Here is a 115,343-nt window from a genome sequence, read left to right as displayed (position 1 = left end):
CCCGGTTCGATCGCGGTCACGCGCAGCATCGGCACGAAAATCCGTTTGCGCGTGGGCAATTCCACGAGCAGGCCGAGTACCCGGGGCTGCTGGCGGTCGTAACGGACGGAGATGACCGCGTCGCGGACGCGGCCGATAGACTCGCCGTCCGGACCCAGCACCACCAGGCCGGCCAGCCGGGCGGCGAAAACCCTCGTCGCTGCCATGTGGCCAGGCTATGCGGTGTAGCGCCGGAAACACGAACATCAGGAGCCGCGCATGTCAACTCGCCGTACCGGGCTCACCCCGTCCCGGCGCTCGGTGCTCGCCGTTCCCGGGAGCAACCCCAAGATGATCGAGAAGGCCAAGAGCCTGCCGGCCGACGAGGTGTTCCTGGATCTCGAGGATGCGGTGGCCCCCGCCGCGAAGGCGACCGCGCGGGCGAACATCGTGGCGGCGCTCAACGAACCCGGCTGGGGCGACCAGATCAGGGTGGTCCGGGTCAACGACTGGACCACGCAGTGGACCTACGCCGACGTGATCTCGGTGGTCGACGGCGCGGGCGCCGAACTGGATGCGATCCTGCTGCCCAAGGTGGTCGATGCCGGGCAGGTGCGGGCGCTGGATCTGCTGCTGACCCAGCTCGAGAAGTCCGGCGGGCTCGAGGTGGGCCGGATCGTGATCGAACCGCAGATCGAGAACGCCCAGGGGCTGCGCGCCATCGACGAGATCGCCACGGCGAGTTCGCGCGTGCAGACGCTGGTGTTCGGGCCCGCCGACTTCATGGCCAGTATCAATATGCGCACGCTGGTGGTGGGCGAGCAGCCGGAGGGCTACGACACCGGCGACGCGTACCACCACATCCTGATGACGATCCTGCTCACCGCCCGTGCCCACGGCCTGCAGGCGATCGACGGGCCGTACCTGCAGGTGCGGGATCCGGACGGCTTCCGCCGCGCGGCGAACCGCACGGCCGCACTCGGTTTCGACGGCAAGTGGGTGCTGCACCCGAACCAGATCGAGGCCGCCAACGAGATCTTCTCGCCGCGCCAGGCCGACTACGACCGTGCCGAGGAGATCCTGGACGCCTACGCCTTCCATACCTCGGTCGAGGGCGGCGCGCGCGGGGCGGCGATGCTCGGCGACGAGATGATCGACGAGGCGAGCGCGAAGATGGCGCAGGTCATCGCGGACAAGGGGCGTGCGGCCGGCATGCGGCGCGGCACCCGTTTCGTACCGCCCGCGCCGGAGGACTGAGCGCACCGGCCGGTCGGTTCCGGCGGGCCGAACCTGCCCGGTCCGCGGTCGTCCCCGATGGACACGCGGGTGATTTGCCGGACTCGGTGGGCGCATAACGCGGACGCGCCTAGCATGATGGGGGACATGACCAACCCGTTGGGAAACGCGAACCGCAACCGGCCGGGCCTGCCGACGCCACCGTCGGGGTGGCCGGTCGGGTCGTATCCGACCTACGCCGAGGCGCAGAAGGCGGTCGACTACCTGGCCGACAACCAGTTCCCAGTGGAGAACGTGACCATCGTCGGCGTCGATCTGATGCAGGTCGAGCGGGTGCTCTACCGGCTGACCTGGAGCAAGGTGATCGGCGGGGGCATGGTGTCGGGCGCCTGGCTGGGCCTGTTCCTGGGCCTGCTGCTGAGCCTGTTCACCACCGGCGGCGCGCTCGGCCCGCTGGTCGTCGGCCTGGTCGGCGGCGTCATCTTCGGCGTCATCTCGACCTCGATTCCGTACGCCGCCACCCGCGGGCAGCGTGATTTCGCCTCCACGATGCAGCTGGTGGCCGGCCGGTACGACGTGCTGTGCGAGCCGAAGGCCGCCGAGCAGGCCCGGGACATGCTGGCCAAGCTGGCGCTGTAGCCGATGGACGTTCTCGGCCCGGTCCGAGCCGCCGCGCTCGGACACTTCGGCGTGCCCCGCAACGGGGAGAAATTCGACGAGTCGCGCTGGGATTCGGCGTCGGTGACGTTCCTGGGGCTGGAGCCGATCGAGATCCTGCGCATTCCCGGCGACGAGTTCGTGCACTACGTGACGCTCGGCGGGGGACGCCATCCGATGACCGATCCCACCGCCGAGCTGGCCGATCCGCTGCGGGGCCCGCGTGCGGAGCTGGTGCTGACGCTGCGCGCCGGTGTGGGGGCACAGGCCGGCCTGCCCCGCGGGCTCGGCGTGCTGATCGCGTCGCCCGCGGTGGAAGGCGTTGTGCTGCAGGAGAACGCGCTGCTGGATCTGGGGGAACCGCTGTGGCACAACGCGCCGTTCACCGCGGCGCTGCTGGGCCCGTCGGAGCTGCCGGAGGTCGCGCTGCCGGAACCCGCCGAGCCCGTGCGCTTCCTGTCGGTGGCGCCGATCACCGCGACGGAGGCGGCGTGGACGCGCGTGCGCGGCGCGGACGCCCTGCGGACCGCCTGGTCCGAGGCCGGTATCGACACGCGCGACCCCCACCGCGGCGCAGCGAGCCTGTAGCGCAACGACTCCCGTCGACAGCGCAACGACTCCCGTCGGTCACGCGGGAGTTCGACCCGTTACGCGCGTGTGCGGCAGCGCCATCCGCGGGTGGGACAGCGGCACCCGTCGTTCCGGCGTGTGTGGCCGGGCCGCGCGGCGTGCGCTCCGGGACGGTCCCGCCTACAGCCAGTTGTTGCGGCGCAACGCGATCAGCAGCCCGCCGCAGATCACCAGGATGACCAGCAACACCAGCGGATAGCCGAAGGTCCAGTGCAGTTCGGGCATGTGGTCGAAGTTCATGCCGTAGATGCCGGCGGTCATCGTCGGCACGGCCGCGATCGCCACCCACGCGGAGATCTTGCGCATATCGGTGTTCTGCTGCACGGTCACCTTGGCCAGCGCCGCGTTGATCAGCGCGCTCAGCGATTCGTCGAAGTCGCTGATGCGCTCGGCGACCGCGGTGTGATGGTCCGCGACGTCGCGCAGATAGCGCCGAACCTCCTTCGGCAGCGACAGATCCGTGCCGCGCGACAGCATCTGCAGGGGCAGCGACAGCGGGTTGACAGCACGGCGTAGCTCGACCACCTCGCGTTTGAGCTGATAGATGGATTCCACGGCGAGGCGGCTGCGCGGCGTGAACACCTCCTCCTCCATCTCCTCGACATCGGCCTCGACCTCCTGCGTCACCGAGATGTACGAGTCGACGACATGGTCGGCGACGGCGTGCAGCACGGCTGCCGGGCCGAATGCCAGCTGTTGCGGGGTGGCCTCCAGCTCGCGCCGCACGCCGGTCAACCCGGTGTGCTCGCCGTGCCGCACGGTGACCACGAAGTCGCCGCCGAGGAAGACCATGATCTCGCCGGTCTCGACGATCTCGCTGGTCGCGTGCAGATCGTGCTCGACATATTTCACGGTGCGCAGCACCAGGAATATGTCGTCGTCGTAGCGCTCCAGTTTCGGGCGCTGATGGGCCTGCACGGCATCCTCGACCGCGAGCTCGTGCAGCCCGAACGTGTGGGCCATCTCGGCCATCTGGAACTCGTCGGGGGCGTGCAGTCCGACCCACACGAAGCCGGCGTCGCGCTCTCGGACCTCGGCGAGTCCCTCGGCGGGGGTGAATCGGCCGGGTAGCCGGTGGCCGTCGAGATAGACCCCGCAGTCGACGACGGCGCGCGCGGTTGGGACCGGGATCCGGGGCAGCGCCCGGGCGGCGGATCTGCCCCGTCCGCGGAACGACGGCAGCGGTGGAATCGGCGGCATTGACTGGATGCTAGTCGCCCCGTCCGAGGGTGCGCGGCCATCGCGGCGCCGCACGCTGATCGCCGGGCGAGCACGGCCGTTGGGCAAGATGGACAGGGTGCGCATCGACCTGCATACCCACTCCACCGCCTCCGACGGCACCGACACCCCCGCCGAACTGGTCCGCAAGGCGGCCGCGGCGGGGCTGGACGTCGTCGCGATAACAGACCACGACACCACCGCCGGCTGGGCCGACGCCGTCGCCGCCAGGCCGGGCGACACGACGTTGGTGCGCGGCATGGAGATGTCGTGCGTGGGGCCCGGGGAAGATGGCTGGCCGGTCGCGGTGCATCTGCTGGCCTATCTGTTCGATCCCGCCGATCGGGCGTTCGCCCGGGAGCGGGAGCGGCTGCGCGCCGAGCGGGTGGAGCGGGTCCGCGCCATGGCCGAGCGGATGGCGGCCGACGGGCTGCCGGTGGATCCGGACGAGGTGCTGGCCTCGGCCGGTCCGTCGGCCGGCCGCCCGCATCTGGCGCGGGCCCTGGTGTCCGCCGGCGTGGTGCCGACGGTGGACGCGGCGTTCGTCGATCTGCTGGCCCCGCGCGGGCGCTACTACGTCGAGAAGGCCGATACGCCGCTGCGGCGCGCGATCGAGATGGTCTGTGCCGCGGGCGGAGTCCCCGTGGTGGCGCACGCCCGGGCCCGGAAGCGGGGGCGGCTGCTGGACATCGGCCACATCCGTGAGCTGGCCGACGCCGGCCTGGGCGGGCTGGAGGTCGACCATCCCGATCACAGCGAGGCCGACCGCGCGATATTGGGCGGGCTGGCCGCCGAGCTGGGCCTGATCACCACCGGCTCGTCGGACTACCACGGCGCCAACAAGACCATATCGCTCGGCGAGTTCACTACGGCTCCGGACCAATTCGAGAAACTGGTGGGCCTGGCGACCGGGGTGCCGGTGGTCGTGCCATGAGCGAGCCATTGACACAGCGCGCCTCGCGCCCGGTGGCGCCGAGCTTCAGCGAGGCGACGCTGTGACTCACCGCGGACATCGTGGGGTAGGGGATTGTGGAGTAGGGGTATGAGGCTGTTGCGCGCATTGAGCGGAATTGTTGCGGGCGGTCTGGTGGTCCTGACCGCGGTGCTCGTCGGGGCCGAGTTCATGGGCGGGCGCCGAGGGTTTCCGGGGCCGGGAACGGGGATGCTGGCCTGGCATATCGGGCTCACGGTGGCCGCCGTGGTCGGCCAGGTATTTTCCGACCGCCGTCGGGGTTTCGCCGCTTTTTCCGGATCGCTGGTTGTTTTTGTGGCAGCCGGTTACCTTTTGGTTACGCAATGGTGGAATTAAGACCCGCGTAACGGTTGCGGGCGGATGAATTGTGGCCGAACATTTTTCCTTGTGAGTGAAATGTCGGCCGATGTCTTGGTGTTGGGTGGTGGTCCCGCCGGGGCCTGGGCCGCGCTCGCCGCCGCACATGCCGGCGCCCGGGTGGTCCTGGTCGACAAGGGGCGCTGCGGCGCCAGCGGCCCGACCGCGAAAGGGCATGTCGCGCTGTGGAACATCCCGCCGGGGCCGGCCCGGGAGGAGGCCGTGCAGCGCAGCCACCGGCACGGTGGCTACCTGGGTGATCCGGTCTGGATGCACCGGGTGCTGGAGGAGACGCACCACCGGGTCGATCAGCTGGTTCGGTGGGGATATCGCTTTCCGGGGGAGAGCGTCGGGCGGCCCGCCCGGATCTGGCTGAACGGTGCGAAATATCTCGGCCGGATGCGCCGCAGCCTGATCGTGGCGGGCGTGCGCATTCTCGACCATCATCCGGCGCTGCAATTGCTGGTCGATGCCGAGGGCACGGTTTCCGGCGCCTCCGGGGTACATCTGCGCGGCGGTTTCCACACCTGGACCGTGCGCGCCGGTTCGGTGGTGCTGGCCACCGGCGGTTGCGCGTTCCTGTCCGGCGGCGCCGGCAGCGATGTCGACACCGGCGACGGACTGCTGATGGCCGCGGAGGCCGGCGGTGAGCTGTCGGGCATGGAGTTCTCCAATGCCTATGCCCTGACCCCCGCGGGCGATCTCCGCCCGGCCGCGGCCGACGAGATGCCGGGGCCGGCGGCGCCCGTGTCCGATCTGGCGCTGCACTTCGCGACCTTCTACGACGAGTCCGGCGCGGCCCTGGGCGCTCCCGGATTCGGTTCGCGGGCCGAGGCGTTCGCCGCCCTCGCCGACGGGCGGCGGGTCTACGCCGCCCTGGACGAGATCCCCGCGTCGCTGCGCAAGCGCCTGGCGCGTTCCTCGGTCTTCGGCGCCCGGGGCCCGGGACCGGCCCGGGTGCCGCTGCGCGCGGTGCTGGAGGGCACGGTACGCGGTACCGGCGGTGTCCGGCTGGTCGGGTTCGACTGTGCCACAACGGTTTCCGGACTGTTCGGGGCCGGTGACGTGGCCACCCGCGAGCCGATCACCGGCGCGGTCGGCGGCTTCGGTGGCCAGGGCGGGGCGTGGGCGATGTCGTCGGGCGTATGGGCCGGTGCGGGCGCGGCCGGGTTCGCGGCCGGGCGTGGGCGGCTCGGCAGGGCGCGGCCGGTGCCCGGTGCGGGCTTGAACGCCGTCTCGGGGATCGACCCGCGCGCGGTGGTCGGCCTGGTGCAGGAGCACACGCTGCCGCTGCGGCGCAGCTACTGGCGCAGCGCGGGCAGCCTGCGCGACAGCATCGGCGAACTGGACGGCATGTGGCCGGTGACGGAGGTCGAACTCGGCGGGTGCGGCTCGGCGCGATTGCGCGCCCGGCAGGCCGCGGCGCTGCTGGCGGTGGCGCGGTGGACCAAGTACAGTGCGCTGGCCCGCGCCGAGACCCGCGGGATACACCGGCGCACCGACCATCCGGACGAGGCCGTCGACGGCCGGGTCCGGTTGCGTTCCGGCGGTGTGGAACGTGTCTGGGTGCGGCCGGAGCAGTGCGATCCCGGGCAGGCGCCGCAGCACGCGGATTTCACCCCGGCCTAGGGCCCTGACCACCGCACCGCCGTTGTTCCGGCGCGCTCTCGGCCGAATCCGCGAGTGCCGGTGAGGGATCGCGGGCACGGGGGCAGGCCGCGACGACGAGGACCGGTGACGACTGTCGCCGCGGCACGGTCGCGACCCACCTCACATCGTTGCCGGTGCGGCCGGTGCGACAGCTCACCCGGTGCCCGCTCAACTGCGAGTTTCCCCTTACGCGGGGGTAATTCGCGGCCGCTACGCTCGGATGATGACAGCACCTACCGCGAGGCGATTTGGCAGGCCCGCGTTCCGGCTGGCAGAATGCTACGGATTCCCGGCCGACGCCACCGCCCGGTCCGGGACGGTTGGTGACCTTCGGCCCGTGACGCACGGCTCCGGATCGCGGATCACCCCACAGCATTGCCCGGGCCCACCCGTCCGGTTCCCGCTCGACAGATCCGCGCAGCGATTTTCGAAACAAATTTCGTAATGCCTTGCGCGCCTTGCCGCGATGTATTTCGTGCGGGGTGCTCGAGTGCTCGGCGCACCTCTGTGAGTGACTTCAATTACCCCTAATTCCGATACCCGGCGGTAACCCCCATATGGGCTAGCCACCACCGACCAGGAGTGAAATCGTGTCACCCGTGACTGACGCACCGAACGCCGCCACGGCGAGCCGTGAGAATGCGGCAAGCCCGTCCGCCATTACGCACGAAGAGATTTTTGCGGGCCATCTCGGGGGCAAGCTCTCGGTGGAACTGACGGCGCCGCTGGACACCCAGCGGGACCTGTCGATCGCCTACACTCCGGGGGTCGCGCAGGTCAGCCGCGCCATCGCCGAGGATGAGCTACTGGCGAAGCGTTACACCTGGACCGACCGCCTGGTTGCGGTGGTTTCCGATGGCACTGCGGTACTCGGCCTGGGTGATATCGGCCCGCGCGCGTCGCTGCCGGTGATGGAGGGCAAGGCCGCGCTGTTCAAGAAGTTCGCGGGCCTGGACTCGATCCCGCTCGTGCTCGACACCAAGGATGTCGACGAGATCGTCGAGACGCTGATCCGGTTGCGCCCGAGCTTCGGCGCGGTGAACCTCGAGGACATCTCCGCCCCGCGCTGCTTCGAGATCGAGCGCCGGGTCGTCGAGGCGCTGGACTGCCCGGTGATGCACGACGACCAGCACGGCACCGCGATAGTGGTGCTCGCCGCGCTCAACGGTGCGGCCCAGGTGCTGGGCCGCGACATCGCGGGCCTGAAGGTCGTGGTGTCCGGGGCCGGCGCGGCCGGCGTCGCGTGCACCAACATTCTGCTGGCGGCGGGCGTTCCCGACATCGTGGTGCTCGATTCCCGCGGCATCGTGAGCAGCGACCGCGGCGATCTGAACGAGGTGAAGGCCGACCTGGCCGGGCGCACCAACCCGCGCGGCCTGTCCGGCGGCGCCGCCGGCGCGATGGCCGGCGCGGACGTGTTCCTGGGCCTGTCGGCGGGCACCATCGCCGAGGAACTGATCGCGTCGATGGCGCCGGAATCGATCGTGTTCGCGATGTCCAACCCGGATCCGGAGATTCACCCGGAGGTGGCGCACCGGTACGCGGCCGTCGTGGCCACCGGCCGCAGCGATTTCCCGAACCAGATCAACAACGTCCTCGCGTTCCCCGGCGTGTTCAAGGGCGCGCTGGACGCGGGTGCGCGGCGGATCACCGAGGGCATGAAGGTGGCCGCGGCGAACGCGATCTTCGGCGTGGTGGCCGACGAGCTGTCCCCGGACAAGATCATCCCGAGCCCGCTGGACCCGCGGGTCGCCCCGGCGGTGGCCGAGGCGGTCGCCGCCACGGCCCGCTCGGAAGGTGTTGCGTAACAGCCTGTTTCGCTGACAGAAGGGTGTCCGTCCCTGGGGACGGGCACCCTTCGCGCGTTCGTGTCCGATTCGGTCCGGTCGTGCGCGAGGGTGCCGATTCGCGGGTCGCCGCAGGTCGGCAGTGGGTCCCACGAGTATCTGTGTTCGCGTTCGTGGCAGCGCCGGTCGGTAACGCGGTATGCCCGCCCGGATCCCTCGAACGCACCGGTGGTGGTGAGCCGAGGTCGGTTGACATAGGCAGGTAAATACCTGCATTATCGACGGGTGAGCCTCGAAGAACCGACACTGGATGCGGTGTTCAAGGCGCTGGCCGATCCGACTCGGCGCCTGCTGCTCGACCGGCTGCGCGAACACAACGGGCAGACGCTGCGCGAGCTGTGCGACCGGCTGGTGATGGCCCGCCAGTCGGCCACCCAGCATCTCGACATCCTGGTGCGCGCCGGCCTGGTCACCGTCGTCCGGCGCGGCCGGGAGCGGTTGCACTACCTCAACCCGGCGCCACTGCACGAGATCGACGAACGCTGGATCTCGGTCTTCGACAAGCCCCGACTGCAAGCTCTCAGCGCCATCCGGAACCGAGCGGAGAAATACGCCATGACCACAGAGACCACATCCGTGCCGAACTACGTCTACGTCACCTACATCCGAGCCACCCCCGAACAGGTGTGGCAGGCCCTGACCGATGCCGATCTGACGGCCCGCTACTGGGGTCACGCCAACGTGTCGGACTGGCAGCCGGGTTCGCCCTGGGAACACCGCCGTACCGACGGTTCGGGCGTGGTCGACGTCTACGGCCGGGTGCTCGAGACCGAACCCCCGACCCGCCTGGTGATCACCTTCGATGACAAACCGGCCGACGAGCCGGAGCGCGACGCGTCGGTCGTCACCTTCCTCGTCGAGCCGCACCAGGACATCGTCCGGCTCACGGTGACCCACGAGAACCTGCCGAACAATGAGATGCGCCAAGGGATTTCGCAGGGCTGGCCCGCCGTGCTCGCCAACCTCAAGTCGCTGCTGGAGACCGGCGAGGTGCTCCCGCAGGCGCCCTGGGAGATGTCGGCCGCGCACGCGTGAGCGCCGGGCAGGACGCACGCAGTGGGTCCGGGCGGCTGCGGAACGGGCGGCTTCCCGGCGCGGCCGACCGACGTGCCGGGACGCTGCGGACCGGCCGTCGCGTCTCCCGATTACGATTCGTCGGGGCGGTCGTCGTCGGGCCGCCGGTACTGTCAGCCGGGCGAACGATCTGTCGGGAGTTGGTGTCAGCGGATGGAATTGGCCGCATCGGTGCGGACGGCGGCCTGCGCCGTGGTCGCGGCCGTGACCGCCACACTGGTCGTATCCTGCTCGGCCGATGCGCCCGGGCCGGAGATCACCGTCGGCGCCGGGAATTCCGCGCAGTCCGAGCTGATCGCCGAGATCTACGCCGGGGCGCTCGCCCGGGCCGGTGCGCGGACCGTCACCGAGCCGCGACTGGGCGAGCGGGCCGACTACCTGTCCGCGCTCGACGCCGACCGGGTGCAGCTGGTCGGCGACCAGAGCGGTGATCTGCTGGCCGCCTTCGACTCCGGATCGCCCGCCCGGCTCCCGGACAAGGTGACGACCGAGGCGGCGAAGAAGGAGCCGGGGGAGAAGGCGGCCGCCTCGGCCGGGACCCCGGTGTCGGCGGACGAGGACCTTCCCGATGTCGCCGACGCGGTCAGCCGTGCTCTGCCCGAGGGTCTGGCGGTGTCCGATATCGCCAACGGCACCGATCTGCGCCCCGCCCTGGTGTTCTCGCGTGCGTCGGCGGCCCCGTATCCGGATTCGCTGCCGGAGCTGGCGGCCCGCTGCGGCGAGCTGGCCGTCGGCATCGCCACCGGCAGCGAGCTCGACCCGCTGCGCCCGTCGCCCGACCCGCACCGCGATGTGCTCGATCCGCTGCGCACGGTCTACGGCTGCGACATCACCCGGTTCACCGTCTACCCGAGCGATACCGCCCTGCGGGAGGCGCTGCGGGACGGGCAGGTCACCGCGGGTGTGCTGACCGCCCCGGCCGCCCTGCTGCCCGGCGGTACCGGTGATCTGATGCCGATCGCCGATCCCGGCTACGCCTTCCGCGCCCGCAACGTCATGCCGCTGTTCCGCAAGGGCGCCCTCACCGCGCAGCAGATCAAGAAGCTGAACACCGTCGCCGGCGAGCTGACGACCGACGAGTTCACCGTCCTGATCCGCCGCCTGCGCGACGACCACACCCCGGCCCCCGAACTGGCCCGCGGCTGGCTGGACGACCACGATCTCTGACCGGCCCGCGGGGGATATGCCGCGCGGATCCGATCGGCGCCCGGCGTAAAGTCGGACGGAGATCACCTAGCTGGGGGTCCGCATGGTCTTGGTAGTTGCGCTGGGGGTGCTGGCCGCGTTCCTGTTCGCGACGGCCGGATTCCTGCAGCAGCGGGCGGCCCGAGCCGTGGTGGCCGAGGATCCGCACGCGGCCCGGGTGCCCGGGCTGTCGACGCTGATGCGTCGGCTGGTCCGCAGCCGGACGTGGCTGCGCGGCTGGCTGACCAATCTCGCCGGCTTCCTGACCCAGGCGGCCGCACTGCAGGTGGGTTCCGTGGCGTCGGTGCAGCCGCTGATGTCGACGCAGCTGTTGTTCGCCGTGCCGCTGGAGGCGGCCGGTCGGCAGCGGCGGCCACATGCGCGCGATCTCGGGTACGCGATGCTCGTGTGCGCGGGGCTGGCGGTGCTGTTCAGCGTCGAGGGTGCGGCGCCGCTGTCCGGCGATCCGGAGCGCAGCCGGGTGCTGCTGGCGACGGCGTCGGCGGCGGCGCTGGTGGCACTGCTGGCGGTGGCCAGCACCCGCTGCTCGATCCGCGTCGCCGCCACCCTGGTCGCCGTCGCCGCGGGGATCTGCTTCGCGATGAGCGCCGTGTTCATGAAGCTGACCACCGATGACCTGCTGCACCGTGGCGTGCCGGCCACGGCGGTGGACTGGCCGGGATATCTGCTGGCGTTGTCCACGCTCACCGGCCTGCTGCTGGAACAGGCCGCGTTCGCCGGCGGGCCGCTGCCGTGGGCGATCGCGGCGATGAGCGTGACCAACCCGGTGGCCAGCTATGCGGTCGGCATTCTGGCGTTCCGGGTCGCCGTTCCCTCGGATCCCGGTTCGCTCGCCGGTATCGCGATCGCGGGCGCGCTGGTGGCCTGGGGGGTTTCCGGCCTGGCGCATTCTCCGCTGGCACAGGCGTTCTATGCCGCCGATGACGCGGCCGAGCAGGACGCCCCCGGCACCGAAACCGTGAGCGGTTGCCCCGATACCGGGCGCCCGGCCGACGACCGCCGGTAACCAGTCTTACGAAAGATCTTGAACGGCCGTGACTTTGTGTTATGAGTTGTGGTTGTGGGTAACCCATCGCGGCCCGCTCTGTGGCGGGACATCGCGGTCGGGCTGGTTGTCTTCGGGCTGTATCTGCTGGTCGATACGCTGCACAGCCCCGAGCGGCGGGCCGCGGCCGATGCCGGCGCGCACTTGTTGTTCCGGATCGAGCGGTGGTCGCGGCTCGATATCGAATTGTCGCTGAACCGCTGGCTGGCCGGACACGAGACGCTCGCAACCGTGGCCAACTACGAGTACGCGTTCACCTATATCGTGACCGCGTTCGTGCTGCTGTTCTGGATGTATTTCCGCAGGCCGGCCGACTATCCGCGGGCCAGGGACTCGTTTCTGCTGTTGAATGTGCTCGCCATCGCGTGCTTCGCGGTCTATCCGGTGACGCCGCCGCGGCTGCTGCCGGATCTCGGCTTCATCGACACCGTTGTCGTGGGCGGGACCTGGGGTTCGTGGGGCACACCGCTGGTGGACGGCACCAATCAGCTGGCGGCGCTGCCGTCGCTGCACGTGGGCTGGGCGTTCTGGGTGAGCGTGGTGCTGGCCCGCATCGCCGAGGGCCTGGTCGTGCAGCTGCTCAGTGCCCTGCACGTGCTCGTCACGGTGTACGTCATCCTCGCCACCGGGAATCATTTCCTGCTCGACGCCGTCGCCGCGGCCGTATTCGTCGCGATCGCCATGCTGCTGGTGGACCGTTGGTACGCGCGGTCGTCGGTGGTGCCCCCGGCGGACGCCTTCTTCCTGCACATCGAGGATGCCGGGGTGCCACAGCAGGTCGGCGGGATGGTGGTGCTGCGGCCCGGCCCCGGCCGCAATGCCACCGTGACGGACGTGCGCGCGCTGGTCCGCGGCGAACTCGCCAACCTGCCCCGGTTCCGCCAGCGCCTGCGGCTCGGCGGCCGTTTCCGCCGCGCCCGCTGGGTCGACGCGGATATCGACTGGACCTGGCACGTCACCGAGCATGTTCTCGAAACCGGCTCCTCCCCAGCACATTCCGGTGGCACCGGGAACGGTTCGCCCGCTGCCTCCCGGACAGACGCCGGAACCCTCACCCGAGCAGGAGAGTCGGTGGAGGCGACCGAACATGCCGCGCCGCTCGGGTCGGCGGATGGTCCGGCGGGTCCGTCGCACGGCTCGGCGGGGTGGTCGGACGGCGTATCGAGCGTGCCGGAGGCGTCTCAGGGGTCGCTGGGGCTGCCCGATGGAGCGGCCGGGGTGTCGGATGAATCTGCGGGGCGATCGGACGGCTTGCCGAGGGGGACGGAGATACCGCGCGGGTCGGGAAGGTTGTCTGAGGGAGTGTCCGGGGTGTCGGACGGATCGGCGGGGACATGCGGGTCGAGGGGTGCGGTGGGGCCGTCGCACGAGGGGGCGGTGGCTGGTCCTGCGGATACCGAGAGTGCGCTCGCCGCAACGGTGCCGGAGTCGGATGCCCTGATCGATACCCCCTGGACCGCCGAGATCGCCCGGGTGGTCAGCGAATTGGCGGCGGATCCGCTGCCGCGCGACCGGCCGCTGTGGCGGCTGGTGCTGGTGCGGGATCCGGTGGCGGGGGCGGTGGGTGTCGTGCTGCTGTTGCACCACACCGTCGCCGACGGGATCGGGACCGTGGTGCAGGCGTTGCATCTGCTGCGGCCGGCGATCGATCTCGCCGTCGGCGATCGGCGCGGCCCCGGCCGGGTGGCCCGGGTGGCGGCTACGGCGACGGGGTTCGCCCAGCTCGCCACGGATGCCCGGCCGCCGGGGCGGGTGCCCGGCGGATCGCCGCGGCGCACCTTCTCCGTGGTGGCGCTGGATCTGGAAACGGTTCGGGCGGTGGCGCGTTCGCGCGGGGCGCGGGTCACCGACGTCCTGCTCACCGTCATGGTCACCACGCTGCACCGGATGCGCCCGGAGTGGACCGAACCGCTGCGCGGGCGGCTGCGGGTGGCGGTGCCGCTGATGGTGCGCGAACCCACCTCCGCGGCCGAGGGCAATCTCACCGCGGCCGTCATGACCGACGTGCCGTTCGACTCCCGCAGCCCGGCCGGCCTGCTGACCGACATCCGCGCCCGCAGTGCCCGGCTGCACAGCGGAACCCGCGCGCTGGCATCGCATTTCGTCATGTCCACCGGCCTGCGGCTGCTGCCCGAACCGGCCGTCGGCTGGTTCGCCCGCAGCGTGTACGGCGGCGGCTTCTTCCACGCCATCGTGTCGAATATGGCCGGCCCGACCGGGGCGATGACCTTCGCGAATGTGCCGATCGCCCAGGTGTTTCCGATCCTGCCGCCGGCGCCCGGGGTGCCGCTGGTCGCGGGCGTGCTGAGCTGGCACGGGGTGCTGGGAATCGGGCTGTCGGTCGATCCGGCGCTGCTGGACCCGGCCGCCTTCGCCGACGAGTTGCCCAGGGTGCTGGCCGAATTGGCCGAACCCGCCGTCGCCGAACCGGGTCCGTCGGTCGCGCCACCGCCGCCTGCGGCGGCTCCGGTGACCGATGGCGCCCGCGATCGGTCCGGTTACGAACACGAAACCTGAAGGGGCTGTCGCGCGGGGTGTACCGGGCTTAACGTAGAAGTCTCGCTGTCACTTCGGCGCTCGGAGCCCGACAATGCGTACTCGTGAATACTCGGACGGTCCGTCGCCTCGGTCTCGTCACCGGCGCGCCCGGTTCACCGTGCTGTTCGCCGCGATGGCGACCGCCTTCTGCACCGCGGTGGCACCCGCGGCCGACGCCGCACCGAGTCTCACGATCTCGCCGGGCATGGCCATCCGGACCGACGACGAACAGTGTTCGGTGGGCCTGACCGGCCGCATCGGCGCCACGTCCTACGCGGTGACGGCGGGTCACTGCTACGAACCCGGTGCCCGGGTCTACGCCGAGAACGGCGCGCCCATCGGCTGGTTCGAGGCGGGCGTGCCCGACGGCGACGTCGACCATCTCGGTTTCGCCCTGGTGCGGTTGTCCGGCGACGTCTCGACAGGCGCCTCGGCGGGCCGGTTGTTGATCACCGCGGTCGACGGCAATCCGGCCGTGGGCCAGCGGGTCTGCAAGACCGGTGCGCGCACCGGGACCACCTGCGGGGTGGTCACCACGGTCACCGGCACCCACGTGCTGACCACGTTCCTCGTCGACCACGGCGATTCCGGCGGGGTCGTCTACACCGAAACCGGTTCGGGCACGGCCGTCTTCGTCGGCATGGTGGTGGGGATGGGTCCCGATTTCGCGCTCGTCGAACCGGCCGCCTATCTGACCGATCTCATCCGGCGGCGCGGGCCGTCGGGTGCCGACCAGTTCCGCTGGCAGGTCACCGACAATCGTTGATCGGGTAGGTCATTCCCTTCACTCCCGCAGTGCTGCCGTGATCATTCCCGCAGTGCTGCCGTGAGGTCCTGATTCAGGGCCAGCGCCGGCAGCGATTCGACCAGCATGTCGATCAGCTGCTCGCGGCCGATGGTCTCGTGCCGCAGCCAGCTCAGCGTGGTCTCCTCCACGAAGGCGATCCAGCCGCGCACCGCCAATCGCAGCCGCGGCCGATCCGGATCCTCGGCCGGGATCGGCGCCTCGGCGAGGATGCGGTCGACGATGGTGCCGCGGGTCTGGTCGACCAGTTCCACCAGTTCCGGGCTGGCGCTGGCCGGACCGCGCAGCAGCGCGAGATACGAGGTGCGGTTCTCGGCGACGTAGTGGATGTAGCGGGACACCGCGTCGCGCAGCATGTCGAACAGCCCGAGATTCTGATCCGGGGCGGTACGGGCCAGGAGTTCGGCGTTGGCCCGCCGCACGATCGCCAGGTGGAAGTCCTGTTTGGACGGGAAATAGTGGAACAGCAGCCCCCGCGAGATGCCCGCTTGTTCGGCGATATCGCCGACGGAGATGTCCTCGAGGGCGCGCTCGCCGAGCATCGCGACGCCCAGCACGATCAGCTGCTCGCGCCGCTCGTCGGGGCTCAGTCGCACCCGCTTGCCGCTCTCACCAGGTCCTCTCACCACGAGATCCATACTACTGAACGCGGGTCAATACTGTTGACTCCCGCTTAATAAGGTCCTACTCTCGGGTATATGAGTCGCAAGGTTACAGACAACGGCCGCGATGCGGGGGCCGGAGAGGGCGGCGTGACCGGCCGCCGAGACTCCGCGGGCGCCCGGCACGTGCACGTTCTGATCGTCGGCAGCGGATTCTCGGGTCTGGGCCTGGCGATCCGGCTCGAGCAGCAGGGTCGTGACGACTACCTGGTGATCGAGCGCGGCGACGACGTCGGCGGCACCTGGCGGGACAATACGTACCCGGGTGCGGCCTGCGACGTGCCGTCGCAGCTGTACTCCTACTCCTTCGCGCTGAACCCGGACTGGTCGCGCTCGTTCTCCCGGCAGCCGGAGATTCAGCGCTACATCCGCGACGTCGCCGAACGGTACGGGGTGCGCGACAAGCACCTGTTCGGTTGCGAGATGACCGATGCCCGGTGGAACGATGCCGACGCGCGCTGGGAGGTGCAGACCACCGAGGGCGCGTTCACCGCCGACATCGTGGTCTCCGCGGTCGGCGCGCTGTGTGAGCCGAACCTCCCGGATATCAAGGGCATCAACGACTTCCAGGGGCAGATCAGCCACTCCGCGCGCTGGGATCACGACTCGGACCTGACCGGTAAGCGGGTCGCGGTGATCGGCACCGGCGCCTCGGCGATCCAGATCGTGCCCTCGATCGCGCCGCAGGTCGCGCACCTGGACGTCTACCAGCGCACCGCGCCGTGGCTGCTGCCGCGGCTCGACCGCCCGTACACGCTGCCGGAGCGGCTGGCCTTCAAGCACCTGCCGGGTGTGCAGCGGCTCGCCCGCGGCGCCATCTACGCCGCCCGGGAGACGCAGGTGGTGGGCCTGGCGAAGTTCCCGCCGGCGATGCGGGTGATGGAGATGCTGGCGCGCGCCAAGCTCGCCTACGAGGTGCGCGATCCGCAGCTGCGCCGCAAGGTCACCCCGAACTTCCGCATCGGCTGTAAGCGCATGCTGCTGTCCAACGAGTACTACCCGGCGCTGGGCCGCGACAACGTCGACGTGGTCACCGACGGCATCCAGGAGATCCGGGCGAACTCGATCGTGACCACCGACGGCACCGAGCGGGAGATCGACGCGCTGATCGTCGCCACCGGTTTCCACGTCACCGACTCGCCCGCCTACGACGTCGTCACCGGGCGCGGCGGGCGCACCCTGGCGGAGATCTTCGACGATTCCGGGCAGCAGGGCTACAAGGGTTCGGCGATCGCCGATTTCCCGAACCTGTTCTTCATGCTCGGTCCGAACGTGGGCCTGGGCCACAGCTCGATGGTGTACATGATCGAGTCGCAGATCAACTACATCGCCGACGCGATCGCCACCGTCGACCGGCTCGGCCTGCGCACCGTCGAGGTGCGAAAGGACGTGCAGGACAAGTTCAATCGCGAGTTGCAGGGCAAGCTGGTGGGCAGCGTCTGGAGCACCGGCGGCTGCGCCAGCTGGTATCTGGACAAGCACGGCAACAACACCACGCTCTGGCCCGATTTCACCTTCCGCTTCCGTAGGATGCTGGAAAAGTTCGATGTGTCCGCGTACGACACGACCTCGAATGTCAACGGTGCCGAGGTCCGGTCCGATCTGAAAGTGGTGGCTGCACAGTGACGGAGCTTGCCGGCGAACCCTCGGCGAGGCGCGAGGACGCCTACTTCCGGGGCAAGGTCTGCGTGATCACCGGGGCGGGGTCCGGCATCGGCCGCGCCCTGGCCGAGAATCTGGCCCGCCGCGGCGCGAAACTCGCGCTGTCCGATATCGATACCGAGGGCCTGGCCGAAACCGTCCGGCGCTGCGAAGCTTCCGGTGCGGAGGTGAAGTCGGACCGGCTGAACGTCGCCGAGCGGGAGGCCGTGCTGCTGTACGCCGACGAGGTGAACAAGCACTTCGGCGTCGTGCATCAGGTCTACAACAACGCCGGTATCGCCTTCCACGGTGAGGTGACAGAGTCCCAGTTCAAGGACATCGAGCGCATCATGGATGTCGATTTCTGGGGAGTCGTCAACGGCACCAAGGCATTCCTGCCGATGCTGATCGAATCCGGTGCGGGACACGTGGTGAACGTGTCCAGCCTGTTCGGGTTGATCGCGGTCCCGGGCCAAAGTGCCTACAACGCCGCGAAATTCGCGGTGCGCGGCTTCACCGAATCGCTGCGGCAGGAGATGCTGGCCCGTCGCCATCCGGTCAAGGTCACCTGCGTGCACCCCGGCGGCATCAAGACCGCGGTGGCCCGCAACGCCACCTACGCCGAGGGGATCGACGCCAAGCAGTTCGCCTCGTTCTTCGACAAGAAGCTGGCGATGCACACCCCGGAGATGGCCGCGCAGACCATCCTCGACGGCGTGCGCAAGGGGCACGGCCGGGTGCTGATCGGCTGGGAGGCCAAGGCGCTCGACCTGTTCGTCCGCACCACCGGCTCCTACTACCAGCGCATCGCGAATCTGGTGAACCGCCGCTTCCTGCCGTGATCTCCGTGAAAGTGCCTGCCATGCCTGCTGTTTCACTCCCGCCGCCGGTGGCGCGGGCGGTCCTGCATCCCGTCTTCCGATACGCGATGCACCATCGGTTGCCGTGGCGGGCTCAACGGGCCCTGCTCGATGCCGGATCGGTGCTGCAGACGCTGCCGGCGGGCACCCGGGTGGACCGGCAGCGGCTCGGTGGCCGCCCGGCCGAGCGCATCACCGTCGGCGGCGCGGCGGATCGGATGCCGGGCGTCGTGCTCTATCTGCACGGCGGCGGCTACACCGTCTGCTCGCCCACCACGCACCGCTCGCTGGCCGCACATCTGGCCCGCGACACCGGCCGCCCGGTGCACGTGCTCGACTACCGGCTGGCCCCGGAACACCCCTTCCCGGCGGCGCTGGACGACGCCGAGGCCGCCTTCCTGGAGCTGGCCTCGGCCGGATCGCGGCCGGAAGATATTGCGATATCCGGTGATTCGGCCGGCGGGGGCCTGTCGCTGGCGCTCGCGCTGCGGCTGCGCGACAGGCACGGAATCCGGCCCGCCGCACTGGGTCTGATCGCGCCGTGGGCCGATCCGAACCAGGTCCCCGACCGCGAGCGGGATCTGGTGATCAACAAGCCGTGGTCGCGCGCCTGCGCGGCGGCGTATCTCGGCGACGGCGACGCCCTGGACACCGGCTACGCGCCGCTCCTGGCCGATCTGCGGGGCCTCCCGCCGACCTACGTGCAGGTCGATGCGGGCGAACTGCTGCACGAGCAGTGCCTGCGCCTCGTCGCGATCCTGCGGGACGCCGGGGTGAGCACGCAGTTCAGCGTGACCCGCGGGCTGTGGCATGTCGCGCAGCTGCAGGCATCGCTCGTCGAACCCGCCGCGGCGGCGACGCGCGAACTGGCCGCGTTCCTCGGCGAATCGCTGCAAGCAGGACAAACGCGGTCCATAGGATAGAGGTCGGGCGCTTCGCGGCGCGGGCCGCGGCGTCCGGGAGTCAACCGGGCGGTCGGGCGGGCACGACCGATCCGGGTGGCGTAAATTACCGGTGAGTAAACCACGTGGAAGGGCACCGATGCGAGAGTTCGAAGTCCCGGCGACCTACACCATTCCCGAGGACGCCAACATGTCCGACGGGGCCTTCCGGCATGCCGAGCGCACGCCCGGACTGGTGGTCTTCAATCGCCCCGACGGCAAGGGCGGCTGGACCGATGTCACCGCCACCGAGTTCGCCGGAACCGTCACGGCCGTGGCCAAGGGACTGATCGCCGCCGGCATCGAGCTCGGCGACCGGGTCGGCATCCTGGCGCCCACCCAGTACGACTGGGTGGTCCTGGACTTCGCCATCTGGGCCGCCGGCGGCTGTACCGTCGCCATCTACGACAGCTCCTCGGCCGAGCAGGCGCGCTGGATCCTGGAGGATTCCGCGACCAAGCTGCTGGTGGTCGAGAACGCCACGCACCGCGCCACCATCGCCGAGATCGAGTCCGGCCTGCCGGAACTGCGCGAGGTGCTGCAGCGCGACGCCGGCGCGATCGACGACCTGATCGCCCGCGGCAAGGACCTCGACGACCAGGCCGTGCACGAGCGCCGCCAGCAGGTGAAGGCGGCCTCCCCGGCCACGCTGATCTACACCTCCGGCACCACCGGTCGCCCCAAGGGCGTCATGCTCACGCACGCCAACCTCTACGCCGAGTCGGCCGCCGACCGCTCGGCGATGCATCACGACCTGCAGCCGGGCAAGCGCTCGCTGCTGTTCCTGCCGCTGGCGCACGTCTTCGCGCGCGCGGTGGCCCTGGCGGCGTTCGACGCGGGGGTGACCGTGGCGCACACCGCCGACTGGTCGACGCTCGTCGAGCAGTTCGGGCAGTACAAGCCCGATTTCATCCTGTCGGTGCCGCGCGTGTTCGAGAAGGTGTTCAACGGCGCCAAGCAGAAGGCGCACGACGGCGGCAAGGGCAAGATCTTCGACGTCGCCGCCGAGACCGCCATCGCCTACAGCCGCTCGCTGGACGAGGGCGGTCCCGGCCTGGTGCTCAAGGCCAAGCACGCGCTGTTCGACAAGCTGGTCTACGGCAAGCTGCGCGAGGCGATGGGCGGACGCTGCCAGTCGTCGGTGTCCGGCGGTGGTCCGCTCGGCGCACGACTGGGGCACTTCTTCCGCGGTGCGGGCGTGACCATCTACGAGGGCTACGGCCTCACCGAGAGCACCGCCGCGGTGTCGGTGAACACCCCCGACCACATCCGGGTCGGTTCGGTCGGCCGCCCGCTGCCCGGGCACGCGGCCAAGATCGCCGACGACGGCGAGCTGCTGCTGCGCGGCCCGGTCGTCTTCGGTGGCTACTGGAACAATCCGGCCGCCACCGAGGAGGCGTTCGCCGACGGCTGGTTCAAGACCGGTGATCTGGGCTCCCTCGACGAGAACGGCTTCATCACCATCACCGGCCGCAAGAAGGAGATCATCGTGACCGCCGGCGGCAAGAACGTGTCGCCGGCCGTTCTCGAGGATTCGCTGCGGGCGCATCCGCTGATCAGCCAGGTGATGGTGGTCGGCGACGGCAAGCCGTTCATCGCCGCGCTGGTCACCCTCGATCCGGAGGCGGTGCCGGGCTGGAAGGAGCGCCACAACCTGCCCGCCGACCTGCCCACCGAGAAGCTGATCGAGCTGCCGGAGCTGCGGGCCGACGTGGACGCCGCGGTGGCGGAGACCAACAAGCTGGTCTCGCATGCCGAGCAGATCAAGAAGATCCGCATCCTGCCGGTCGACTGGACCCAGGAGACCGGGGAGCTGACGCCGAAGATGTCGCTGAAGCGGGCCGTGGTGATGAAGAACTACGCCGCCGACGTGGAGGCGATCTACAACGGCTGACGGGCCGGGCCGATCGGTCGAATGCCGGAAAACGGACCTCGGTCCGTGCGGATTCGCAGTGCTGGAAGCGATGAACTCGTAGTGTGGCCGTCGTCCTACTTTGTGGGACGGCGGCCACTGCCAGTCCGTCTGCCCGGTTCCGTACTTCGCGTTCGAGGAGGCAACCCGTGACGGCTGTGAATCCCTATTTGATGTACAACGGCAACGCCGAGGAGGCGTTCACCTTCTACCAGTCCGTATTCGGCGGTGAATTACAGATCGTCCGCTTCGCCGATATGGGCGACGGCGGTGGCGGAAATCTGCCCGAGGAGGCGAAGAACCTGGTCGCCCACGCCGCGCTGCCGCTGCGCGGCACCGACCACCTGCTGATGGCCTCCGACTGTCCGCCGGGTCAGACCGTCAACACCACGGCCCCGGCCTATGCGGTGTCGGTCGATGTGGACAGCCGGGAGGAGGCCGAACGGATTTTCCGGGAGCTGTCGGCCGGCGGCGACGTGTCCCTGCCGATCGGTAAGACCGAATGGGCCGAGCTGTTCGGCATGGTCACCGACAAGTTCGCCGTGCCGTGGATGGTGGGCTACACCCCTGCTCCTTGATCGCGCGGCCGGTGTCAGCCGACCGGGCCCTTCGCCAGTTCGACCTTGCTCGTCTGGCTTCGGCCGGTGCCGTCGGTCCAGGTGACGTTCACGTTATCGCCGGGGTGATGCGTGTCCATCGTGGCGATCAGGGCGTTGGCGGAGTCGATGCGGTCGCCGTCGATCTCGGTGAGCACGGCGCCCGGGGTCAGGCCGAGCCGGTCGGCGGGGCCGCCGCGGACGACGTTGCGCACCAGCGCGCCGCTGCCGTTGGCGTCGCTGACGCTGAGGCCGAGGAAGGCGGTCGGGCCGATGTGCACGGTGTCGGAGGCCTTGCCGGCCTGGATCTGCCCGGCGATCGACTTCGCCTTGTCGATCGGTATGGCGAAGCCCTGACCGCCGCCGGTGCCCATCCGGAAGCCTTGGGAGGCAGCGGTGTTGACGCCGATGACCTGGCCCGACTTGTTCACCAGCGGACCGCCGGAATCGCCGGGCTGAATGTCGGCCGCCACCTGGATGAGCCCGGTCAGCTCCTCCGAACTGCCGGAGGATTCGTCGGAGGCGGTGATCGAGCGGTCCAGGGCGGTGACCTTGCCGGACGCCGCGCTCGGGCTGCCGGTGCCGCCGGCGTTGCCGACGCCGACGATCTCGTCGCCGACCGCGACCTTGCCGGAATCGCCGAGCGGCGCGGTCGGCAGCCCGGAGGCATCGGACAGGCGCAGCACCGCCAGATCGTTCGTGCGGTCGTAGCCGACGACGGTGGCCTGGTAGGTCTTGCCGTTGCCGACACTGGTCGCCTCGATCCGGGTGGCGCCCTCGACGACGTGATTGTTGGTCAGCACGTCGCCGTCGGAGGTCAGCACGATTCCGGTGCCCGCGCCGCCACCGCCCTGCAGGCCGAGTTCCGTGTTCACCAGGACGATGCCCTGCGCCGCCTGCTGGGCCGCGGCGTCCAGGTCGGCCTGGGTCTGCGCATCGGAGATCCGCACGACGCTGCCCGACTGCGCCGGTGGCATGTTCGGGTCGTGCCGCTGGGTGTCGAACCGCGCGGCCACCATGCCGATGGCGACGGCAAGGGCCAGCACGATGGCCGCCACCACGGTGAAGCTCAGTCCGTTCCGGCGCGGTGGCCGGTTCGGCGGCAACGGTCCGGGTGGACCCGGGGGCGGCCAACTGCCCTGATTCGGATGCAAGGTCATCACGTCCTCGAATGGTCCAGTATCCCTGTCTCCATTAAGCGCGCGATTCCTGAGAGAGGGCTGGGGAGGGGTCCGCGGAACCGCCGCACGTGGCGAACGCCACGCCGCACGGCCCGGACGCCGCCGATTCTGACGAATCTGTGACGGGCGGGGCCGGCCTGGGCATTCGGTGGTGGCAGCGGGCCGGATCGGACGTACTCTCGCGCTATGACCGGATCGGGACTGCGTGCGGTCGGCGGGATCGTGGCCGCGGGGCTGGCGCTGGGCATCGCGGAACTGGTGTCGGTGCCGATCGACTCCGGCAGCACGCCACTGACGGCGATCGGGTCGACGGTGGTGGACCGAACGCCCGACCGGGTGCGGGAGTGGGCCATCGACGCCTTCGGCACCAACGACAAGCTGGTGCTGTTCCTGGCGATGGCGGCCGTCGCGGTGGCGGTGGCGGCCTTGGCGGGCCGGATCGAGCGGGTACGCCGCCCACTCGGGTCCGCGCTGTTCGCCGTCTTCGGGCTGGTGGCGACGATCGCGGCGGTGAACCGGCCGGCCGCCTCGTGGACCTGGATACTGCCCTCGATCCTGGGCGTGGCACTGAGCATCGCCGCGCTGCGCTGGTTCACGGGGCGCCTGGAGGCCGTGGAACCGGGCGCGTCGTACTCCGCCGATGAGTCGCCACGGCGCGGGACGGCACCCGGACCGGCGGTGGCCGCCTCCACGAGATCGGCGGACGCGGGACCGGAGGGCGTGGCTGCCGTACGTGGAAGCGGCTCGGCCGCAACCGCTTTCGGTGGATCGACCGGGGCGCTGGATCGCCGGCAGGCCGTGCGCGGGCTCGTGGGTATCGGGGTCGTGGCCGCCGTGGCCGGTGTGGCGGGGCGCGTCCTCGGAGCCCGGACGAACAGCGTCTCGGCCGAGCGCGAGGCGGTGCGGCTGCCGCCGCCGCGGGCGCCCGAGGCGCCGATCGATCCGGCCGCCGATCTCCGGATCCCCGGTCTCACGCCGTATCTCACGCCCAATGCCGATTTCTACCGGATCGACACGGCGCTCGTCGTCCCGCAGGTCAGCACCGAGACCTGGGAGCTGCGCATCCACGGCATGGTGGAACGCGAAATCCGGCTCTCCTACGCCGATCTCGTGCGCCGCCCGGCGGTCGAGCGGCTGGTGACGCTCGCCTGCGTCTCGAATCCGGTCGGCGGCGACCTGGTCGGCAACGCCCGCTGGCTCGGCTACCGGCTCGACGAACTGCTCGCCGAGGCCGGCCCGCACCCCGACGCGGATATGGTGTTGTCGCACAGCATCGACGGCTTCACCGCGGGCAGCCCGCTCGCCGCCTTCACCGACGGCCGCGACGCCCTGCTGGCCGTCGGCATGAACGGCGAACCGCTCCCCGTCGCGCACGGCTATCCGGCGCGGCTGGTGGTCCCCGGCCTGTACGGCTACGTATCGGCCACGAAGTGGGTGACCGAGCTGGAGATCACCAGATTCGATCGCGCACAGGCCTATTGGACCAAACGCGGCTGGTCGGCCAGCGGACCGATCAAGACCGCCACCCGGATCGATACGCCGCGCCAGAGCGCCCGCCCGGGCCCCGGCCGGATCACGGTGGCGGGCGTCGCCTGGGCCCAGCACCGTGGCATCTCGGCCGTCGAGGTCCAAATCGACGGCGGCCCCTGGCAACCCGCCCGCCTGGCCGCCGAACCCTCTATCGACACCTGGCGCCAGTGGACCTACGACTGGGACGCCACCCCCGGCACCCACACCCTCCGCGCCCGCGCCACCGACGGCACCGGCGAGGTCCAGACCTCCGAGTACCGCGACGTCATCCCGGACGGTGCCTCCGGCTACCCGTCGGCCCAGGTCCGAGTCGGCTGACCATCGACAGAAACCCGCGTATTCGCGGACTCCACCCCTCAGCCTGAGACGGAGGGCTCGAGCCCTGGGGAAGCATGTCATGTCTGAAGTCTTCGATTGGGCAAGGGAAGAGAACTTGCCGCCGGCCCCGATCACGCTGGAGATCTGGAAGAAGCTTCCCGAGGACTTCTGCCGCTGAATGCGGGAGACACGACAGCATCCGGTAGTGGCTGACCGGCCGAGCACAGCACATACCGAGGTAGAGTGCGGGTCCGCCAGGGCGACAGGCGTTTCCGGCGGACCCGCACCCGCTCAGCGGCCGACGTCGGCGGGGACCTTGCCGTCGGCGGGGGTGTCGGTGGGCTTGGTCTTCGCGCCGATGAACAGGGCCGAGGCGATGACGCCGATCAGGAGGATGGCGGCGGGGAGGAGCATGGCCTGGCCCAGGGCGGTGCTGAATTCGTCCAGGACGAATTCCGGGATCTTGCCCATGCCGGCGCCGCCCTCGGACATCTGATTACCGCCGCCCAGGCCCTGGGCCGCCATCCGGGCCGAGATCAGGGCGCTGATCGCCGCGCTGCCGAGCACCGACCCGACCTGGCGGGTGGTGTTGTAGACCCCCGCGCCCGCGCCGGCCTGGTGGATCGGCAGGTTACGGGTGGCCGTGGACGCCAGCGGCGCCCAGATGCAGGAGTTGGACAGTCCGGCGACCGCGGCGACGAGCAGGATCAGCGGGATGGAGCTGTGCGGCGTCATCAGCGCCGCGATCCCGAAGATCGAGGCCGCGAACAACACGAAGCCGATGGTCGGCAGGATGCGCGGCGGCATCCGGTCGGAGATCTTGCCGATCAGCGGGGCGGTGAGGCCGGTGACGATCGCCATCGGCGCGAACACCAGCGCCGATCTGGTCGGCGAGAACTCGCGCACCGCCTCCAGATAGAAGTACGCCGGCACCATGAAGGCGGTGACCGCGGCGCCCATCGCGGCGATGGCCACGCTCGACAGCGCGAAGTTGCGATCGCGGAACAGGCTCAGCGGCACCAGCGGCTCGCCGGTGTTGCGGGCCTGGTTGACCACGAACAGCGCCAGCACCACCAGCCCGGCGACGATCATGCCCCAGATCCACGCGCCCCAGTCGTGCGCGTTGCCCTCCTGGATGCCGAACACCAGCAGGAACATGCCGATCGCGCTCAGCGCCACGCCGACCATGTCGAACTTGTGCTCATGGGTTTCCAGCGCGGGCACCAGCCAGACCGCCAGCGCGAAGGCGATGATGCCGATCGGCACGTTGATGTAGAAGATCCAGTTCCAGCCCTGCCAGTCGACGAGGACGCCGCCGAGGATGGGGCCGACCAGCGTGGCCAAGCCGGCCACGCCGCCCCACAGGCCCATCGCCGCGCCGCGCTTGTCCGGCGGGAAGGTGCGGGTGATCACCGCCATGGTCTGTGGCGTCATCAGCGCGGCGCCCAGGCCCTGCACGGCACGCGCCGCGATCAGCATCTCGACGGAGCCGGAGAGACCGCACCACAGCGACGCGGCGGTGAAGACGGCCAGGCCGATCAGATAGATGTTCTTGGGGCCGTAGCGGTCGCCGAGCCGGCCCGTCACCAGCAGCGGGACCGCGTAGGTGAGCAGGTACGCGCTGGTGACCCAGATGACCTTGGTGATATCGGTGTGCAGGTCGGTCATGATGGCCGGGTTGGCCACCGCGACGATGGTCATATCCAGCAGGATCATGAAGAAGCCGACCACCAGCGCGCCGAGGGCGTGCCACGGATTGCGTTGTGTCGTCATGGGTTTCATTCCTCACGGGAGGCATCGATCGAGCCGATGCGAGTTCTGGTGCGGGTCGCGGGCGCTCCGTCGGCCGGGGCGCGTGTCACTGGTCGCCGGGCAGCGCACCGCCCTTTCGCAGTTCGGCGAGCACATCGTCGGTGACCGCGGCACCCCAGTCATGGCCGAGGTCGGGGGTTTCCGGCACGATGCGGACGCCGTTGGGGGTGAACTCGTCCCAATCCAGGACACCGGATTTCAGTTCGGCGGAGATGCGGCGTAACCAGGTGATTTCGGCATCGAGTTGGCCGCGCAGGTATTCGAGGACCATCCAGTACCGTCGGGCTACCCGTTTGCCGGTCAGCCAGTCGTGCAGCGCGTCGAGCTCGGTGATGTCGTTGTCCAGCCGGGCGATGCGCTCGCCCAGCAGCGCGAGCACCTCGTCCCGGGGCAGGTTGTGTGCCTCGGACACGGCCAGCGGAAAGATCGGATATTCGCGGAGGGGCCGCCGGATCAGCTCGGCGATCCGGTTCCGCAGCGCGGCGGTGCCGGATTCGGCGATCCGGTAGGTGGTGCGTTCGGGGCGGTTGCCCGCCCGGTCGGTGCCCTCGGGGTGGACGAGTCCCTGCTCCGCCAGCCGTGACACGGTGTGATAGAGCGAGCCGGGGCGGACCTTCACCAGGTAGTCCTCGCGCCGCTGCCGGAGCAGTTGATACATCTCGTACGGATGCATCGGCCGTTCCTCCAGGAGCGCGAGTACCGCAATCGCCAACGGCGTCAGCGTCGCACCCGGCTGCTTCGTCATTGCTCGCTTCCCTCTCGTTTTCGCTCGCGCAGGACTTTAGCCGCGGACCATGACATAGCCCATCACAAATATTCCGTACCGAATATACGGCGCGGAACTGTCGCCGGACAAGGGCGGATGACGACCGTCACAGCCGCTGCGCGCGGTTTATGGATGCCGTAGACGACACGGCGAAGAATCCAGTGACTGTCCGTGTGAGATCGCTCCGGCGCGGGTCGGTGACGCGGACGCGCGCGGCGTCGGGTGGCGGGCCACTCACATCGAATCGCCTACCGGGCAGCCGTTTTCGGTTCATACCGGTGGTGCGGGGGCGTGGACCCGGTGAAAGGCGAACGCCGGGCCGAATACGCTTCCGCAGGAAGCGAATCCGGCCCGGCGTCGCGCCGTTGTCGCGCTCAGGCGGTCGGCGTGAACGCCTCCGCGATGATCTCCGCCTGCTCCACTCCGTGCACCTTGCTCGAACCCGAGGACGGGGCCGACATGGCACGGCGCGAGATCCGGCGCAGCCGGGCGAACCGCTCCGGCAGGAACTCCGGCAGGTTCAGGCCGAAGAACGGCCAGGCGCCCTGGTTGGCCGGCTCCTCCTGCACCCACGCCAGATCGGTGGCGTTCGGGTAGGTGGCCAGCTTCTCGTTGAGCCGGTACGACGGGATCGGGTACAGCTGCTCGATCCGGATGATCGCCACGTCGTCGCGGTTCTTCTTGGCCTTCTCCGCGGCCAGCTCGTAGTAGAGCTTGCCGGAGGTCAGCAGGATCCGCTTCACCTTGGCGCGGTCGCCGTCGCCGCTCTCGTAGGTCGGCTCCTCGAGCACCGAGCGGAACTTGGTGTCGGTGAAGTCCTCGACGTTGGAGACCACGGCCTTGTTGCGCAGCATCGACTTCGGGGTGAAGACGATCAGCGGCCGGCGGATGCCGTCGAGCACGTGCCGGCGCAGCAGGTGGAAGTAGTTCGACGGGGTGGACGGCACCGCCACCGTCATCGAGCCCTCCGCGCACAGCTGCAGGAACCGCTCGATGCGGCCGGACGTGTGGTCCGGGCCCTGGCCCTCGTGGCCGTGCGGCAGCAGCAGCACGACCTCCGACAGCTGGCCCCACTTGGCCTCACCGGAGGAGATGAACTCGTCGATGATCGACTGCGCGCCGTTGACGAAGTCGCCGAACTGGGCCTCCCACAGCACCAGCGCGTCCGGATTGCCCAGCGAGTAGCCGTATTCGAAGCCGACCGCGGCGAATTCGCTCAGCGCCGAGTCGTGCACCGCGAACCAGCCCGGATTCGCGCTGCCGATGTTGTGCAGTGGGGTGTACTCCGCGCCGGACTTCCGGTCGACGATCACCGAATGCCGCTGGGTGAAGGTGCCGCGCCGGGAATCCTGACCGGTCAGGCGCACCGCGCGGCCCTCGTCGATCAGCGTGCCGAACGCCAGCAGCTCGGCGAAGGCCCAGTCGATCTTGCCCTCGTAGGCCATCTCGCGGCGGCGGTCCAGCACCGGCTTGACGCGCGGATGCACACTGAAGCCGTCGGGCACGTCGATGAAGGCGTCGCCGATGCGCTGCAGCACCGACTTGTCCACGGACGTGACGATCGTGCCGGGAACGGTTTGCTCCTCCTCGACCGATTCGCTCGGCTCCGGCGTGTACTTCTCCAGCTCGCGCACCTCGTTGAAGACCCGCTCCAGCTGGCCCTGGTAATCGCGCAGGGCGTCTTCGGCTTCCTTCATGGAGATGTCACCGCGGCCGATCAGGGCCTCGGTGTAGGACTTGCGGACGCTGCGCTTGGTGTCGATGACGTCGTACATGTACGGCTGGGTCATCGACGGGTCGTCGCCCTCGTTGTGGCCGCGGCGCCGGTAGCAGATCAGGTCGATCACGACGTCCTTGTGGAACCGCTCGCGGTAGTCGGTGGCCAGCCGCGACACCCAGGTGCACGCCTCCGGATCGTCGCCGTTCACGTGGAAGACCGGGGCGCCGATGAATTTCGCGATGTCCGTGGAGTATTCGGTGGAGCGGCTGTTCTCCGGGGCGGTGGTGAAGCCGATCTGGTTGTTCACCACGATGTGCACGGTGCCGCCGACGCGGTAGCCGCGCAGGCCCGACATGTTCAGCGTCTCGGCGACCACACCCTGCCCGGCGAAGGCCGCGTCACCGTGCAGCATCAGCGGCACGACCGAGAAGGTGCGCGCCTCCTCGCCCTTGGTGACCAGGTCCTCCTTGGTGAGCAGGTCCTGCTTGGCGCGGACCAGGCCCTCCAGGACCGGGTCGACGGCCTCCAGGTGCGACGGGTTGGCGGTCAGCGACACCTCGATGTCGTTGTCGCCGAACATCTGGATGTAGGTGCCGTGCGCGCCGAGGTGGTACTTCACGTCGCCCGAGCCGTGCGTCGCGGCCGGGTTCATATTGCCCTCGAACTCGGTGAAGATCTGCGAGTAGGGCTTGCCGACGATATTGGCGAGCACGTTCAGGCGGCCGCGGTGCGGCATGCCGATCACGACCTCGTCGAGCGCGTGCTCGGCGCACTGATCGATGACGGCGTCCATCATCGGGATGACGGTCTCCGCGCCCTCCAGCGAGAAGCGCTTCTGGCCGACGTACTTGGTCTGCAGGAAGGTCTCGAACGCCTCGGCCGCGTTGAGCCGGCTCAGGATGTACTTCTGTTGCGCGACAGTCGGTTTCTCGTGCTTCTGCTCGACCCGGTCCTGCAGCCACTGCAGCTGCTCGGGATCGAGGATGTGGGTGTACTCGACGCCGACGTGCCGGCAGTAGGCATCGCGCAGCAGCGACAGCACGTCGCGCAGCTTCATCCGCTCCTGGCCGTGGAAGCCGGCGACGTTGAACTCGCGGTCCAGATCCCACAGGGTCAGGCCGTGCTGGGTGACGTCCAGGTCGGGGTGGCTGCGGAACTTGTCCTTGACCAGCCGCAGCGGGTCGGTGTCGGCCATCAGATGGCCGCGGTTGCGGTAGGCGGCGATGAGCTCCTGGACGCGGACGCTCTTGTCGACGCCACGCTCCTTGATGTCCTTGCGCCAGCGCACCGGCTCGTACGGCACGCCCATGCCGTGGAAGATCTCGTCGTAGAACTCGTCGGAGATCAGCAGCTGGTGGATGGTGCGCAGGAAGTCGCCGGACTCCGCGCCCTGGATGATGCGGTGGTCGTAGGTCGAGGTCAGCGTCATCAGCTTGCCGATGCCGATCTCGGCCAGCTGCTGGTCGCTCATGCCCTGGAACTCGGCCGGGTACTCCATCGCGCCCGCGCCGACGATCGTGCCCTGCCCCGCCATCAGCCGCGGCACCGAGTGGTTGGTGCCGATGGTGCCCGGGTTGGTCAGCGAGATGGTGACGCCCGAGAAGTCCTCAGCGCCGAGCTTGCCGTCGCGGGCGCGGCGAACGATGTCCTCGTAGGCGGTGTGGAACTGCGCGAATGTCATGGTCTCGCAGTTCTTGATGGCCGCGACGACCAGTGTGCGGTTACCGTTCTTCCCGGGTAGGTCGATGGCCAGGCCCAGGTTGGTGTGCGCGGGGGTGACCGCGTTCGGCTTCCCGTCGACCTCGGCGAAGTGCCGGTTCATGTTCGGGAAGGACTGGACCGCCTGCACGATCGCGTAGCCGAGCAGGTGGGTGAAGGAGATCTTGCCGCCGCGGGTGCGGGCCAGGTGGTTGTTGATGACCAGGCGGTTGTCGATCATCAGCTTCGCGGGGATGGCGCGCACACTGGTCGCGGTCGGGATCGTCAGCGACGCCGACATGTTCTTGACGATGGCGGCGGCCGGGCCGCGCAGCGGCTTCGCCTCGTCGGCGCTCGGCTCGGCCTTCGGGGCGCCGGTGGTCGGCGCGGCGTTGGAGGCCGGGGCCGGGGTGGTCTGGGGGCTACGCGCCTGCGGCGGGGCCGCGGCGGCCGAGGCCGCCGTGTTCACCTTGGGGGCCGGTGGAGTGGCGTTCTGGGCCGCCGGCGCGGCGGCGGGTGCGGGCGCGGCCGCCGGCGCCTGCGCGGGTGCGGGCGTGGCATTCGTCGGTGCAGCGGCGGTGCCGGCGACGGGAGTAGCGTCAACACCCGGCGCCCGACCCGAGCTGTTGGTCTCACCCGTCGACTCCGGCGTGTAGTCGGCCAGGAACTCGTGCCAGCTCTCGTCGACCGACGCCGGGTCTTGCTTGTACTTCTGGTACATCTCGTCGACGAGCCACTGGTTCTGTCCGAACTGGGATGTTGAGCTGCTCACAGCAGGTGTTCGCCTCATTTCGTTCTTCGCGCTGCGACGTTTGTGACGTGCTCGGCACGGGTGACCGGCGTGCTATGCGCCGATCCGCCCTTTCTGAGGATAGGCCCCGGCCCGCTACCGCGCCCCACGGTGGTCTCTATGCGTTTCTTCGCGTTACGCAAAGTTTTCGCCTCCGTTCCCCGTGGCGTGCTGCGATGTGGCTACCTCCGGCCGGACAGACCCAACCCTCTCTGTGACGACTCGTCCGGAGACGAGAATATTCCTTCGTCCGAACGTGCCGCCGACCACAGTCGGGAATAGATCCCCCCGGCCGCGACAAGCTCGTCGTGCGAGCCGATCTCGGCGATGCGGCCGCCGTCCACCACGGCGATGCGGTCCGCCCGCGCGGCCGTGACCAGCCGGTGCGCCACGATCACCGCGGTGCGGCTGTGCGTGGTACCGGCCCGCACCAGCGATCGGCTCGCCGCCAGCACCTTCTCCTCGCTGTCGGGGTCCAGTACGGCCGTGGCCTCGTCCAGCAGCAGCAGGTCCGGGTCCACCAGTTCGGCGCGGGCCAGGGCGAGGAGCTGGCGCTGCCCGGCCGACAGCCCGCGCCCGGCCTCGCCGACCGGCTGATACATGCCCGCCGGTAGCGCGGCGATCATGTCCAGCGCGCCGACGGCCGCGGCGGCCCGTTCGATCTCCGCTCGCGTGGCGGATGGTTTCCCGAATGCAATGTTGCTCGCGACGTCGCCGGTGAACAGGTGAGCTTCCTGCGGGACCATGCCGAGCCGGCCGCGGTAGTCGGCGAGGCGGTAGTCGCGGATGTCGGTGCCGTCGACGCGGATGGTGTTCGGCCGGTCGGCCGGATCCGGGCGCGGCAGGTCGTACAGGCGCGCAAGCAGTTTCACGATGGTGGACTTGCCCGCGCCGGTCTCGCCCACCAGCGCCAGCGTGCTGCCCGCCGGAATGTGCAGCGAAACATCCCGCAGGGCGGCTGTTTTCGCGTCCTGGTAGCGGAATCCGACGTCGGTGAGGGTGATGTCGGCACGCAGCCGGCCGGGGATCGCGACCGCATCCGGCGGGTCCGGCTCGATCGAGGACGGCGTGTGCAGCAGGGCCTCGATCCGCCGCAGCCCGACCCGGGCCTGCTGGTAGCCGTCGAACACCTGCGACAGCTGCATGATCGGGCTGAACAGCAGGCCCAGGTACAGCACGAACGCGACCAGGGTTCCCGCGGTGGTGGTGCCGTGCGCGACCTCCCGCGCGCCCACGTAGACGACCGCGGCCTGCGCCAGGTCGGCCCAGGCGACGACGAAGGCGAAATAGAGCGCGATCGCCCGCTGCGCGCGCAACCGGGCGCGGCGGTAGGCATCGGAGTACTCGGTGAAGCGGTGCGCGGCATGCGGCTCGTGCCGGTAGGCCTGGCTCGCGCGCAGCCCCGCCACGTTCTCCTGGAAGTCGGCGTTCACCGTGGCCACGCGCTCGCGGGCAGCCGAATAGGCGGCAGCCGACACCTTGCGGAACACCAGCGTGGCCGCGACCAGCGGCGGCAGCGTGGCGAACACCACCACCGCCAGGCCGGAGTCGATCACCAGCAGCGCCACCGCGATCCCGACGGCGGTTCCCATGCTGATCAGCGCCGTGGTCAGCCCGGTCTGCAGGAACGTGGACAACGCGTCGATATCGGTGGTCATCCGGGTCATGATGCGACCGGACAGCTCCCGCTCGTAGTAGTCGAGCCCGAGCCGCTGCAGGTGCGCGTAGCTGCGCACCCGCAGCCCGTAGAGCACCCGTTCCCCGCCGCGCGCCGACAGCAGCGTGCCGAGCGCCTCGTCCAGCCAGCTCAGCACGGCCAGCCCCGCCGCCGCGACGGCCGCGGTCGCCAGCACCCGCGCGCTCCCGGCGGCCACGCCGTCGTCCAGCGCATACCGGGTCAGCGCCGGAAAGGCCACGCCGACAGCGGCATTCGCCGCCAGCAGTGCCACGACCGCCAGCAGCAGCCACCGCACCGGCCGCAGCAGCCGCACCAGCCGGAAGTTCGGCTCCGGCTGCTCCAGCGCATCGTCATCGAGCCCGGGCCGCTCGGTCGGCGCGGGCAGCCGGGCGAGGTTGTGCAGAATCTCGGGCGGCACGTCGATGACGGACGCAGCCGTACTCGCTGATCGCTGTGCCCCTGTCGCCGACGCTCGCGCGATACCGGTCGTCGGCCGGTTCGGCCGCGCACCGATGGCGCTCGGCGACGGGCCGGACACCGAATGGGTGCCGTTCCGGCCGAGCGGAGTCGCCGGCTCGGTGGTATCGGCGAGTGGCTCGGTGGTATCGGCGAGTGGCTCGGTGGTGGTCGGCTCTCCGGCTTCGCCGGCCGGGCGCACGGCGTCCCCCGATGGGGGTGGTGCGTCGTTCGCCGCGTGGGTATCGGGCCGGTCTGCCGAATTCACCGGTTCGGTTGTGCCGATGAGCGGCTCGGTGGCATCCGAACCGTCGGCCGCCGTCGGCGCGGCGGCGGGAGATTCCGGTGATTGCCCAGTAGCTGTCGTCGAGCGACGCGGCTGTGCGCCGCTTGGGCTTTCGAGGGTGCCGGGGTTCATCGGTGGCGTGGTCGCGGCGCCGGTCGTACCCGTTTCCCCGGGTAGGGCGCCTGCCGAGGGTATCGGTTGGGTTGTGGCGGCGTGTGACTCGTCGGTGGTCGGCGGTTTCGTGGTCTCGGTGGTCGCAGCCAGGGCCTGCGGGGTGGTTCCGTCGGCGGTGGGTGGGGATTCGGGGGCGGCCGCTCGGGGCCAGAGGTCGGTGGTGCCGGGATGGTCGGGGGCGGGAAGGCGGATGATGCGGTCGGCGTGGGCGAGGGTGGATTCGCGGTGGGCCAGGATCACGGTGGTGCGGCCGGGGCGTGCCGTGCCGGAGTCGCCGGTCAGGGCGTCGTAGATGGCCGCCTCGGTGACGGCGTCGACGGCCGAGGTGGCGTCGTCGAGGATCAGGATTCGGGGGTCGGCCAGGAGTGCGCGGGCGAGGGCGAGGCGCTGGCGCTGGCCGCCGGACAGGGTCAGGCCGCGCTCGCCGACCATCGTGTCGTAGCCCTCGGGAAGCCGGTCGATGAACGTGTCGGCGGCGGCGAGTTCGGCGGCCCGGCGGATCTCGTCCGGCGTGGCGTCGGGCCGGCCGAGCGCGATATTGGCGGCGACGGTGTCGGAGAACAGGAACGGCTCGTCGAACACGACGCCCACCGCCGCGCGCAGGTCGGCCGCCCGCACATCGGCGACGTCGACCCCCGCGGTGCCGGATGCGGTACCGCGCAGCATGATCCGTCCGGAGTCGGGGCCGAACAGCCGGGGCAGCAGCAGTGCCAGGGTGGACTTTCCGGAACCGGCGGGGCCGATGATCGCCACCGTCTCGCCGGGGCGCACGGACAGGTCGAAATCGCGCAGCACCGGCCGGTCCGGGTCGAATCCGAAGGTGACCGAACGCATCTCGATTCCGAGCGGACCGTCGGGCAGCGGTCGCGGGTCGGGTGGATCCGTCTGTTCGGGCGCGGAGTCGATCACCTGGTAGACGCGTTCGGCGGCGGCCCGCGTCAGCTGCGCCATCACGATCACGTTGGCCACGATGCGGGTGCTCGACGACAGCATGGTGACGTAGGCGGCGAACGCCAGGAACGTGCCGACACCGATCATGTCGTGCAGCGCGAGCGTGCCGCCCAGCGCGATCACGGCGACCATCCCGAGCTGCGGGATCGCCGAAACCGTCGGCGCGAACCGGGAGTCGATGCGCGCGGAGCGCATCCGCTCCGCGTACAGCCGGCGCCCGTGCTGCTCCAGCACCCCCACCATCCGGGACTCCTGCCCGAACCCCTTCACCACCCGGACGCCCGTGACGGTCTCCTCGACGTGCTGGGCCAGATCGGCGGCCCGCTGCTGCGCCGACCAGGTGGCCGCGTGCAGCAGGGGGCGGACCCGGTACACCACCAGGCCGAGCGCCGGCACCGTCAGCAACGCGACGGCGGCCAGCAGCGGCGACAACACCAGCATGACGGCGGCGGCGAGCACGAAGACCAGGACCATCGCCGACGACAGCGGCGCCATCGCCAGCAGGCCCTGTACCAACTGCAGATCGGTGATCGACCGCGACACCACCTGCCCGGTGCGCAGCCGGTCCTGGCGCGGTCCGTCGTAGCGCTGGAGGGCGGTCAGCAACGAGATACGCAGTTCGTGCTGCACGTTCAGCGCGAGCTGCCCGGTCAGCCAGCGACGCCCGTACGCCGTGGCGAACCGCGCCACCGCCAGCCCCGCCAGGACCATCGCGATCGGGCCGATCGCGTGGAGATCACCCGCCTGGGCGCTGTCGAGCGCCCGCTTGGCCGCCAGCGGCGCCGCGGCCTCCGCCAGCGCACCACCCACCACCGCGGCGAGCACACCCGCGAGCAGCCGTGGATGCGCTCGACACGCAGCCCACAGCCGGCGAATCCAGCCGGGGTTGCGATGTCGTGTTGTCGCCGCGTCGGTCATGTCGATTCGACGTTACAGACGCCGACCGACAGGGCGGCGTTCCGAGCAGCGGTGCGACCGCCGGAGGGCGCACCGAAGGCATACCGCGCGGCGAGCGCGGACACCATCTCGCGGTGATCGGCTCGTACCGCCGACGTGGACCAGCCGGGCCATCACTCTCGGCTCGGATCTCGTCGCTCTCGTTCAGATCTCGCGCTGCCGCAGGTACCACCAGGCGGCGCCGCCGGCGGCGGCCGCCCAGACCACCAGCACCACCACCGAGGCCGCGCTCGGCGGCAGGAACGGGCTCTTCGGGAACGAGTCGACCGCGACCGTGCCGACGGTCGCCGAACCGGGCAGCACCGCCGCGAACCCCGGAATCCCGGCGCCCCGCAACACCAGCCACAGCAGCGGCTCGGCGACCACCAGCCAGCCGGCCATCGCGGCGATCGCGAGCACCGCCGAGCGCAGCAGCAGGCCGAGGCTCGCGCCGATCACGCCCCAGCACAGCGGCGCCAGCAGGCCGCCGGCGAACACCTCCACCAGGCGCAGCCCGAACTCGATCTTGTGCCGCCCGAACGCCAGCAGCCCGATCGCGGCGCCCACCTCGGCCGCCGCCGCGAGCAGCAGCGAATACACCGCCGCGACAGCGATTTTCGCACCGCACAGCAGATCGCGGTCGGGCGTGCAGAGGGAGCTCAGCGCGATGCTCCGGTAGCGGTATTCGGCGCCCGACCCGAGGGCCGCGAACACGCCGGCCACCGCCAGCGCCACCGCCACGCTCAGGTAGAGGCCGATGCTGGCGGTCCCGGTCGCCAGCACCTCGTCCTCCTGCGGCGGGGTCCCCGTGATCGCGGTGACGGCGGCGGCCACGAAGCCGATCCCGGCGCACGCCGGGAGCAGCGCCCAGCCCGCGCGCAGCGTGGTGATCTTGCGGATCTCGACGGTGGCGGCGCGGCCGACGTCCGCCGGCACGGTGAGGATCATGGTGGCGTCCCGTAAGGCATCGGAGGGGCGGTGGTCGGCGGCTGTGCGGGCCGGGTCAGCGCGGCGAGCACCCGGTCGGGGTGCACCGGTTCGGGGATCAGCTCGGTGAGCTGCACCCGGGCGGTGCTCGCGGCCGCCTCGACCTCGGCCCGGGTGGCCTCCGCGACGGCCAGCCGGCCGTCCGAGCGCATCACGGTATCGGTGAAACCCCGCGCGGCCAGTGTGGTGGCCAGCGCGATCGGGCTGGAGACCCCGACGATCAGCCGGTCCGGGTGGCTGCGCCGCAATCGCCGCGGGCTGCCCTGGTAGACGACGGCGCCGTCGGCCAGCACGATCAGCTGATCGACGACGGGTATCGCCGCCGCCAGGCTCTGCGAGGTCAGCAGGGTGGCGCCGCCGCGGCGGGCGCGCCGGCGCAGGAACTCCGACAGCCAGTCGCATTCGGCCGGGCCGAGCCCGGCGAGCGGATCGTCGAGTACCAGCAGCGGTGGATCGCCCAGCAGCGCGATCGCCAGCGCCAGCCGCGTCTGCACACCCGGCGGGAGCGCGCGGATCCGCTGCCCGGCGACGGCCTCCAGGTTCGTCAGCGCGAGCAGCTCGTCCACCTGATCGTCGGAAGCGCTTGCGGCGGCGGCATAGACGCGCAACTGCCCCCGCACGGTGCGCGCCGGATGCAGGCCGCGAGGCTGCAGCATCGCCCCGGCCGGGGAGCCGGTGCGCCGGGCCGGTCCGCCGCCGATCGCGGCCGTGCCGGCGGTCGGCGGCAGCAGGCCCAGCAGCATCCGCACGATCGTCGTCTTCCCCGAGCCCGGCGGCCCGATCAGGGCGGCGGTGGTACCGGACGGCACGACGAAGCTCACCTCGCGGACCGCGTGCACGCCCTCGAACCGCTTGGTCAGCTCGGTGGCCGCGAAGGCCGGTGGTCGCGCCGCGCTCATCGCTGCCCGGAGGACTTCTCGTCCAGCGCCGGCAGCGGATCGGCGTCGATCACCATCGAACCGGGCCAGTTCGCCGGCGCGGGCCCGAAGGCCGAGCGGGCATTGGCGATGGTGGTCTTGCCGATCATGCGGTTGCCGTAACCGCCGATCGCGGCACCGATTCCGGCCGGCAGCACCTTGCCGAACATGAGCGCGCTGCGCTTGGCGATGAACTGCACGACGAACCGCTTCATCAGGGAGTCGTTCATATTGCGGATGCCGGGAATCTGGTCGGCCAGCAGCATCCCCCAGTTCTTCGCCGAATGCCCGACGCTGTTTTCGACGATCTCCATCCCGCTCTCACCCAGCACGACCGCCAGCACCAGCGCGCGGCGGCGCTCCTTGTCGTCGGGGGCGATGCCGTGCACGGCCGCGACCGCGAGGGTGAACACCGCCGATGCTTCCAGGAAGAACGTCGTCTCCGCGCTCATCGCGGCCAGCGAGGTGACGGTGCCGACCCCCGGGACGGCGGCGGTGGCCCCGACCGCGGTGCCGCTGCCCGTCACGGTGGTCAGGTACATCCGCTCCAGCCGCTCGAGGATCTGGGCCGGGCTCTCGTCCGGATGCGCCCGCCGGAACCGGTCGACGTACTTGGCGACCGCGGGAGCCTGCAGCTGCGCCCCGTTGTCGAGTAGTGCCCTCACCGCCTTCTCCGCACCGCCCTTGAACATCGGTAACCCCTCTCGTACGTCCGCTGAGGAAACTCTAGTGGGGCGCCGGGCGTGCCGCCGTTCCCCTCGAGTCCGCACTCGAGGACTGCCCGCTTTCCGGGACAACGAACCGGCGCGCTGGGCCGGTTCCCGAATCGGGCCTAGTGTTGTGGCGTGAGTGGTGTCTCCGCGGGCGCCGGCGGTGTGCCCGATCCGCGGCTGCGGACATTGGTCCGCAGCTACGAGGGATATCTGCTGCGCGGCTTCGATCCGGGCACGCATATCGGGATGCCCGGCACGTACCTCACCGTGATCGTCACGATCGACGAGCCGCTCGACATCCCCGTCGCCCCGCACCCGGGGCAGGGGCCGGGCACCTGGGAGGCGATGGCCAGCGGCCTCACCGTGCGGCCGTGCACGATCGCGCACAACGGCTTTCAGCACGGTGTGCAGCTGGCGCTGACGCCGCTGGGCGCGCGGGTCCTGCTCGGCGTGCCGGTGGCGGAGCTCGGGTCGTGGGTGGTCGACCTGTCCGACCTGCTCGGTCCGGACGCCCGCGAACTGCGCGAACGGCTCTCGGCCACCGCGGACTGGTCGAAGCGGTTCGCGATCCTGGACGAGGTGCTGCTGCGCCGGGCCGCCGATGCCGCCATCGAGGATCGGCTGGGCCGTGCGTGGCGGTTGCTCACCGCCGGGGCCGGCCGGACCCGCGTCGCCGAGGTGGCCACCGATATCGGCTGGAGCCGGCGACATCTCGGCAACCGGTTCGCCGCCGAATTCGGTATCACCCCCAAGGACGCCACCCGGCTGGCCCGGTTCCAGGCCTCGCACCGGTTGCTGCGGTCGGTCGCCACCGGATCCGGCGCGCCGGTCACGGTGCGGACCGGGGTGCCGATCGCCGACGTCGCCGCCACGGTCGGGTACTACGACCAGGCGCATATGGCCCGGGAGTGGCGCGAGCTGGCGGGCATGCCGCCGTCGGCGTGGCTGGCCCACGAGCAGTTCCCATTCGTCCAAGCCCCGATCCTGCTGGAGCTGGAACGCTCGGACACATGACCGATTCAATGACTACCAGCACGACTACCAGCACTCGTACCGGCACGGCGGTCTGGCCTTGCCTCAGCTACCGGGACGCCCCCGCGGCGATGGACTTCCTGCGGCGGGCCTTCGGCTTCACCGAGAGCGCGCGCTACGGCGAGGGAGACGTCGTCGAGCACGCCGAGATGACCCTGCCCGGTGGCGGCGGCCTCATGCTCGGCACCACCCGGGAGAGCGCGGCGGCCGATGGGTGTCCCGCCCCGGGCGGTTCGATCTATGTCGTCATCGACAACCCCGACGAGTTGTACGAGCGTGCCAAGGCCGCCGGTGCCACCGTCACCCGCGAACTGCGCGACGAGGACTACGGCTCGCGCGGGTTCACCTGCCGCGATCCGGAGGGCGTGTACTGGAGCTTCGGCACCTACGCCGGTGCCCGGCCACACGCCTGACGATCACCCCGCGCCGTGTTCGGCCGGGACGCGTTCGGGAACCGGCGGCGGCGGTGGCGGCGTGCCGTCGCCGAACGGGCTGCCGCCCAGCTCCTCTCGGCCGTGCGGCGTCAGCCAGTCCGACAGATCGGGGCCCTTCGGCACGATCCGGGTGGGATTGATATCCGAGTGGACGATGTAGTAATGCTGCTTGATCTGGGTGAAATCGATCGTGTCGCCGAAGCCCGGGGTCTGGAACAGATCGCGGGCATAGGCCCACAGCACCGGTAGCTCCGTCAATTTGTTGCGGTTGCACTTGAAATGGCCGTGATAGACCGGGTCGAAACGGGCCAGGGTGGTGAACAGCCGCACGTCCGCCTCGGTGATGGTGTCGCCCACCAGATAACGCTGCCGCGCCAGCCGCTCGGACAGCCAGTCCAGCGCGGCGAACAGCCGGTCGTAGGCGGCCTCGTAGGCATCCTGGGCGCCGGCGAAGCCGCAGCGGTAGACGCCGTTGTTGACCTCGGTGTACACCCGCCGGTCGACCTCGTCGATCTCCTCCCGCAGCGGCTCCGGATACAGCTGCGGCGCACCCGGCCGGTGGTAGCCGGCCCATTCGGTGGAGAAGTCGAGGGTGATCTGCGGGTAGTCGTTGGTGACCACCTGCCCCGTCGGCACGTCGACGATTGCCGGAACGGTGATGCCGCGCGGATAGTCCGGGATTCGCGCGTTGTACGCGTCGCGCAGGAAATGGATGCCCAGTACCGGGTCCACGCCGCCGGGATCGAGGTCGAAGGTCCAGCTGCGCTGGTCGTGGGTGGGACCGCACAGGCCCAGCGAGATCACGTCCTCGAGGCCGAGCAGCCGCCGCACGATCAGGGTGCGGTTCGCCCACGGGCAGGCGCGCGCGGCGACCAGGCGATAGCGGTCCGGCTCGACCGGATAGCCGTCCCGGGCGTCGGCCGTGATGCGGGTGGTGATGTAGTTCGTATCCCGTTTGAACTCACCGGGTTCGACATAGCCGGCGCTGTCGGCTGACGAGGTGCTCACCCGGCCAGTCTCGCAGATCCGGCCGGCACGCACCGACCGCCTCGCCGGGTGCGCGGGCGGTGTCGCCATCGCACCGCGCGAGGTCCGGTGCCGGGTGTGTTTCGCGCGGTGGCGGCGGCTGGAAAGATTCGGCCGATGAGCGATTCGAAACCCACCCGGCTGGAGCGCGTCGAGACCGAGCAGGGGGCGCGGTCGGCCGTGCTTACCCTCGACAGTCCGCCGCTGAACCTGTTCGACCAGGCGCTGCTGGAATCGCTGGCCGCCGACATCGCCGAGCTGAGCGCCGACCCGCCGCGCGCGGTCCTGCTGCGCGCCGCGGGCAAGGTGGTCTCCGGCGGCGTGGATGTGCATGTCTTCGACGGGTTGTCGGTGCGGCAGGGCGCCGAGCTGTGGCGCTCGCTGTTCGCGCAAATCATCCATCCGCTGGAGGCGCTGCCGTGCCCGGTGGTGTTCGCCGCGCACGGGCTGACCCTCACCGCCGCCTTCGAGATCGCCCTGGCCTGCGACATCCTGTTGGCCGGGCCCACCGCGACGTTCGGCTTGGTGGAGACGGTGGTCGGGCTGACGCCGTCGATGGGCGGCCCGCAGCGGCTGGCCGAGCGGGCGGGCTCCGGACGCGCCCGGGAATTGGTCATGACCGGCGACCTGTACGGCGCCGCCGTACTGGCGGAGTGGGGCGTGGTCAACGCGGTGCACGAGGACGTCGACGCCGCGGCCCGCGCGCTGGTCGCCCGGCTGGCCGACGGCCCGACCCGCGCCCACGCGGCGACCAAGCAGATCGTGGCGGCGTGGCGTTCCGGCGGTGTCGCCCATGCGGATTCGGTGACGCCGGAGGTGTCGGGCGAGCTGTTCGACAGCGCGGACCTGCGGGGCGGGGTGCGCAGCTTCCTGGAGAACGGGCCGGGGAAGGCGATCTATACGGGCCGCTGACGATGTGCCGCCGGCCGGGGAGATCCACCGTGGGTATCGACGACGCGTCGAAGTTTGCCGAATATCCGCCCACGTTTGTGATCTGCGTCATATAGGCTCGGGGGGCCTGCCGGAATCGAGGCGTTCGGAGGAGCCATGGCGCAGTTGTTGGTCGAATATCCGCAGTCGCGAAATCCGCGGTCCGACAACCCTCTTGCCCGCGGCGCCGATGGCGTGCTGCGCTACGGCAACCTGAACCCGGCGCTCACCGAACTGCTCGACGTCCAGGTGCACGCCTTCTCCGGGCGCGAGGCGGTGGTCGAGATCGGCGGCCCGCGGCTGACGTATCGCCAGCTGTGGCATGCGGCCTCGCGGATCGCGGGTGGTTTGCAGGAGCACGGAATCGGCTACGGCGACCGGGTCGCGGTCCGAATGCCGGTGGGGGCGCGCTGGGTTCAGGCATTCCTCGGCGCGCTGCTGTCCGGCGCGGTGCCGGTGCTGGTGCACGACGGACTGCCCGACGACGTTGCGGCCCGCGTGATCTCGGACAGTCGCGCGGATTTCGTGCTGGGCGGCCCCGGCGGCGCGGAGCTACCCGACGGCGCGGCGTTCATCGACGACGGCGCGTCCCTGAGCGAGCTGGCGCTGCTGTGCTACACGAGTGGCGCGGTGGCACAAGACCGTTCCGCCGGGCCCGCCGGGGTGGAGCTGACCAACGAGAATCTGCTGTCGGCGGTCCGCTCGATGGTGTGCGCGCTGGACCTGCCGACCGAGGGGCTGCGCAACCTGGTGTTGCTGCCGCTCGCGCACGCCAGCGGCTGCGTGGATCAACTGCTGCCGACGTTCGCCGTCGGCGGCACGGTGGTGCTCGTCCCGAATTCGTCGCTGGTGGCGGAGACCATCGTGGCCGAGCGCATCGATATGGTCGCGGCGACGCCGCGCATCTTCGCCGGCCTGCTGCCCGGACTGGCCGGCCTGCGCGCCGAGGGCGTGCGGCAGGTCTGCAGCGCGGGGCATCGCACCGAGCTGGCGGCCATCGATCCGGTCAGTTCCGGGGGCGTGGCCGCCGCGCTGCGCGAGGTGTTCCCGCTGGCGCGGCAGTGGTCGGTCTGGGGCGCCACCGAGACCAGCGGCATCGGCCTGGCCCTGCCCGACGGCACCGAGCCGCTGGGGTGCGACCTGCTCGGATTTCCGTTCGGCGGCACCGAACTGGCGCTGTGGGGCCCGCGGGCCGATACCGGCCACGGCGAACTGCTGTGCCGCGGGCCGAATGTCACCCCGCGCTACTGGAACGATCCGGAGACCACCGAATCCCGCTTCACCGGCTCCTGGTTCCACACCGGCAACCAGGTCGACATCGATGAGGACGGCCTCGTTCACCGCGCGGAGTGACGGGGCGAGTTCCCGGCGGCGTGCCGATGTGCGTCCGCCGGGCGGAGCGATCGGTCATCCTGCGCCGCGCAGGACGGTGCACGTTCACCCGGCGGAATAGTCGGCCTCGTCCGCCGGGCGGATATCTCCGCCGGGTGCGGTCGGGGCCGTCCGCGTTATTCGAGCAGGCGGTCGCGCAGCCGGGAGCGCAGGTCGCCGGTCAGGCCGATGCCGGCCAGGTACGTGTCGAGGTCGCCGTGCAGCTGGTGCATCGAATCCGTGCCCGCGGCCAGGTATTCCGGGGCGACTCCGAGCACGTCGAGCGGAAGGGCCACACGCCCACCGGAATTCGTCGCCACGTCGGCGCGCAGCGCATCGACGGCGTCGTTGCTGAGCAGGAAGTCCTCGAGCAGGTCGGCCTCGGTGACACCGGCCGCGCGCAGCAGCGTCGCGATCGCCCAGCCGGTGCGGTCCTTGCCGGCGGCGCAGTGCACCAGCACCGCACCGTCGCCTTGGACCAGCGAGCGGGCGATCGCCGTGATGGCGACGCCGGCCTCCGGCATGGCCGGGAAGGCCCGGTATACCTGCAACATCTCCTCCCACGGCTCGTCGTGCACCACCTCGTGCGGCGGCTTCTCGCCGATCCGCGAATCGAACGGGGTGCGCTCCAGACGCACGTCGTCGGGCAGCACGTCGGCGCCCAGATGCCTGATCTCCTCGGGACCACGCAGGTCGTGGACGGCCGCCACCGTGAGGTCGCGCAGCGTGGCGAGGCCGTCGGCGTCGAGCCGGCACAGCTGTGCCGACCGCAGCAGCGCTCCGGAGCGGACACGCGCGCCGCTCTCGGTGCGCAGGCCGCCGACGTCGCGGTAGTTGAACGTTCCGGAGATGAGGTACTGATCGGGTCGCGCTACGGTCACCTCTCCAGGTTATCGGCGGGCCGGTAGGCCCGGGTGTCGTTGGCCGATCGAACGGGCGAACGCGTGGCGACGGCCTTGTCACTGTGTGTTCGGACACAGATAACGGCGTTACTCTCGGTAACGGCGTAGTGTCTTGTCGGTTACGGGTAGTGCTCGTGGAGTCGTGGTCTCCGTTCGATCCCGGACGGGTAACGAAACAATCTTTCAGTCCGGAAACGCCGACGAAGCTGGTCGCGATCCCCGAAAACCCTCTACCATTGATGAATGTTGAACGGGTCGGCCGGGTTGGTACTCGGGGCGATCAGTGAAGATTTGCAACCCGTTGAGCGAGCCGCGCTGGTGCAGTGCGCGCGTTCATTCGCCCGAGGGAGTCGTCGTTGAGCGCAAGTGGAGAAATAGTCGAGGTGCGACCACATCCGACTGTCGAGGAGGCTGTCGAGCTGGCGGCCGCCGCCATCGACTGCACCGGTACACGCGCGCTGCGAGTCCTGTTGCACGCCGGGGTCAGTGCCCTGTGGCCGGCCATCAAGGCCAAGCCGCACCGGCAGATTCACACCTACGAATCGACCATCGAGGCCCTGCGCCGCCGATGGGCCGAACGCGCCGATCCGGTGGCCGAACCCACGGTGGCGGCGCGGTTCCGGGATCTGGATGCCCAGGTCGGGGCCTTTCTGCGGTTGTGCGCGGATCGGTCCGGGACGCAATGGCTGGAGCCGGTCGAGGCCATCGCGGCCTACGCGGTGGCGGTGATGCAGGGCACGGTGCTGCGCTGGCTCGCCGATTGCGACGACGAGACGATGCTGGTGGTGCTCGACGATCTGGTGTCGAGCCTGTCCACCAAGGCGGTCGACTGCTGAGATCCGGCAGTAATTGGACGGTTGACCAGTAACTCGGTTACGTGATTGAGTGGGACGGGTGACGGACCTGTCGCCGATCGCCGGGCTGCAGACGGCCACCGCGGACCTGAATCCGCCACTGGCCGCCCTCGATCTGGCCACCCTGCGTGCCAATGCCGACGACCTGGTGCGCCGCGCTCGCGGCGTGCCGATCCGGGTGGCCAGTAAATCGGTGCGCTGCCGCGCGGTGCTCGCCGAGGTGCTGGGCGACGAGCTGACCGCGGCCGGGGGGTTCGCCGGCATCATGTCCTACTCGCTGCGCGAGGCCGTCTGGCTGGCGCGCCAGGGCGCCCGTGACATCCTGCTCGGCTATCCCAGCGTCGATCGGGCGGCGCTGGCCGAACTCGGTGCGGACGCGGCGCTGTGCGAGGCCATCACGCTCATGGTCGACGATTCGGCGCAGCTGGAGCTGATCCGGGCCGCCGTGGGCGGCGATCGGGTGGCGCCGCGGGTGTGCCTGGACGTGGACGCCTCGCTGCGGATCGGTCCGGTGCACCTGGGCGTGCGCCGCTCGCCGATTCGCACGCCCGAACAGGCGGCACGGCTGGCCCGCGACGCGCTCGAGCGCGGTTTCCGGGTGGTCGGGGTGATGACCTACGAGGCCCAGATCGCCGGGCTGCCCGATACCAATCCCGCGGTGCGCGTGGTGAAGCGGGCGTCGGCCGCGGAGATCGGCAAGCGCCGTCGGCGGGTGCTGGACGCGGTGCGGTCGGTGGTGGGGAAGCTGGAGATCGTCAACAGCGGCGGGACCGGATCGGTCGAGGTGAGCGTCGCCGATCCGGAGGTCACCGAGGTGACCGCGGGTTCCGGGCTGTATCTGCCGACGCTGTTCGACGGGTATCGCACCGTCACGCCGCGTCCGGCGCTGTTCTTCGCGCTGCCGGTGCTGCGCCGGCCGGCGTCCGGCATCGCGACCGCATTCGCCGGCGGGTACATCGCCTCCGGACCGGCCGGAAAATCCCGGGTGCCGACGCCGGTGTGGCCCACCGGTTTACGGCTCGTCGGCACCGAGGGGGCGGGCGAGGTGCAGACCCCGCTGACGGGTGCGGCCGAACTCGCGGTCGGGGATCGGGTCTGGTTCCGGCACGCCAAGGCGGGCGAGCTGTGTGAACGCTTCGACCGCGTGTGGATCGTCGACGCCGACGGTGTCCGCAGCTCCGTCCCGACCTATCGCGGCGAGGGCCACAACTTCGGATGATCCGGTGCGGCACCCACCGGTTTCGGCTCGCCGAACGTTACGGCGACACCAGCTCCAGGAAGGCCGCGAGATCGGCCAGCTGCTCCGGGGTCTCCGGCAGGTATTCGGTCAGCAGCGGCGAATGCACGACGAGCGCGCTCCACAGCGCCCGGGACACGACCGTGGTGAGCCAGTGGCGGGAGAGCAGGGTGTCGACGCCGTGCGGGGCCTCGGCGGGGGAGGAGGAGGTCATCGAGACCAGCACCACCGCGGCCTCCCGGCCCGCGAACCGTTCGGCAGTGCCGACCACCACGTCCTCGATCCGGGCGCGCGACAACAGGGTCCGGATCCGCGCCGCCTGCGCGTGATACGGCGTGACCACCAGGATGTCGTGCGGATGCAGGCGGCGGGTCACCGCGCCCTGCCGCCACGACAGCCCCAGCAGCGCGCGCACCCGGCGCACGATCTCGCGCGCCTCCTCCGCGGATTCGGTGCCGTTGCCGTGATGTTCGACCGGCACCGACCGCACACCCGGCGGCACGCCGTCGAGATCGCGTGCGAGCGTGACGGTTTCGGTGGACCGCAGCCGGCCACCGTAGCGCAGCCGGGACACCGGTTCGCACAGCCGCGGATGCATCCGCCAGGTGCGATCCAGGAAGTAGCCGAATTCCGGTGGCAGCGTGGGATTGTCGCCGACCAGCCGGCCGAGCGCCGATTCGTGCACGGGTTCGGGATGGGCGCCGAGCGCGGGCAGCGGGGCGGGATCGCCGAGCAGCAACAGGTTTCGCGCGCCGCAGGCGACCGCGACCGCGTCGGCCAGCGGGAAGTGCCCGGCGTCGGCGATCATCAGCAGGTCGAGGCGGCCGGGGGCGACCCGCTCGGCGTCGGCCAGATCGCTGGGCAGGCCGCCGATCACGCAGCCGTTGACGGCGTTGTCCAGGAATCGTGGATAGCGCGCGGGGTCGATGGCCAGCCACTCCGGCGCCACCGCGCGCGCCTCGGACTTCGCCACCAGTTCGGGGAGCACGCCGACCCGCACCACGGCGTCGAGGACCTCCTCGACCGCCCAATGCGACTGCGCGACAACGCCGACCCGCCACTTGTACCGGGTGACGAGCCGCTCGATCACCCGCGCGGCGGTATCGGTCTTCCCGGTCCCCGACGGTCCCTGCACGGCGACGCAGGAGTCGTCGAGGTCGAGCACGGCGGCGGTGACGGCGGCGGCGTGATCGCCGAACACCTCCGGCAGCGCCGCCGCGGACCGCAGCCGCGGCGGGCGGCGCAACAGCAGGTCGAAGCCGGCCGTGTCGGGGATCTCCGGCAGGGTCATCAGCAGGCGGTGCGCGGCGAATTCCAGTGCCGCCTCGATATTCTCGTCCCGGCCGGGGAGCGCGGGCACGATCGCGACCGGCAGGTCGTCGTAGGGTTCGCAGCCCTCGGGCAGGGATTCCTCGACGCGGACGGCGTCGTCGAAGTTGTCGTCCAGCGCGCAGCCCAGCACCGTGGCGCGGGCGGTGGCGCGGCGGCCGGGTACCGCCCGCATGCCCGCCACCGGCTGGTCGTAGAGGGTGAGCACGGGCGTGCCGGGCGGGGGCGCGCTGCCGGTGCCCAGGCGCCCGGTGAGTTTCAGATAGCGCCGCATCGGGGCGCGCCCGCTGCTGTGCCATTTGGTGTCGACCGTGCCCCAGTCGGCGGCGAGAACGCCCGGGGTGTCGGCCCATTCGGCGATCGGGCGGTGCAGGCGGTCGGCGTGTGCCCAGTGCAGCGGCTGGCGCTCGCGGCGGCGGTAGCCGAGTGCGGCGGCCGCGAGGGCGGCGGCGTGCTGCGCGGGGGTGCGGGGCAGCTGGGTGTCGAAGGCGAACTCGCGCAGGGCGGCCTCGACCGCGGCCGGTGATTCGGACGGCGTCTCCCGCGGCGCCGGCGCGGCGGGAATGCCGTGCTCGGTGGCCAGTTCGCGCAGCCGGTCCCGCAGCCGCGGGATCCGCGCACACTCCGATTCCAGGTCGGTGATCGGGAATTCGGCGCCGAGCAGCCCGGTCAGAGCGGCCGGTCCGTACGAGCGCTCGCCCACGATCAGCGCGGCCCGCACGATCGGGTACAGGTCCACGAGGGCGCCGAGCAGGTCGTCGGCGATCTCCTCGTCGGCGCCACAGCACGCGCACAGTTCGGCCAGCAGCGACCGGGCCGGCGAACGATAGTGGTAGATCCGCAGGTCGGGGTGGCGCTCCTGGCGGTCGGCCAGGAATTCCAGCAGCGCGGCCGGATCGTCGTGCAGGCCGAACGCGTGGAACAGCATCGACGGGGCGTCCTCGCCCGGATCCGGCGCACGGGCGGGCAGCACGCCGATACCCACGACGGTGGCCGGTGTGCCCGCGACGGTGAGGAATACGTCGCCCGGCGAGGGCGTCGGCAGGGCGGCCAGCGCCGCGGCGTTCGTGAGTTCATGCACCGGCCGGCCGGTCCGCTCGGCGCGCACCTGTAGTTCGGCCTGCCGGCGCAGCGTCCCGAACGTCCGGGTGGCGACCCTGGTCACGGCCGCGTCGGCCCGCACCAACCGGTCCACGGTGGCGATTCCCGCATCCCGCAGCTGCGCCCGCACTGCGGGCCGCATGCCCGCCACCAGCAGCAGATCGCGGCCCGTCACCAGTTCCGCGGTGCAGGTGGCGCAGCGCCCGCACGCCAGATAGCGGCGGTCGCCCCACTGCACCGGCAGCAGTTCGTTCTGCTTGGCCTCCAGTACCGCCGTCAGCCGCCGGCGACGCGCCGCGTACACCCGGGCCGCGTCGGCGAGCGGGTACCGAGACTGTGAGCCGTCCGGGTGCCATACCCGCAGCATCGGGTCGACCCGGACGCCGTTGCGCCGCATCATGTCCGCGCAGGCGGCGAGTTCGATCAGCGCCGCGATCGGGGAGTCGGTACGCAGGGTCGCGTACAGGGCGTAGCGAGTGGGAACGGCGTCGTCGGCCGTGCCGTCGGTTCCCACCGTGTTCGGCGCCGGATCGGCCGCGCGCCCGGGACCGGGCTGTCCGGCGAACGAGCAGCTCAGCGCGTCGCCGTCGACGACTCGGCCCTGCATGCCGTGATCGATGGCCGCGCTGTCCGACCACTCGGTCGGGAGATCGGCGGCGGCGCCGTGGATGTCGCCGGGAGCGGCGGGGGCCGGGAAGACCGTGGGCACGGACGGTGCGGCGTCCGGATCTCGGGCCGGGTCGTGGTCCGCGCCCGCGAATTCGGGATATTCCGTTTCGCTGCCGGCCGATTCGCCGGTGGCGCGTTCGCCCGATTCCGGTAGGGACGACCGCACCGGGTCGATGCGGACCAGTGCGGCACCGCGGGCGGCGAAGGAGCCGTCGAAGAAAATGGCCCCGGCGATCGCCTCCGCACCCGACCGCAGCGCGGCCAGGGTCTGCTCGTGGGCGCGGTGTAGGGCCGCGACGGTCTCCTCGGGACTGCGGGCTTCGTGCCCCGCGGCGGTGTCGGCTTCGTGCCCCTCGGCCGTACCTGGTCCTGGCTCTGTGGTGATCCCGGAATCGGGCGTCCCGGTGGTACCGCGGCGACGCTCCGTGGTGGCGGTGCGGGATCGGTGCCTCGTCGTGGCGTCGGTTCCGTGCTCCGTGGTGGCCGTGCTGGATTCGTGGCCCTCGGTGGTGCCGGATGCACGCTCCGTAGTTGTGCCCGATCCGCGTTCCGCGGTTGTTCCGGTCCCGGGGCCCGCGGCTGGGCTCGATTCGGGTCCGGTGGGCGTGCCGGATCCGGGGGGAGTGATGCGGACGATATCGAGGCCGGGCAGGTCGATGTCCTCGTGTTCGGCGGGGGCCTCGGGCTCGGCGGGCCACGCGGTAGCCGCCGATGCGCCGGCGGCCACGGGCGCGACCAGTCCGAGTTCGGCATCGAGTGTGCGCAGCAGGCCGAACTCGCACTGTGCCGCCGCCACCAGGTCACCGGTGCAGCACACGACACGATCACCGACCAGAATCAATCGCGGCCCTCCTGCGCCTCGGACACCCGCACCCGGCCCATGCCTGCTTGCGTGCCGAGTCGCGCCTCAGCGTAATCAGTCGAGGTGGCACGGCGTGGCGTAAGGGGGGCGTGTCGTCGTACGGTCTGGAGGCGGGCGCGGCGGAAGGGGAGCGGGAATGCAGACGGGTCGGCCGAGTCGCACGGCACTGGGTGCCGCCCGGCTCGGGCCGCGTCCGGTCCGCGCCGAGATCGCGCCCTGATCGTGCCTCGCCCGGATCCCTCCCCTCGTTATTCGTGACCTTTCGATATCCCTGCCATTCCGACTGGACTGGGTGGCCGCGGTCGGTAAGGTTGCGGTTGCGCGAGTACGCCGATGCCGGGCACGATCCTCTGCACGAACCCGGTGGCGGTAACGGTCACCGTCGACATCGTGGAGCAGGAGCCAGGGCGTTGTGGCGGAGCCGGTGCGCCCGTGATGTCAGCACGAGAAAGGGGGACCGGTGCAGTCGCAAGAACCCGGGGATCTGCGCAGTGATGTTGCGGCCCTGACTCAGGCGGTCGACGACGGTCGGCTGTGGATCGACGGTGTGCATGTCGCCGACGGCGTTCACGAGCGCTGCGCGCGGCGCTACGAACAGCTCGCCGACCAGGTGGAGCAGCAGCTCCGGGCGCTGCGTGCGGCCGGCTCGCTGCCCGGCTTCGGCGGCTTCGAATCGGGCAACGCGCTGCGGCGCGGATTCGAGGGCAAGGCGGCACAGGCGCTGGACCGGTTGCAGGAATACGCCGACGCCGCCCGGCAATTGGCCGCGGCGCTGCGCGCGGCGGCCGCCAACTACGCCGACAACGACGCCGAGATGTCCGCGGCGCTCGGGCGCGTCGGCGCCGACACGGTGGGAGCCGGCCATGCATAAGGTGGGCGGCACGGCCGCCGATCGGTCCGACCCCGACTACGCGCCGACGGTCGAGGTCTTCGACCAGCTTCCCTACGACGAGATCTATCGCGGTGTGCTGCAGATGGATCCGGAGGTGCTCACCGCCGGGCGGCAGGCCTGGCAGGGCGCCGCCACGGGGCTGAGCGACGCGGTGCAGCAGGCGCATGCGGAGATCCGCGGCGCGGTCGCCGACGGCTGGCGCGGCAGCGCCGCCCAGCAGGCGGTCGGTGCGATGCAGGCGTTCCAGGAACTCGGCCAGCACGTGGCCGACGTGATGTCGACGGTCGCGGAGCGGCTGGGCCAGGCCAACGACGCCGCCGAGACGCTGCGGGCCGCGGTCACCCGGCCGACCGCGGTGTCGACGGATCTCCAGGCGGCGCTGCTGGATCCCAAGCGCGCCACCCTCAATGTCGCGGCCCAGAAGCAGGCGGAGGGCCTGCGCCAGGACATGGTGCGGGTGATGGACACGGTGTACGCCGGGGCGTTCCTGCCGACCGGCAACGGTATTCCGGCCTTCCGCGAGGGCGGGATGTATCCGTCGCCGCAGCCCCCCGCGCCGGTGCCCGACGGGAGCGGCGGTCCCGATGCGACCAGTTCTCTCGTGGGCCCGCAGGCGGCGGTGCCCGGTGCGGTGGTGAGCTCGGTGCCGCCGCAGCCGGATACCGCCGAGCAGGTGCGGCCCGGCGAGGAGGAGGCAGCCGGTTCGGACGCGCCGCGCCCGGAGAGCGAGGCTCCGGCGTCGACGGCACCGGCCGCGGCGACGGCACCCGCATCCGCGCCGGAGGCAGCGGCCGCCCCGGTCGCCGATCGTCCCGCCGCCACTCAGCCCGCGGCGGCGAATGCCGTTGCACCGCAACCCGAACGGGTCGTGCCCGCCGCGACGGGCGCCGCACCCGCCGCGGTGGCGGTAGGCCCCGCCGCCGTTGCCACCACCCCGCAGAGTTCCGAGGACAACCGCAAGCGCGACGAGAAGAGTCAGCCGCGCCACGAGTCCGGCGCCGATCCCGTCAGCGGGATGGGCGCCGGGATCGTCGGCGGCCTCGCGGGCGGGGCATTCGCGGCCGCCGGCGACACCGTCCGCTCCGGCTCGGGTGTTCCGGTGCCGCCCAAGCGTTCCCCGGACGACGAGGACGACGACGAATTCTACGACTTCGACGAGCCGACCTTCCTGGACCCGGCCGAGCCGGGCAACGACCTGGTCGGCCGATTCGATCCGACCACACCGCCCGTGGTGGGTGAGTGGGCCGAGGACGACTGACCGCGGATGGACGACGAGACGATCGAGGCGGGCCGCCGCCGGTGAGATGGACGCTCACCCCGGACCAGTTCGCGCTGGCCTGGGAGCGCACCGACGGTGACCGGATCCCGTTCCCACTCGCCGTCCGGCTGTCGGCCCGCGACAGCATGGAACGCGCCGCGCAGCTGCCCGACCTGTACGCCTGGTGCGCCGACACGCTGAACGCCGACCTGGAGGCGGCGCTGCGGGTGCTGGCCCGGCCGGCGATCCAGGTGGAGGTGCTGGGCGAGCACGGCCCGCCCGGTCAGGTGCAGCCGGTGCGCGTGCTGGGCGCGGCAGCCGGGCACGTCACGGTGGTCGCGGCGCAGCGGCCCGGAACCCTGCCCGATCGCGGCGCCGAGATCAGGTTGTTCGTCGGTACCCCGAAAAGCCTGGCGGCACGGGTGGTTTCGGTGCTGCCGGAGAATACGCCGGGAACGTTGCCGCGGCATACCGCCCCGGTGGATCGGGTGCGTGAGGACAGCCGCGACCTGGTGACGGTTCCCGTCGCCGGTCCCACGATGTCGGCCCGGATGCGGCGGCTGCTGAAACAACCCCGCGACGGGATCGGCCAGATGGTGGTCTCGGCCCGCCGCGCCGACGACACCATGCGCCCGCTCGGGGTGCTGTGCTGGATAGACATCGCCGACGACGGCCGCTACACGGTCCGCACCCGCGCCGAGGTCGATATCGTCCCGGCCACCGCGGAAACCTTTGCCGCCCACCTGCGCCCGCTGATCGCCGCCGCCGAACGCCTGGTCGCCGAACCCGCCGACTGGTGAGCGGAGGCGCACCGGCCGGCGGGACGAGCGTCGGTGATCTAGGCGGGTGAGGTGCTGGGCACGGCCACCGCGGGCTTCCCGGCGTGGTCCTCGCTCAGTTTCGTCGTGGCCACCAGCGCCGCGATATTGAGCACCGTGATGAAGACCGCGACGGCGGGCCAGTTGTTGTCGGTGCCGAGCAGTGCGGTGGCGACCAGCGGTGAAAGTCCGCTGCCCACAACGGTGCCGATGGCGTAGCCCAGCGCCAGCCCGGTGTAGCGGATATGCGGCGGGTAGAGCTGCGCGAAGAACGCGGGCATGGCCCCGTAGCTGGCGCAGTGCGGAATGAACAGGACGAGGAAGCCCAGGAACATCACCGCCCGGTTACCGGTGTTGATCATGAGGAACCAGATCCACGGCGTGACGATCATGCCGGCGACGCCCCAGAAGTAGATGGCCTTGCGGTCGATCCGGTCCGAGAGCCAGCCGCAGTAGATCAGGCCGGCGACGGCCGCCACATTGGCGAAGCAGACCATGACCAGCATCGTCGACCGGGATACGTCGAGGGTGTCGGTGCCGTAGGACAGCGAGAACACGGCGGCGAGATAGAAGATCGCCCCCGTCGGCAGGTAGGCCAGGGCCATCAGCAGGATCCGGCCGCCGTATCCCGCGACCGCCGTGCGGATCGGCAGTTTCTCGATGCGGTCCTGCTGCCGGACCGCCGTGAACTCGGGACTCTCGGCGACCCGGAGCCGGATGCCGATCCCGAGGGCGAGCAGGACGACGCTGAACAGGAACGGAATGCGCCAGCCCCAGGACATGAAGGCATCCTCGGGCAGCAGCCCGGTGATCGCGAAGACCGCGCTGGCCAGGACGAGTCCGAGGCTGGCACCGGTGTTGATGATGCCGCCGAACAGTCCGCGCCGGTGCGGCGCGGCGTGCTCGACGCTCATCAGCACCGCGCCGCCGTATTCGCCACCGAGCGACACCCCCTGGATCAGGCGCAGCACGATCAGCAGCAGCGGTGCGGCGACGCCGATGCTCCCGTACCCCGGCAGCAGCCCGATCAGGAACGTCGCGCCGCCCATCATGGTGAGCGAGACGACCAGCAGTGTCTTGCGGCCCAGCCGGTCACCGTAGTGCCCGAAGACGGCGGCTCCCAGCGGACGGGCCACGAACGCGATCGCGAAGGTGGACAACGACAGCAGCGTGCCGACGAACGAATCGAAGGAGGGGAAGAACAGTTCGTCGAAGACGAGGGCGGCCGCGGTGCCGTAGATGTAGAACTCGTACCACTCGATGACGGTGCCCGCGAGGCTCGAGGCGACTACTCGGCGTGGACTGGTGCCGGCTGTGGCGGAGGGTGTGGACATGGGTGTACTCCGGTTTTCGGGGATGGGGATATCGCGAGCCGGCACGGCGTCGTGCGGGACCGTTCGGGTGTGAAATGGGGTCAGACCAGCTGGTTCATGCGTTCGACGGCGTTGTAGTCGTAGACCCAGTCGGCCTGGATTCCCACGGTGTTGCGGCTGCGCAGCTGCCGCAGGCGGTAGCGGGCGTCGCGCTTGAACTGCGCCCACCGGGTCGGCAGATGATAGGTCCGGCCGCGCTCGCGGGCCGCGAGCTGCACCCGGCTCGCACGCGGAATGCGTTCCGCCTCATACTTTTTCAATGCCAAGGGGATGTCGGCGTCGTGGTGGGCCAGCGTGCGCGCCAGGACGTAGGCGTCCTCGATGGAGATCGCCGCGCCCTGGGACAGGAACGGCAGCATCGGATGAGCGGCGTCCCCGAGCAGCGTGACCGTATCGGCGGACCAGCGAGACATCGGATCGCGGTCGAACAGTCCCCATTTGAAGATCTGGTCGTCCTCGGCGCCGCCCAGCAGTGCCTGGATGTCGTCGCTCCAGCCCGTATAGGCGTGGAGGAGTTCGGCTTTCGTGCTGGGTATCGTCCAGGACTCCTCGACCCAGCCGGGATGCTCCTTGACCGCGACGACGTTCACCATCGCACCGCCCTTGACGTAGTAGGTGACGATGTGTGAGTTCGGGCCCATCCAGAACGCGGACTCGGGTCGGACGTGCGGCAGCGGGTACTTGTCGACGGGAACCAGTGCGCGCCAGCACATGTGGCCGGTGTAGGTGGCGTCCTGGTCGCCCAGCAGGGCGGCGCGCACGGTCGAACGGATGCCGTCGCAGCCGACGACGAGATCGGCCTCGAATTCGGAGCCGTCGTCGAAGCTCGCCACCGCGGTGTCGGCGTCGTGCCGGATGCCTGCGCAGGCGGTGCCCAGCCGCACCCGGTCGTCCGGTATCCGCTCGGTGAGCAGGGCGTGTAGATCGGCGCGGTGGATGTGCAGAAACGGTGCGCCGTACAGGGTTTCGCAGCTGTCCCGCAGCGGCGTGCGGAACAGTTCGCGGCCGGATTTCCAGTTCCGGCCGACCATCGCCTCGGGAACGAAGGCGACCCTCCGCAGCTCGTCGGCGAAGCCCAGCTCGTCGAGCACGGTGACGGCGTTCGGGGTGAGCTGGACGCCGGCGCCGACCTCGCCGAACCGGTGCGTGCGTTCGAAGAGGCGGTAGTCGATGCCGCAGTGGTCGAGGGCGGCGGCGAGCGTGGCGCCGCCGATGCCTCCGCCGATGATCGCGACGCGCGGTGTGCGTTTCATGAACGGTTCTCCTGAGCAGTGGGCCGGGAACGAGGGATCGTGCCGGGTCAGAGATCGATGACGAGGTCGCCGCGGCCGCGCGAGCAACAGATCATCATGCGGTCGTGGCCGGCTCGTTCGGCCGGGCCGAGGACGGTGTCGCGGTGGTCGACGGCGCCGGCGAGCACCTTCACCTCGCAGGCGCCGCAGACCCCCTCTTCGCAGGAGAACTCGGCGTCTACCCCTGCCTCGCAACATATTTCGAGAATCGAGCGATTCGCCGGGACGGTCAGGACCCGGCCGGACCGGTGCAGGGTGACCGTGAAGGCGTCGGCCGGGCGATCGACGGCGGGGGCCGTGAATCGTTCCCGGTGCACGAGGGCGGGATCGCGGTCGGCGGTGAGCCGGTCGAACTCGTCGACCATGGCCGGTGGTCCGCAGCAGTACAGGTGCGCGTGCGACGGTACGCCGGGAATTCGATCGGCCAGCCGGGGCGCGGAACCGGCCGCGGTCGCGAACAACGAGACGCCGGGTGCGTCGGCGAGTTCGTCACGGAACAGCGTCCGATCGGCGGTAGGAGACCAATAGTCCATCCGCACAGTGCTTTTCGATGCCGTGAGCCACCGGTACATGGATATGAGGGGCGTGATGCCGATGCCTCCGGCGAACAGATGATGCTCCGTGCCCTCGGCGTCGATCCCGAAGTTGTTGCGGGGCGTGGATATTCGATAGTCGGAGCCGACGACGGATTCGTGGTGCAGGTGGCGGGACGAACTGCCGTCCCGGTCGCCGGCACGCACGGCGATCTCGTAGCGCCCCGTGTCGCCGGCCGACCAGATCAGCGAGTACTGTTTGACCACCTCGGCGGCGACCCGCACGTCGATGTGGGCGCCCGGTTCGAACGCGGGCAGCGGCTCGTCGCCGAGCGGCGCGAACCGATAGCGGTTGATGCCCGCGGCGCCGTATTCGACGGCGACGAGGCGCACGGTGAGATCGTCGGTCACGGTCAGATCACCCCGTAGGTGATTCCCTTGCCGCGCAACCAGCTTCGGTACCGCTGCCCCATCAGATCGGTGCGGTGGTGCAGCTCGTACCGCAGCTGCACCGGAATGCGCTCCGGACGTTGCGTTTCCACGATGTCGCGGTCCTGGTGGTAGATGATGTCGGCGCGCTCGCGCACCGCCTCGGGTTCGGGGTGCGGCAGCGTGTCGAGTGCCGAGCACACCCGCACGACGCAATGCGTGGCGTCCAGCGGTTGCACGGCGAACAGCGTCGTGAAGGTGTTCGACGTCTCGGAGATCGCGGCTCCCGACGCGTCGGCATCCACGGTGCGTTTGGAGAAATAGCCGACGAACGGCGCGAACACGGTGTAGGTGTAGAAGGCGACGACCGGCCGCCCGCGCGCGTCGCCGATCGGCTGGAAGACCCGCACCTCCGAGGATCTCAGGCTGCCGTCCGGCAGTTCGGTCACCGTGTAGGGCTCGAGCTTGTCCGGCGCGTCCGGCAGCCCGTTGTACCCGGCGTGCACGAACGGGAAGTGCGAGGCGTCGACGAAGTTCTCGACCGCCCGGAATCCGTTGCCGTCGTAGTGATATGGGCCGCTGTGCACCTTCATGAAGGCCGTGTCGTCCCACTCGGGAAAATCGGGGACCGGCCCGGCGGGCTCGCCGAGGCACACCCACACGAACCCGTACCGCTCCGCCACGGGATAGGGGAAGGCGCGGGCCTTGCGCATCGGCTTCTCGTCGGGTGCGGCGGGCATCAGCACGCAGGAACCGGCGCTGTCGTAGCGCCAGCCGTGATAGGGGCAGATCACGGTGTCGTTCTCGAGCCAGCCCTTGGACAGCCGCGCGCCGCGATGGACGCACAGGTCCTCCCAGACGTGCGCCTGCCCGTCGCTGTCGCGCCACACGATCAGGTCGCGCTCGAGCAGCGTGACCTTGTGGATCTCGCCGGCCGGGAATTCGGTGGCGAAGTCGATGGCGTACCACTGGTCGAGCAGCACCTGGTCCTGGCAGCCGTCGTCCGCGGTGACGGGCCGGTGGTTCATCGCGATGGTCATCGGAACTCCTTGGGATGAGCGGTCATTGCGAGGTGGTGGCCGGGACGGGGTGGTCGACGAGCCGGCCGTCCCGGACCACGACGACGTCGTCGAGGGCGATGGTGTGTGCGCGCTGCGCGATATCGAGATGGGCGTAGGAATCGCGGCCCAGGAATGGATGCGGGCCGGTGGACCACAGGAAGTTGCCGGCGTAGGCGCGGGCGTCCATGCCCATGATCTCGTCCTTGCCGTACATCTCGGTCGCGAACCAGTCCGCGGTGCGCATCAGGCCCCACCCCATGTGCGAGGTGTAGCGGGCCCACTTGTCCTCGGAATCGGTCATGTACATCGACAGCAGGTCGGCGTCGGCGCCGCCCTCGATATCGGTGAGGCAGCCGTCGCGGACGTGCAGCACCGTGCGCGATCGGACGAATTCCTTGAACGGCAGCAGGATGTCGCCCGGCGCCAGCACGATGACGCCGTCGGCGGTCTGCGGCCAGAACAGGCACATCTTGGACGGCCAGTGGTCCCAGCGCCCGGGATCGTCGGCGAATCCGGTCTGGAATCCCGGATGGCAGTTGGCGAGGTCGACGGTGAGCCGGGTGCCGTGCGGTGAGGTCACCGTCATCACCGCGGCGTCGCGCACCATGTTCGCGGCCGCCAGCACATCGTCCTTGTCCCGTTCGGCCGGCATGTTCCGGATCAGCACGTCCGGTGCGTCGCAGACGAATACGATGCGCGTGCCGGACGCCAGGATCGACTCCTGCAGTGGGGCGTGGATGAATCCCTCGCGGGTGAGGTCGACGACGAGATCCGCACTGCGCAGCAGGCTTTGGGCGGCCTCGTCGGCGAGGACGGACACCAGTCCGGGGCCGGCCCCGGTATGCGTGGACGGCACCGGCGCCGGGCTGCCGCCGGGGACGGTGGCGACGATGACGTGTGCGCCGAGGCCGCGGGCGGCGGCGAACGCGGCGGAGACGTAGTCGCCGCGGCTGGTCGGTTCGGCGAGCACCACGACGTGTTCGCCGGCAACGACTTTCGACAGGGTGAGCTGGCGGGTGAAGGCGTCGTGAAGGTCCGCGGAGCGCAGATCGAACACGGGTTTCTCCTGTTCCGGACGGGGTCAATGCGGGGGAAGCGGCGCGGACGCGGTGAGGTGGCGGTGCAGCGCGGCGAGGAAGCCGTCGAGGTCGTCCCACGGGACCATGTGCCCGGTGCCGGGCACCCCCTCGAGGCGGATCGCCGGATTCCGCCGGTGCAGTTCGGCCACCGCGGCGGCGGGCACGACCGGGCTGTTCTCGCCGTACAGCAGGGCGATGTCGCCGGCGAGGCGGTCCCAGATCGCGAAGTAGTCTTCGGTTTCGAAGCCGCGGTGGGTTTCGGCCACCGCCAACGGATCACAGCCGGCGAGCACCTCGGCCCGCAGCGCCAGCTGTTCGCCGGACCACCCGGGAAAGTACGAACGCACCTGGGCCGCATCGGTTCCCGCGCGGGCCTGTTCGATCTGGGTGAGAAACGATTCGCGCGTCATCGGATACGGATCCCGGCCGGGTCCGGAGGTCGGCGGATCGACAAGCACCACAGGGCCTTCCGGACGCGCCTCGACCGCCCAGGCCGAGACGATCCGCGCGCCCAGCGAATGCCCCACGACCACCGGCCGGTCGAGCGCCAGCGCATCGAGCAGTTCGGTCAGGTCGGCGCGGTAGTCGTCGAGCCGGTAGCTGCCCAGCGGTGAGCGGTCCGTCTCGCCGCGGCCGCGCAGATCCGGGACGTACACCCGGAACTCCGGCAGTCGGTCGGCGATGAATCGCACCGTCTCCGCGGGGCCGGTGATGCCGGGCACGAAGACCATCGGGCGGCGTGCGGCCGGGTTGTAGATCACGACCCGATGGGATAAGCCGTTGGCGCGCAAGTATTTCACCGAGGCGCCGTCGAGGGCGCGTTCGCGGTGCGTCGGTCGGGGGCTCATCCGGCCACCACCGTGGGCCGCAGCGCCGCACCGCCGAGCGCCGAATCGGGGCCCGCTCCGAGCGCCCGCACGATCTCGCGCGCCGTCGCGGTGGCGGCGGTGACCACCGGCTTCCCGGTCACCGCCTCGACCTGCGCGACCGCGGCCAGCGAGGGCATCTGCACACAGGCCGACAGCACGATGCCGTCGGCGTCGCCGAGGTCCAGGTTCGCGACGTGGCCGGGCAGTCCCGCGGGGTCCAGGCAGCCGACGGCGCGATTGTCGGCCACGCCCAGCGTGATCCAGTCGACGGTGTCGATCCCGTATCCGCGCAGATAGCCGATGACGAGGTCGGTGAGTGCGGGGACGTACGGCGCCACCACCGCGACCCGCGACAGCTCGAGTTCGGTCAGCGTGCGCACCAGGGCGCCCGCGCTGCTGACCACCGGTGCGGCGCATCCGGCGGCGCGCGCGACCTCGGTCAGCCGCGCCTCGATCCGTTCGTGCGCACCGGCTCCGCTCGCCATCACCGCCACCAGGCAGGCGTAGGCGAGCACGTCCACGTTGGCGTCGGCCAGTTCCGCCGCGCAGCGATCGCCCTGCTCGACCATCGCGGCGAGCGAATCGGGGTCCACGGTGTGCAGGGTGGCGCGGCTGGAGTGGAACGTGTGCGGCTGCGCGAGCCCGTCGAGCAGCGCCGGGATCTCGGTCTCCATGGTGGTGTTCGAGCTGGGCACGATCAGGCCGATGCGGCGCGGCGTATCGCTCACGAAAGCCGGTGTGCCGCTGTGTGAATCGGTGGTCATGCGAGGGCCTCCCGGCGAGCGGTCGCGCGGAGCCGGGCGACCGCCGCGTCGGCGGTGACCACGTCGGCGTACTTGGCCTGCAGATCGAACAGGGCGGCCGCGTGCGGGCCGGCCGCCCGGTCCCCGACGCAGTCCCGCGGGATCAGCACCGGAAACCCCGAGGACACCGCGTCGACCGCGGTCGCGCGGACACACCCGCTGGTGGTGGCGCCGCACAGCACGATCGAGTCGACCCCGGCCGCGCGCAGCCGCTCGGCCAGCCCGGTGCCGAAGAACGCCGAGGCGTGATGCTTGACCACGACCGTGTCGTCGGCGTGCACGTCCAGCCGGTCGTCGATGTCCACCAGCCGCGAGCCGACGGTGAGTTCCGCCAGTCCCGGGGCCTTGCGCAGCCAGACCGCGGCCTGATCGGGGGAGTCGTATCCGATCGTCGTGTACACGATCGGCGCTCGGACCGCCCGTGCGACGGCGACGACGCCCGCGGTCGTCTCGACCTCGGCGGAGAGATCGGTGCCGGTCGGGACGGACGGATCGGTGAAACCGTTGCTGAAATCGACCACCAGCACCGCCGGATGCTCGCCGTGGTCGAGCGAGTGGCCGAACCCGGCGGCGGTGTAGGCGTCGCGCAGCGCGGCCTGTTCGGTGGAAAGGTCCGGTGATCCTACCTTTTTTGACATGGGGGTATCCTCAGATCTCGTCGAGGGGGTTCGGGGGCCGGAACCGGCCCGTCGGGTTATCGGCGAATCATGGTGCGGCGGTTCAGCAGTCGTGCTCGCCGGGCGTCCACACCTCCTCGAGGTGCCTGGTCATCTCCCGGGCCGCGGCGTCGGCGTCGCGGGTCACGATGGCGTCGTAGATGCGGCGATGGCCCGCGACCTGACAGCTGGTCGGCTGGTAACTGGATCCGTCGAGCCGATCGCGGAATCCGCGCAGCAGCGAGTAGACCGCCGAGTGGATGCCGATGACGGTCGGATTACCGGTGGCGTGCCCGATCATCAGATGGAAATCGGCGTCCGCGCGCTGGATTTCGGAATCCCCGGCCGCCACGCGTGCCTCGAACTCCGCCAGCGCCTCGTACAGGCGCTGCCTGCCCTCCTCGGTGAGGTTGCGGGCGGCCAGCGCGGAGACCCCGGGCTCGAAGGCGCGCCGGAACTCCATGACGGAGTCGCTTGCGGTACTGGAGAATTCGACCACCGCGCGGAACGGTGCGACCAGCTCGGCGGCGGACGGGTCGGTGACGAAGGTGCCCTCGCCGTGCCGGCTCTGCACCATCCCCAGCAGATCCAGCTCCCGCAATGCTTCCCGCATGGTGTTGCGGCCGACCCCGAACGCCGTGGCCAGTTCGCGCTCGGGCGGCAGTTTGTGGCCGGCCCGCAACCGCCCGTTGCGCATCTGTTCCTGGAATTGCTCGACCACCGTGCGGGACATGCGTCCGAGCTTCACCGTGGTGAATTCGGGTCCGGCATCGGTGGATTCGGGTCCGGCATCGACAGCGGATGTCACGTGCCACAGCTCCCTCGTGCGTCGGAAGCAACCCGGCGGGGGTTGCGTACTCCACTACACCAACGGTGTGTTTCGGGGCGACGCGGCGTACGTTACGAGGCCGTAAAGGTCCTACCACCGGTCCTTTGTCGTTCTCACGCCCGGGCGGTGCCGAGCAGTTCGATCACCTCGTCGTCGCTGAGCTGGTGAAAGTCCTCGTAGGCGCCGCCGACGCCGCCGAGTACGCGGGGTACCAGCGGGCAGACCGTCTCGTCGGCGATCTCGCCGACACGGTGCAGCGCCTCGGCCGACGAGACCGGCACCGCCACCGTGATCCGGCGCGGTTCGTGTAATCGGACGATCCGGCAGGCGACCGCGACCGTCGCGCCGGTGGCCATGCCGTCGTCGACGATCACCACGCTGCGGCCGCGCGGCGGGATCGGCGCCGCGTGGGCGCGCAACATCCGTTGGCGCCGTTCGAGTTCCGCGCGTTCGTGCCGCTCGGTCTCGGCCAGCTGTTCGGGGGTGATGCCGTTGTGGCGCAGCACGTCCTCGTTGAGCACGCGGGCGCCGCCCTCGCCGAGCGCGCCCATCGCGAGCTCCGGCTGCCAGGGCACGCCCAGCTTGCGCACCAGCAGAATGTCGAGATCGCCGCCGAGTACCGCGTGCACCGCCGCCGCCACCGGAACCCCGCCCCGGGGCAGCCCGAGCACCAGCGGGCCCGACGCCCGCAGGTGGAGCAGCGACTCACCCAGCGCACGACCGGCGGCGGCCCGATCGGGATAGACCATGGTCTGTCGAGTCTAGTTCCCGGGTGGGATCGGGTGGCCGAACCGAAGCAAACCGCGCCCGCCGTTATCGTGCTCGCCGTTATCGCGGTGCGACGGCGAACCGGCGCAGCGACAGGCTCGGATTGCTGCCGCGGACCCGGGCCAGATGACCGAGATCCACCCGTGCGGTGGCGATTCCGGTGGACTCGCCGAGTTCGGCCAGCACCGTGCCCGCCGGATCCACGATCATCGAGGCGCCCGCGCCGCGCGGCGTGGCCTGGTCGGCGGCGGCGACGTAGACCGTGTTCTCGATGGCGCGGGCGCGCAGCAGCGTCGTCCACTGGTCCACCTTCGCCGGACCCGGAATCCACTGCGCCGGCAGCGCGAGCACGTGCGCCCCGGCGGCCGCGACGCGCCGGACACCCTCCGGGAACCGCAGGTCGAAACAGGTCTGCAGCCCGAACACCACGCCGTCGACGGTGAAGGTCGCGGGCTCGGTGATCTCGCCCGGCACCACCACGTCCGATTCCTTGAACCCGAAGGCGTCGTAGAGATGCACCTTCCGGTACACCGCCTCGTACTCGGCGTCCGGCCCGGCCGCGACCAGCGTGTTGTAGATGCGATCGGTCCGGCCCCCGCCGGGCGCCTCCGCCACCCCGGCCACCAGGTGCACGCCGAATTCGGCGGCCAGCCCGCGCAAGCGGTCCACCCACGGCCCGGTGATCGGTTCGGCGGCCGCCACCGCGCGACGGTCCAGCCGGGTCACGGCGAACATCGAATATTCGGGCGCGATGACGACCCGCGCACCGTGTTCGGCCGCCGCGCGCACCTCGTCGCGCAGCATCGCCAGATTCGCGTCCTTGTCGGTGTAGGGCGCGAACTGCACCACCGCGACATCGATGGAGCGAGCCGGTTCCGGCTCCGCCGCCGGGTCGGTCGCGGACTCGGCATCGACGGTGGCCGCCGGCCCACCGCTCGCCTGGTGCGCCGGATTGCCGGTGACCACCGACGGATTGCTGACGACCACCGACGGCGGGCCGTCACCGATCGATAGCGACGGCGGGCCGTCACCGATCGATACCGACGGCGGGCCGTCACCGATCGACGCCGGCGGCAGGCCGCTCACCGCGCCGGACTCCGTTCCGGTGCTGCCGGGGGCTTCGGTGGGCGGCGTGCCGGTGGCGCCGGACACGGCCGGTTCGTGCGGTTGCATAGGTCTCACCGTATGGGCCGACGGTCGGGGCGACCACCACCAGGCAGTAAAGTACAGGTCAATGAGCACCTCACCGGTCGACAGTGGTTCCTTCGCCGACGAGAGGGACGCACCCGACCCGTCCTTCGCCGATCTCGGTATCGATGATCGCGTTCTGGCGGCCATCGCCGATGTCGGCTACGAATCGCCCTCGCCGATCCAGGCGGCGACGATTCCCCCGCTGCTCTCCGGCGCCGACGTGGTGGGCCTGGCACAGACCGGAACCGGTAAGACCGCGGCCTTCGCGATCCCGATCCTGATGGGCCTGGAGGGCAAGGGCAAGGCGCCGCAGGCGCTGATCCTGGCCCCCACCCGCGAGCTGGCGATCCAGGTCGCCGAGGCGTTCGGCAAGTACTCCGCGCATATGCCGGGCGTGCACGTGCTGCCGATCTACGGCGGCCAGAACTACACCGTGCAGCTGTCGGGCCTGCGCCGCGGCGCCCAGGTGGTGGTCGGCACCCCGGGTCGCGTGATAGATCACCTCGAGCGCGGCACCCTGGACCTGTCGCAACTGCGGTACCTGGTGCTGGACGAGGCCGACGAGATGCTCAAGATGGGTTTCCAGGAGGACGTCGAGCGCATCCTCGCCGATACCCCCGCCGACAAGCAGGTGGCGCTGTTCTCCGCCACCATGCCCGGCGCGATCCGCAAGATCTCCAAGCAGTATCTGAAGGATCCGGTCGAGATCACGGTCAAGGCCAAGACGGCCACCGCCACCAACATCACCCAGCGCTGGGTGCACGTCTCGCATCAGCGCAAGCTCGACGCCCTGACCCGCATCCTCGAGGTCGAGCCGTTCGAGGCGATGATCATATTCGTGCGCACCAAGCAGGCCACCGAGGAGCTGGCCGAGAAGCTGCGCTCGCGCGGATATTCGGCGGCCGCCATCAACGGCGATATCGCGCAGAACCAGCGCGAGCGGACCATCGGCCAGCTGAAGTCGGGGACGCTGGACATTCTGGTCGCCACCGACGTCGCCGCCCGCGGGCTGGACGTCGACCGCATCTCGCACGTCGTCAACTACGACATCCCGCACGACACCGAGTCCTACGTGCACCGCATCGGCCGCACCGGCCGGGCCGGCCGCAGCGGCGAGGCGCTGCTGTTCGTCGCGCCGCGCGAGCGCCGGCTGCTGGACGCGATCGAGCGCGCCACCCGTCAGCCGCTGACCGAGATGCAGCTGCCGACCGTGGAGGACGTGAACGCGCAGCGGGTGGTGAAGTTCCACGACGCCATCACCGAGAACCTCGCCTCACCCAATCTGGCCCTGTTCCGCAAGCTGATCGAGGACTACGAGGCCGAGCACAACATTCCGCTGGCCGATATCGCCGCCGCGCTCGCGGTCGGCGGGCACGACGGCGACAACTTCTTCATGGAGCCCGAGCCGGAGCCGCGCCCGCGCAAGTTCGATCGTGAGCCGCGCCGGGAGCAGGGGGGCGGGGCCGCCCGTCATCGCGCGACCGGCGCCGAGATGGCGACCTACCGCATCGCGGTCGGCAAGCGCCACCGGGTGGTGCCCGGTGCGATCGTCGGCGCCATCGCCAACGAGGGCGGCCTGCGCCGCAGCGATTTCGGCCACATCAGCATCCGCCCCGACCACAGCCTGGTCGAATTACCGGCCGATCTGCCGCCGGACACCCTGGATGCCTTGCGCCGCACCAGGATCAGCGGCGTCCTGATCCAGCTCCAGCCCGATCAGGGCCCGCCCGGGCATCGCGGCGGCGGCACCGTGGGCCGCGGCCCCCGCCGCGATCAGCGCCGCCCGGACCGCCGCAAGCCACGTTCCTGACGGCCGCAAGCCGCGCTCGTGACGGCCGCTGCCCCGCTCCTGATGGCGGCCGCAAGCGTCGTTCCTGACGGCCGCGAGCCGCGTTCCTGACGGCCGCTGCCCCGCTCCTGATGGCGGCCCCCGCAGCCCCGCTCCCGATGGCGGCCGCGAGCGTCGTTCCTGACGGCCGTGAGCCCGCAGGCATCCGGAGCCGCAGGTCGTGCTGCCGACGCGCAGATGTGCCGCCAACCGAGCAAGCTCCGTTTCCGGCGGCGGGTTCGCTCCCAGCCTCGCGTGCTCGCGATGGATCACGCGTTCGTGGCCCGGCATGTGCCGCTCACGCCGACGGGCACCCGAACTTGCCGACCGCGCCGATCGTTATCCGCGGTGCGCGGGAAAAGTACTGCGCCACACCGGCTTCCGGTGTGGCGCAGGTGGTTCGCCGGGCCGCCCGGTGATGCCGGGTACCCGGTGCGATATCAGTTACCCGGTACGGAGCGGGGGACCGGCCGGTCGTCCGAGGGCGGCTTGGGGGCGTACGGATCGGTCAGCGGGTTGGGGTAGACCGTGATGACGCCGACCGTGGGTGCCATCACGCAGTTGGCGCCGGGGTAGGCGATCGTGCCCCACATGCTGGCGACGACCGTGCCGGGCCCGCTGTCGACCGTCTTGGTCAGGGCCGGGGTATCGAATTCGGTGCGCTCGTCCAGCGGCATCACACCGCTGCGGCCGTTGCCGGTGTTGAGCCAGGCCACCGTCAGACCGGAGCTGATGGGGAAGCCCGGCTGGTTCGGGGTGGCCTGGAAGCGCACGGTGGCGTACTCGCCGGCGATGCCCCGGTCCGGGCCCGGCACGCCGGCGTTGCCCGCGACGGCGGTCAGCGAGATCGGCACGTTGGGGCCGCAGCCGAAGGTCGGCGCCTGATACCAGAACGGCGTGAACCCGCCCGCGACGTGGTCGAGTTTGGCGGCCGAGATCAGGTGCGCCGTATTCGCCAGCGAACCCACGCCCTCCCGGGCGGCGGGATCGGTGCCCGCCGTGGCGGTGAGCTGTTCGATGGCGGTGTCGATCGGCGACTCGGCGGGTTCGGCGGTGGCGCTGCCGAGGGTTGCCGCCGCGCTCAAACCGCAGGCCGCCGCTACCGCGGCCAGACGCGCGAAGGTCTTGCCGTTCACTCGTGGTGCTCCTTGTCGTGAACTCCGGGCCGGCGATGGACAATGCCCCGGGGGTCGGTCGACTCCGGCGGGGCGCGCGGCCTTTCCGCAGCAACGTACCAGGTCCCGGCCGGTCAGGCAGGTCGCACCCGGAACTCGGACCGGAATCGTGCGGGCGGTCCTGCCGACGGCGCCGGATTACCGGGGGGTAAGTTTGGTGGCCGGACATCCGAACACGGTGGGGAGACGCCCATGCAACTTGCCCTGTCACCCGACGAGGCGCACTTCCGGGACGAACTGCGCCGGTTCTACCGGACCGAGATCCCGGCCGAGATTCGCGACAAGGTCGAGCACGGCCGCGAGTTGTCCCGCGAGGACGTCGTGACGACGCACAAGATCCTGAACGAGCACGGCCTGGCCGTCCCGAAGTGGCCTGTCGAGTGGGGCGGCAAGGACTGGACGCCGATTCAGCGTCACATCTGGGAAGACGAGATGCAGCTGGCGTGCGTGCCGGAGCCGTTGACGTTCAACGCCAACATGATCGGCCCGGTGATCGCGCAGTTCGGTTCGCAGGAGCTCAAGGAGCGGTTCCTGCCGCCCACCGCGGCGCTGGACATCTGGTGGTGCCAGGGCTTCTCCGAACCCGATGCCGGCTCCGACCTCGCCTCGCTGCGCACCACCGCGGTGCGCGACGGCGACTCCTACATCGTCAACGGCCAGAAGATCTGGACCACGCTGGCCCAGTGGGCCGACTGGATCTTCTGCCTGGTGCGCACCGACCCGAACGCGCCGAAGAAGCAGGCGGGCATCTCGCTGCTGCTGTTCGATGTGAAGACCCCCGGTGTGACGGTCCGGCCGATCAAGCTGATCGACGGCGGCCACGAGGTGAACGAGGTCTTCTTCGAGAATGTCCGGGTGCCCGCCGATCAGCTGGTCGGCGAGGAGAACATGGGCTGGACCTACGCGAAGTTCCTGCTCGGCAACGAGCGCACCGGCATCACCGGCGTCGGCCGCACCAAGGTCCGGCTGGCGGTGGCGAAAAAGCATGCGGCACAGACCAAGACGGCGAACGGCACGCTGCTCGAGGATCCGCTGTTCGCCGCCCGGGTGGCCGAGCTGGAGAACGAGCTGCTGGCGCTGGAGCTGACGCTGCTGCGGGTGGTGGCCAATTCCAGTGAGGGCCGGCCGAATCCGGCCTCCTCGGTGCTCAAGCTGCGCGGCAGCGAACTGCAGCAGGCCGCGACCGAGCTGCTGCTCGACATCGCGGGACCGGACGCGCTCCCGGTCGGCGCGACCGATATCGCCTCGCCGGACTGGGCGCAGCGCAGCGGTCCCAGCTACCTGAACGTCCGCAAGACCACCATCTACGGAGGCTCGAGCGAGGTGCAGCGCACCATCATCGCCTCCACCATCCTCGGGCTGTAATTTACCCACCCGGCCGGCTCCACAAGGCTCCGCCGGCCTGCCATCCCCTGAGAGGCGCCGCCATGGATTTCGAACTCACCGATGAACAGGTCCTGCTGCGCGACACGGTGCGCGAGCTGCTGGCCCGCGCCTACGACCCGGAGAACCGGCTGAAGGTGATCGACACCGAACTCGGCTGGAACCGCGACGTGTGGTCGCAGCTGGCCGAATTGGGCGTGCTGGGGCTGAGTTTCAGCGAGGCGGACGGCGGCATGGACGCCGGTCCCGTGGAGACCATGGTGGTCATGGAGGAGATCGGCCGCCGGCTGGCGCCGGAACCGCTGCTGGACGCGGTCCTGCTGCCGGGCGCGCTGATCGCCCGCGCCGGGACCGACGAGCAGCGGCAGCGAGTGCTGCCCGGCGTGGCGGCCGGCACCACCCTGCTCGCGCTGGCCCACGACGAACCCGGATCGCGCTGGCCGGCCACGGAGGTGGCCACCCGGGCCGAGGCCGACGGCGACGGCTACCGCCTGACCGGTGTGAAAAACCCGGTGGCCCACGGGGATTGCGCAGACCAGCTGGTGGTGAGCGCGACCGGGACGGACGGTGTGCAGGCGCTGTTCCTGGTCGCCGCCGACGCCGCGGGCGTGGCGCGCAAGCCGTACCGGACCTTCGACGGTGGTCGTGGCGCGCAGGTGGAGTTCACCGCCGCCCCGGCCGAACTGCTCGGCCCGGTGGCCGGGGTGCTCGACGCGGCGATCGGCACGGCACAGGCGAGCCTGTGCGCGGAGGCGGTCGGCGCGATGTCCGAGGCGCTGCGGCTGACCACCGACTACTTGAAGACCCGCAAGCAGTTCGGCGTCCCGCTGTCGACGTTCCAGACGCTGACCCAGCGCGCCGCGAACATGTACGTCTCGCTCGAGCTGGCGCGCAGCATGAGCCTGTATCTGACCGCCGCGCTGGCCGACGGGGACGTGGGCCCGGTGCCGGCGTCGCGGGCGCGGCTGCAGGTGAGCCGGGCCGCGCGGCACATCGGGCAGGAAGCGGTCCAGATGCACGGCGGGATCGGCATCACGACCGAATATCCGGTGAGCCACTACGTCGCCCGGCTGACGGCCGTCGAACGCGTCCTCGGTGGCGGCAACGACCACCTGCAGGTGCTCGCGCGGCAGGTGGGCGACTACGAGCTGGCCGAGTTCCAGTGCCGTTGAGCGGGCCGGGTTCCGGTATTGCTGGACCCGGTTGCGTTCTGGTGTGGTTGAGTCCGGCTGGGTTCGAGGGTTGCCGAGTCCGGTCGGGTTCTGGTGTCGTTGAGTCCGAGTCGAGGGTTGCCGAGTCCGGCTGGGCTCCAGCGTCACTGCGTCCGGGGCGGTTCCGGTGTTGCCGAGTCCGGCCGGACTTCTGGCGTGGTTGACGTGGCCCGGTTCCGGCGTTGCTGTTCCGGGCCTGATCAGTTCTCGTCGTAGAAGTCCGGCGCCTGCTCGGATTCCGGGGTGGGCGTCGGGCTGGTCGTCGCCTCGGTGACGATCGGGTGGGGCGTCGTGTCGGTGGGGGTTCGCCGGGTCGTCGTGGTCGGGCGGGGCCGGGTGGTCGTCGTCCGGGACTCGTCGAACGATCCGGACGTGGTGGTCCGCGTGGTTTCGCTCGGCCCGGCATACGGTGCCGGAGAACTGGTTTCGTCCCTGGACGTGGTGGTCCCGGGCGCCCCGGAGATGGTGCGTCGCGGCGGGGGATCGACCGCCACGCGCCAGCTGGGCGACGGCGGGATGTGGACGGCCGCGGTCGTGCTGCCCGACGGGCTCGTGAGTAGCCCGGTGGGGGCGGATTGCAGATCGGCGTTCAGCGGTGGCGGTGTGACGTAGACCTCGTGCTGCCCCAGCCCGCAGGAGCCGATGAGCACCAGCCCCAGCGAGACCGCGCCGGCGGCCAGCGCCGGGCCGGCCACCCTGACATCCAGGCGGCGAGGGGTGTTCTCGCCTGCGCCCGCCCCCGAACCCGCGTGGTCGTCCATGGGTGCGCCGCTCCTCGTGCTGTCCGGATGGCCTCACCTTAGCCAAGGCAGCGCCGTCGGGCCAGACGGGGCGGTCGCGCGGCACGATACCGGAAGAGGATTCAAAACAACTGTGATTCACATATCGAATCGCTAACATCCGCGTGTCGTACGCCGTGTCGGGTGACGTTTGGGCAACGGAGAGATACCGTGTGAGCCACCTTACACAGGCGACGCCTGAAGCTTGCCTTACGACACCGCCGAATTCGCGGGTCGGCAGGCGTCATCGAGGAGTGGTGATGGGAGCGTACTCGCTGCATGCGGCGACGCAGAACGGTTCGGACGCAATCGAATCCGGCCGGTCGGCCGGGGCCGTCGTCGCCCGGGTGGTGGCCTGGCTGATCTTCGTGGGCGGTGTGGCCGGTGCGGTGCTCGGCATCGCCGGACTACGTGTCGAGATCGCCGTCGCGGGCCTCATTCTCGCCTGCACCGCCGGACTGGTTCTGCTCAAGCTGCGCGCCGACGCGGCTCAATCGGTCTGACCCGCCGACGCCTCGGCCGGTTCCGGCGCGCTGCCGGTCCGGCGATCCGGCCGTGCCGCCGTCCGTCGATCCGCCGGGCACGGTGCGACGCAGCGGCTCGAAAACCGGTGGGTGGCAAGGGGTGGCGCGCCTACCGTGGGTAGGTATGAGGATCGAATCGACCTGCGACGCGGCCGAGTTCCAGCGGCGCACGGCGGCGTTCGTGGGGCGGGAACCCCTGCGGAATACGGTCATCGCGACGGTTGTGGACAGCTATGCGACGGGGCTGTCCGACGGTTCGGCGGTGTTCGCGTCGGTGCATGCGGGCGGTTCGGTGGTGGGTGTCGCGATGTGCACGGCCGGGCACAGCGTGTACCTGGGCGATATGCCCGATCCCGCGGTGCCGGATGTGGTGGCGGCCCTCGCGAAGCGGATTCCCGATACGCCCGGTGTCGAGGGCGCGCCGGGCACCGCCCTGGTGTTCGCCGAGCAGTGGAGCGCGCTGTGCGGCGGCGAGTTCCGGTTCGACTTCGCCAGCCGGCTGTACCGGCTGGCCGAGCTGTCGGTGCCGCGGGTCCTCGGATATGCCCGGCGCGCCGGCGAATCCGATGTCGAGATGTGTGCGCTGTGGTCGCGGCAGATGGGCAGCGAAATGGGAATCAGCATGAGCGCCGGGGCGATTCGTGCTCGAGTCGCCCTGGGGCGCTGGTGGCTGTGGGAGGACGACGGTCGGCCGGTCTGCATGGTAGGCCATCAGGCCCGGGCCTACGGCTGGACGCGGATCGGGCCCGTCTACACGCCGCCCGAGTCCCGCCGGCGCGGCTACGCCGCCGCGCTCACCGCTCATGTGTCGAAGCTGCTGCGCGACAACGGCTCCGAGGTGTGCCTGTTCACCGACGTCGGCAACCCGACCTCGAACAAGATCTACCGCGAGATCGGGTTCGAGCCGGTACGCAATTTCGTGCACTACGAGTTCACCTGAGCCGTCGGCTCCGATCGATCATTGTGCCGCAGGCGAATCCGGCATCGCACCGACCGATGACCGGCGACCTGCGCCGGGGGATGCCGGAATTCCGCGGTCCAGGATTCGGTCGAGTGCCGAACGCAGCGCGCTGCCCGGGTCGGCGGGAAGCGCGGGGGAGCGCCAGGCGACGATCTGGTCCGGCCGCACCAGGAGCGCGCCGGAGCGGGTGAGACCGGCTGCCGTGCACCAGGTCTCGTCCATCTCGTGCACCTCCACCGGTGCTTCCTGCGCCCGCCACGCTCGGCCGTCCGGGCCGATCAGCAGCGCACAGCGGGTGTCGACGAGATCGAGCGCGGAGCGGCCGCCGGGCAGAAAGTGGTGCGGCAGCCGGGTTCCCGGCTGACCGGCCAGATCGAGACGGGTCATCGTGTGCGGGCTCCCGTCGTCGATGACCGCGGCACTGTGACAGCGGGCGCCGAGGATCAGGGCGATCGGGTCGGCCAGCGGTGTGCCGTCGGTGGATTCGGTGTTCAGCGCCCGCAGGTTCGCGATCCGCACGCTGGACTGGTCGGCGGTGTACCAGCCGATCGGGTGCCGTTCGGCGTGGTAGCTGTCCAGCAGGGCCTCGCCCGCGGCCCCGTGCAGCACGTGCGCGAGCTTCCAGGCAAGATTGTGCGCGTCCTGAATCCCGGTGTTCGCACCCGCCGCGGCGTAGGGCGGCATGACGTGTGCGGCGTCGCCCGCCAGGAACACTCGGCCGGACCGGTACCGATCGGCGACGAACATGCCGGACTCCCATGGCAGCACGCTCAGCAGTTCGACGTCGAGGCCGGGCGCGCCGATCGCGGTGCGCAGCGCCTCGGGCCACCGCTCGGCCGGGCGGTCCACGCCCTCGCCGGTGGTGAAGATCCAGCGGAATTCCCCGTCCACCGAGGCGAAGGTGCCGGGCACGGAGTCGTTCTCGATCTGGCAGAGGTTGAACTCCCGGCCGCGCACCAGCTCTCGGAGGTCGGCCCGGAAGTAGACGTTGACGGCGCGGCCGAGGGTGCCCCGCCCGCTGCGTGCGATGCCCAGCCGCTCCCGGATCGGGCTCGCAGCACCGTCGGCGGCGATCAGGTAATCGGCCCGCAACCGTTCCACGGTGCCGTCGCCGGCCCGCAGCACCGCCTCGATTCCCGTTGTGTCCTCGGTGAATTCGACGCATTCGGTGTCGAAGCGGAGATCGCAGCCGCGCCGTTCGGCCAGCCGGCGCAGCGTCGGTTCCAGTAGATCCTGCGCGCACAGGCAGGCGGGCGCCGGGGTGAGGGTGTCCCACTGCGGAATACCGCCGGGCAGCGTAAACGGCAGTTGCCGGGCCTGCGCCAAGGTGGGCCCGGCCGCCATCGCCTGATGGGCGGCGAGGCCGCGCGCCGCCTCCAGCACCTCCTCGGCGATTCCGGCCTGCCGGAACAGCTCCATCGTGCGGATGTTGATACGCCGCGCCTTCGGCTGCGGCGAGGTGCCGCGCCGGCGCTCCACCAGCGCCGCCGACACCCCCTGGTGCTGCAGGAACAGCGCGGCCGACAGCCCGACGAGGCCGCCGCCGACGATCAGGACGCGCGGTGGGTGTACGTCGTACATCATGTGTACGTTGTACACGGATGATTGAATGCGGTCAAGGAGGTGCGATGACGGAGGAGGCACCCGGACCACTGGTCTGGTCGCTGCCGGAACCGCCCGGCCGGCCGACCACGAGCCTGAGCCGGGCCGAGATCCTGCGTGCCGGGCTGGCCGTCGCGGATGCGGAGGGCGCCCGGGCGCTCACCATGCGCCGGGTGGCCGCCGCGGTCGGCGCGTCGACCCCGATGTCGCTGTATCGCTACGTCGGCAGCAAGGACGGCCTGGTCGACCTGATGATCGATGCGGTCTACGGCGAGATCCCGCTACCCGAGCCGCCGGCCACGCAGTGGCGGACCGGATTGGAGCGCCTGGCCCTGGACACCTGGGCGGTGATCTGCCGCCACCTGTGGTTCGGCGAACTCTGGCACACCCGCCCGCCACTGGGCCCGAATGCCCTGCGCTACTTCGACTACCGGTTCGCGCTGCTGGAGCCGCTGGGCCGCGGCGCCGACGATCTGACGTTGCTCACCGGCGCCGTCGACGGCCATCTGTTCGGCGCCGCCCTCCAGCTGGCCGAGGAGCGGCGCATGCGCGCCCGCGCCGGCCTGCACACCGACGCGGAACTGGCCGCCGCCGCGGCGCCCGTCGTCGAGCCGATGCTCGCCGACGGCCGCTACCCGGCCTTCGCCCGATGGTTCCACGGTCGCACCGGCGCGGGTCCGGACGATCCGGTGGCCTGGACATTGGGTTGCGTGCTGGACGGACTCACCGAACGGCTGGGACTGCCGCGCTCTCCCTAGCCGGTTCGGACTCGCCGCGCAGCAACTCGCAGACGTGCTCGTCGTCGACCGGTGCGTAGTCCTGATAGAACTCGCCGACATGGGTGATCCGGTCGCTGGTGTGCGAGCAGACCACCTTGTCGGCGTCGCCGGTCATCTCGGCCATCGCCGCCTCGGTGCCGACCGGCGCCGCCACCACGACGCGGATCGCGCCGCGCGAGTACGCCGCCCGGCAGGCCGCCCGGGTGAGTGCCGCGACGGCCAGTGCCTCGTCCACGATCACGACGGTGCGGCCGGCCAGTTCGAGCCGCGGCCGGGCCGAGCGCAGATGTTCGACTCTGCGGCGCAGGGCATCTCGCTCCCGCCGTTCGATGCGGCTCAGCTCGGATGCGTCGGTGCGCAGGATGCGTGCCCGGTTGCCGTCGACGATGCGAACGCCGCGCTCGGCGATCGCGCCGAACGCCGGCTCCGACCACTCGGGCGTGCGCAGTTGATGGACCACGGTGACGTCGAGCGCCACGTGTAGTTCGGCCGCGACGGCGGATGCCACGGCGGCACCGCCGCCGGCGAGGCCGACGACCACGATGTCCGGGCCCCGGAAGGCCCGTAGGTGTCCGGCTAGTCGGCGGCCGGCGTCGCGACGATCCAGATACAGCATCAGGCCTCCCGAAGGATCGTGGAAACGAATCGGCTGCGCCGGGTGTCTTGTGTCTCGGATGGTAACGGTGCTGTGTCGAAGCTCGAAAACTGTACGCGCCGTTTGCAATTACAGGTACTATTCGAGCAGTGGTCGTGCAGGTGGCGACCGCCGGGCCGTCGCCCCTCCTCGTGAGCGGGCGAAAATGTGTGTGCCATAGGGGATTCTGGCTGTCTGTGGGGGTATCCAGGATCCATACTTCCTCCGGAATCACCTATGTGGTGGTGTGAGCCACACTTCAGGACTCGGAAGACATCGTTATCGATTGTACGTCCGGCCTGGCGGCGCCTGTTGTGAAACAGGAATGTTCTACAACGCCGGATCGATTGTTGTCCATTGAAATGTACTGCGCTAGGGCTACTTTCGTAGCGATCGGTTTGTGATGCGGGGTATTCGCAGGCGGCCGGTCGTCAACCGGGCGATAAATCCGGACAGCGATCATCCGAAGACTGTGATCATCCGGAAGCGGGGATCATTCGGGGGCGGGGATCATCCGAGGGCGGGGGTGACCCATTCGAACGCCGTCGCCTCCGACCGTGCCCCCTCGGCAGTGCGCGACCGGTTGGGTTCGCCGAGTTCGGACAGCAAGGTCTCGGTCGTATCCACCAGGGCCGCCAGCGTTTTCGGATCGAACCAGCCGGGACGGGTCGCGAACAGCAGGTCCTCGCTCGCGGTGTTTCCACTGGCGCCCGGGGCGAACGGACAGCCACCGAGCCCGCCGAGCGATCCGTCCACCACCGCGGCCCCCGCGGCGAGGGCGGCCAGCGAATTGGCGACGCCCATACCCCAGGTGTCGTGACCGTGGAAGACGATGCGGCGGTGCGCTTCTCCCCAGCCGCCCCGGGCGCCGACCGCCTCGACGAGCGCGGCCACCTGAGCGGGGTGGGCCTGCCCGAGGGTATCGGCCAGCACGATGTCGCAGGCGCCGTCGGTGCGGGGGTCGGTGGCGATCGCCAGCACCCGCTCCGGATCGACCGGCCCGTCGAACGGGCAGGTGAACGAGGTCGCCAGGCACAGCTGGATGGATCCGCCCGCCTGCCGCGCCAGCCGGATCGCCTCCGGCATGGCGGCCACGCTGTCCTCGGCGGTGCGGCCGATATTGGCCTTGTTGTGCGCATCCGACACCGACAGGCAGTACTGGAAGTTGCGCACACCCGCCTCGGCGGCGCGGGCCACCTGGCGCGGCGTCGCCACCCATACCCAGCAGCGTTGCAGCTCTTCGGGTTCCAGGGCGGCCACCAGATCCATCGTGTTGGCCATCGGCGGCACCAGATCGGGCCGGGCCATCGAGCCGATCTCCAGCTCGGGCACGCCCAGTGCCAGCAGGGTGCGGGTGATCTCCACCTTGCGCTCGGTCGGCAGGACCTTGCCGGTCAGCTGCAGGCCGTCGCGCAGCGTCACATCGCGCAGCATCAGTCCGCCTCCAGCGCGCTGATCTCGGCATCCGACATGTTCAGCAGCGTCGACAGTACCTCGTGGGTGTGTTCGCCCAGGTCCGGGCCGACGGAGCGGATGGGCAGCGACTGCCCGCCGATCACCGGCACGATGCCCGGGAAGCCGACCTCCTTCGGTTCCGGCTCGCCCACGTCGACGGGGAACGGCTGAATCATGTTGCGCGCCCGGTACTGCGGATCGGCGGCGATATCGGCGGCGGTGTAGATCGGGCCGGACGGGATGGCGGCCTCCTCCAGGATGCGCAGCGCCTCGTCGCGGGTGTGCCGGCCGGTCCATTCGGAGATGGCGGCATCGAGCCGGTCGCGGTGTCGCCAGCGGCCGGCGTTGTCGGCCAGCTCCGGGTCGTCGGCCAGGTCGGGGCGGCCGATCACGCGCATGTAGCGCTGGAAGATGGCGTCGCCGTTGCCGCCGATGATGATGCTGGTGCCGTCGGCGCACGGATAGGCGTTACTGGGCGCGATGCCCTCCATCCGGCCGCCGACGCGCTCGCGCCGGATGCCGTAGGCGAAGTAGTCGGGGACCAGCGATTCCATCATCGACAGGATCGACTCGTTGAGCGCCACGTCGATGATGCGCTGCGACAACGGGATCGGGTCGGTCGCCCGGTCGCGCTGGAACAGCGCCATCACCGTGCCGAAGGCGGCGTAGACGCCGGCGATCGAATCGCCGATCGAGACGCCGACCCGCACCGGCGGCCGGTCCGGGTCGCCCACCAGTTCGCGCAGCCCGCCGACCGCCTCCGCGACCGCCGCGAATCCGGGCCGCTGGGCCATCGGGCCGGTCTGACCGTAGGCGGAGATCCGGGTGATCACCAGATCCGGATTGGCCACGGAGAGCACCTCCGGGCCCAGCCCCCAGCGCTCCAGCATGCCGGGCCGGAAATTCTCCAGCAGCACATCGCACTGCCGGATCAGATCCAGCACGGCCGCCCGGCCCTCGGCCGAGCGCAGGTCGAGCGTGATCGACTTCTTGTTGCGGTTGACGGTGCGGTACAGCATCGAGGTGTCGCCGCCGTAGAGGCGCCAATTGCGCAGTTCGTCACCGGTTTTCGGGCGCTCGACCTTGATCACCTCGGCGCCGAAGTCGCCGAGGATGCGCCCGGCGGTCGGCGCCGCGATGTAATTGCCGAGTTCCAGCACCCGCACACCGTCCAGCGGCCGAATCTCCATGCCCCGATTCAACCACCCGGAAGGGGACGGCTGTGACGGTAGGAGAGTCGACCGCCACGGCCGGCCCCGGCGAGTAGAGCCGTCTCCTGCCTCGGCGCGCGGTGAACCGGGGCCGGATCGTGTCGCTCTACGTCATGCTGCCCGGACGACCGGGTCGACGACCGAGTAGTGCTCGGCATTGCCGGCGATCACGGTGCTCGGCGTGCCGTCGATGCCGACGGGAATGTCGCCGGCCAGCGTGATGCGGGTCAGCTTGCGGTGTTCGGTGCCGTCGTAGTCGTCGATCGCGTAGTGCTGGGTGGCGCGGTTGTCCCAGATGGCGACGTCGCCGAGGGCCCAGTGCCAGCGGGTGGTGTGCTCGAGGCGGGTGACCCGGTCCTGGAACAGCTGGAACAGGGCGCGCGATTCGTTGCTGGGCAGCCCGACGATCTGCTTCACGAAATGGCCGAGCAGCAGGGCGCGTTCGCCGGTCTCGGGATGCACGCGCACCAGCGGATGTTCGGTCTCGTAGTAGGTGGACCGGAACTCGGCGCGGTAGGCCTGGGCCTTCTCGTCGGGCGAATCGTCCTGGGCGGCCGCGTAGTCGTACTGATTGGTGTGCCGCGCACGCAGGCTCTCGGCCAGCCGCTTCAGCGGTTCGGGCAGCGAGTCGTAGGCGGCGACGGTGGAGGCCCAGGTGGTCGAGCCGCCGTAGCTGGGCAGCGTGACCGCGCGCAGGATCGAGGCCCTCGGGACGCGGTCGACGAAGGTGACGTCGGTGTGCCAGCTGTTGGCGCGGCCGCGCTCGGAATCGATGGCCAGGCTCTTCACGCCCGCCGAGGTGACGGTGGGGTGTGGCGTGGTGGGGGTGCCGAGCAGTTCGGCGAATTCGTACTGTCCGTCCTCGGTCAGGTGGTGCTGATCGCGGAAGAAGATCACCTTGTGCTCGTTGAGCGCGGCCCGGATGGCGGCGACTGTCTCCGGGGCGAGTTCACCACCCAGCCGGACCCCATCGATCCGTGCGCCGATGTGGGTGCCGAGCTTGACGACTGTCACGGTGTCCGCTGCCTGATCGACTGACATACCGAGCCCTTTCTCGAAACGTACAACGTTTCGAGAACACCACCGGCGCCCGCCGGGAACCAGGTTTGTGGTCAGTCCGATCGAAACCGTGTTCAGCCCACGTGCTCGCGCAGATACGCCAGATCCTCGGCGACGCCGTCGGCCGGGGTCTCCAGCACCACCGGCGCCCCGGCCGTGCGGCACACCTCGGCGAGCAGCTGCGGATCGATGGTGCCGTCGGCGAAGTTCGCGTGCCGGTCGGCGCCGGAGTTGAAATCGTCGCGCGAGGAGTTCAGGTGCACCAGGTCGATGCGGCCGGTGATGGCCTTGATCCGGTCCACCACGCCGATCAGCTCCTCGCCGCCGGCCCAGGCGTGGCAGGTGTCCAGGCAGAAGCCCGCGCCGAAATCGCCGACCGCGTCCCAGACCCGGGCGATGGAATCGAAATGCCGTGCCATCGCGTGATTCCCGCCCGCGGTGTTCTCGATCAGGATCGGGACCGCGAAGCCGCCCTTGTCCTGCTGGCGTTCGAACAGCTTGCGCCAGTTGACGATTCCCGCCTCGATCTCGGCATCGGAGCGGACGTGCCCGCCGTGCACGACCAGCCCGAACGCACCCAGATCGGCCGCCGCCTGCGCCTGCTGGGCCACCGCGTTGCGCGAGGGCATGCGCAGCCGGTTGTTCGTGCTGGCCACGTTGATCTGATAGGAGGAGTGCACCACCACGTCGATCGGGCTGGCCTTGATCTCCTCGGCCCGCGGGTGCGGCTGCGGCTTGTCCCAGCTCTGCGGATCTACCACGAACATCTGGATGACCTCGGCGCCGAGCCGCTCGCCGAAGCCGATCGGATCACTGTCTTGACGGACGTGTGCCCCAATGCGCATGGGTCGAGGGTATAGGCCGCCACCGACAAACGCCGATACGGCAGGCCCCTCCCCGGGAGGACGTGCCGCTTGCCCCGGACTGCTATGGTTTCGGTGTTTTCCGTGGTCGGTCGAGGGCGGCGACGGGGGTTCATCTGCGGTACTGCCGTGCGCTGGCGGGTTCCGGTGCGCGGCACGGGAATGGGAGCGGGCATGCTGGCCAACGGAGACGTCTTCGCCGGTTATGTCATCGAGCGGCAACTGGGCCGCGGTGGCATGGGCTCGGTCTATCTGGCCAAACATCCGCGGTTACCGCGCATGACGGCGCTGAAGCTGCTGAACCGGGAGATGGTGTCCGACGACGAGATTCGCGCCCGCTTCGAACGCGAAGCCGATCTGGTCGCCCAGCTCGATCATCCGAAGATCGTCACGGTCTACGACCGCGGTCTCGAGGACGGCCAGCTGTGGATCTCCATGCAGTTCATCGACGGTATCGACGCCGCCAGCCTGGATCCGCGCAAGCTGCCGCCGGAGCGGGCGGTGCAGGTCGTGCAGGAGGTCGCCGAGGCGCTGGACTACGCGCACGGCAACGGCGTGCTGCACCGCGATGTGAAGCCGGGAAATATGTTGCTGGCCAAGTCGACCGGCGGCAAGGGTGAGCGCGTCTATCTCACCGACTTCGGCATCGCCCGGCTGCGCGACGACGGCGGCCACCTGACCCAGACCGGGACGTTCACCGCGACCCTGGCCTACGCCTCGCCCGAGCAGCTCACCGGCGCGTCGCTGGACGGCCGCTCGGACCAGTATTCGCTGGCGTGCAGCCTGTTCTGGTTGTTCACCGGCCGCGGCCCGTTCACCGCGCCCAATCCGGCCGCGGTGATCCGCGGCCATCTGCAGGGGCCGCCGCCCGCGCTGAGCAGCGTGCGCCAGGGGCTGCCCGCGGCGCTGGACAACGTGTTGCTCAAGGCGATGGCGAAGCGGCCCGACGACCGCTTCGCCACCTGCGCCGATTTCGCCGCCGCCGCCCGGCGCACGTTCGCCTCACCCAGCGCGCCGCCGATGCCGGTGGCGGGCGGGCAGTTCGGCGGTCCGGCGGCACCGGGCCGTCCGGGCACCGGCCCGAGCGCGCCCGTCGCGCCGCCGCCGATGGGGCAGCGGCCCCCGACCGGGCCCGGCATGCATACCGCGGGTCCGATGCAGCAGCACACGGGTGGTCCGGCGCCGCAGCACACGGGTGGTCCGGTACCGCAGCACACCGCGGGTCCGATGCAGCAGCCGGCGGCGGGGCAGATGCCGCCACCGGCGTCGGTGCGCTCGGCGACGCCGCCCCCGCAGCCGGTGTACCAGCAGCAACCGCCGCCGTACACCCGGCCGGGCGGGTACGGTTATCCGCCGCCGCAGCAGGGCAAGTCGAACAACGGGCTGATCATCGGCCTGATCGTCGGCACGGTGGTGTTACTGGTGGTGGTGCTGATCGTCATCGCGGCACTGGGCGGCTGAGGTCGCCGGCGGGCAGGTGCGCGCGGCGCGCGGCCCGTCGCCGCGACCGCAGCAGGACCGTCACGCCGGCGCTCACCCACAGGGCTCCGAACATCCAGCCCGCGAGCACATCGGTGGGCCAGTGCACGCCGAGATACACCCGTGACACCCCCACCGCCAGGATGAACACGACGGCGGTCGCGCCCACCGCGAGCCTCGCGGCCCGCCGCCGCAGCGACAGCACCGCGACCGCGGCGACCACGCCCACGACGGCCGTCGAACCCAGTGCGTGTCCGGACGGAAACGCGGGACCGACCACGCTCACCAGGTGATCGACCGACGGACGCGACCGTCCGACCAGCGCCTTCACCGTGACCACGGTCAGCCCGCCGCCCGCGGACACCGTCGCCGTCAGCAGCACCAGCCGCCGGCGCCGCCGGTACGCCAGCCACGCTCCGGTGACGACCGCCACGATCGTCATCGCGGCGGTGCTGCCGAGGTCCGAGATCACCCGCATGCCCGTCGTCAGCCCGTCGGTGCGCTGCGCGAGCGCCCACCGCATGACGGCGGGGTCGATCCGGGTAGCGCCGCCCTGCGCGAGCGCGCCCGCGGTGAGTTCGGCGGCGGCCGCGGCGAATCCGGCGACGACGACCGGGCCGCGGATCCCGGCGCGGCGCGCCGCCCAGAGGCCGCCGAGCACGACCGCGACAGCCACTATGAGCAGGGGTAGCGCAGTCCAGATCATGGTCACGAGGGTAGGCGGCGCCGGAGTGCCGGTGCCCCCGGGTATTGGGGGATTATCCCGATGGCGAGACCGCCCCCCTCCCGGAACACTGGAGGGCATGATTGCCGATGCCCCGAGCACCGAACCGGCCCCGAGTCCCACCACGGCCGCGGCCCGCGCGACCGATCTGGTGAAGCAGTACGGCTCGGGAGATACCCGGGTCCTGGCCCTGGACGGGGTGTCGACCGAATTCGCGCACCGCGAGTTCACCGCCATCATGGGCCCGTCCGGTTCCGGGAAGTCGACGCTCATGCACTGCCTGGCCGGGCTCGACAGCGTCACCAGCGGCACGGTGAGCATCGGCGACACCGATCTGACGCGGCTGTCCGACAAACAGATGACCACGCTGCGGCGCGACCGCATCGGCTTCGTGTTCCAGGCGTTCAACCTGGTGCCGACCCTGACGGCGGCGGAGAACATCACGCTGCCGCTGGATATCGCCGGCCGCCGTCCCGATCACGAATGGCTGGAGACGGTGATCAAGCGGCTCGGGCTCGGCGACCGGCTCGAGCACCGCCCGAGCGAGCTGTCCGGCGGTCAGCAGCAGCGGGTGGCCTGCGCGCGGGCGCTGGCCGGTAAGCCCGACATCATCTTCGGCGACGAGCCCACCGGCAACCTGGATTCGCGGTCGTCGGGTGAGGTGCTGTCGATCCTGCGCGCGTCGGTCGACGAGTTCGGCCAGACCGTGGTGATCGTGACGCACGAACCGCACGCGGCCGCGTACGCCGACCGGGTGGTGTTCCTGGCCGACGGCCGCATCGTCGACGAAATGCGTGGTCCCACAGCCGAATCCGTACTGGACCGGATGAAGTCGCTGGAGGCGCTGTGAGTGACGATCGCGCGGCGGCCGGCGGCGACGATCGGGTTTCCCGGACGATGGTGGGGGTTCGGTGATGGCAGGCAGTCCGATGCGCAAGGTGGCGCTGCGTAATCTCGCCGCGCACAAGGTGCGCCTGGTGCTGACGCTGCTGTCGGTGATCCTCGGCACCGCCTTCATCGCGGGCTCCTTCGTGTTCACCGATTCCCTGCAGCGCACGTTCGACGGCATCTTCGCCGGACAGGCGAAGGGCGTGGACGTGCGGGTGGAGCCGAAAGAGCGCCAGTCCCTGGGCGTTCCGAACGAGGTCGTCGACAAGGTCGCGGCGACCGAGGGCGTGCGTGCGGTGGCGCCAGCGGTGCAGGGCCCGGTGGTGGTGCTGAAGGACGGGCACGCGGTGCAGACCGGCGGCGCGCCCAGCTGGGGCAAGTCGTACCTGCCGCCGGACCGGGCGATCGCGGAGCCGGAGAAGTTCGTCGACGGTGTAGCGCCGAGCCGGGCCGGGGAGGTCGCCCTCAATGTCGGGGGCGCCGACCGGGCGGGCCTGTCGCCCGGCGGCCGGGCCAAGATCCTGATCCCGTCGCACGGCATCATCGACGTCACCGTCACCGGAGTCTACGAGGTGCCGTCCGATACCGGCGGCTTCGTCGGTGTGCTGTTCTCCGACGAACAGGCGCGCCAGTTGTTCACCGACGGACAGCATGTCGGGTATATCGATGTGGCCGCCGCGCAGGGTGTCTCGGATCAGGAGCTGCGCGACCGGGTGGCGCGGGAGCTGCCGGAATACAAGGTGATGGACGGCGCCCAGGTGATCGAGGACCTGAAGGCGCAGGTCGGTGACGCCCTGAAGTTCATCAACTACTTCCTGCTCGCCTTCGGCGCGATCGCGCTGCTGGTGGGCACGTTCATCATCTACAACACCTTCTCGATGATCGTGGCGCAGCGGTTGCGGGAGCTGGCGCTGCTGCGCGCGGTCGGGGCGGGTCGCGGGCAGGTCGGCTGGTCGGTGGTGTCCGAGGCGGCCGTGATCGGATTGCTCGGCAGCGCCCTCGGTCTCGCGTGCGGCGTGAGTCTGGCGTTCGGGCTGACGGCGTTGCTCAATGCCTTCGATCTCGGCCTGCCCACCGGTTCCATGCAGGTGCAGCCGCGCACCGTGCTCGCGGCGCTGGGCGTGGGGCTGGTGGTGACCGTGGCCAGCGCCTACGCGCCCGCGCGCCGGGCGGCCAAGATTCCGCCGGTGCAGGCGATGCGCGAGGAGTTCGCGACGGCCGGGGAGGGGCTGCGGGTGCGCACGGCCATCGGCGCCGTGCTCGCGGTGGCCGGCGTCGTGCTCGTGGTGCTCGGTGCCCGCCACACCGGTGGCAATGCGGCATTGACCGTCGGAATCGGCGCTGCCGCATTGGTTTTCGCGGTGCTGTTCGCCTCGCCCGCGATGTCGCGACCGGTGCTGAGCGGTCTCGGGGTGCTGGTGCGGCCGTTCGGCCCGACCGGCCGGATGGCGCGCAACAACGCGATCCGCAACCCGCGCCGCACGGCCGCCACGGCCTTCGCCCTGACGCTCGGTCTGATGCTGGTGTCGCTGATCGCCATGCTGGGATCCTCGGCGAAGGCGAGCGTCGGGGAACTGGTCGACAAGGGTGTGAAGGCCGACTACGTGCTCGCCGGTCCGCAGATGATCGGGGTGCCGCTGGGTACCGCGCAGGCGGCGAAAGACGTTGCGGGCGTGCAGGATGTGGTCTCCGTGCGGGGCGTGGCGATGAAGGTCGGCGACGAGCAGGTGTTCGGCACGTCGCCCAACGGCCGGCTCGACCAGGTGCTGAACTACGAGATCCGTTCCGGTGCGGGAACTCTCGGCGACAACGAGATTCTGGTATCGGAAACCGAAGCCGGGAAACGGAATTGGCACGCCGGTGATCGGGTGGAGCTGACCAGCCTGGACAACAAGAAGTTTTCCGTCACCGTGTCCGGGATCTACAAGGACACCCAGCTGCTCGGACCGCTGGTGGTCGCGCCGGCGATGTACAACGAGGTGATGCCGGTGGCGTTCCGCACCGACGTGCTGGTGCTGATCGAGGGCGTACCGGGCGCCGACCCGACCGCGATGCGCACCGATCTGGAGAAGGCGACGGCACCGTACGTCGTTGTGCAGGTGCAGGATCGGGAGGAGTTCAAGGGTACTCAGGGGCAGCAGATCGACACCACGCTGGCGGTGCTGTACGGGCTGCTGGCGCTGGCGGTGGTGATCGCCGTGCTCGGCATCGTCAACACCCTCGCGCTCTCGGTGGTCGAACGCCGCCGCGAGATCGGCATGCTGCGCGCCGTCGGCATGCAGCGAGCGCAGGTGCGCCGGGCCATCTACCTGGAGTCGATGCTGATCGCGGTGTTCGGTGCGCTCGTCGGGGTGCTGCTGGGCCTGGGCATCGGCGCCGGATTCCTGCGCACCCTGCAGGACCTGGGCCTGACGACCATCACCATCCCCTGGACCCAGATCGTGCTGATGCTGGTCGGCTCGGGTGTGGTGGGCGTCCTGGCCGCCCTCTGGCCCGGCGTCAACGCCGCCCGGACTCCGCCCCTGGCCGCCATCGCCGAGGCGTGACGGCCGGGCGGGACCAGCCGGTTTTCCGGCGGACATGCAGGTCACCCGGATAGAATCGACGGGCTGTCTCGTTGTCCCGGTTCGGCAGGTCGGACGATAGGGGTGCGATATGGAAGTGCTGGAGGCCGTCAGCTTGCTGCTGGACATCGTCCTCAAAGGCGCCCAGATCCTGAGTCTGCTGTCCGGGAGCTGACTTCGTCCGCAGGTCGGCCGGGGGCTCTTGTTGCTGCATGATCACTGGCGCTCTTCGGCTCTGCTCCGAGTGCCCGGTGGTCCGGCCCTCCCTCGGAAATCCGGTTGCCGGTTCGTCCGGCTGTGCGATCATCCCCGGGTGTCTGTTTCCCGTCCTGAACTGCTGCGGTGGCAGTTCGAAATGACCTGGTCGCTGCTCGATCTGCATCTGCGTGCGCTGGTGCCGGAGGATTTCCGGTGGGAGCCGGCGCCCCTGGTGTGGACGGTGCGGCCGGGGCCGGACGGGTCGTGGCTGCCGGATTGGGCCGATACCGAACCCGATCCGATCCCGGCGCCGACCATCGCCTGGTTCACCTGGCATATCGGCTGGTGGTGGTCGGTGACGCTGGACCACGCCACGGGCCGGCCCGCCCGCGACCGCACCGACGTCCACTGGCCCGGCGAGGCCGAGGTCGTGGGCTGGCTGTACGACCTGCGCGATCGCTGGCGCGAAGTGCTCGACGGCTATCGCGAGGCCGACCTCGACGTGCCCGCCGTCTTCCCCTGGGGCGACACGCCCGACCGGACCGTTGCCCACACGGTGGCATGGGTGAACGCCGAATTGATGAAGAACGCCGCCGAGATCGGCCAGCTGCGCATGCTGCGCGCGGCCGGAATGTTCGCTGATCGGTAGCGAGTTCAAATGCGGTGCCGCAGAGGGATATTGCGCGTCAAGCATGCTTGCTTATCGCGCGGGGTTCTGGCATCCTGACCTGTTCGGTTCGATCCGAGCCACCCGATTTCGGGTGAATCCCGTGGAACTGCCCGGCCGGGACGGCCGAGGGGTGGACATCGGGCGGATCAACCGCGTCGATGGCCATAGCGTCCCGCCCGGGCCGGTTCGCGCTGTCGTTCGGCGTTGTCGTTCGGCGGGCCCCGGGTTCGACCCGGATGAGCCGTCGCGGGCGCGGATTCCACGGCCATCCGGTAGCGTTCGGCACGACGTCGGTTCCATACCGGTCCGGGGCTCAGGTCGTCGAACGTCGAGGAGTGGCAGTTGGGGGAAGGACCACCGGATGCCGTACCGCGCCTGACCGACCTGGTGTCGCGCCGCCTGGATTCCGACCCGTCGATCACCCCCGATGTCGCCCGCACCGTGCTCGATGCGCTCGGTGCCGAACCGGATCGCGCCCGGTCCGGCCCCGGATACAGCGGAATCTTCCTGCGGGCCATCCGGGTTCGCGGTTTTCGGGGCATCGGCCCCGCCGCGGCGCTGGAACTGGATCCGGGTCCCGGACTCACACTGGTGGTGGGCCGCAACGGATCCGGCAAGTCCAGCTTCGCCGAGGCCGCCGAGCTGGCGCTGACCGGTGTCAACCGCCGGTGGGAGGGCCGCTCCGCGGTCTGGCGCGAGGGCTGGCGGAATCTGCACGACGGCAGCGTCTCCCGCATCGACCTGGAGCTGACCACGTCGGGCCCGGACGGCGAGCTCACCATCACCCGGGAGTGGCCCGACGGCGCCGATCTCAACGGCGGCACCTGGACCCAGCGGCGAGCCGACCGGCCGCCCACCGAATTTCACGCCGAGGACTGGGTGCGCGTGCTCGAGCTGTACCGGCCGTTCCTGTCCTACAGCGAACTCGGCGCCCTGGTCGACGGCCGGCCCAGCGATCTGTTCGACGCCCTGCACCAGCTGCTCGGCCTCGACGACCTGACCGCGGCACAGGAACGCACCCGGGTCCGCCGGCTCGAACTGGAGCGGGCCGCAAGGCAATCCCGCGACGAGCGCAACGCGTTGCTGGTGGCGCTGTCCACCGTCGCCGACGAGCGCGCCACCCGGGTCGCCGACCTGCTGCGGGCGTCTCCGCCGGATCTTCCGGGCATCGGCCGGGAGCTGGCGGGCGCCCGGCACGATCCGACCGGCGCCGCCGTCCTGCAGGCCATCCTGCGGCTGCGACTGCCCGAACCGGCCGAGGTCGACGCCGCCGCCGTGGATGTCGAGCGGTGCGCCGCCGAACTCGCCGCGCGTTCGACCGGCGACACCGAATCCGAACTGCGCGTGCTGGATCTGCTGCGCCGCGCCCGCGCCCACACCGATGCCGCCGGGACCTGCGCCTGCCCGGTCTGCGGCGGCGGCACGCTCGACCAGTCCTGGCAGCGCGAGACCGACGCCCAGATCACCCGCCTGGCCGACCGGGCCGCCGCGCTCACCGCGGCCCGCGCCGCGCTGGAGAACGCCGTCGAGCGGGCCCGGCAGCTGGTGAAACCGCTTCCGGCGGAACTGGATCCACCGCCACCGGACGCGCCGAACGTGGATACCGGTCCGGCCCGGCGCACCTGGTCGGCCTGGGCCGTGCTGGCGGGCACGGAGTATCGCCCGGACCTGGCCGAGCGCCTGCGGGTGGCGCACGCGGACGCGGTGCGCGGCCTGGAGACGCTGCGCCGTTCGGCGCGCAAGGAACTGGATCGGCTGGACGCGGTCTGGACTCCGCTGGTGCCGCGCATCGCCGCCTGGTTGCAGGAGGCGACGGGTGTGGCCGCCGCCGAGCCCGAGCTGCGCACCGCGCGCCGCGCCGAGGAGTGGCTGAAATCGGCCGCCGCCGGCCTGCGCGAGGAGCGGATGGCGCCGCTGGCCGAGCACGCCCGGCGCATCTGGCGGGGCCTGCGCCAGCAGAGCAACGTGGATCTGGGCGCGATTCGGTTGCAGGGCAACGCCGGAGCCACCCGCAAGGTGCTGCTGGACGTCACCGTCGACGACACCGGCGCCACCGCCCTCGGGGTGATGAGCCAGGGCGAACTGCACGCGCTGGGCCTGGCGCTGTTCCTGCCGCGCGCCACTGTGCCGGAGAGCCCGTTCGGATTCGTCGTGATCGATGATCCGGTGCAGGCGATGGATCCGGCGAAGGTGGACGGCCTGGCGCGGGTGCTGTCGGCCGCCGCGCGCAGCGGCCGCCAGGTGGTGGTGTTCACCCACGACGAGCGCCTGGCCGAGGCTGTGCGACGGCTGCGCCTGGAGGCGACCGTGCTGGATGTGCAGCGGCGGGAGCATTCGACGGTCGAGTTGCGCGTCGCCGAGGATCCGGTGCGGCGCTACCTCAGCGACGCCAATGCCCTGCTGCGCACCAAGCAGTTGCCCCGGGCTATCGCGACCGAACTGGTCATCACCTGCTGCCGCTCGGCGATCGAGGCGTCGGCGCTGGCCCGCGCCCGGCGCACGCTGCTCGCCGCGGGCGTCGACCACCAGGAGGTGCAGCAGCGCGTGGACGCCGCCCGCACCACCTGGGAGAAGGTGTCGCTGGCGGTGTTCGGCGATCCGGACCGGGTGGACGATCTCAACGTCCTGCTGGACCGCGAGGCGGCCTGGGCGCGTTCGGTCCTGCGCGACGCCGCGGCCGGCGCGCATATCCGCATCGACCGCAACGGCGGCGAATTGATATCCGGCACAAGAAAATTCGTCAAATGGCTGAATCCGTAACGCCGACCGTCGAGCAGCGGCTGGCCGCCGCCGACGAGTTGCTGCGCGGATCGGTCACCGATGCCGGCGGTCTGTGGTCGCGGGCCACGGTGTGGATTCTGCGGATCGTGCTGGAGCAGGCCATGGACCAGCTGTGGCTGCGGGTGGCCCCGCCGGTGGCCCGCTGCAGCATGCGCGCGCAGCTGCTGGCCCTGGCGCCCTACACCGGCGCCGATACCGCGGCCCGGGTCTCGGCGCTGTGGGCGACGCTGTCGCGGGCCGGTCACCACCAGGACTACGAGCTCGCGCCGACGGTCGTCGAGCTGCGCACCTGGTACGACGAAACCCTCAGCCTCGCGGGCGAATTGGATTCGGGCGGGCCGGATGCGGTGGAGGCGCGATGAGCGAGCCGCAACACGGACACCCACGACCCGCTCGCCACCGGGTCGGCACTCACGGTCCCCCGCGTGCCCGCATGCCCTCGACGTCGTCGCGCCGCCGCGGGCGTCCCGGAGCCGGATCCGCGTCGGGTGTGCTCGCGTAGGGTGCGGATATGCCGAAAGTCGCGATCGAGTACTGCACCCAGTGCCGCTGGCTGCTGCGGGCGGGCTGGATGGCCCAGGAGCTGCTGAACACCTTCGGCACCGATCTGTCGGAGGTCGCCCTGGTGCCGGGATCCGGCGGCGTCTTCCGCATCACGCTCGACGGCGAACAGCTCTGGGAGCGCAAGGCCGACGGGGGATTCCCCGAGGTCGCGCTGCTCAAGCAGCGCGTGCGCGACCGCATCGATCCCGGCCGCGACCTCGGTCACACGGACCGCGCCTGACCGGGCTCGTCGGCGTCGAGTGCGCCATCGTTCATGATCTCGGACGTACCCTCGATACCAATAGGTACGAGGAGGTGCGAGATGACCACGCAATTCGTGGAGCCGGCCGCGAGCGATACCGAGCCCGGCCCAGCCCCCGTCGCGCACACGACCGCGGGGGCCGTCCGGGGTTTCCGGGAGGGGCCGGTGCACGTCTGGCGCAGCGTTCCCTACGCCGCCGCACCCGCCGGCCCGCAGCGGTTCCGCCGGCCCCGGCCACCGGAGCCGTGGGACGGCGTGCGCGACTGCCTCGAGTTCGGTGAGATCGCCCCGCAGTCGATGGGCGCCATGGTGCCCGTGGACTCCGGCCTGCGGATGGGGGAGGACTGCCTGTGGGCGAACGTCTGGGCTCCCTCCAACTCGACCGCCGACGAGCCCCGCCCGGTGATGGTCTGGTTGCACGGCGGCGCGTACTGCCTCGGCACCGCGGCGCAGGGCATCTACGACGGCCGCAGACTGGCCGAGACCGGCGGGGTGGTCGTGGTCGGTGTCAACTACCGGCTCGGCGCGCTCGGCTTCCTGGACCTGTCCTCGCTCGGGCCCGACTTCGTGCCCAATCTCGGCCTGCACGACCAGATCGCCGCCCTGGAGTGGGTGCGCGACAACATCTCCGCCTTCGGCGGCGACCCCGGCAACGTCACGGTGTTCGGCGAATCCTCCGGGGCCGGATGCGTCACCGCGCTGCTCGCCTCGCCGCGGGCCGGCGGGCTGTTCCACCGGGCCATCGCGCAGAGCCCGCCCGCCACCACCGTCTTCGGTCCGGAGCGGGCCGCCGGGGTGGCCCGCCGGTTCCTGGAACTGCTGGAGCTGCCGCGCGAGCGGGCGGGCGAACTCCTGGAGTGCCCGATCGAACGGATCACCGACGCGGCCGGGATCCTGCTGGACGAGGTGCCGCTGCAATCGCCGGGGCGGCTCGCGGCCGCGCCCGTCGTCGACGGCGACCTGCTACCCGGCTACCCGACCGACCGCTTCCAGGCGGGCCGTTCGCACCGGGTGCCGTTGATGATCGGCACCAACAAGGACGAGGCCTCGCTGTTCCGGTTGTTCCGCTCGCCGATCATGCCCGTCACCCCCGACGCGGTGAACGCCATGCTCAACGCGATCGCCTCGGACCATCCGGAACTGCCGGCCGAGCGGATCGCCGAGATCACCTCCGCCTACCCGGATCTGGACAAGCCCCGCGGCGCCCTGGCGATGTCCACCGATGCCGCCTTCCGGATGCCGGCGCACTGGGTGGCCGACGCGCACGCCCGGCACACCAGCACCTGGATGTATCGATTCGACCAGGCCACGCCGATGCTGAAGGCGGCCCGGGTCGGTGCCGGCCACGCGACCGAACTGCCCTATGTCTTCGGCAATTTCGGCACGCTGAACCACGACCCGACCTTCTGGCTGGGCGGCCGCAAGGCCGCCACGGAGGTGTCGGGCCGGGTGATGCGCCGCTGGCTGGCCTTCGCGGAACACGGCGTGCCCGCCGCCCTCGACGGCTCGAAGCACTGGCCGCCCTACCGCGAATCCACCCGCACCACCCTCGTGATCGATGCGGCCGACCGCGTCGTCGACGACCCCGATCACGACCTGCACACGGCCTGGGGCGATCGGGTCGTCGGATTCAGCTGAGGCTCAGGCGGCCGTCGGCTGCTCGGCGCGCCGGCCGAGCAGCACCGGCATGTGGCTGTAGCCGTGCAGGGTGAACAGCGGCCGCCGCTGCGGCGGACCGTCCAATTGCAGATCCGGGAAGCGCTCGAACAGCGCCCGTAGCGCGTACGCGCCCTCCATCCGGGCCAGGCTGGCGCCCAGGCAGACGTGAATGCCCGACGAGAACGTCAGATGGTCCTTGGCATTGGCGCGGGTGATGTCGAAACGGTGCGGATCCTCGAAGACCTGCGGATCGCGGTTGGCGCCGGCGAGCAGCAACATGACGGTGCTGCCCGCGCGCACGGGCACACCGGCGAGTTCGATGTCGTCGCGGTTTATCCGGCCGGTGTTCTGCACCGGGGCGTCGAAACGCAGCACCTCCTCGACCGCATTCGGCCACAGCTCCGGCTCCTCGCGCAGCCGGGCCAGCTGGTCGGGATGGTTCACCAGCAGCGCGACGCCGTTGCTGATGAGGTTCACGGTGGTCTCGAAGCCGGCGCCCATCAGCAGCGTCGCCGAGGCCTTCAGCTCCCGGTCGTCCAGCTCGCCGGCGGTGACCAGGCCGGAGAGGATGTCCTCGCCGGGCTCGCGGCGCAGCCGGGCGATGTGCTCGTCGAGATAGCCGTCCATCGAGAGCAGGGCGGCCGACGCGGTCCGGATCGTGGGCCAGCTCGGTCCGATATCCAGCAGCGGTGAGGCGGCGTCGCCCCAGGCGAGGAAGCGCTCGCGCTCGGAATCGGGGAAGCCGAGCATTTCGGAGATGATCGCGATCGGCACCTGCGAGGCGTAGGCGGCGACCAGGTCCGCCGAGCCCCTCGAGGGGAGGGCGTCGAGCAGTTCCGCCGTTACCGATTCGACGCGATCGCGCAGGCGGCCGATCGCGCGCGGGGTGAAGGCGGACGCCACCGGCTTGCGCATCCGGGTGTGGTCGGGCGGATCGATCACCAGCATCGACGGCGGGCTCACCGGATTCGGTGGTAGCTCCGCCCGGTCCATCACCCAGCGCAGCGGTTTCGGCACGAAGCCCTCGGCGGCCGCGACCCGGAAGCTGTTGTCGCGCAGGATGGTGCGGCACAGTTCGTGGTCGGTCGTCACCCAGCCCAGCGGGGTGCGTACCAGCCGCCCCCGGTCGCGCAGCGATTCGAGCAGCGGTATCGGGTCGTGTACCCCGGCGGGCGCGGACATCAGCCGCGCCAGCGTATCTCCGCGCCGGGAGTGAGTTTGCAGGACCAATCGCGGAATGCCCTGAACCACCATCCACCGGAACCAGTATCGCGGCTTCATTGCCATCCCCCGTTCGTCGTCGGGCCCGCTGTCGATCCTGCACGTCCTAGGTCTCACGGTACGGACAAGCGCCCCGCGGCGAAACGTCCCGCAGGTGGACTCGCCTCACCTACCGCGGTAGGAGACGGGTTCCGGCCGGAGCCGCTCAGGGCCGGGTGGCGGTGACGCGTTCGGTGCGGATGCGGTCGTCGCGCCGGGCCGGGTCGGGATCGGCGACCTGGACCAGGGAGGCCCCGGCGGCATAGACGGCGAGCAGCCCGTCGATCAGTTCGTCCGGGGTGTCCCACAGGCTTTCGGACAGCACCCGGTCCGACTCCGAAAAACCTTGGCGGGCAGCGGATTTGCGAGCCTCGGCGAGTACGTCACCGACGGGCATCCCGGCCAGCGCAACCCCGGCGCCGCCGGGGTGGAACCGGTCGCCGTGGGTGCGCACGGAGGTCGCGAAGTCGGTGACCCCGACCGGCAGATCGGGCACGGGGGCGCCCAGCGCGTCCAGCGACAGCACCGCCGTCTCGGGCACATCCCCGGCCTCGTCGAGCCGGTCGGCCGTCACCAGTGCCAGCTCGGCGTCGGCGTTCGGGTGCAGCACCACCTCGGCGCCGGCCCACCAGCAGCCCAGCAGAACCGCCGCGGTCTGCCAGTGCGCCGGCAGCACGACGGCCACCCGGTTGCCCGGAGCGATGCCGAACTCGTCGCGAATCAGGTTGGCGGTCTTGGCCGCCCAGTTCGCCAGCGTCAGCGCGGACAGTTCGATGCGGGCGCCGGTGGCGTCGTCGTAGTAGGTGATCCGCGGACCGGCGGCGTCGCGGGCGAGGATCGGATCGAGCAGTGCCTCGGTGACGGTCTGGTTCAGTTCACGCATTTCGGTCCGTTCTGGCCTGCGGTGATGGGTGGCGCGGGCGGCACCGGCGTCGCCGTGCCCGAGGATCCCGTGCCGGCGGAGCCGGACATGTCGAACAGGCTGCCCGCCGCCGAACCCGGACCAGAATAGTCACCGGCCAGCACCACCCGGGGCGCGCCCTCCGGCAGTCCGGCCTCCGCCCGCACCGGCAGCCCGCCCAGCGCCTGCGCCACCGCCTTCGCCTTCTCGTCGGAGGTGTCGCCCGCCAGCACCCGGCTGCTCTGCACCGGGCCCCCGATCCAGTTGTCCACCGTGCCGGTGCGGAAACCCTTGCCCACCAACGCCTGCGCCACCTGTCCGGCCATCCCCGGCGTCCCGCCGGCGTTGAACACGTCCGCGGTGACCGTCGACGGGTCGACCGCGCCCGACCCCTTCGGCTTGTCGTCGACCATCCTCGCGACCTGGGACCGCACCGTCGACGGGTCGACCTTCACCACCGACTCGCCGTCGGCGGTGGTGCCGTTGAGATCCTGGACCGGAATCGTCTCGAACTTCACCCGCCCGCCGGACAGGTCCCGCAACTGCTGCAGGAACTGCACCACGTCCCAGTCCTCGTCGAGCACGATGGTCCGCCCGACCGCGTCGCTGAGCTGCCGCAACTTCCCCGGATCGGCGAGCATCCGCGCGCTCAGCGCCTGCTGCACCAGCCCCGCCATGAACACCTGCTGCCGCACGATCCGATCCAGGTCGCCGCGCGGCAGGTCGTGGCGCTGGCGCACGAAACTCAGCGCCTCCGGCCCGCTGAGGCGCTGCTCACCGGCCGGGAATTCGGCGCCCGACAGCGGTTCGTCGACCGCGTCGTTCAGGCAGACGTCCACGCCGCCGACGGCGTCGGTGAGCAGGACGAACCCCAGCAGGCTCACCTCCGCGTAGTGGTCGACGGTGATGCCGGTGAGGTTGGCGACCGACTTGATCAGCGCCTGCCGACCGGCCTCGGTGGCCTGCCGCTCCGCATCGGCCCCCGTCTTGCCCTGCCCGGCCAGCTTGTCCCGGGACGCCTGGGAGGCGTTGCCGTACACCGAATTGATCTTGCCCTTCCCGCCGCTGCCGGGAATATCGACATAGGAGTCGCGGGGGATGGATACGGCGGTGGCGGAGCGGCCGTCGTTGGGCACCCGGACCAGCACGAGCGTGTCGGTATTGGTCCCCGATTCGTCGCCGGCGTGCAACATCGCGCGCTCGTCGTCGCTCAGCGGATTGCCGCGGGCGTCGGTGCGACTGTCGATGCCGACCATCAGGATGTCGGTGGCGCCGTCGCCGGCGCCGCCCAGCCCCAGATTGCCGATCCGCTGGATGCCGGAGACCAGGCCGTCGACGCTGTGCCAGCCGAATCCGGTCACGATGAAGACGATGGCGGCCGCCGCGACGGCCAGCATCCGCCCGGACCGGCCGCCCGGTGTCCCGGTGCCCTCCGGCAGCCACCCGCCGCCGCGCAGGGCCGATGAACCGGCGCCGCGCGACCGCGACGGCCTCGGTTCCCGTCTGCTCTGCCGCACTCCCGCGTTCCTTTCGAGCTTGCCCCGGGGCCCCCGCCCTGTCGGCACCTCCCCGGCCCTGTTCGCGTGTCCACCTCGAAACGAGGCTAGCCAACGCGGCGGCGCCGACGGTTCAACCGCTGATGGCGTGGCGTGCCAGACTTGCCGCGTGAGTGCTGTGCCCGCCGGACCGTCGCCCGCCGAATCGCCGCCCGCCGAATCGCCGCCCTTCGGAGGACTACCCGCTCGTCTGCTCGTTACCGGTGCCCAGGGGCAACTGGGCCGCGCCGTCCTCGACTCGGCGCCCGGCGCGATCGGTCTCGGCCGCCGGGATCTGGACATCACCGACCCCGCCGCCGTGCGCGCCGCGCTGCGCCCCGGCGACGTCGTACTCAACTGCGCCGCGTACACGGCCGTCGACGCCGCCGAATCCGATCCCGCAACGGCGTTCGCGGGCAACGAGACCGGACCCGCCGTGCTGGCCGAGGCGTGCGCCGCGGTGGGCGCCGGGCTGGTGCACGTCTCCACCGACTACGTCTTCGACGGCACCGCGGATCGGCCCTACGAACCGGCCGATCCGACCGGGCCGACCAGCGTGTACGGGCGATCCAAGCTGGCCGGTGAGCGGGCCGTGCGGCGGCTGGCGCCGGCGGCGCACATCGTGCGCACCGCCTGGGTGTACACCGGCGACCACGGCGATTTCGTCGCCACCATGCGGCGCCTGGAACGCACCCGCGACACGGTGACCGTGGTCGACGACCAGATCGGCTCGCCGACCTTCGCCCCCGACCTGGCCGCCGGACTGCTGGAGCTGGTCTCCCGGTCGGCGGCCGGCGCCGCGCTCCCGCCGATCCTGCACGCCACCAACGGCGGCCGCGCGAGCTGGTTCGAGGTCGCCCGCGCGGTATTCGCCGGAGTGGGCGCCGATCCGGCCCGGGTGCGTCCGTGCACCAGCGACGAATACCCGAGTCCCGTACGGCGCCCGGCGTATTCGGTGCTGTCGAACCGGACGTGGGCCGACGCCGGCCTCACCCCGCTGCGGGATTGGCGGGCGGCGCTGGAGGAGGCACTGCGGCGGCAGTCGCTGGGGAACCCACTGCCTCGGACCGCCGACTAGGCTGCTCCGTCGTGAGTGATTCGGATTCACGGCCGAGCCTGGCCGTCGTCACGGTGACCTATTCGCCCGGCGAGCACCTCGAGCACTTCGTCAGCACGCTGGCCACCGCCACCAGCGAGAAGCCGCAGGTCATCCTGGCCGACAACGGCTCGACCGACGGGGCTCCGGAACTGGCCGCCGAGGCGAACGAGCATGTGCGCCTGCTGCACACCGGCGGCAACATCGGTTACGGCGGCGCCGTCAACCGAGCCGTGGCCGAGATCGATCCGGAGATCGAATTCGTCGTCATCGCCAACCCGGACATCCGCTGGAGCACCGACTCCATCGACGAACTGCTGGCCGCCGCCCGGCGCTGGCCGCGGGCGGGAGCGCTGGGCCCGGTCGTGCGCGAGCCCGACGGCAGCCTCTATCCGTCGGCGCGCTCGGTGCCCGGACTGCTCGACGGCGCCGGGCATGCCGTGCTCGGTACCGTCTGGCCCGGCAACCCGTGGACCCGGCGGTACCGCCAGGAGAACGAGGAGATCTCCGAGCGCACCGTCGGCTGGCTGTCGGGTTCCTGCCTGCTGGTGCGCCGCGCCGCCTTCGACACCATCGACGGCTTCGACTCCCGGTATTTCATGTACATGGAGGATGTCGACTTCGGCGACCGGATGGGCCGGGCCGGCTGGCACAATGTGTATGTGCCGTCGGCCGAGGTCACCCACGCGAAGGGGCATGCGGCCGGGCGGAATCCGGAGGCCATGCTGCCCGCCCATCATGCCTCCGCGTACCGTTTTCAGGCCGATCGGCATCCGCACTGGTGGCAGGCGCCGTTGCGGTTGGCGTTGCGCGCCGGACTTGCCATCCGCTGTCGGCTTGCGGTTCGATCTGCGCTGCGTGAGCGCGACCGCGCGGCGTAGGACGAGGCGACGATCAGCGCTCCACGTGTCGCGTGGACCAATCCGAACAAGGGGAGAGTGGATGCCGGACACCGCTGCTGTGTCTTCCGGCGGCGTTGGCGAGCCCGCCGTGGCGACGCAGGCCGCCGCCTCCGGGCCGGGCGCCCGGACCGATGCCGTGATTCTGGTCGGCGGCCAGGGCACCCGGCTGCGTCCGCTGACGCTGTCCGCGCCCAAGCCGATGCTGCCGGTGGCCGGCCTGCCGTTCCTGCGACATCTGTTCGCCCGCATCGCCGCGGCCGGCATCACCCACGTCGTGCTCGGCACCTCGTTCAAGGCGGAGGTGTTCGAGGAGCACTTCGGTGACGGCGCCGATCTCGGCCTGGAGATCGAATACGTCACCGAGACCGACCCGCTGGGCACCGGCGGCGCGATCCGCAACGTGCTGCCGCGCCTGCGCGCCGATACCGTGCTGGTGTTCAACGGCGACGTGCTCGGTGGCGCCGATCTGGGCGCGGTGCTCGACACCCACGCCGCCACCAGCGCCGACGTCACGCTGCATCTGGTGCGGGTGAGCGATCCGCGCGCATTCGGCTGCGTGCCCACCGACGAGTCCGGTCGCGTGACGGCGTTCCTGGAGAAGACCCAGGATCCGCCGACCGATCAGATCAATGCCGGTTGCTATGTGTTCCGGCGCGAGTACATCGAGAAGATCCCGGCCGGTCGCCCCGTCTCGGTGGAGCGCGAGGTGTTCCCGTCGCTGCTGGCCGAGGGCGCGCATATCCAGGGCCACGTCGACAATTCGTACTGGCGGGATATGGGCACCCCCGAGGATTTCGTGCGCGGTTCCGCGGACCTGGTGCGCGGTATCGCACCCTCACCCGCGCTGCCGGGTCAGCGCGGGGAGGCGCTGGTGCACGCCGGCGCCGGGATCGCGCCGGGCGCGCTGCTGATCGGCGGCACGGTCGTCGGCCGCGGCGCGGAGGTGGGCGCCGGCGCGCGACTGGACGGGGCCGTCCTGTTCGACGGCGCGCGCGTGGAAGCCGGTGCGACGGTGGAGCGTTCGATCATCGGTTTCGGCGCCCGCATCGGGCCGCGCGCCCTGGTCCGCGACGCCGTGATCGGCGACGGCGCGATCGTCGGCGCCCGCTGCGAACTACTACGCGGGGCGCGCATCTGGCCCGGCGTCGACATCCCCGACGGCGGTATCCGCTTCTCCACAGACGTGTAACCGGCCCGGCCCGCCGCTCGTGTGCCGGGCGCGGGGCCATCGCCGAACGTGGCCGGTCGAGTCCGCGACGACCGGCCACGTGGCGGTACGGGGTCATGTGGGCGCGGCGGCATGACCGGTCGGTGGTGTTTCCGGCTGCCGTTCTCGGCGCAGCAGGCCGGCCGTGGCGATCGGTGCCGCCGTGAGGCCGTGGATACCGAAGGCGGCTTCTGCGGAGCGGTGATAATGCAGCCTTCTGGGGAGCAGTGATAATGCGGCACGGTCGGCATGTCGACGGTAGCCCGCACCGAGCTATCTTGTCTAGCAGTGCTAGGATTCGGCGATGGGCACGCAGACGCGAAAGGAACGGCAGCGCGCCGAGCGGCATCGGCTGATCGTCGACACCGCCCGCGAGATCGCCGAGACGCAGGGCTGGGACGCGGTGACCGTGCGGCGGCTGGCCGAGGCGATCGAATACAGCCAGCCGGTGCTCTACAGCCACTTCGCCGGCAAGGACGCGATCGTGGCCGCCGTGGCCGAACAGGGCTGCGCCGAGCTGGCGGTCGAGGCCCGGCGGTTGCGCGAGGCCGCGTCGTCACCGGAGCAGGCGCTGACCGAGGTGGCGCGGGGCTACCTGGACTTCGCGCGCCGCAGCCCCGCGCTCTACGACGCCATGTTCGTACAGAAGGTGGACCTGAAGTTCGGTGCGGACGCACCCCAGGCCCTGCGTGACGCCTTCGGCGAGCTGGCCGCCGTCTTCGGCCCCTTCGCCGCCGACGACGATGTGGAGACCTTCACCGAGGTCGCCTGGGCCGCCATGCACGGCCTGGTGACCCTCGACCAGGACGGGCGCCTGCGGCCCGAATTCCGCGACCAGCGCCTGGCCATTCTCGTGCGGCACTGGATTCGCGGCTGAGCAACCGCGGGGTGTCGATGCCGGCTCCGTGATCGTCTCGGCATGCCGTGTCCTCCACCTACAGTGGTGATCATGGCGGATGCGGTAGTGGTCGGGGCGGGGCCCAACGGGCTTGCCGCGGCCGTGGTTCTGGCCCGGGCGGGGCTCGAGGTCGAGGTACACGAGGCGGGCGAGACGATCGGCGGCGGCTGCCGGACCGCCGAGCTGACGCTGCCGGGCTACCGGCACGACGTGTGCGCGGGCGCGCATCCGCTGGCGTTGGCGTCGCCGTACTTCCGGGCCTTCGACCTGGCCGCACACGGCGTGGAGCTGCTGACGCCCGAGGCGTCCTACGCGCATCCGCTGGACGGCGGTACGGCGGGCGTGGCGTGGCGGGACCTGGATCGGACGGTGGCGGAGCTGGGCCGTGACGGCGCGGCGTGGCGCGGGTTGTTCGGTCCGCTGGCGCGGCACTGGGAGCGCGTCGTCGATCTCGCGACGTCGGATCTGCGGCACCCGCCGCCCGATCCGGTGACGGTCGTGCGGTTCGGCCGGCGGCTGCTCGAGCAGTCTTCGCCGCTGTGGGGCATGCGTTTTCGTGAGGACGCCGCGGCGGCGCTGCTGACCGGGGTGAGCGCGCACGCCATCATCCCGCCGCGGGCTCCCTCGGCCGCGGGCGTCGCGCTGATGCTCGGCACCCTGGCCCACGCCGGAGGCTGGGTCATCCCGCGCGGCGGCAGCCAGACCATCGTGGACGTGCTGGCGGCCGAGGTCGAGCGGCACGGCGGGCGGATCGTCACCGGGCATCGCGTCGAGTCGCTGGCCGAATTCGACGGTGCGCGAGCGGTTCTCCTCGATACCGCCCCCACCGAGCTGCTCGGTCTGGCCGGCGATCGGCTACCGGCCGGATACGCGAAGCGGCTGGCGCGATTCCGCTACGGCGGCGCCGCCTGCAAGGTCGATTTCGCGCTGTCGGGCCCGGTGCCGTGGCAGGCCGCGGGATGCGACCGGGCGGGCACGCTGCATCTGATCGGCACCCGTGCCGAGTCGGTAGCCGCCGAAAAGGCTGTCGCCGTGGGCACATACGCCGAGCGCCCGTTCGTGCTGGTGATCCAGCCGGGCGTGGTGGACTCCTCGCGCGCCCCGGACGGCGGGCACACGCTCTACGCCTACGCGCACGTGCCCAACGGCTCCACCCGCGACGTCAGCGAGGCCGTCGTCGACCAGATCGAGCGCTTCGCACCGGGTTTCCGCGATCTGATCCTGGCCCGGCACGTGCGCACCGCAGCGGCCATGCCGGCCTACAACGCCAACTACGTCGGCGGCGATATCGCGGCCGGTGCGATGACCTTGCGGCAGACCGTCTTCCGCCCCACGCCGCGCTGGAACCCGTACTCCACCCCCCTCCCGGGCGTCTACCACTGCTCCTCGGCCACCCCGCCCGGCCCGGGCGTGCACGGCATGTGCGGCCTGCACGCCGTCCGCCACGTCCTGCGCGACCGCTTCGGCATCCACACCGACCCTCTGACCCTGCTGCGCACGCCGTCGCTGACATGAGCGTCCTCGAGGTCACCGGCCACCCTGTCGAGGGCCTGCGCGAATTTCCCGAGCGGCCCGTCACGACCCGTTCGACCGCCTGATCACCGCGCAGGCATACTGCGAGCGACTCCGCCTGCTGACCGCCGACAAGGTATAGCTTGCTCTGGGCCGCGATTTCGTCGTCGACTCGACTCGATGGGGCGTCAGACCGGCTGGGTCCGGTACAGGTCGGGCTCGATGTACATGACGCGGGCGACCGGGACGACCTCGCGCACCCGCGTCTCGGCATCGTCGATCGCCTGCGCGATATCGGCGATCTCCAACCCCGGCACGATCGAGACCTTGGCGGCGACCAGCATCTCGTCCGGGCCCAGGTACTCGGTGCGCAGATGGATGACGCGGTCGATGCGCTCCCCGTCGACGAGTTTTTCGCGGATCTTGCGATCCTGATCGGGGGTGGCGCCCTCGCCGATGAGCAGGCTCTTCATCTCCACGATCAACACGATGGCGATGGCGCCCAGCAGAATGCCGATGCTGAGGGTGCCGATGCCGTCCCAGACCGGATCGCCCGTCACCATCGTCAGCACGACCGCCAGCAGCGCGAGAATCAGGCCGATCAGCGCGCCGGTGTCCTCCAGCAGCACCACCGGCAGTTCGGGGTTGCGCGAGTTGCGGATGAACCGCCACCAGCTCGCCCCGGCCCGCAGCGGCGCGGACTCCCGCATCGCGGTGATGAAGCTGTAGGTCTCCAGCGCCACCGCGAGAACCAGAATGACGACCGCCACGATCGGCGAGCTCAGCTCCTCCGGATGCTGCACCTTGTGGATGCCCTCGTAGAGCGCGTACATCGAGCCGAGGCTGAACAGCACCAGCGCCACGACGAACGAATAGAAGTACCGATTGCGCCCGTACCCGAACGGGTGCAGCGCGTCGGCCTCCTGCTCGGCCCGCTTCTGCCCGAGCAGCAGCAGCCCCTGGTTGCCGGTGTCGGCCACCGAGTGCACGCCCTCCGCCAGCATCGAGGCCGAGCCGGTGATCGCCGCCCCGACGAACTTCGCGATCGCGATGCCGAGATTGGCGCTGAGCGCCGCGAGGATCGCCTTCCTACCACCGCCCGCAGACATGGTGCCGCTTCGGTCCTTTCGTCGATCCGCCCCGCCCGTACGCGGGGCGTCTGGTCGGTCACGTGCCGTGCCCGTTTCGTCCGATCAACATACCCGGGCCGCGCGGCGGTGGCCGATCGCGGCGGCCGATCCGCACTCGTCACCGGCGAGGGGCGCCTGATCATACCGGCGCGGGCGCTTGATCGTTACCGACGCAGGCGCAGAACACCTGCGCCGCACCGCCGACGGCCTGCGCGCGAATATCGGTGTCGGCGGCCGAGACCCAGGCCGCGCTGCCGGGGGTGATCCGCAGCTCGTCCCCGCCGTGCCACAGCCGCACGGTCCCCGCCGTGCACAAGAGGATGCCCGGACCGCTGCGCGGCATCGGCATCGGCGCCGCCCCGGCCGCCAGCTCGAAGCGGCGCAGCTCGAATTCGGGTGCGGGCGTGAGGTATCGGTACGAGGCCGATCCCGTCCCGGCCGAACCGGTCGCGTCGGCGACGTCGACCGGTTGGGGCTCCACGATCGGCACGTCCAGCGGTTCGAAGTCCAGCACCCGCAGCAGCTCCGGCACGTCGACGTGCTTGGGGGTCAGCCCGCCGCGCAGCACATTGTCCGAGTTGGCCATGATCTCCACCCCGACCCCGCGCAGGTAGGCGTGCAGATTACCGGCCGCCAGGAACAGGCCCTGGCCCGGTTCCAGGGTGATCCGGTTGAGCAGCAGCGCGGCCAGCACGCCGGCGTCGCCCGGATAGGCCTCGGCCAGCTCCAGCGTGGTGCGTGCCTCGGCCGCGAATTCCTTCTCGGCGGAGCTGCCGTTGCCGTCGGCGGTCGTCTTGTCCGACAGGTACCGCACACAGCCGTCGAGCACCTTCGGCAGCAGGCCGGCCAGCATCGCCTGCGGCAGCGTTATCCAGGTGGTGAACAGCGTCCGCAGTCCGTCGGAGTCCGGTTGCGCGGCAAGCAGTTCGGCATAGGTGGCCAGTTCCGGCACGGCCAGTGCGTGCAGCAGCGACACGGTGCGCACGGGAGTGCGGAAGCCGGCCAGCGCCTCGAACCGCTCCAGCGCCACCACCAGTTCGGGCTTGTGGCTGTCGTCGCGGTAGTTGCGCATCGGCGAATCCAGCGGCACCCGGGTCTCGTTCTCCCGGTGGAAGCCGACGCGGGCCTGGTCGGCGCTCGGATGCGCCTGTAACGACAGCGGTTCCTCGGCGGCCAGGATCTTCAGCAGGAACGGCAGCCGTCCGTCGAAAACGGGTGCGACGGTACCCAATTCACGATGCGGATCGGCCGTCACCAGATCGAGCAGCGAGGTGGTGCGCCCGTCGACGCGCACCTGCGCCGGATCGGCCGGGTGCGCCCCGAACCACAGTTCGGCCTCCGGATGCGCGGAGGGAACCGGTCGGCCGCACAGCTGAGCTAGTGCGGTGCGCGACCCCCAAGCGTAGGAACGCAACGCACCAACGAGTTCGTGCACTAGTAGTGTCCCCCGTCGTACCGACCGCCACGGTCGTCGGCCGGCGGGCAGTCGAGCAGGCGGAGGTAGGCCGCCGCCATCTCGAGCCGGAGTATCAGTACCGCAAGCTGTTCCACCGCGCCGCCCGGCCGTAACAGCGAGCCCGCGTCGGCCGGCGCCGCCCCCGGCTCGACCGCGCGGGGTACGTCGGTATCGGTGTTCATCAGCTCCGTATCCACGGTCACCAGATCGGCGTCGACCAGCCCGGCGCCCGCGCCGAACACCGCCAGCCGCCGCCGCGCCGCCACCTGGTCGGCGTCGGAACTCACCACGAACACCCGCACCTGCTCCACCGGTGCCGGGCCGTCGAGCTGCTCGTCGTGGAACAGCGGGTCGAATCCGGGCGCCGCCCCGCCCGCCGACTCGATCATGCGTGCGTTGGCGGCCACGACATCGGTCAGATCGGTGGCGGTGGCGATCCGGCCCGCGGCCGGCAGCAGCACCTCCGCGGCGTGCGCGGCCACCTGGGTCGCGGCGGGGGAGTCGCCGGTCAGCACGATGCGCCGCTCCTGCATGCGGGCGGCGAGGGTCTTGGCCGGATTGTGGAAGACCTCGTTCTGCGGACCGTCGCGCAGCGCCTCGGCGTCCAGCACGTCGGCGAGCACGTTCAGGTCGGGGACCAGCGGGCCGATCCGGGCCGGGTCGACGGCCCGCAGCACCGCGGCGCCGATGGCGAGGTAGCGCAGCAGCCGGTTGTGATCGAGCACCCGCACCCGCGGCGGCAGCATGGCCGCCCGTCCGGCCGCCGCGGCCCGCAGCGGGCCCTCGTCGGGGGCGGCCACCACGACCTCGGCACCGCGCTTGAGGGCGCGCTCCACCGCCTCGATCAGGCGTGGATTGCCCGCGTCGTCGCCGGCCACCAGCACCACATCCAGCGGGCCCACCCACTGCGGGATGGCGGTGGCGGGCACGATCGGCAGTCCGGCACGATCGCTCAGCGCGGCCACCAGCAGCGCCGCGGCGCGCTCGGCGCGGCCCGTGCCGGATACCAGCACCAGGCTGCGCGGGCGCAGATCGTGCAGATGGGCGAGCACGTCCTCGTCGACCGCTGCGGCGGTGGCCCGCACCTGGGCGCCGCCCGAGGCGGCCGAACGCAACGTCCCCCCGGAGTCGGCGGCCTCCAGCGAGGCGACGTCATCGAGGTCGAGTACCGGTGTCCCCGCGATCATCGGGCGTTGCCACCTCCCCTCAATCGGGTCACCAGGCCGGGTGTGCACCCGGGTGAAGCTGTCACTGCGAACGAATTCGCGCCTTGTGATTCCACTATTCCAGTCAGTTGCGGACGATGCTCAGGATCTCGGTTACGAGTGCGTCTACTTCCTCCTGCGATCGTGCCTCGACGTTCAGGCGCAACAGCGGTTCGGTGTTCGAGGCGCGCAGGTTGAACCAGGCGTGGTCGGGCAGCTGCACGGTGACCCCGTCCATCCGGTCGATCGAGACGGCCCGCCCCTCGAACGCGGTGACCACCGCCATGGTCCGCTCCTTCGCGTCGGTCACCGTGGAATTGATCTCCCCGGAGGCAGCGTAGCTCGCATACGCCGCCGCCAGCTCCGACATCGTCAATTCCCGCCCCGCCCCGTCCTTCCCGCTTCCGCTGTGCTCGTTTGCGGCGTCCGCGGGCCCTGCGTGGTGACGCGGGCTGCCGCCTCCGGGCCTGACGCTCCCGCTGTGTTCGATGTCGGCGTCCGCGGGCCCTCCGTGGTTACGCAAGCTGCCGCCTCCGGGCCTGACGCTCCCGCTGTGTTCGATGTCGGCGTCCGCGGGCCCTCCGTGGTTACGCAAGCTGCCGCCTCCGGGCCTGACGCTCCCGCCGACCGCCGCCAGCACGTGCAAGGCCGCGAGCATCCCGGAATCGGCGCCCCAGAAGTCGCGGAAGTAGTAGTGCGCCGAGTGCTCACCGCCGAAAATGGCGCCCGTGGCGGCCATTTGCGCCTTGATGAAGGAATGTCCGACGCGGGTGCGCACCGGGTTGCCGCCCAGCTCGGTCACCAGCTCCGGCACCGCCCGGGAGGTGATCAGGTTGTGGATGATGGTGGCGCCCGGCTCCTTGGCCAGTTCCCGCTCGGCCACCAGCGCGGTGACGGCCGACGGCGAGACCGGCTCGCCGCGTTCGTCCACCACGAAGCAGCGGTCGGCGTCGCCGTCGAAGGCCAGCCCGATATCGGCGCCGGTCTCGCGGACGAACCGCTGCAGATCCACCAGATTCTTCGGATCCAGCGGATTGGCCTCGTGATTCGGGAAGGTGCCGTCCAGCTCGAAGTACAGCGGCTCGACGGTCAGCTGGGCGACCGGGCCGAGCACGGCGGGCACGGTGTGGCCGCCCATGCCGTTGCCCGCGTCGACGGCGACCTTCAGCGGCCGGATGTCACCGAGATCGACCAGCCCGCGCAGGAATTCGGCGTAGTCGTCGAGGAGATCCTGTTCGGTCGCGGTGCCGCGCGGGCCGTCGAACTCCGGCACGCCGCCGATCAGTTCCTCGGTGATGGTGGCCAGGCCGGTGTCCTGGCCGACCGGCAGCGCCCGGGCGCGGCACAGCTTGATGCCGTTGTAGCGGGCCGGGTTGTGGCTGGCGGTGAACATGGCGCCGGGGCAGTCCAGCCGGCCGGAGGCGAAGTACAACTCGTCGGTCGAGGCCAGGCCGATCTGCACCACGTTCAGGCCCTGCGCCAGCACGCCCTCGGCGAAGGCGCCGGTCAGCCCCGGCGAGGAGGCGCGCATATCGTGCCCGATCACGACCCGCTCCGCGCCCTCGCCGCGCATCAGCCGGGCGAACGAGGCGCCGACGTCGCGCACGAAGTCCGCATCGATCTGCTCGCCGACCACCCCGCGCACGTCATAAGCCTTGACAACGGCGTTCACGGACTCGGCAGACCGGGCGACTGTCATGGGAACACCCTAATAGGCCGGGGCGGGCGAGCGTATTCGGTACACCTACGGGTGTGCTGAGAACGGCCCGACTTCGCCGTAAGCGAACAGGCGGCCGAGCGGTAGGCGACCTGGTCCGCCGTGCCGTAGGTGGGCGATTTGCCGCGCCGTAGGGGGTCGGCCGGACGCCGGGTGAACGGTCTTGCTCGGAGCACGAACGAACGAGGTAATCCGGGCCGCGGAACAAGATGAACCGGTCGGCGGGCGGATACAGCAGCCCCGCGATAGGAGAAGACGGGCAGCTACACGGCGGGTCGATACAGTTGCGCGGCGGCCGAATACGGTCGTTGCGCGGTGGGTGGATCCGGCAGCTACAACGGTGGGGCGCACGGCAGTTGCGCGCAGGTGGGTACGGCAGCCGCGCGGCGGGCGAAGACGGCGGTAGGGCGGCGGTTGGATACGGCGGCAGTGCAGGTGAGGAGCTCGGCGGGCGGTGGTCGGCTACGCGAGTGTCAGTTCGGCGGATCCGGCAGGACGCGCAGATGTCCGCGGCGGCCGGTGCGGCCGGGACGACCGGAGCGGGCGGGCCGGGGCGGGGCCGGGGGACTGTCCTGATATCCGCGCTGTTCGGGTTCGGGTGCGCGCCGACGCATTCCGGCCTCGCGAACCGCCTCGGCGAGGGCGGTCAGATCGTCCTCGTCGGGAGCGGAGAAGCCGCCCTCGTGCCGGACCATCTCCCAGCCCTTGGGCGCGGTGATCCGGGAACCGTGGGTGTCGCAGAGATCCCAGGAGTGCGGCTCGGCGACGGTGGCCAGCGGGCCGACGACGGCCGTCGAATCCGAGTACACGTAGGTGAGCGTCGCGACGGCCGGGTTCTTGCAGCCTGGGCGGCAGCAGCGACGCATGGGAATCACGCCAAGGAGCGTAACTCGCCACCGGCCCCGGCGTGGCGAGACACGCTCGAACCTCCCGAACTCACGGGGTACTAGATTCGACACATGACCCGTTCACGCAAGCGTTCGCCCACCGCGCGGTCGGTGATACGCCGCGGGCGCGGTGTTCGCGGGCCCGTGCTGCCGCCCACCGTGCCCGCCTGGCGCACCCGGGGGCAGCAGTTCGACCGGCTGGTGCTGGAGGCGTTCGCCCCGCTGGACGGCCGCTGGCACGATCGGCTCACCAAGCTGGACATCGCCGTCGACGATGTGCCGAAAATCCGCCCGCTGCACCCGGATTCGGTGACCTGGCCGGACGAGGTGGTCGCCGACGGCCCGGTGCCGCTGTCGCGCCTCGTCCCGGCCGGGGTCGACCGGCACGGCGCGGCGACCAGGGCCAGGGTCGTGCTGTTCCGCAAGCCGCTGGAGTTGCGCGCGGGCGACCCGGACGATCTGGTGGACCTCCTACGCGAGGTCCTGGTGCAGCAGATCGCCACCTATCTGGGGGTCGACCCGGACGTCATCGATCCGGCGGAATAACCGTGATCGATCGGGCGGAACGACCGTGCCGGCGACCCGGCCGCCGCGACGGGCGGCCGGTCAGCTGATGCCGCGCTTGAGCCGCCGGCGCTCCCGCTCCGACAGACCGCCCCAGATGCCGAAGCGCTCATCGTGCGCGAGGGCGTATTCCAGGCACTCGTCGCGGACCTCGCAGCCCATGCAGATCCGCTTCGCCTCGCGGGTCGAGCCGCCCTTCTCCGGGAAGAACGCCTCCGGATCCGTCTGGGCGCACAGGGCGCGCTCCTGCCACTGCTCCTCGATGCTGTCGAACATCGCGTCGAAGTCGTTGACGATGAGGCTCAGTGTCGGCGTTTCGGGCGGCGGTTGCTGCGCCCGTGCCCACTGGCCTCCCGGCTGCGTCGGACTGCCCGACTCCTCCCCAGTAGTCACTGTGGCTCCCCCCTCTCGTCGTTCGTCGTTGCGGCCGTCAGTGCAGGCGCCAGGTGCTGCGCCTGCTGTGGAATCGGTTTGCGATACACCGCCCGGATTGCCCGACGGGGCCACGTTCTCGGCCATCGCTCCGCCTCCTCACTGTGTGTTAGCGCAGAATGAATATCCGTCGGAACCGATCTGCCCACCGACGGCCCTACACCGCGACGTTGTCCCGCGGACATCCCCGAGCGCGTCATTCCGATACGAACAGGCGTTCGAAAAGTGATCGGCGGCTTGCACTCTCGCGCCGACCTCGAATGACATGTCTGTGATTAGACACGCCGGACGCGGCGATGGTCAAGCTACCGACACAATTCCGTTACTATCCGCCGCCGTCTTCGGCGCGGTTCGGTAACCCCCGAGTAGCAAATGACCGGCAAATACACTCCGGAACGTGGCCCACGCGGCACCGCATAGGCTGTGCGGATGTGACTGGAGAACGAGCGGACATCGCGCCCGGAACCGGCCCGCGGATCGCCGTGCTGGTCGGCGGAGTCGGCGGCGCGCGCTTCCTGCTGGGCGTGCGCGAACTGCTGCCCGAGGCCGACGTTTCGGCCATCGTCAACGTCGGCGACGACGTCTGGATGCACGGCCTACGCGTCTGCCCCGACCTGGACACCTGCATGTACACGCTGGGTGGCGGCATCGACACCGAACGCGGCTGGGGCCGGCTGGGGGAAACCTGGCACGCCAAGGAGGAGCTGGCGAAATACCATGCCGTGCCGGACTGGTTCGGGCTCGGCGATCGGGATATCGCCACGCATCTGGTGCGCAGCGAAATGTTGCGTGCCGGGTACCCGCTCTCGGCGGTTACCGAGGCGTTGTGCAACCGGTGGCAGCCGCGCGTGAAACTACTTCCGGCAACCGACGACAGATGTGAAACACATGTCGTCATCAGTGATCCCGACAGGCCCGGCGAACGTCGCGCGATTCATTTCCAGGAGTGGTGGGTACGCTACCGGGCGAGCGTCGAGACCCATGGATTCGTCACAATCGGGGCGGATCAGGCCAAACCGGCCCCTAATGTGACGCAAATCATAGAGGCCGCTGACGTTGTGCTCTTGGCTCCCTCCAACCCGGTGGTGAGCATCGGCGCCATCCTCTCGGTGCCCGGTATTCGCGGTGCGCTGCGCACCACCCGCGCGCGCGTGGTGGGGCTGTCGCCGGTGATCGACGGTAAGCCGTTGCGCGGCATGGCCGACGAGTGCCTGTCGGTGATCGGGGTGCAGACCTCGGCGGAGGCGGTCGGCCGGCACTACGGCGCCCGCTCCGGCACCGGCATTCTCGACGGCTGGCTGGTGCACTCCACCGACACCGCCGACGTTCCGGGCGTCGAGGTGCGCAGCGTGCCGCTGCTGATGACCGATCCGGCCACCACCGCCGAGATGGTGCGCGAGGCACTCGATGTCGCAGGAGTGAAGCCGTGACCGAACCGATGGACGCCGTGAGGGAGCCTGCGAGTGATCCGATGAACGCCGTGAGGGAGCCTGCGAGTGAACCGATGAACGCCGTGAGCGAACCGATGGGCACGGTCGAGCATCGGCCGCTCGGCGATCACGCGCCCGGCGGCGAGCTGCGTATCCTGCCGGTGCCGGGGCTGCCGGAGTTCCGTCCCGGCGACGACGTCGCCGAGCACATCGCGGCCCGGGCGCCCTGGCTGGCCGACGGCGACGTGCTGGTGATCACCAGCAAGATCGTCGCCAAGGCGGAGGGCCGGATCGTCGCCGCTCCGGGCGATCCGGAGGAGCGAGACGCGCTGCGGCGCAAGCTGGTTCGTTCCGAGGCGGTGCGCGTGCTTGCGCAGAAGGGCCGCACGCTGATCACCGAGAACCGGATCGGCATCGTGCAGGCCGCCTCCGGCATCGACGGCTCCAACGTCGACCAGGGCGAGCTGGTGCTGCTGCCCACCGATCCCGACGGCAGCGCCAAGGCGGTCCGCGCGGCGCTGGCCGATCGGCTGGGCGTGGACGTGGCGGTGATCATCACCGACACCATGGGCCGGGCCTGGCGGAACGGACAGACCGACGCCGCGATCGGCGCCGCCGGCCTGCGCGTGGTGCACGACTACGCCGGCGCGGTCGACGGGCAGGGCAACGAACTCCAGGTCACGCAGGTCGCCGTCGCGGACGAGCTGGCCGCCGCGGCCGATCTGGTGAAGGGGAAGCTGGGTGGCGTCCCGGTCGCGGTGGTGCGCGGCTGGTCCTCCGACGACGACGGCTCCACCGCGGCGGCCCTGCTGCGCCGCGGCGAGGAGGACCTGTTCTGGCTGGGCACGGCCGAGGCCGTCGAACGCGGTCGCGGCGAAGCGCTGCTGCTGCGGCGTTCGGTGCGCGAATTCGCCGACACCCCGGTCGATCCCGGCCTCATCCGGTCCGCGGTCTCGGTGGCGCTGACGGCGCCCGCCCCGCATCACACCCGGCCCGTGCGATTCGTCTGGCTGCGCCGCGACGGCCTGCGCGAGCGGCTGCTGACGGCGATGGCCGACAAATGGCGCGCCGACCTGACCGCCGACGGGCTGCCGCCGGAGCGAGTCGAGCGCCGGGTGGCCCGGGGCCGCATCCTGTTCGACGCCCCCGAGGTGATCATCCCGTTCTGCGTTCCGGACGGCGCGCACGACTATCCGGACGAGCGCCGCCGCGCGGCCGAGTCCACGATGTTCACCGTGGCGGTCGGCGCGGCCGTGCAGGGCCTGCTGGTGGCGCTGGCCACCGAGGGGGTCGGCAGCTGCTGGATCGGGTCCACCCTCTTCGCCCCGGACATCACCCGGGAGGTACTGGGCCTGGAGGCCGACTGGAAGCCGCTGGGCGGCATCGCGGTCGGCTATCCGGCCGAGGAGCTGACACCGCGGGAGCCGCGGGAACCGGGTACCGGACTGATCGAACTGTGAGGTCCGGGCACCGGCCACCAGAATCCGCACGAGAAAGGAACCGATGAGCGCCGAGTCCCTGCACGCATCGGCCACCGATCTGCTCGAAACCTGGTCCCCGGCAGCGCCTCCGCAGCGGTCGCTGCGCGAGGCGATGCTGGCGTTCCTGGGTTCGGCGCCGCGCGGCTGCATGCGCGAGCACGCGCCCGGCCACGTCACCGCCTCGGCGATGGTGTTCTCGCACGACGAGCGCGAGGTGCTGCTGACGCTGCACCCGCGGGTGGGGCTGTGGATTCAGCTGGGCGGGCACTGCGAGGAGTACGACGACACCGTGCCCGCCGCCGCGCTGCGGGAGGCGACCGAGGAGTCCGGGATCCGGGGCTTGACACTCGAACCGGGACTGTACAACGTGCAGGCCCATCCGATTCTCTGCTCGCTCGGCGTACCGACCAGGCACCTGGACCTGGTCTTCAAGATCAAGGCCCCGGAAGGCGCTGTGCCGGTACGGAGTTCGGAATCCACCGATCTGCGCTGGTGGCCGGTGGATGCCCTGCCCGCCGACACCGACCTGGTGGTTCGCTGACCGAGGCCGGTCTCGTCGCGGTTGGGCACCGTCCCAAACGCTCTGTCCCGTATAACGATTGCGGCCGAACCCCTATTGTGGTTGCCCATGGTCGACTGGCAGGGTGGCACGGTGCCGCAGACAGCCGCCCGACACCCGAGATCACGAGAACGGATGGGACAGTCGCCGTTTGCCTGCGGTGTGCGGTGGTCGAGATCACCCGTCCGGGGTTCCGGGAATGTGCCGAGGTGTGTGTAACGGCGAGCACTCTTCCCGGTCTTGGAGAGGCGTAACAGGCGTTGTGCCTGTACATATTTAACGGCAACAGTTTCAGGTATTTTCTAGCGGGGCAGAGAATTGCAAACGATCGGCAAACGCTCGGGTTCGCCTGATCCGAAGCGGTACCTGTGGGCGATGGGAATCATGGCCCCGGCCACTCTCCTGCTGCCCTCACAACTCGTGCTGCACACCGGATTTCCGGTGTTCTGGTGGATCGGGCCGATCCTTGTGCTGATCGTCGTCCCGGTCCTGGACTGGGTGGTGGGCGAGGACGGCAACAATCCCCTCGACGCGGACTACGAGCGACTGTCCGGCGACCGGTATTACCGGTGGTGCACCTATCTCTATCTGCCGGTCCAGATGCTCGGCCTGTGGATCGCGGCCTACCTGTGGGCCGGCGACGGGTTGCGGGTGATCGACAAGGTCGGGCTCGCGGCGACCACGGGCTTCATGAGCGGGGTCGGCATCAACGCCGCGCACGAACTCGGCCACCGGGTCGAGCGACTGGAGCGGTGGCTGGCGAAGCTGGCCCTCGCGCAGTCGGGGTACGGGCACTTCTACGTCGAACACAACAAGGGACATCACGCCCGGGTGGCGACGCCGGCGGATCCGGCCAGCGCCCGCCTGGGCGAGTCGCTGTGGGAATTCCTGCCGCGCAGCGTGATCGGCGGATTCCGCTCCGGCATCACGCTCGAGCGGGACCGGCTGAAGCGCCGCGGCCTGGGCTGGTGGAGCACGCGCAACAACATCCTGCAGGCCTGGGCGATGACGCTGGTGCTCTATGCCGCGCTGACGGTCGCCTTCGGCCCGGCGATGCTGCCGTATCTGGCGCTGCAGGCGGTGATGGCGATCGGGCTGCTGGAGACGATCAACTACGTCGAGCACTACGGGCTGCTGCGCGGCCGGCGGCCGAACGGGCTGTGGGCGCGCTGCTCACCGGCCGACAGCTGGAACTCCGACCGCCTGGTGACCAACATCTTCCTGTTCCATCTGCAGCGGCACAGCGATCACCATGCCAATCCGGGGCGGCGCTACCAGACCCTGCGCAGTTCGCAGGAGGCGCCGCAACTCCCGGCCGGGTACGCGACGATGGTCCTCTTGGCCGCGATACCGCCGCTGTGGCGCCGGGTGATGGATCCGCGGGTGCTCGCGCACTACGAGGGTGACATATCTCGCGCGAACATCTCGCCGCGCAAGCGAACCCGGATTCTGGCGGCGCACGGCGGAGGCGGCGTGGCGGCCGCCTCCTGACACCGCCCGGATCCCGATGTCCGGCGGCTATGGTTGCTGGATATTTCCGCTGAACTCCCGACTCGTTGCGTGGTCGGAGCGGAGCGGCCGCCCTGGGCGCCGTATGGATCGTTCCGATCGTCGCCGCCGTCGGTCGCGTGCCCGTCACGGCCGGTTTCGCCGCCGGATTTCCCCAGCGCCGACCGGTCGCCGGCCGCCCCGGCGGCTCCCTTGCGTATCGCGTACGCATCCGAGCCGCTAGCCTCTTCTGGGTACACGCCGACCAGGAGAGGCAGATGACGACCGCAGTAAGCAGCAAGATGACCGTCGACCACCGCAACGGAATCGATTACAAGGTGGCGGACCTGTCCTTGGCCGAGTACGGCCGCAAGGAGATTCGGCTGGCCGAGCACGAGATGCCGGGCCTGATGGCACTGCGCCACGAGTACGCCGAGGTGCAGCCGCTGAAGGGCGCGCGGATCTCGGGATCGCTGCACATGACCGTGCAGACGGCCGTGCTGATCGAGACGCTCGTATCCCTGGGCGCGGAGGTGCGCTGGGCCTCCTGCAACATCTTCTCCACCCAGGACGAAGCCGCGGCGGCCGTGGTGGTCGGCCCGCACGGCACCCCCGAGGAGCCGAAGGGCACCCCGGTCTTCGCCTGGAAGGGCGAGAGCCTGGAGGAGTACTGGTGGGCCGCCGAGCAGATGCTCACCTGGCCGGGCGAGCCCGCCAACATGATCCTCGACGACGGCGGCGACGCCACCATGCTGGTGCTGCGCGGCGCCCAGTACGAGAAGGCCGGCGTGGTGCCGCCGGAGGAAGAGGATCACCCCGCCGAGTTCAAGGTCTTCCTGAACCTGCTGCGCGAGCGGTTCGAGACCGACAAGGGCAAGTGGGGCAAGATCGCGGAATCGGTGCAGGGTGTCACCGAGGAGACCACGACCGGCGTGTTGCGGCTGTACCAGTTCGCGGCCGCCGGTGAGCTGGCGTTCCCGGCGATCAACGTGAACGATTCGGTGACCAAGTCCAAGTTCGACAACAAGTACGGCACCCGGCACTCGCTGATCGACGGCATCAACCGCGGCACCGACGTGCTGATCGGCGGCAAGAAGGTGCTGATCTGCGGCTACGGCGACGTCGGCAAGGGCTGCGCGGAATCGCTGGCCGGCCAGGGCGCCCGGGTGCAGGTCACCGAGATCGACCCGATCAACGCCCTGCAGGCGCTGATGGACGGTTTCGACGTGGTCACCGTCGAGCAGGCGATCGGCCAGGCCGACATCATCGTCACCTCGACCGGCAACAAGGACATCATCACCCTCGACCACATGAAGGCGATGAAGGACCAGGCCATCCTGGGCAACATCGGCCACTTCGACAACGAGATCGATATGGCCGCGCTGGAGCGCTCGGGTGCGACGCGGACCGTCATCAAGCCGCAGGTCGACCTGTGGACGTTCGGTGATTCGGGCAAGTCGATCATCGTGCTGAGCGAGGGCCGGCTGCTGAACCTCGGCAACGCCACCGGCCACCCGTCGTTCGTGATGTCCAACAGCTTCTCCAACCAGGTGATCGCGCAGATCGAGCTGTGGACCAAGCCGGCGGAGTACGACAAGGAGGTCTACCGGCTGCCCAAGCACCTGGACGAGAAGGTCGCCCGCGTGCACGTCGAGGCGCTCGGTGGCACGCTGACCAAGCTCAGCAAGGACCAGGCCGAGTACATCGGCGTGGACGTCGAGGGCCCGTACAAGCCCGACCACTACCGCTACTGAGGCGAACCGGGGGCAGGGCCGCTCCGGTATCGGCGCTGCCCCCGGACTACTTCGTGCCGATTCCGTCGCCGCGGACCAGGGTCCGCGGCGACGGTGTCATTTCCGGTGCCGTGTCATTTCCGGTGTGGTGTTACTTCCGGTGCGGTGTTACTTCCGGTACGACGGCGGCAGGGGGAAACCCTTGCTCTGCAGGGCATTCCGCCCGCGGTCGGGATAGTCCGTGATCACGCCGTCCACTCCGGTATCCAGCTGGGCCGCGATCGTGGCCTCGTCGTTCACCGTCCACGGGACGACCTTCAGGCCCTTGTCGTGGGCGCGTCGGACATAGTCGGCATCGGCGGTGAAGAGGAATCCGGGAT

The 115,343-nt window shown here is 70.6% G+C and carries 96 protein-coding genes (2 of these 96 only partly in view); 52 read left to right on the top strand and 44 right to left on the bottom strand.

The features are described 5' to 3' along the window. Window positions 1-206, bottom strand: the beginning of a protein-coding gene (locus D892_RS0103705) for a magnesium transporter MgtE N-terminal domain-containing protein (protein ID WP_024799959.1). The gene continues 1,114 nt to the left of window position 1, outside the view; only the first 206 of its 1,320 coding nucleotides appear in the window; it begins with the start codon at window positions 204-206; its stop codon lies beyond the left edge, outside the window. A gap of 52 nt (window positions 207-258) precedes the next feature. Between D892_RS0103705 and D892_RS0103700 the strand changes: the two genes are divergently transcribed. From D892_RS0103700 to D892_RS0103690, 3 genes are all read left to right on the top strand, one after another. Further along, complete coding sequence (locus tag D892_RS0103700) at window positions 259-1,236, top strand: CoA ester lyase (protein ID WP_036566709.1); 978 nt, start codon at window positions 259-261, stop codon at window positions 1,234-1,236. A 126-nt stretch (window positions 1,237-1,362) separates the two neighbouring features. Next, window positions 1,363-1,854: a general stress protein gene (locus D892_RS0103695; protein ID WP_024799957.1), complete on the top strand. Its 492-nt coding sequence runs from the start codon at window positions 1,363-1,365 to the stop codon at window positions 1,852-1,854. Between the two features lie 3 nt (window positions 1,855-1,857). Beyond that, window positions 1,858-2,460, top strand: a complete 603-nt coding sequence (locus tag D892_RS0103690) for a suppressor of fused domain protein (protein ID WP_024799956.1) — start codon at window positions 1,858-1,860, stop codon at window positions 2,458-2,460. 162 nt (window positions 2,461-2,622) lie between these two features. Here the strand turns inward: D892_RS0103690 and D892_RS0103685 are convergent, their stop codons facing one another. After that, a complete protein-coding gene (locus D892_RS0103685; protein ID WP_024799955.1) occupies window positions 2,623-3,702 on the bottom strand; it encodes a magnesium and cobalt transport protein CorA in 1,080 nt (359 codons plus the stop codon). Window positions 3,703-3,799: 97 nt separating this feature from the next. Here D892_RS0103685 and D892_RS0103680 point away from each other — a divergent pair, with 97 nt between their 5' ends. The 9 genes from D892_RS0103680 (at window position 3,800) to D892_RS0103635 (ending at window position 15,176) form a co-directional block, all read left to right on the top strand. Continuing rightward, window positions 3,800-4,654 carry a PHP domain-containing protein gene (locus D892_RS0103680; protein WP_024799954.1) on the top strand — a complete coding sequence of 285 codons (855 nt, stop codon included), beginning with the start codon at window positions 3,800-3,802 and terminating at the stop codon, window positions 4,652-4,654. 108 nt (window positions 4,655-4,762) lie between these two features. Next, on the top strand, window positions 4,763-5,029 hold the full coding sequence (locus D892_RS0103675) for a hypothetical protein (protein WP_024799953.1): 267 nt from the start codon (window positions 4,763-4,765) through the stop codon (window positions 5,027-5,029). Window positions 5,030-5,089: 60 nt separating this feature from the next. Continuing rightward, window positions 5,090-6,679, top strand: a complete 1,590-nt coding sequence (locus D892_RS0103670; RefSeq protein ID WP_232236291.1) for an FAD-binding protein — start codon at window positions 5,090-5,092, stop codon at window positions 6,677-6,679. 620 nt (window positions 6,680-7,299) lie between these two features. After that, the gene (locus tag D892_RS0103665; RefSeq protein ID WP_024799951.1) at window positions 7,300-8,508 is read left to right on the top strand and encodes an NADP-dependent malic enzyme; all 1,209 of its coding nucleotides are present in this window, start codon (window positions 7,300-7,302) and stop codon (window positions 8,506-8,508) included. Between the two features lie 264 nt (window positions 8,509-8,772). Continuing rightward, window positions 8,773-9,582, top strand: a complete 810-nt coding sequence (locus D892_RS0103660) for a metalloregulator ArsR/SmtB family transcription factor (RefSeq protein WP_024799950.1) — start codon at window positions 8,773-8,775, stop codon at window positions 9,580-9,582. A 192-nt stretch (window positions 9,583-9,774) separates the two neighbouring features. Then, entirely contained in the window at window positions 9,775-10,788 is a 1,014-nt protein-coding gene (locus tag D892_RS0103655) for a glycine betaine ABC transporter substrate-binding protein (RefSeq protein ID WP_024799949.1), read from the top strand. An 82-nt stretch (window positions 10,789-10,870) separates the two neighbouring features. Next, window positions 10,871-11,833 (top strand): DMT family transporter, encoded by a 963-nt coding sequence (locus D892_RS0103650; RefSeq protein ID WP_024799948.1) that lies wholly within the window; start codon window positions 10,871-10,873, stop codon window positions 11,831-11,833. Window positions 11,834-11,887: 54 nt separating this feature from the next. Then, window positions 11,888-14,389: a phosphatase PAP2 family protein gene (locus D892_RS43425; RefSeq protein ID WP_024799947.1), complete on the top strand. Its 2,502-nt coding sequence runs from the start codon at window positions 11,888-11,890 to the stop codon at window positions 14,387-14,389. Window positions 14,390-14,462: 73 nt separating this feature from the next. Next, on the top strand, window positions 14,463-15,176 hold the full coding sequence (locus D892_RS0103635) for a hypothetical protein (RefSeq protein ID WP_156959363.1): 714 nt from the start codon (window positions 14,463-14,465) through the stop codon (window positions 15,174-15,176). A 41-nt stretch (window positions 15,177-15,217) separates the two neighbouring features. Here the strand turns inward: D892_RS0103635 and D892_RS0103630 are convergent, their stop codons facing one another. Then, window positions 15,218-15,853, bottom strand: a complete 636-nt coding sequence (locus D892_RS0103630) for a TetR/AcrR family transcriptional regulator (protein WP_024799945.1) — start codon at window positions 15,851-15,853, stop codon at window positions 15,218-15,220. Window positions 15,854-15,913: 60 nt separating this feature from the next. Here D892_RS0103630 and D892_RS0103625 point away from each other — a divergent pair, with 60 nt between their 5' ends. The 5 genes from D892_RS0103625 to D892_RS0103605 all read left to right on the top strand — a co-directional run bounded on the left by D892_RS0103625 (window position 15,914) and on the right by D892_RS0103605 (window position 21,809). Further along, window positions 15,914-17,503 (top strand): NAD(P)/FAD-dependent oxidoreductase, encoded by a 1,590-nt coding sequence (locus D892_RS0103625; RefSeq protein ID WP_024799944.1) that lies wholly within the window; start codon window positions 15,914-15,916, stop codon window positions 17,501-17,503. Beyond that, on the top strand, window positions 17,500-18,360 hold the full coding sequence (locus D892_RS0103620) for an SDR family oxidoreductase (protein WP_024799943.1): 861 nt from the start codon (window positions 17,500-17,502) through the stop codon (window positions 18,358-18,360). Before D892_RS0103625 ends, D892_RS0103620 begins: the two co-directional genes overlap by 4 nt. A gap of 20 nt (window positions 18,361-18,380) precedes the next feature. Next, the gene (locus D892_RS0103615) at window positions 18,381-19,301 is read left to right on the top strand and encodes an alpha/beta hydrolase (protein ID WP_024799942.1); all 921 of its coding nucleotides are present in this window, start codon (window positions 18,381-18,383) and stop codon (window positions 19,299-19,301) included. Window positions 19,302-19,419: 118 nt separating this feature from the next. Then, window positions 19,420-21,213 carry a long-chain fatty acid--CoA ligase gene (locus D892_RS0103610; RefSeq protein WP_024799941.1) on the top strand — a complete coding sequence of 598 codons (1,794 nt, stop codon included), beginning with the start codon at window positions 19,420-19,422 and terminating at the stop codon, window positions 21,211-21,213. Between the two features lie 167 nt (window positions 21,214-21,380). Beyond that, complete coding sequence (locus D892_RS0103605; RefSeq protein ID WP_024799940.1) at window positions 21,381-21,809, top strand: VOC family protein; 429 nt, start codon at window positions 21,381-21,383, stop codon at window positions 21,807-21,809. 14 nt (window positions 21,810-21,823) lie between these two features. On the opposite strand, the gene D892_RS0103600 is transcribed toward D892_RS0103605, so the two are convergent. Beyond that, window positions 21,824-22,846, bottom strand: a complete 1,023-nt coding sequence (locus D892_RS0103600) for a S1C family serine protease (RefSeq protein ID WP_369801806.1) — start codon at window positions 22,844-22,846, stop codon at window positions 21,824-21,826. Window positions 22,847-23,194: 348 nt separating this feature from the next. Here D892_RS0103600 and D892_RS0103595 point away from each other — a divergent pair, with 348 nt between their 5' ends. Continuing rightward, window positions 23,195-24,856 carry a molybdopterin-dependent oxidoreductase gene (locus D892_RS0103595; RefSeq protein ID WP_024799938.1) on the top strand — a complete coding sequence of 554 codons (1,662 nt, stop codon included), beginning with the start codon at window positions 23,195-23,197 and terminating at the stop codon, window positions 24,854-24,856. A 291-nt stretch (window positions 24,857-25,147) separates the two neighbouring features. Here the strand turns inward: D892_RS0103595 and D892_RS0103590 are convergent, their stop codons facing one another. The 7 genes from D892_RS0103590 to D892_RS0103560 all read right to left on the bottom strand — a co-directional run bounded on the left by D892_RS0103590 (window position 25,148) and on the right by D892_RS0103560 (window position 38,719). Continuing rightward, the gene (locus D892_RS0103590; protein WP_024799937.1) at window positions 25,148-26,629 is read right to left on the bottom strand and encodes a DHA2 family efflux MFS transporter permease subunit; all 1,482 of its coding nucleotides are present in this window, start codon (window positions 26,627-26,629) and stop codon (window positions 25,148-25,150) included. 85 nt (window positions 26,630-26,714) lie between these two features. Next, window positions 26,715-27,413, bottom strand: coding sequence for a PadR family transcriptional regulator (locus D892_RS0103585; protein WP_024799936.1), 699 nt, complete (start codon window positions 27,411-27,413; stop codon window positions 26,715-26,717). A 395-nt stretch (window positions 27,414-27,808) separates the two neighbouring features. Then, window positions 27,809-31,642 (bottom strand): multifunctional oxoglutarate decarboxylase/oxoglutarate dehydrogenase thiamine pyrophosphate-binding subunit/dihydrolipoyllysine-residue succinyltransferase subunit, encoded by a 3,834-nt coding sequence (locus D892_RS0103580; RefSeq protein WP_036566705.1) that lies wholly within the window; start codon window positions 31,640-31,642, stop codon window positions 27,809-27,811. A 182-nt stretch (window positions 31,643-31,824) separates the two neighbouring features. Further along, a complete protein-coding gene (locus tag D892_RS44805) occupies window positions 31,825-36,105 on the bottom strand; it encodes an ABC transporter ATP-binding protein (RefSeq protein ID WP_084160914.1) in 4,281 nt (1,426 codons plus the stop codon). A 183-nt stretch (window positions 36,106-36,288) separates the two neighbouring features. Further along, the gene (locus tag D892_RS0103570; protein WP_024799933.1) at window positions 36,289-37,071 is read right to left on the bottom strand and encodes a hypothetical protein; all 783 of its coding nucleotides are present in this window, start codon (window positions 37,069-37,071) and stop codon (window positions 36,289-36,291) included. Further along, complete coding sequence (locus tag D892_RS0103565; protein WP_024799932.1) at window positions 37,068-38,009, bottom strand: ATP-binding cassette domain-containing protein; 942 nt, start codon at window positions 38,007-38,009, stop codon at window positions 37,068-37,070. The genes D892_RS0103570 and D892_RS0103565 overlap by 4 nt, the downstream gene beginning before the upstream one ends. Next, entirely contained in the window at window positions 38,006-38,719 is a 714-nt protein-coding gene (locus tag D892_RS0103560; RefSeq protein WP_024799931.1) for a hypothetical protein, read from the bottom strand. The genes D892_RS0103565 and D892_RS0103560 overlap by 4 nt, the downstream gene beginning before the upstream one ends. A 153-nt stretch (window positions 38,720-38,872) precedes the next feature. Between D892_RS0103560 and D892_RS0103555 the strand changes: the two genes are divergently transcribed. Both D892_RS0103555 and D892_RS0103550 read left to right on the top strand, forming a co-directional pair. Further along, window positions 38,873-39,754 (top strand): AraC family transcriptional regulator, encoded by an 882-nt coding sequence (locus D892_RS0103555; protein ID WP_024799930.1) that lies wholly within the window; start codon window positions 38,873-38,875, stop codon window positions 39,752-39,754. Next, complete coding sequence (locus D892_RS0103550; protein WP_232235966.1) at window positions 39,751-40,185, top strand: VOC family protein; 435 nt, start codon at window positions 39,751-39,753, stop codon at window positions 40,183-40,185. The genes D892_RS0103555 and D892_RS0103550 overlap by 4 nt, the downstream gene beginning before the upstream one ends. Window positions 40,186-40,188: 3 nt before the next feature. Here D892_RS0103550 and D892_RS0103545 read toward each other — a convergent pair whose 3' ends face one another. Then, complete coding sequence (locus D892_RS0103545) at window positions 40,189-41,214, bottom strand: glutathione S-transferase family protein (protein WP_024799928.1); 1,026 nt, start codon at window positions 41,212-41,214, stop codon at window positions 40,189-40,191. A gap of 135 nt (window positions 41,215-41,349) precedes the next feature. On the opposite strand from D892_RS0103545, the gene D892_RS0103535 reads away from it, so the two are divergent. After that, a complete protein-coding gene (locus D892_RS0103535) occupies window positions 41,350-42,144 on the top strand; it encodes an enoyl-CoA hydratase/isomerase family protein (RefSeq protein WP_024799927.1) in 795 nt (264 codons plus the stop codon). A gap of 135 nt (window positions 42,145-42,279) precedes the next feature. Continuing rightward, window positions 42,280-43,515 carry a class I adenylate-forming enzyme family protein gene (locus D892_RS0103530; RefSeq protein ID WP_024799926.1) on the top strand — a complete coding sequence of 412 codons (1,236 nt, stop codon included), beginning with the start codon at window positions 42,280-42,282 and terminating at the stop codon, window positions 43,513-43,515. 155 nt (window positions 43,516-43,670) lie between these two features. Here D892_RS0103530 and D892_RS0103525 read toward each other — a convergent pair whose 3' ends face one another. Then, window positions 43,671-44,414, bottom strand: a complete 744-nt coding sequence (locus D892_RS0103525) for a tyrosine-protein phosphatase (RefSeq protein ID WP_024799925.1) — start codon at window positions 44,412-44,414, stop codon at window positions 43,671-43,673. A gap of 377 nt (window positions 44,415-44,791) precedes the next feature. Between D892_RS0103525 and D892_RS0103520 the strand changes: the two genes are divergently transcribed. Continuing rightward, window positions 44,792-45,271, top strand: coding sequence for a hypothetical protein (locus D892_RS0103520; protein ID WP_036566704.1), 480 nt, complete (start codon window positions 44,792-44,794; stop codon window positions 45,269-45,271). A 67-nt stretch (window positions 45,272-45,338) separates the two neighbouring features. After that, complete coding sequence (locus tag D892_RS0103515; RefSeq protein WP_024799923.1) at window positions 45,339-46,508, top strand: amino acid deaminase/aldolase; 1,170 nt, start codon at window positions 45,339-45,341, stop codon at window positions 46,506-46,508. A 37-nt stretch (window positions 46,509-46,545) separates the two neighbouring features. On the opposite strand, the gene D892_RS40285 is transcribed toward D892_RS0103515, so the two are convergent. Further along, complete coding sequence (locus tag D892_RS40285) at window positions 46,546-50,466, bottom strand: bifunctional RecB family nuclease/DEAD/DEAH box helicase (RefSeq protein ID WP_024799922.1); 3,921 nt, start codon at window positions 50,464-50,466, stop codon at window positions 46,546-46,548. Window positions 50,467-50,947: 481 nt separating this feature from the next. Between D892_RS40285 and D892_RS0103505 the strand changes: the two genes are divergently transcribed. The 3 genes from D892_RS0103505 to D892_RS0103495 are packed head-to-tail and all read left to right on the top strand — an operon-like array spanning window position 50,948 to window position 53,437. Then, window positions 50,948-51,358 carry a hypothetical protein gene (locus tag D892_RS0103505; RefSeq protein ID WP_036566701.1) on the top strand — a complete coding sequence of 137 codons (411 nt, stop codon included), beginning with the start codon at window positions 50,948-50,950 and terminating at the stop codon, window positions 51,356-51,358. Beyond that, window positions 51,351-52,637, top strand: a complete 1,287-nt coding sequence (locus tag D892_RS0103500) for a WXG100 family type VII secretion target (RefSeq protein ID WP_084160911.1) — start codon at window positions 51,351-51,353, stop codon at window positions 52,635-52,637. Before D892_RS0103505 ends, D892_RS0103500 begins: the two co-directional genes overlap by 8 nt. 41 nt (window positions 52,638-52,678) lie before the next feature. After that, entirely contained in the window at window positions 52,679-53,437 is a 759-nt protein-coding gene (locus tag D892_RS0103495; RefSeq protein WP_024799919.1) for an ESX secretion-associated protein EspG, read from the top strand. A 38-nt stretch (window positions 53,438-53,475) separates the two neighbouring features. Here the strand turns inward: D892_RS0103495 and D892_RS0103490 are convergent, their stop codons facing one another. From D892_RS0103490 to D892_RS0103440, 11 genes are all read right to left on the bottom strand, one after another. Beyond that, window positions 53,476-54,789, bottom strand: coding sequence for an MFS transporter (locus D892_RS0103490; protein WP_024799918.1), 1,314 nt, complete (start codon window positions 54,787-54,789; stop codon window positions 53,476-53,478). Window positions 54,790-54,869: 80 nt separating this feature from the next. Beyond that, window positions 54,870-56,081 carry an FAD-dependent monooxygenase gene (locus D892_RS0103485; protein ID WP_024799917.1) on the bottom strand — a complete coding sequence of 404 codons (1,212 nt, stop codon included), beginning with the start codon at window positions 56,079-56,081 and terminating at the stop codon, window positions 54,870-54,872. Window positions 56,082-56,128: 47 nt separating this feature from the next. Beyond that, window positions 56,129-57,064 carry a PDR/VanB family oxidoreductase gene (locus D892_RS0103480; RefSeq protein WP_036566698.1) on the bottom strand — a complete coding sequence of 312 codons (936 nt, stop codon included), beginning with the start codon at window positions 57,062-57,064 and terminating at the stop codon, window positions 56,129-56,131. Window positions 57,065-57,066: 2 nt separating this feature from the next. Beyond that, window positions 57,067-58,122 (bottom strand): aromatic ring-hydroxylating dioxygenase subunit alpha, encoded by a 1,056-nt coding sequence (locus D892_RS0103475; protein WP_198036821.1) that lies wholly within the window; start codon window positions 58,120-58,122, stop codon window positions 57,067-57,069. Between the two features lie 22 nt (window positions 58,123-58,144). Next, the gene (locus D892_RS0103470; RefSeq protein WP_024799915.1) at window positions 58,145-59,200 is read right to left on the bottom strand and encodes a hypothetical protein; all 1,056 of its coding nucleotides are present in this window, start codon (window positions 59,198-59,200) and stop codon (window positions 58,145-58,147) included. Window positions 59,201-59,224: 24 nt separating this feature from the next. Next, window positions 59,225-60,070: an alpha/beta fold hydrolase gene (locus tag D892_RS0103465; RefSeq protein ID WP_024799914.1), complete on the bottom strand. Its 846-nt coding sequence runs from the start codon at window positions 60,068-60,070 to the stop codon at window positions 59,225-59,227. Next, window positions 60,067-60,855 (bottom strand): Asp/Glu racemase, encoded by a 789-nt coding sequence (locus D892_RS0103460; RefSeq protein ID WP_051498978.1) that lies wholly within the window; start codon window positions 60,853-60,855, stop codon window positions 60,067-60,069. The genes D892_RS0103465 and D892_RS0103460 overlap by 4 nt, the downstream gene beginning before the upstream one ends. Then, window positions 60,852-61,532 carry an isochorismatase family protein gene (locus tag D892_RS0103455; RefSeq protein ID WP_024799912.1) on the bottom strand — a complete coding sequence of 227 codons (681 nt, stop codon included), beginning with the start codon at window positions 61,530-61,532 and terminating at the stop codon, window positions 60,852-60,854. Before D892_RS0103455 ends, D892_RS0103460 begins: the two co-directional genes overlap by 4 nt. 82 nt (window positions 61,533-61,614) lie before the next feature. After that, on the bottom strand, window positions 61,615-62,358 hold the full coding sequence (locus tag D892_RS0103450) for a FadR/GntR family transcriptional regulator (protein ID WP_024799911.1): 744 nt from the start codon (window positions 62,356-62,358) through the stop codon (window positions 61,615-61,617). A gap of 134 nt (window positions 62,359-62,492) precedes the next feature. Then, window positions 62,493-63,128, bottom strand: a complete 636-nt coding sequence (locus tag D892_RS0103445) for a phosphoribosyltransferase (protein ID WP_024799910.1) — start codon at window positions 63,126-63,128, stop codon at window positions 62,493-62,495. Window positions 63,129-63,207: 79 nt separating this feature from the next. Beyond that, a complete protein-coding gene (locus tag D892_RS0103440) occupies window positions 63,208-64,008 on the bottom strand; it encodes a carbon-nitrogen hydrolase family protein (protein ID WP_024799909.1) in 801 nt (266 codons plus the stop codon). A gap of 373 nt (window positions 64,009-64,381) precedes the next feature. On the opposite strand from D892_RS0103440, the gene D892_RS0103435 reads away from it, so the two are divergent. After that, on the top strand, window positions 64,382-66,148 hold the full coding sequence (locus D892_RS0103435; protein ID WP_024799908.1) for a DEAD/DEAH box helicase: 1,767 nt from the start codon (window positions 64,382-64,384) through the stop codon (window positions 66,146-66,148). 458 nt (window positions 66,149-66,606) lie between these two features. Here D892_RS0103435 and D892_RS0103430 read toward each other — a convergent pair whose 3' ends face one another. Then, window positions 66,607-67,302, bottom strand: coding sequence for a hypothetical protein (locus D892_RS0103430; RefSeq protein ID WP_024799907.1), 696 nt, complete (start codon window positions 67,300-67,302; stop codon window positions 66,607-66,609). A 231-nt stretch (window positions 67,303-67,533) separates the two neighbouring features. Between D892_RS0103430 and D892_RS0103425 the strand changes: the two genes are divergently transcribed. Both D892_RS0103425 and D892_RS0103420 read left to right on the top strand, forming a co-directional pair. Next, window positions 67,534-68,706 (top strand): acyl-CoA dehydrogenase family protein, encoded by a 1,173-nt coding sequence (locus tag D892_RS0103425; protein ID WP_024799906.1) that lies wholly within the window; start codon window positions 67,534-67,536, stop codon window positions 68,704-68,706. 62 nt (window positions 68,707-68,768) lie between these two features. Further along, the gene (locus D892_RS0103420) at window positions 68,769-69,896 is read left to right on the top strand and encodes an acyl-CoA dehydrogenase family protein (protein WP_024799905.1); all 1,128 of its coding nucleotides are present in this window, start codon (window positions 68,769-68,771) and stop codon (window positions 69,894-69,896) included. 239 nt (window positions 69,897-70,135) lie between these two features. Here D892_RS0103420 and D892_RS0103415 read toward each other — a convergent pair whose 3' ends face one another. Beyond that, window positions 70,136-70,696: a hypothetical protein gene (locus D892_RS0103415; RefSeq protein WP_024799904.1), complete on the bottom strand. Its 561-nt coding sequence runs from the start codon at window positions 70,694-70,696 to the stop codon at window positions 70,136-70,138. 278 nt (window positions 70,697-70,974) lie between these two features. On the opposite strand from D892_RS0103415, the gene D892_RS0103410 reads away from it, so the two are divergent. Together D892_RS0103410 and D892_RS43415 are read left to right on the top strand one after the other, a co-directional pair. After that, window positions 70,975-71,217: a hypothetical protein gene (locus D892_RS0103410; RefSeq protein ID WP_051499448.1), complete on the top strand. Its 243-nt coding sequence runs from the start codon at window positions 70,975-70,977 to the stop codon at window positions 71,215-71,217. Between the two features lie 145 nt (window positions 71,218-71,362). Beyond that, entirely contained in the window at window positions 71,363-72,178 is an 816-nt protein-coding gene (locus tag D892_RS43415) for a GNAT family N-acetyltransferase (protein ID WP_024799902.1), read from the top strand. Window positions 72,179-72,196: 18 nt separating this feature from the next. Here the strand turns inward: D892_RS43415 and D892_RS0103400 are convergent, their stop codons facing one another. Next, window positions 72,197-73,783, bottom strand: a complete 1,587-nt coding sequence (locus D892_RS0103400; protein WP_232235965.1) for an FAD-dependent monooxygenase — start codon at window positions 73,781-73,783, stop codon at window positions 72,197-72,199. 44 nt (window positions 73,784-73,827) lie between these two features. Between D892_RS0103400 and D892_RS0103395 the strand changes: the two genes are divergently transcribed. Next, window positions 73,828-74,559 carry a TetR/AcrR family transcriptional regulator gene (locus D892_RS0103395; RefSeq protein ID WP_024799900.1) on the top strand — a complete coding sequence of 244 codons (732 nt, stop codon included), beginning with the start codon at window positions 73,828-73,830 and terminating at the stop codon, window positions 74,557-74,559. On the opposite strand, the gene D892_RS0103390 is transcribed toward D892_RS0103395, so the two are convergent. The 5 genes from D892_RS0103390 to D892_RS0103370 all read right to left on the bottom strand — a co-directional run bounded on the left by D892_RS0103390 (window position 74,525) and on the right by D892_RS0103370 (window position 79,784). Next, entirely contained in the window at window positions 74,525-75,196 is a 672-nt protein-coding gene (locus D892_RS0103390) for a phosphoribosyltransferase family protein (protein WP_024799899.1), read from the bottom strand. The genes D892_RS0103395 and D892_RS0103390 overlap by 35 nt on opposite strands. Before the next feature lie 528 nt (window positions 75,197-75,724). Further along, window positions 75,725-76,648, bottom strand: a complete 924-nt coding sequence (locus tag D892_RS40275) for a hydroxymethylglutaryl-CoA lyase (RefSeq protein WP_084160909.1) — start codon at window positions 76,646-76,648, stop codon at window positions 75,725-75,727. Continuing rightward, window positions 76,648-77,859, bottom strand: coding sequence for a CaiB/BaiF CoA-transferase family protein (locus tag D892_RS0103380; RefSeq protein ID WP_024799898.1), 1,212 nt, complete (start codon window positions 77,857-77,859; stop codon window positions 76,648-76,650). The genes D892_RS40275 and D892_RS0103380 overlap by 1 nt, the downstream gene beginning before the upstream one ends. A gap of 132 nt (window positions 77,860-77,991) precedes the next feature. Continuing rightward, window positions 77,992-78,921: a TauD/TfdA family dioxygenase gene (locus tag D892_RS0103375; protein ID WP_024799897.1), complete on the bottom strand. Its 930-nt coding sequence runs from the start codon at window positions 78,919-78,921 to the stop codon at window positions 77,992-77,994. Window positions 78,922-79,013: 92 nt separating this feature from the next. Then, complete coding sequence (locus D892_RS0103370) at window positions 79,014-79,784, bottom strand: deoxyribonuclease IV (RefSeq protein WP_024799896.1); 771 nt, start codon at window positions 79,782-79,784, stop codon at window positions 79,014-79,016. Window positions 79,785-79,976: 192 nt separating this feature from the next. Between D892_RS0103370 and D892_RS0103365 the strand changes: the two genes are divergently transcribed. Then, window positions 79,977-81,263 (top strand): serine/threonine-protein kinase, encoded by a 1,287-nt coding sequence (locus D892_RS0103365; protein WP_024799895.1) that lies wholly within the window; start codon window positions 79,977-79,979, stop codon window positions 81,261-81,263. Here the strand turns inward: D892_RS0103365 and D892_RS49500 are convergent. Next, window positions 81,241-81,987 (bottom strand): phosphatase PAP2 family protein, encoded by a 747-nt coding sequence (locus D892_RS49500; RefSeq protein WP_198036820.1) that lies wholly within the window; start codon window positions 81,985-81,987, stop codon window positions 81,241-81,243. The genes D892_RS0103365 and D892_RS49500 overlap by 23 nt on opposite strands. A 97-nt stretch (window positions 81,988-82,084) precedes the next feature. On the opposite strand from D892_RS49500, the gene D892_RS0103355 reads away from it, so the two are divergent. The 7 genes from D892_RS0103355 to D892_RS0103320 all read left to right on the top strand — a co-directional run bounded on the left by D892_RS0103355 (window position 82,085) and on the right by D892_RS0103320 (window position 91,549). Beyond that, window positions 82,085-82,855, top strand: coding sequence for an ABC transporter ATP-binding protein (locus D892_RS0103355; protein ID WP_024799893.1), 771 nt, complete (start codon window positions 82,085-82,087; stop codon window positions 82,853-82,855). Window positions 82,856-82,919: 64 nt separating this feature from the next. Next, entirely contained in the window at window positions 82,920-85,439 is a 2,520-nt protein-coding gene (locus D892_RS0103350) for an ABC transporter permease (RefSeq protein ID WP_024799892.1), read from the top strand. A gap of 373 nt (window positions 85,440-85,812) precedes the next feature. Then, window positions 85,813-86,304, top strand: coding sequence for a DinB family protein (locus tag D892_RS0103340; RefSeq protein WP_198037121.1), 492 nt, complete (start codon window positions 85,813-85,815; stop codon window positions 86,302-86,304). A 363-nt stretch (window positions 86,305-86,667) separates the two neighbouring features. Next, window positions 86,668-89,085, top strand: coding sequence for an AAA family ATPase (locus D892_RS0103335; protein WP_024799890.1), 2,418 nt, complete (start codon window positions 86,668-86,670; stop codon window positions 89,083-89,085). Further along, window positions 89,070-89,468, top strand: coding sequence for a hypothetical protein (locus D892_RS0103330; RefSeq protein ID WP_024799889.1), 399 nt, complete (start codon window positions 89,070-89,072; stop codon window positions 89,466-89,468). Before D892_RS0103335 ends, D892_RS0103330 begins: the two co-directional genes overlap by 16 nt. 149 nt (window positions 89,469-89,617) lie before the next feature. After that, on the top strand, window positions 89,618-89,890 hold the full coding sequence (locus tag D892_RS0103325; protein WP_024799888.1) for a SelT/SelW/SelH family protein: 273 nt from the start codon (window positions 89,618-89,620) through the stop codon (window positions 89,888-89,890). A gap of 81 nt (window positions 89,891-89,971) precedes the next feature. After that, a complete protein-coding gene (locus tag D892_RS0103320) occupies window positions 89,972-91,549 on the top strand; it encodes a carboxylesterase/lipase family protein (RefSeq protein ID WP_024799887.1) in 1,578 nt (525 codons plus the stop codon). 3 nt (window positions 91,550-91,552) lie between these two features. Here the strand turns inward: D892_RS0103320 and D892_RS0103315 are convergent, their stop codons facing one another. The 3 genes from D892_RS0103315 to D892_RS0103305 all read right to left on the bottom strand — a co-directional run bounded on the left by D892_RS0103315 (window position 91,553) and on the right by D892_RS0103305 (window position 95,128). Then, complete coding sequence (locus tag D892_RS0103315; RefSeq protein ID WP_024799886.1) at window positions 91,553-92,851, bottom strand: cytochrome P450; 1,299 nt, start codon at window positions 92,849-92,851, stop codon at window positions 91,553-91,555. A gap of 145 nt (window positions 92,852-92,996) precedes the next feature. After that, window positions 92,997-93,713, bottom strand: a complete 717-nt coding sequence (locus D892_RS40265) for a TIGR03089 family protein (RefSeq protein WP_036568001.1) — start codon at window positions 93,711-93,713, stop codon at window positions 92,997-92,999. Beyond that, window positions 93,701-95,128, bottom strand: coding sequence for an LCP family protein (locus D892_RS0103305; protein WP_036567999.1), 1,428 nt, complete (start codon window positions 95,126-95,128; stop codon window positions 93,701-93,703). The genes D892_RS40265 and D892_RS0103305 overlap by 13 nt, the downstream gene beginning before the upstream one ends. Window positions 95,129-95,477: 349 nt before the next feature. Here D892_RS0103305 and rfbD point away from each other — a divergent pair, with 349 nt between their 5' ends. The 5 genes from rfbD to D892_RS0103280 all read left to right on the top strand — a co-directional run bounded on the left by rfbD (window position 95,478) and on the right by D892_RS0103280 (window position 100,884). Continuing rightward, window positions 95,478-96,344, top strand: coding sequence for a dTDP-4-dehydrorhamnose reductase (gene rfbD, locus D892_RS0103300; RefSeq protein ID WP_036567996.1), 867 nt, complete (start codon window positions 95,478-95,480; stop codon window positions 96,342-96,344). An 11-nt stretch (window positions 96,345-96,355) separates the two neighbouring features. Next, window positions 96,356-97,243: a glycosyltransferase family 2 protein gene (locus D892_RS0103295; RefSeq protein ID WP_024799883.1), complete on the top strand. Its 888-nt coding sequence runs from the start codon at window positions 96,356-96,358 to the stop codon at window positions 97,241-97,243. 61 nt (window positions 97,244-97,304) lie between these two features. Next, window positions 97,305-98,453, top strand: a complete 1,149-nt coding sequence (locus D892_RS0103290; RefSeq protein ID WP_232235964.1) for a sugar phosphate nucleotidyltransferase — start codon at window positions 97,305-97,307, stop codon at window positions 98,451-98,453. A 322-nt stretch (window positions 98,454-98,775) separates the two neighbouring features. Further along, window positions 98,776-99,348 carry a TetR/AcrR family transcriptional regulator gene (locus D892_RS0103285; RefSeq protein ID WP_024799881.1) on the top strand — a complete coding sequence of 191 codons (573 nt, stop codon included), beginning with the start codon at window positions 98,776-98,778 and terminating at the stop codon, window positions 99,346-99,348. A 72-nt stretch (window positions 99,349-99,420) separates the two neighbouring features. After that, window positions 99,421-100,884: an NAD(P)/FAD-dependent oxidoreductase gene (locus D892_RS0103280; RefSeq protein ID WP_024799880.1), complete on the top strand. Its 1,464-nt coding sequence runs from the start codon at window positions 99,421-99,423 to the stop codon at window positions 100,882-100,884. Between the two features lie 185 nt (window positions 100,885-101,069). Here the strand turns inward: D892_RS0103280 and D892_RS0103270 are convergent, their stop codons facing one another. The 5 genes from D892_RS0103270 to D892_RS0103250 form a co-directional block, all read right to left on the bottom strand. Beyond that, window positions 101,070-101,990 (bottom strand): cation diffusion facilitator family transporter, encoded by a 921-nt coding sequence (locus D892_RS0103270; protein WP_024799879.1) that lies wholly within the window; start codon window positions 101,988-101,990, stop codon window positions 101,070-101,072. 160 nt (window positions 101,991-102,150) lie between these two features. Continuing rightward, entirely contained in the window at window positions 102,151-103,446 is a 1,296-nt protein-coding gene (gene manA / locus D892_RS0103265; RefSeq protein ID WP_024799878.1) for a mannose-6-phosphate isomerase, class I, read from the bottom strand. Beyond that, window positions 103,446-104,654, bottom strand: coding sequence for a hypothetical protein (locus D892_RS0103260; RefSeq protein WP_024799877.1), 1,209 nt, complete (start codon window positions 104,652-104,654; stop codon window positions 103,446-103,448). Before D892_RS0103260 ends, manA begins: the two co-directional genes overlap by 1 nt. A gap of 103 nt (window positions 104,655-104,757) precedes the next feature. Continuing rightward, window positions 104,758-106,371 carry a phosphomannomutase/phosphoglucomutase gene (locus tag D892_RS40260; RefSeq protein ID WP_024799876.1) on the bottom strand — a complete coding sequence of 538 codons (1,614 nt, stop codon included), beginning with the start codon at window positions 106,369-106,371 and terminating at the stop codon, window positions 104,758-104,760. Between the two features lie 491 nt (window positions 106,372-106,862). Then, entirely contained in the window at window positions 106,863-107,255 is a 393-nt protein-coding gene (locus D892_RS0103250; RefSeq protein WP_036566695.1) for a DUF3499 domain-containing protein, read from the bottom strand. A gap of 93 nt (window positions 107,256-107,348) precedes the next feature. On the opposite strand from D892_RS0103250, the gene D892_RS0103245 reads away from it, so the two are divergent. Further along, window positions 107,349-107,822 (top strand): metallopeptidase family protein, encoded by a 474-nt coding sequence (locus D892_RS0103245; protein WP_036566693.1) that lies wholly within the window; start codon window positions 107,349-107,351, stop codon window positions 107,820-107,822. 60 nt (window positions 107,823-107,882) lie between these two features. Here the strand turns inward: D892_RS0103245 and D892_RS0103240 are convergent, their stop codons facing one another. Continuing rightward, a complete protein-coding gene (locus D892_RS0103240) occupies window positions 107,883-108,116 on the bottom strand; it encodes a WhiB family transcriptional regulator (protein WP_024799873.1) in 234 nt (77 codons plus the stop codon). Window positions 108,117-108,703: 587 nt separating this feature from the next. Here D892_RS0103240 and cofD point away from each other — a divergent pair. The 5 genes from cofD (at window position 108,704) to ahcY (ending at window position 114,984) form a co-directional block, all read left to right on the top strand. Next, a complete protein-coding gene (gene cofD, locus D892_RS0103235) occupies window positions 108,704-109,702 on the top strand; it encodes a 2-phospho-L-lactate transferase (RefSeq protein WP_024799872.1) in 999 nt (332 codons plus the stop codon). A 74-nt stretch (window positions 109,703-109,776) separates the two neighbouring features. Then, the gene (locus tag D892_RS0103230; protein ID WP_036566690.1) at window positions 109,777-111,162 is read left to right on the top strand and encodes a coenzyme F420-0:L-glutamate ligase; all 1,386 of its coding nucleotides are present in this window, start codon (window positions 109,777-109,779) and stop codon (window positions 111,160-111,162) included. A gap of 43 nt (window positions 111,163-111,205) precedes the next feature. Further along, window positions 111,206-111,724 carry an NUDIX hydrolase gene (locus D892_RS0103225; RefSeq protein ID WP_024799870.1) on the top strand — a complete coding sequence of 173 codons (519 nt, stop codon included), beginning with the start codon at window positions 111,206-111,208 and terminating at the stop codon, window positions 111,722-111,724. A 393-nt stretch (window positions 111,725-112,117) separates the two neighbouring features. Further along, on the top strand, window positions 112,118-113,233 hold the full coding sequence (locus tag D892_RS0103220; protein ID WP_051498975.1) for an alkane 1-monooxygenase: 1,116 nt from the start codon (window positions 112,118-112,120) through the stop codon (window positions 113,231-113,233). 275 nt (window positions 113,234-113,508) lie between these two features. Beyond that, on the top strand, window positions 113,509-114,984 hold the full coding sequence (gene ahcY / locus D892_RS0103215; protein ID WP_024799868.1) for an adenosylhomocysteinase: 1,476 nt from the start codon (window positions 113,509-113,511) through the stop codon (window positions 114,982-114,984). A gap of 147 nt (window positions 114,985-115,131) precedes the next feature. Here the strand turns inward: ahcY and D892_RS0103210 are convergent, their stop codons facing one another. Beyond that, window positions 115,132-115,343, bottom strand: partial view of a glycerophosphodiester phosphodiesterase family protein gene (locus tag D892_RS0103210; protein ID WP_036567989.1) — the end only. Its footprint extends 886 nt past the window's final position; only the last 212 of its 1,098 coding nucleotides appear in the window; the start codon falls outside the window, past its right edge — the gene reads right to left on this strand; it ends in the stop codon at window positions 115,132-115,134.

It is taken from the genome of Nocardia sp. BMG51109, from assembly GCF_000526215.1.
Classification (GTDB): Bacteria; Actinomycetota; Actinomycetes; order Mycobacteriales; family Mycobacteriaceae; genus Nocardia.
The sequence above is the reverse complement of the archived record's forward strand: the minus strand, read 5'-3'. Positions and strand labels throughout refer to the sequence as shown.

Excerpts from the sequence above, each read along its gene's own strand:
- D892_RS0103700 (WP_036566709.1), top strand. The coding sequence starts at position 259 with ATGTCAACTCGCCGTACCGGGCTCACCCCGTCCCGGCGCTCGGTGCTC.
- D892_RS0103695 (WP_024799957.1), top strand. The coding sequence starts at position 1,363 with ATGACCAACCCGTTGGGAAACGCGAACCGCAACCGGCCGGGCCTGCCG.
- D892_RS0103690 (WP_024799956.1), top strand. The coding sequence starts at position 1,858 with ATGGACGTTCTCGGCCCGGTCCGAGCCGCCGCGCTCGGACACTTCGGC.
- D892_RS0103685 (WP_024799955.1), bottom strand. The coding sequence starts at position 3,702 with ATGCCGCCGATTCCACCGCTGCCGTCGTTCCGCGGACGGGGCAGATCC.
- D892_RS0103675 (WP_024799953.1), top strand. The coding sequence starts at position 4,763 with ATGAGGCTGTTGCGCGCATTGAGCGGAATTGTTGCGGGCGGTCTGGTG.
- D892_RS0103670 (WP_232236291.1), top strand. The coding sequence starts at position 5,090 with ATGTCGGCCGATGTCTTGGTGTTGGGTGGTGGTCCCGCCGGGGCCTGG.
- D892_RS0103655 (WP_024799949.1), top strand. The coding sequence starts at position 9,775 with ATGGAATTGGCCGCATCGGTGCGGACGGCGGCCTGCGCCGTGGTCGCG.
- D892_RS0103650 (WP_024799948.1), top strand. The coding sequence starts at position 10,871 with ATGGTCTTGGTAGTTGCGCTGGGGGTGCTGGCCGCGTTCCTGTTCGCG.
- D892_RS0103635 (WP_156959363.1), top strand. The coding sequence starts at position 14,463 with ATGCGTACTCGTGAATACTCGGACGGTCCGTCGCCTCGGTCTCGTCAC.
- D892_RS0103630 (WP_024799945.1), bottom strand. The coding sequence starts at position 15,853 with ATGGATCTCGTGGTGAGAGGACCTGGTGAGAGCGGCAAGCGGGTGCGA.
- D892_RS0103625 (WP_024799944.1), top strand. The coding sequence starts at position 15,914 with ATGAGTCGCAAGGTTACAGACAACGGCCGCGATGCGGGGGCCGGAGAG.
- D892_RS0103615 (WP_024799942.1), top strand. The coding sequence starts at position 18,381 with ATGCCTGCTGTTTCACTCCCGCCGCCGGTGGCGCGGGCGGTCCTGCAT.
- D892_RS0103610 (WP_024799941.1), top strand. The coding sequence starts at position 19,420 with ATGCGAGAGTTCGAAGTCCCGGCGACCTACACCATTCCCGAGGACGCC.
- D892_RS0103600 (WP_369801806.1), bottom strand. The coding sequence starts at position 22,846 with ATGGTGGCCGCGCGGTTCGACACCCAGCGGCACGACCCGAACATGCCA.
- D892_RS0103595 (WP_024799938.1), top strand. The coding sequence starts at position 23,195 with ATGACCGGATCGGGACTGCGTGCGGTCGGCGGGATCGTGGCCGCGGGG.
- D892_RS0103590 (WP_024799937.1), bottom strand. The coding sequence starts at position 26,629 with ATGACGACACAACGCAATCCGTGGCACGCCCTCGGCGCGCTGGTGGTC.
- D892_RS0103585 (WP_024799936.1), bottom strand. The coding sequence starts at position 27,413 with ATGACGAAGCAGCCGGGTGCGACGCTGACGCCGTTGGCGATTGCGGTA.
- D892_RS0103580 (WP_036566705.1), bottom strand. The coding sequence starts at position 31,642 with ATGAGGCGAACACCTGCTGTGAGCAGCTCAACATCCCAGTTCGGACAG.
- D892_RS44805 (WP_084160914.1), bottom strand. The coding sequence starts at position 36,105 with ATGACCGACGCGGCGACAACACGACATCGCAACCCCGGCTGGATTCGC.
- D892_RS0103570 (WP_024799933.1), bottom strand. The coding sequence starts at position 37,071 with ATGATCCTCACCGTGCCGGCGGACGTCGGCCGCGCCGCCACCGTCGAG.
- D892_RS0103565 (WP_024799932.1), bottom strand. The coding sequence starts at position 38,009 with ATGAGCGCGGCGCGACCACCGGCCTTCGCGGCCACCGAGCTGACCAAG.
- D892_RS0103560 (WP_024799931.1), bottom strand. The coding sequence starts at position 38,719 with ATGTTCAAGGGCGGTGCGGAGAAGGCGGTGAGGGCACTACTCGACAAC.
- D892_RS0103550 (WP_232235966.1), top strand. The coding sequence starts at position 39,751 with ATGACCGATTCAATGACTACCAGCACGACTACCAGCACTCGTACCGGC.
- D892_RS0103535 (WP_024799927.1), top strand. The coding sequence starts at position 41,350 with ATGAGCGATTCGAAACCCACCCGGCTGGAGCGCGTCGAGACCGAGCAG.
- D892_RS0103530 (WP_024799926.1), top strand. The coding sequence starts at position 42,280 with ATGGCGCAGTTGTTGGTCGAATATCCGCAGTCGCGAAATCCGCGGTCC.
- D892_RS0103500 (WP_084160911.1), top strand. The coding sequence starts at position 51,351 with ATGCATAAGGTGGGCGGCACGGCCGCCGATCGGTCCGACCCCGACTAC.
- D892_RS0103490 (WP_024799918.1), bottom strand. The coding sequence starts at position 54,789 with ATGTCCACACCCTCCGCCACAGCCGGCACCAGTCCACGCCGAGTAGTC.
- D892_RS0103485 (WP_024799917.1), bottom strand. The coding sequence starts at position 56,081 with ATGAAACGCACACCGCGCGTCGCGATCATCGGCGGAGGCATCGGCGGC.
- D892_RS0103475 (WP_198036821.1), bottom strand. The coding sequence starts at position 58,122 with ATGACCATCGCGATGAACCACCGGCCCGTCACCGCGGACGACGGCTGC.
- D892_RS0103465 (WP_024799914.1), bottom strand. The coding sequence starts at position 60,070 with ATGAGCCCCCGACCGACGCACCGCGAACGCGCCCTCGACGGCGCCTCG.
- D892_RS0103460 (WP_051498978.1), bottom strand. The coding sequence starts at position 60,855 with ATGACCACCGATTCACACAGCGGCACACCGGCTTTCGTGAGCGATACG.
- D892_RS0103455 (WP_024799912.1), bottom strand. The coding sequence starts at position 61,532 with ATGTCAAAAAAGGTAGGATCACCGGACCTTTCCACCGAACAGGCCGCG.
- D892_RS0103445 (WP_024799910.1), bottom strand. The coding sequence starts at position 63,128 with ATGGTCTATCCCGATCGGGCCGCCGCCGGTCGTGCGCTGGGTGAGTCG.
- D892_RS0103435 (WP_024799908.1), top strand. The coding sequence starts at position 64,382 with ATGAGCACCTCACCGGTCGACAGTGGTTCCTTCGCCGACGAGAGGGAC.
- D892_RS0103425 (WP_024799906.1), top strand. The coding sequence starts at position 67,534 with ATGCAACTTGCCCTGTCACCCGACGAGGCGCACTTCCGGGACGAACTG.
- D892_RS0103420 (WP_024799905.1), top strand. The coding sequence starts at position 68,769 with ATGGATTTCGAACTCACCGATGAACAGGTCCTGCTGCGCGACACGGTG.
- D892_RS0103415 (WP_024799904.1), bottom strand. The coding sequence starts at position 70,696 with ATGGACGACCACGCGGGTTCGGGGGCGGGCGCAGGCGAGAACACCCCT.
- D892_RS0103410 (WP_051499448.1), top strand. The coding sequence starts at position 70,975 with ATGGGAGCGTACTCGCTGCATGCGGCGACGCAGAACGGTTCGGACGCA.
- D892_RS43415 (WP_024799902.1), top strand. The coding sequence starts at position 71,363 with ATGAGGATCGAATCGACCTGCGACGCGGCCGAGTTCCAGCGGCGCACG.
- D892_RS0103400 (WP_232235965.1), bottom strand. The coding sequence starts at position 73,783 with ATGATGTACGACGTACACCCACCGCGCGTCCTGATCGTCGGCGGCGGC.
- D892_RS0103395 (WP_024799900.1), top strand. The coding sequence starts at position 73,828 with ATGACGGAGGAGGCACCCGGACCACTGGTCTGGTCGCTGCCGGAACCG.
- D892_RS0103390 (WP_024799899.1), bottom strand. The coding sequence starts at position 75,196 with ATGCTGTATCTGGATCGTCGCGACGCCGGCCGCCGACTAGCCGGACAC.
- D892_RS40275 (WP_084160909.1), bottom strand. The coding sequence starts at position 76,648 with ATGCTGCGCGATGTGACGCTGCGCGACGGCCTGCAGCTGACCGGCAAG.
- D892_RS0103380 (WP_024799898.1), bottom strand. The coding sequence starts at position 77,859 with ATGGAGATTCGGCCGCTGGACGGTGTGCGGGTGCTGGAACTCGGCAAT.
- D892_RS0103375 (WP_024799897.1), bottom strand. The coding sequence starts at position 78,921 with ATGTCAGTCGATCAGGCAGCGGACACCGTGACAGTCGTCAAGCTCGGC.
- D892_RS0103370 (WP_024799896.1), bottom strand. The coding sequence starts at position 79,784 with ATGCGCATTGGGGCACACGTCCGTCAAGACAGTGATCCGATCGGCTTC.
- D892_RS0103365 (WP_024799895.1), top strand. The coding sequence starts at position 79,977 with ATGCTGGCCAACGGAGACGTCTTCGCCGGTTATGTCATCGAGCGGCAA.
- D892_RS49500 (WP_198036820.1), bottom strand. The coding sequence starts at position 81,987 with ATGATCTGGACTGCGCTACCCCTGCTCATAGTGGCTGTCGCGGTCGTG.
- D892_RS0103355 (WP_024799893.1), top strand. The coding sequence starts at position 82,085 with ATGATTGCCGATGCCCCGAGCACCGAACCGGCCCCGAGTCCCACCACG.
- D892_RS0103350 (WP_024799892.1), top strand. The coding sequence starts at position 82,920 with ATGGCAGGCAGTCCGATGCGCAAGGTGGCGCTGCGTAATCTCGCCGCG.
- D892_RS0103340 (WP_198037121.1), top strand. The coding sequence starts at position 85,813 with ATGACCTGGTCGCTGCTCGATCTGCATCTGCGTGCGCTGGTGCCGGAG.
- D892_RS0103330 (WP_024799889.1), top strand. The coding sequence starts at position 89,070 with ATGGCTGAATCCGTAACGCCGACCGTCGAGCAGCGGCTGGCCGCCGCC.
- D892_RS0103325 (WP_024799888.1), top strand. The coding sequence starts at position 89,618 with ATGCCGAAAGTCGCGATCGAGTACTGCACCCAGTGCCGCTGGCTGCTG.
- D892_RS0103320 (WP_024799887.1), top strand. The coding sequence starts at position 89,972 with ATGACCACGCAATTCGTGGAGCCGGCCGCGAGCGATACCGAGCCCGGC.
- D892_RS0103315 (WP_024799886.1), bottom strand. The coding sequence starts at position 92,851 with ATGAAGCCGCGATACTGGTTCCGGTGGATGGTGGTTCAGGGCATTCCG.
- D892_RS40265 (WP_036568001.1), bottom strand. The coding sequence starts at position 93,713 with ATGCGTGAACTGAACCAGACCGTCACCGAGGCACTGCTCGATCCGATC.
- D892_RS0103305 (WP_036567999.1), bottom strand. The coding sequence starts at position 95,128 with ATGCTGGCCGTCGCGGCGGCCGCCATCGTCTTCATCGTGACCGGATTC.
- D892_RS0103290 (WP_232235964.1), top strand. The coding sequence starts at position 97,305 with ATGCCGGACACCGCTGCTGTGTCTTCCGGCGGCGTTGGCGAGCCCGCC.
- D892_RS0103285 (WP_024799881.1), top strand. The coding sequence starts at position 98,776 with ATGGGCACGCAGACGCGAAAGGAACGGCAGCGCGCCGAGCGGCATCGG.
- D892_RS0103280 (WP_024799880.1), top strand. The coding sequence starts at position 99,421 with ATGGCGGATGCGGTAGTGGTCGGGGCGGGGCCCAACGGGCTTGCCGCG.
- D892_RS0103270 (WP_024799879.1), bottom strand. The coding sequence starts at position 101,990 with ATGTCTGCGGGCGGTGGTAGGAAGGCGATCCTCGCGGCGCTCAGCGCC.
- D892_RS0103260 (WP_024799877.1), bottom strand. The coding sequence starts at position 104,654 with ATGATCGCGGGGACACCGGTACTCGACCTCGATGACGTCGCCTCGCTG.
- D892_RS40260 (WP_024799876.1), bottom strand. The coding sequence starts at position 106,371 with ATGACAGTCGCCCGGTCTGCCGAGTCCGTGAACGCCGTTGTCAAGGCT.
- D892_RS0103250 (WP_036566695.1), bottom strand. The coding sequence starts at position 107,255 with ATGCGTCGCTGCTGCCGCCCAGGCTGCAAGAACCCGGCCGTCGCGACG.
- D892_RS0103245 (WP_036566693.1), top strand. The coding sequence starts at position 107,349 with ATGACCCGTTCACGCAAGCGTTCGCCCACCGCGCGGTCGGTGATACGC.
- D892_RS0103240 (WP_024799873.1), bottom strand. The coding sequence starts at position 108,116 with ATGTTCGACAGCATCGAGGAGCAGTGGCAGGAGCGCGCCCTGTGCGCC.
- D892_RS0103230 (WP_036566690.1), top strand. The coding sequence starts at position 109,777 with ATGAACGCCGTGAGCGAACCGATGGGCACGGTCGAGCATCGGCCGCTC.
- D892_RS0103225 (WP_024799870.1), top strand. The coding sequence starts at position 111,206 with ATGAGCGCCGAGTCCCTGCACGCATCGGCCACCGATCTGCTCGAAACC.
- D892_RS0103220 (WP_051498975.1), top strand. The coding sequence starts at position 112,118 with ATGGGAATCATGGCCCCGGCCACTCTCCTGCTGCCCTCACAACTCGTG.
- ahcY (WP_024799868.1), top strand. The coding sequence starts at position 113,509 with ATGACGACCGCAGTAAGCAGCAAGATGACCGTCGACCACCGCAACGGA.